Source organism: Variovorax glacialis, assembly GCF_051216375.1.
Lineage (GTDB): Bacteria > Pseudomonadota > Gammaproteobacteria > Burkholderiales > Burkholderiaceae_C > Variovorax.
In genome coordinates this window covers 1-111,708 of sequence record NZ_JBPJZT010000015.1, presented here as the reverse complement: position 1 = coordinate 111,708, position 111,708 = coordinate 1, and the positions used below count along the sequence as shown (strand labels likewise).

110 protein-coding genes, 1 other RNA gene and 2 pseudogenes are annotated in these 111,708 nt (G+C 64.4%); 65 read left to right on the top strand and 48 right to left on the bottom strand.

Annotation, left to right across the window (positions count from 1 at the left end):
* Positions 1–48: 48 nt before the first annotated feature.
* A complete protein-coding gene (locus ACSFBL_RS28550; protein WP_435519189.1) occupies positions 49–333 on the top strand; it encodes a hypothetical protein in 285 nt (94 codons plus the stop codon).
* 33 nt (positions 334–366) lie between these two features.
* Here ACSFBL_RS28550 and ACSFBL_RS28545 read toward each other — a convergent pair whose 3' ends face one another.
* From ACSFBL_RS28545 to ACSFBL_RS28535, 3 genes are all read right to left on the bottom strand, one after another.
* Positions 367–549 carry a hypothetical protein gene (locus tag ACSFBL_RS28545; RefSeq protein ID WP_435519188.1) on the bottom strand — a complete coding sequence of 61 codons (183 nt, stop codon included), beginning with the start codon at positions 547–549 and terminating at the stop codon, positions 367–369.
* Between the two features lie 196 nt (positions 550–745).
* An RNA gene (gene ffs / locus ACSFBL_RS28540) (signal recognition particle sRNA small type) lies at positions 746–842 on the bottom strand.
* A gap of 24 nt (positions 843–866) precedes the next feature.
* A complete protein-coding gene (locus ACSFBL_RS28535) occupies positions 867–1,988 on the bottom strand; it encodes a M12 family metallopeptidase (RefSeq protein WP_435519187.1) in 1,122 nt (373 codons plus the stop codon).
* Positions 1,989–2,100: 112 nt separating this feature from the next.
* Here ACSFBL_RS28535 and dnaX point away from each other — a divergent pair, with 112 nt between their 5' ends.
* The 7 genes from dnaX (at position 2,101) to ACSFBL_RS28500 (ending at position 8,271) form a co-directional block, all read left to right on the top strand.
* Complete coding sequence (dnaX, locus tag ACSFBL_RS28530; RefSeq protein ID WP_435519186.1) at positions 2,101–3,918, top strand: DNA polymerase III subunit gamma/tau; 1,818 nt, start codon at positions 2,101–2,103, stop codon at positions 3,916–3,918.
* Between the two features lie 40 nt (positions 3,919–3,958).
* Positions 3,959–4,291, top strand: a complete 333-nt coding sequence (locus tag ACSFBL_RS28525) for a YbaB/EbfC family nucleoid-associated protein (protein ID WP_435519185.1) — start codon at positions 3,959–3,961, stop codon at positions 4,289–4,291.
* Positions 4,292–4,415: 124 nt separating this feature from the next.
* Positions 4,416–5,006 carry a recombination mediator RecR gene (gene recR / locus ACSFBL_RS28520; protein WP_435519184.1) on the top strand — a complete coding sequence of 197 codons (591 nt, stop codon included), beginning with the start codon at positions 4,416–4,418 and terminating at the stop codon, positions 5,004–5,006.
* A gap of 22 nt (positions 5,007–5,028) precedes the next feature.
* Positions 5,029–5,424 carry an MAPEG family protein gene (locus ACSFBL_RS28515; protein ID WP_435519183.1) on the top strand — a complete coding sequence of 132 codons (396 nt, stop codon included), beginning with the start codon at positions 5,029–5,031 and terminating at the stop codon, positions 5,422–5,424.
* Between the two features lie 113 nt (positions 5,425–5,537).
* Positions 5,538–6,572: an ABC transporter substrate-binding protein gene (locus ACSFBL_RS28510; protein WP_435519182.1), complete on the top strand. Its 1,035-nt coding sequence runs from the start codon at positions 5,538–5,540 to the stop codon at positions 6,570–6,572.
* 48 nt (positions 6,573–6,620) lie between these two features.
* Positions 6,621–7,436 carry an ABC transporter ATP-binding protein gene (locus tag ACSFBL_RS28505; RefSeq protein WP_435519223.1) on the top strand — a complete coding sequence of 272 codons (816 nt, stop codon included), beginning with the start codon at positions 6,621–6,623 and terminating at the stop codon, positions 7,434–7,436.
* Position 7,437: 1 nt separating this feature from the next.
* Positions 7,438–8,271: an ABC transporter permease gene (locus tag ACSFBL_RS28500; RefSeq protein ID WP_435519181.1), complete on the top strand. Its 834-nt coding sequence runs from the start codon at positions 7,438–7,440 to the stop codon at positions 8,269–8,271.
* A 28-nt stretch (positions 8,272–8,299) separates the two neighbouring features.
* Here ACSFBL_RS28500 and ACSFBL_RS28495 read toward each other — a convergent pair whose 3' ends face one another.
* Positions 8,300–9,853 (bottom strand): transglycosylase SLT domain-containing protein, encoded by a 1,554-nt coding sequence (locus ACSFBL_RS28495; protein WP_435519180.1) that lies wholly within the window; start codon positions 9,851–9,853, stop codon positions 8,300–8,302.
* Positions 9,850–10,647 carry a hydroxyacylglutathione hydrolase gene (gloB, locus tag ACSFBL_RS28490; RefSeq protein WP_435519179.1) on the bottom strand — a complete coding sequence of 266 codons (798 nt, stop codon included), beginning with the start codon at positions 10,645–10,647 and terminating at the stop codon, positions 9,850–9,852. Before gloB ends, ACSFBL_RS28495 begins: the two co-directional genes overlap by 4 nt.
* 19 nt (positions 10,648–10,666) lie before the next feature.
* Between gloB and ACSFBL_RS28485 the strand changes: the two genes are divergently transcribed.
* Both ACSFBL_RS28485 and rnhA read left to right on the top strand, forming a co-directional pair.
* Positions 10,667–11,434, top strand: coding sequence for a class I SAM-dependent methyltransferase (locus ACSFBL_RS28485; protein ID WP_435519222.1), 768 nt, complete (start codon positions 10,667–10,669; stop codon positions 11,432–11,434).
* Entirely contained in the window at positions 11,431–11,880 is a 450-nt protein-coding gene (rnhA, locus tag ACSFBL_RS28480; RefSeq protein WP_028253889.1) for a ribonuclease HI, read from the top strand. The genes ACSFBL_RS28485 and rnhA overlap by 4 nt, the downstream gene beginning before the upstream one ends.
* Here the strand turns inward: rnhA and ACSFBL_RS28475 are convergent.
* The 5 genes from ACSFBL_RS28475 to ACSFBL_RS28455 all read right to left on the bottom strand — a co-directional run bounded on the left by ACSFBL_RS28475 (position 11,877) and on the right by ACSFBL_RS28455 (position 17,000).
* Complete coding sequence (locus tag ACSFBL_RS28475) at positions 11,877–12,359, bottom strand: Crp/Fnr family transcriptional regulator (protein WP_435519178.1); 483 nt, start codon at positions 12,357–12,359, stop codon at positions 11,877–11,879. The genes rnhA and ACSFBL_RS28475 overlap by 4 nt on opposite strands.
* A 38-nt stretch (positions 12,360–12,397) precedes the next feature.
* Positions 12,398–13,708 carry a molybdopterin molybdotransferase MoeA gene (gene moeA, locus ACSFBL_RS28470; RefSeq protein WP_435519177.1) on the bottom strand — a complete coding sequence of 437 codons (1,311 nt, stop codon included), beginning with the start codon at positions 13,706–13,708 and terminating at the stop codon, positions 12,398–12,400.
* A 26-nt stretch (positions 13,709–13,734) separates the two neighbouring features.
* The gene (gene moaA / locus ACSFBL_RS28465) at positions 13,735–14,853 is read right to left on the bottom strand and encodes a GTP 3',8-cyclase MoaA (RefSeq protein ID WP_435519176.1); all 1,119 of its coding nucleotides are present in this window, start codon (positions 14,851–14,853) and stop codon (positions 13,735–13,737) included.
* A 114-nt stretch (positions 14,854–14,967) separates the two neighbouring features.
* On the bottom strand, positions 14,968–16,401 hold the full coding sequence (locus tag ACSFBL_RS28460; RefSeq protein ID WP_435519175.1) for an aldehyde dehydrogenase family protein: 1,434 nt from the start codon (positions 16,399–16,401) through the stop codon (positions 14,968–14,970).
* A 47-nt stretch (positions 16,402–16,448) separates the two neighbouring features.
* Positions 16,449–17,000, bottom strand: coding sequence for a peroxiredoxin (locus ACSFBL_RS28455; RefSeq protein WP_435519174.1), 552 nt, complete (start codon positions 16,998–17,000; stop codon positions 16,449–16,451).
* A 120-nt stretch (positions 17,001–17,120) separates the two neighbouring features.
* Between ACSFBL_RS28455 and ACSFBL_RS28450 the strand changes: the two genes are divergently transcribed.
* The 4 genes from ACSFBL_RS28450 (at position 17,121) to ACSFBL_RS28435 (ending at position 20,148) form a co-directional block, all read left to right on the top strand.
* Entirely contained in the window at positions 17,121–18,698 is a 1,578-nt protein-coding gene (locus ACSFBL_RS28450) for a phospholipase D family protein (protein WP_435519173.1), read from the top strand.
* A gap of 65 nt (positions 18,699–18,763) precedes the next feature.
* The gene (locus ACSFBL_RS28445; protein ID WP_435519172.1) at positions 18,764–19,111 is read left to right on the top strand and encodes a hypothetical protein; all 348 of its coding nucleotides are present in this window, start codon (positions 18,764–18,766) and stop codon (positions 19,109–19,111) included.
* Positions 19,104–19,346, top strand: a complete 243-nt coding sequence (locus ACSFBL_RS28440) for a hypothetical protein (protein ID WP_286565993.1) — start codon at positions 19,104–19,106, stop codon at positions 19,344–19,346. Before ACSFBL_RS28445 ends, ACSFBL_RS28440 begins: the two co-directional genes overlap by 8 nt.
* A 235-nt stretch (positions 19,347–19,581) precedes the next feature.
* Positions 19,582–20,148, top strand: a complete 567-nt coding sequence (locus ACSFBL_RS28435; RefSeq protein WP_435519171.1) for a hypothetical protein — start codon at positions 19,582–19,584, stop codon at positions 20,146–20,148.
* On the opposite strand, the gene ACSFBL_RS28430 is transcribed toward ACSFBL_RS28435, so the two are convergent.
* Together ACSFBL_RS28430 and ACSFBL_RS28425 are read right to left on the bottom strand one after the other, a co-directional pair.
* Entirely contained in the window at positions 20,135–20,983 is an 849-nt protein-coding gene (locus ACSFBL_RS28430) for a metal-dependent hydrolase (protein WP_435519170.1), read from the bottom strand. The genes ACSFBL_RS28435 and ACSFBL_RS28430 overlap by 14 nt on opposite strands.
* Before the next feature lie 135 nt (positions 20,984–21,118).
* Complete coding sequence (locus ACSFBL_RS28425) at positions 21,119–23,635, bottom strand: sodium-translocating pyrophosphatase (protein ID WP_435519169.1); 2,517 nt, start codon at positions 23,633–23,635, stop codon at positions 21,119–21,121.
* Positions 23,636–23,896: 261 nt separating this feature from the next.
* Between ACSFBL_RS28425 and ppa the strand changes: the two genes are divergently transcribed.
* Positions 23,897–24,424, top strand: a complete 528-nt coding sequence (gene ppa / locus ACSFBL_RS28420) for an inorganic diphosphatase (RefSeq protein ID WP_435519168.1) — start codon at positions 23,897–23,899, stop codon at positions 24,422–24,424.
* A 69-nt stretch (positions 24,425–24,493) separates the two neighbouring features.
* Here ppa and ACSFBL_RS28415 read toward each other — a convergent pair whose 3' ends face one another.
* The gene (locus ACSFBL_RS28415) at positions 24,494–25,669 is read right to left on the bottom strand and encodes a GNAT family N-acetyltransferase (RefSeq protein WP_435519167.1); all 1,176 of its coding nucleotides are present in this window, start codon (positions 25,667–25,669) and stop codon (positions 24,494–24,496) included.
* A gap of 10 nt (positions 25,670–25,679) precedes the next feature.
* Positions 25,680–26,618 (bottom strand): DMT family transporter, encoded by a 939-nt coding sequence (locus ACSFBL_RS28410; protein ID WP_435519166.1) that lies wholly within the window; start codon positions 26,616–26,618, stop codon positions 25,680–25,682.
* A gap of 107 nt (positions 26,619–26,725) precedes the next feature.
* Between ACSFBL_RS28410 and ACSFBL_RS28405 the strand changes: the two genes are divergently transcribed.
* Positions 26,726–28,420, top strand: a complete 1,695-nt coding sequence (locus ACSFBL_RS28405; RefSeq protein WP_435519165.1) for an NAD+ synthase — start codon at positions 26,726–26,728, stop codon at positions 28,418–28,420.
* A complete protein-coding gene (locus ACSFBL_RS28400) occupies positions 28,417–28,755 on the top strand; it encodes a P-II family nitrogen regulator (protein ID WP_435519164.1) in 339 nt (112 codons plus the stop codon). The genes ACSFBL_RS28405 and ACSFBL_RS28400 overlap by 4 nt, the downstream gene beginning before the upstream one ends.
* A 137-nt stretch (positions 28,756–28,892) precedes the next feature.
* On the opposite strand, the gene ACSFBL_RS28395 is transcribed toward ACSFBL_RS28400, so the two are convergent.
* The 6 genes from ACSFBL_RS28395 to ACSFBL_RS28370 all read right to left on the bottom strand — a co-directional run bounded on the left by ACSFBL_RS28395 (position 28,893) and on the right by ACSFBL_RS28370 (position 32,318).
* Positions 28,893–29,483: an LOG family protein gene (locus ACSFBL_RS28395; protein ID WP_435519163.1), complete on the bottom strand. Its 591-nt coding sequence runs from the start codon at positions 29,481–29,483 to the stop codon at positions 28,893–28,895.
* Positions 29,484–29,512: 29 nt separating this feature from the next.
* Positions 29,513–29,905 carry a diacylglycerol kinase gene (locus tag ACSFBL_RS28390; protein WP_435519162.1) on the bottom strand — a complete coding sequence of 131 codons (393 nt, stop codon included), beginning with the start codon at positions 29,903–29,905 and terminating at the stop codon, positions 29,513–29,515.
* Positions 29,902–30,363 (bottom strand): RDD family protein, encoded by a 462-nt coding sequence (locus tag ACSFBL_RS28385; RefSeq protein ID WP_435519221.1) that lies wholly within the window; start codon positions 30,361–30,363, stop codon positions 29,902–29,904. The genes ACSFBL_RS28390 and ACSFBL_RS28385 overlap by 4 nt, the downstream gene beginning before the upstream one ends.
* Positions 30,364–30,487: 124 nt before the next feature.
* The gene (locus ACSFBL_RS28380) at positions 30,488–31,312 is read right to left on the bottom strand and encodes a DUF3106 domain-containing protein (RefSeq protein WP_435519161.1); all 825 of its coding nucleotides are present in this window, start codon (positions 31,310–31,312) and stop codon (positions 30,488–30,490) included.
* Between the two features lie 14 nt (positions 31,313–31,326).
* Complete coding sequence (locus ACSFBL_RS28375; RefSeq protein ID WP_435519160.1) at positions 31,327–31,755, bottom strand: DUF3619 family protein; 429 nt, start codon at positions 31,753–31,755, stop codon at positions 31,327–31,329.
* On the bottom strand, positions 31,752–32,318 hold the full coding sequence (locus ACSFBL_RS28370) for an RNA polymerase sigma factor (RefSeq protein ID WP_435519159.1): 567 nt from the start codon (positions 32,316–32,318) through the stop codon (positions 31,752–31,754). Before ACSFBL_RS28370 ends, ACSFBL_RS28375 begins: the two co-directional genes overlap by 4 nt.
* Positions 32,319–32,605: 287 nt before the next feature.
* On the opposite strand from ACSFBL_RS28370, the gene ACSFBL_RS28365 reads away from it, so the two are divergent.
* From ACSFBL_RS28365 to ACSFBL_RS28335, 7 genes are all read left to right on the top strand, one after another.
* The gene (locus ACSFBL_RS28365) at positions 32,606–34,390 is read left to right on the top strand and encodes an acetolactate synthase 3 catalytic subunit (protein WP_435519158.1); all 1,785 of its coding nucleotides are present in this window, start codon (positions 32,606–32,608) and stop codon (positions 34,388–34,390) included.
* Positions 34,391–34,519: 129 nt separating this feature from the next.
* Entirely contained in the window at positions 34,520–35,011 is a 492-nt protein-coding gene (gene ilvN / locus ACSFBL_RS28360) for an acetolactate synthase small subunit (RefSeq protein ID WP_028253911.1), read from the top strand.
* Between the two features lie 41 nt (positions 35,012–35,052).
* Positions 35,053–36,069, top strand: coding sequence for a ketol-acid reductoisomerase (ilvC, locus tag ACSFBL_RS28355; protein WP_435519157.1), 1,017 nt, complete (start codon positions 35,053–35,055; stop codon positions 36,067–36,069).
* Between the two features lie 162 nt (positions 36,070–36,231).
* Positions 36,232–37,056 (top strand): CDP-diacylglycerol--serine O-phosphatidyltransferase, encoded by an 825-nt coding sequence (gene pssA / locus ACSFBL_RS28350; protein ID WP_435519156.1) that lies wholly within the window; start codon positions 36,232–36,234, stop codon positions 37,054–37,056.
* Positions 37,057–37,235: 179 nt separating this feature from the next.
* Entirely contained in the window at positions 37,236–38,939 is a 1,704-nt protein-coding gene (gene leuA, locus ACSFBL_RS28345; protein ID WP_435519155.1) for a 2-isopropylmalate synthase, read from the top strand.
* A gap of 59 nt (positions 38,940–38,998) precedes the next feature.
* Positions 38,999–40,537, top strand: coding sequence for a 2-isopropylmalate synthase (locus ACSFBL_RS28340; protein ID WP_435519154.1), 1,539 nt, complete (start codon positions 38,999–39,001; stop codon positions 40,535–40,537).
* 116 nt (positions 40,538–40,653) lie between these two features.
* The gene (locus tag ACSFBL_RS28335; RefSeq protein ID WP_435519220.1) at positions 40,654–41,805 is read left to right on the top strand and encodes a serine hydrolase; all 1,152 of its coding nucleotides are present in this window, start codon (positions 40,654–40,656) and stop codon (positions 41,803–41,805) included.
* 66 nt (positions 41,806–41,871) lie between these two features.
* Here ACSFBL_RS28335 and ACSFBL_RS28330 read toward each other — a convergent pair whose 3' ends face one another.
* The 3 genes from ACSFBL_RS28330 to aat are packed head-to-tail and all read right to left on the bottom strand — an operon-like array spanning position 41,872 to position 44,195.
* Positions 41,872–42,666 (bottom strand): IclR family transcriptional regulator, encoded by a 795-nt coding sequence (locus ACSFBL_RS28330; RefSeq protein WP_435519153.1) that lies wholly within the window; start codon positions 42,664–42,666, stop codon positions 41,872–41,874.
* Between the two features lie 30 nt (positions 42,667–42,696).
* The gene (locus ACSFBL_RS28325; RefSeq protein WP_435519152.1) at positions 42,697–43,446 is read right to left on the bottom strand and encodes an arginyltransferase; all 750 of its coding nucleotides are present in this window, start codon (positions 43,444–43,446) and stop codon (positions 42,697–42,699) included.
* A complete protein-coding gene (gene aat / locus ACSFBL_RS28320) occupies positions 43,443–44,195 on the bottom strand; it encodes a leucyl/phenylalanyl-tRNA--protein transferase (RefSeq protein ID WP_435519219.1) in 753 nt (250 codons plus the stop codon). The genes ACSFBL_RS28325 and aat overlap by 4 nt, the downstream gene beginning before the upstream one ends.
* Before the next feature lie 116 nt (positions 44,196–44,311).
* Between aat and ACSFBL_RS28315 the strand changes: the two genes are divergently transcribed.
* On the top strand, positions 44,312–46,642 hold the full coding sequence (locus ACSFBL_RS28315) for a xanthine dehydrogenase family protein molybdopterin-binding subunit (protein WP_435519151.1): 2,331 nt from the start codon (positions 44,312–44,314) through the stop codon (positions 46,640–46,642).
* Positions 46,643–46,652: 10 nt separating this feature from the next.
* Here ACSFBL_RS28315 and pobA read toward each other — a convergent pair whose 3' ends face one another.
* Positions 46,653–47,834, bottom strand: coding sequence for a 4-hydroxybenzoate 3-monooxygenase (pobA, locus tag ACSFBL_RS28310; protein ID WP_435519150.1), 1,182 nt, complete (start codon positions 47,832–47,834; stop codon positions 46,653–46,655).
* Positions 47,835–47,955: 121 nt separating this feature from the next.
* Here pobA and ACSFBL_RS28305 point away from each other — a divergent pair, with 121 nt between their 5' ends.
* The 10 genes from ACSFBL_RS28305 to ACSFBL_RS28260 all read left to right on the top strand — a co-directional run bounded on the left by ACSFBL_RS28305 (position 47,956) and on the right by ACSFBL_RS28260 (position 58,482).
* Entirely contained in the window at positions 47,956–48,726 is a 771-nt protein-coding gene (locus ACSFBL_RS28305; protein WP_435519149.1) for an IclR family transcriptional regulator domain-containing protein, read from the top strand.
* A gap of 59 nt (positions 48,727–48,785) precedes the next feature.
* Positions 48,786–49,445 carry a response regulator gene (locus ACSFBL_RS28300; protein ID WP_435519148.1) on the top strand — a complete coding sequence of 220 codons (660 nt, stop codon included), beginning with the start codon at positions 48,786–48,788 and terminating at the stop codon, positions 49,443–49,445.
* Complete coding sequence (locus tag ACSFBL_RS28295; protein WP_435519147.1) at positions 49,442–50,755, top strand: ATP-binding protein; 1,314 nt, start codon at positions 49,442–49,444, stop codon at positions 50,753–50,755. Before ACSFBL_RS28300 ends, ACSFBL_RS28295 begins: the two co-directional genes overlap by 4 nt.
* A gap of 103 nt (positions 50,756–50,858) precedes the next feature.
* A complete protein-coding gene (locus ACSFBL_RS28290) occupies positions 50,859–52,337 on the top strand; it encodes a DegQ family serine endoprotease (RefSeq protein WP_435519146.1) in 1,479 nt (492 codons plus the stop codon).
* A 137-nt stretch (positions 52,338–52,474) separates the two neighbouring features.
* Positions 52,475–52,816, top strand: coding sequence for a hypothetical protein (locus ACSFBL_RS28285; RefSeq protein ID WP_435519145.1), 342 nt, complete (start codon positions 52,475–52,477; stop codon positions 52,814–52,816).
* Between the two features lie 346 nt (positions 52,817–53,162).
* Entirely contained in the window at positions 53,163–53,543 is a 381-nt protein-coding gene (locus ACSFBL_RS28280; protein ID WP_435519144.1) for an FHA domain-containing protein, read from the top strand.
* A gap of 16 nt (positions 53,544–53,559) precedes the next feature.
* On the top strand, positions 53,560–54,195 hold the full coding sequence (locus tag ACSFBL_RS28275) for a dioxygenase family protein (RefSeq protein WP_435519143.1): 636 nt from the start codon (positions 53,560–53,562) through the stop codon (positions 54,193–54,195).
* Between the two features lie 184 nt (positions 54,196–54,379).
* Positions 54,380–55,000: a hypothetical protein gene (locus tag ACSFBL_RS28270; RefSeq protein ID WP_435519142.1), complete on the top strand. Its 621-nt coding sequence runs from the start codon at positions 54,380–54,382 to the stop codon at positions 54,998–55,000.
* A gap of 252 nt (positions 55,001–55,252) precedes the next feature.
* A complete protein-coding gene (locus ACSFBL_RS28265) occupies positions 55,253–57,289 on the top strand; it encodes a serine/threonine protein kinase (RefSeq protein ID WP_435519141.1) in 2,037 nt (678 codons plus the stop codon).
* Positions 57,286–58,482, top strand: a complete 1,197-nt coding sequence (locus tag ACSFBL_RS28260) for an OmpA family protein (RefSeq protein WP_435519140.1) — start codon at positions 57,286–57,288, stop codon at positions 58,480–58,482. Before ACSFBL_RS28265 ends, ACSFBL_RS28260 begins: the two co-directional genes overlap by 4 nt.
* A 15-nt stretch (positions 58,483–58,497) precedes the next feature.
* On the opposite strand, the gene ACSFBL_RS28255 is transcribed toward ACSFBL_RS28260, so the two are convergent.
* Positions 58,498–58,761 (bottom strand): hypothetical protein, encoded by a 264-nt coding sequence (locus tag ACSFBL_RS28255; RefSeq protein ID WP_435519139.1) that lies wholly within the window; start codon positions 58,759–58,761, stop codon positions 58,498–58,500.
* 240 nt (positions 58,762–59,001) lie between these two features.
* Here ACSFBL_RS28255 and ACSFBL_RS28250 point away from each other — a divergent pair, with 240 nt between their 5' ends.
* The 3 genes from ACSFBL_RS28250 to ACSFBL_RS28240 all read left to right on the top strand — a co-directional run bounded on the left by ACSFBL_RS28250 (position 59,002) and on the right by ACSFBL_RS28240 (position 61,410).
* Entirely contained in the window at positions 59,002–59,958 is a 957-nt protein-coding gene (locus ACSFBL_RS28250) for a 5'/3'-nucleotidase SurE (protein WP_435519138.1), read from the top strand.
* Between the two features lie 14 nt (positions 59,959–59,972).
* The gene (locus ACSFBL_RS28245) at positions 59,973–60,644 is read left to right on the top strand and encodes a hypothetical protein (protein WP_435519137.1); all 672 of its coding nucleotides are present in this window, start codon (positions 59,973–59,975) and stop codon (positions 60,642–60,644) included.
* A 337-nt stretch (positions 60,645–60,981) separates the two neighbouring features.
* On the top strand, positions 60,982–61,410 hold the full coding sequence (locus ACSFBL_RS28240) for a hypothetical protein (protein WP_435519136.1): 429 nt from the start codon (positions 60,982–60,984) through the stop codon (positions 61,408–61,410).
* Positions 61,411–61,422: 12 nt separating this feature from the next.
* On the opposite strand, the gene ACSFBL_RS28235 is transcribed toward ACSFBL_RS28240, so the two are convergent.
* Positions 61,423–62,145: a GntR family transcriptional regulator gene (locus ACSFBL_RS28235; RefSeq protein ID WP_435519135.1), complete on the bottom strand. Its 723-nt coding sequence runs from the start codon at positions 62,143–62,145 to the stop codon at positions 61,423–61,425.
* A 104-nt stretch (positions 62,146–62,249) separates the two neighbouring features.
* Between ACSFBL_RS28235 and ACSFBL_RS28230 the strand changes: the two genes are divergently transcribed.
* The 8 genes from ACSFBL_RS28230 to ACSFBL_RS28195 all read left to right on the top strand — a co-directional run bounded on the left by ACSFBL_RS28230 (position 62,250) and on the right by ACSFBL_RS28195 (position 69,925).
* A complete protein-coding gene (locus tag ACSFBL_RS28230) occupies positions 62,250–63,221 on the top strand; it encodes a VOC family protein (protein WP_435519134.1) in 972 nt (323 codons plus the stop codon).
* Positions 63,222–63,271: 50 nt separating this feature from the next.
* Complete coding sequence (locus ACSFBL_RS28225; RefSeq protein WP_435519133.1) at positions 63,272–64,126, top strand: fumarylacetoacetate hydrolase family protein; 855 nt, start codon at positions 63,272–63,274, stop codon at positions 64,124–64,126.
* A 34-nt stretch (positions 64,127–64,160) separates the two neighbouring features.
* The gene (locus tag ACSFBL_RS28220) at positions 64,161–65,378 is read left to right on the top strand and encodes an amino acid ABC transporter substrate-binding protein (protein WP_435519132.1); all 1,218 of its coding nucleotides are present in this window, start codon (positions 64,161–64,163) and stop codon (positions 65,376–65,378) included.
* A gap of 127 nt (positions 65,379–65,505) precedes the next feature.
* Entirely contained in the window at positions 65,506–66,366 is an 861-nt protein-coding gene (locus tag ACSFBL_RS28215) for a branched-chain amino acid ABC transporter permease (RefSeq protein WP_435519131.1), read from the top strand.
* Positions 66,363–68,174 (top strand): branched-chain amino acid ABC transporter ATP-binding protein/permease, encoded by a 1,812-nt coding sequence (locus tag ACSFBL_RS28210; protein ID WP_435519130.1) that lies wholly within the window; start codon positions 66,363–66,365, stop codon positions 68,172–68,174. Before ACSFBL_RS28215 ends, ACSFBL_RS28210 begins: the two co-directional genes overlap by 4 nt.
* Entirely contained in the window at positions 68,167–68,892 is a 726-nt protein-coding gene (locus tag ACSFBL_RS28205) for an ABC transporter ATP-binding protein (RefSeq protein ID WP_435519129.1), read from the top strand. The genes ACSFBL_RS28210 and ACSFBL_RS28205 overlap by 8 nt, the downstream gene beginning before the upstream one ends.
* Before the next feature lie 2 nt (positions 68,893–68,894).
* Positions 68,895–69,464, top strand: coding sequence for an NADPH-dependent FMN reductase (locus tag ACSFBL_RS28200; RefSeq protein ID WP_435519128.1), 570 nt, complete (start codon positions 68,895–68,897; stop codon positions 69,462–69,464).
* A 44-nt stretch (positions 69,465–69,508) separates the two neighbouring features.
* Positions 69,509–69,925 (top strand): FHA domain-containing protein, encoded by a 417-nt coding sequence (locus tag ACSFBL_RS28195; RefSeq protein WP_435519127.1) that lies wholly within the window; start codon positions 69,509–69,511, stop codon positions 69,923–69,925.
* On the opposite strand, the gene ACSFBL_RS28190 is transcribed toward ACSFBL_RS28195, so the two are convergent.
* Complete coding sequence (locus ACSFBL_RS28190) at positions 69,926–70,693, bottom strand: META domain-containing protein (RefSeq protein WP_435519126.1); 768 nt, start codon at positions 70,691–70,693, stop codon at positions 69,926–69,928.
* A gap of 112 nt (positions 70,694–70,805) precedes the next feature.
* On the opposite strand from ACSFBL_RS28190, the gene ACSFBL_RS28185 reads away from it, so the two are divergent.
* Positions 70,806–72,095: an alpha/beta hydrolase gene (locus ACSFBL_RS28185; RefSeq protein WP_435519125.1), complete on the top strand. Its 1,290-nt coding sequence runs from the start codon at positions 70,806–70,808 to the stop codon at positions 72,093–72,095.
* Positions 72,096–72,101: 6 nt separating this feature from the next.
* Here the strand turns inward: ACSFBL_RS28185 and ACSFBL_RS28180 are convergent, their stop codons facing one another.
* The 3 genes from ACSFBL_RS28180 to ACSFBL_RS28170 form a co-directional block, all read right to left on the bottom strand.
* Entirely contained in the window at positions 72,102–72,548 is a 447-nt protein-coding gene (locus ACSFBL_RS28180; RefSeq protein WP_435519124.1) for an EVE domain-containing protein, read from the bottom strand.
* Between the two features lie 111 nt (positions 72,549–72,659).
* Positions 72,660–73,226, bottom strand: a complete 567-nt coding sequence (locus ACSFBL_RS28175) for a hypothetical protein (RefSeq protein ID WP_435519123.1) — start codon at positions 73,224–73,226, stop codon at positions 72,660–72,662.
* Between the two features lie 265 nt (positions 73,227–73,491).
* Positions 73,492–73,740, bottom strand: a complete 249-nt coding sequence (locus tag ACSFBL_RS28170; RefSeq protein ID WP_435519122.1) for a hypothetical protein — start codon at positions 73,738–73,740, stop codon at positions 73,492–73,494.
* 44 nt (positions 73,741–73,784) lie between these two features.
* Here ACSFBL_RS28170 and ACSFBL_RS28165 point away from each other — a divergent pair, with 44 nt between their 5' ends.
* Positions 73,785–75,227, top strand: a complete 1,443-nt coding sequence (locus ACSFBL_RS28165) for a sensor histidine kinase (protein WP_435519121.1) — start codon at positions 73,785–73,787, stop codon at positions 75,225–75,227.
* 90 nt (positions 75,228–75,317) lie between these two features.
* The gene (locus ACSFBL_RS28160) at positions 75,318–75,524 is read left to right on the top strand and encodes a hypothetical protein (protein ID WP_435519120.1); all 207 of its coding nucleotides are present in this window, start codon (positions 75,318–75,320) and stop codon (positions 75,522–75,524) included.
* Between the two features lie 37 nt (positions 75,525–75,561).
* Here ACSFBL_RS28160 and ACSFBL_RS28155 read toward each other — a convergent pair whose 3' ends face one another.
* The gene (locus tag ACSFBL_RS28155; protein ID WP_435519119.1) at positions 75,562–76,200 is read right to left on the bottom strand and encodes a response regulator transcription factor; all 639 of its coding nucleotides are present in this window, start codon (positions 76,198–76,200) and stop codon (positions 75,562–75,564) included.
* A gap of 259 nt (positions 76,201–76,459) precedes the next feature.
* Between ACSFBL_RS28155 and ACSFBL_RS28150 the strand changes: the two genes are divergently transcribed.
* Entirely contained in the window at positions 76,460–76,951 is a 492-nt protein-coding gene (locus ACSFBL_RS28150; protein WP_435519118.1) for an H-NS family nucleoid-associated regulatory protein, read from the top strand.
* 5 nt (positions 76,952–76,956) lie between these two features.
* Here the strand turns inward: ACSFBL_RS28150 and ACSFBL_RS28145 are convergent, their stop codons facing one another.
* Positions 76,957–77,235, bottom strand: a complete 279-nt coding sequence (locus ACSFBL_RS28145; RefSeq protein ID WP_435519117.1) for a hypothetical protein — start codon at positions 77,233–77,235, stop codon at positions 76,957–76,959.
* A 91-nt stretch (positions 77,236–77,326) separates the two neighbouring features.
* Positions 77,327–79,159 carry an acyclic terpene utilization AtuA family protein gene (locus tag ACSFBL_RS28140; RefSeq protein ID WP_435519116.1) on the bottom strand — a complete coding sequence of 611 codons (1,833 nt, stop codon included), beginning with the start codon at positions 79,157–79,159 and terminating at the stop codon, positions 77,327–77,329.
* A 152-nt stretch (positions 79,160–79,311) separates the two neighbouring features.
* Here ACSFBL_RS28140 and ACSFBL_RS28135 point away from each other — a divergent pair, with 152 nt between their 5' ends.
* Genes ACSFBL_RS28135 through ACSFBL_RS28125 form a run of 3 tightly spaced genes read left to right on the top strand, consistent with a single transcriptional unit; the run spans position 79,312 to position 84,125 of the window.
* On the top strand, positions 79,312–80,487 hold the full coding sequence (locus tag ACSFBL_RS28135; RefSeq protein WP_435519115.1) for an acyl-CoA dehydrogenase family protein: 1,176 nt from the start codon (positions 79,312–79,314) through the stop codon (positions 80,485–80,487).
* Between the two features lie 19 nt (positions 80,488–80,506).
* Positions 80,507–82,126, top strand: coding sequence for an acyl-CoA carboxylase subunit beta (locus ACSFBL_RS28130; RefSeq protein WP_435519114.1), 1,620 nt, complete (start codon positions 80,507–80,509; stop codon positions 82,124–82,126).
* Positions 82,127–82,145: 19 nt separating this feature from the next.
* On the top strand, positions 82,146–84,125 hold the full coding sequence (locus ACSFBL_RS28125; RefSeq protein ID WP_435519113.1) for an acetyl-CoA carboxylase biotin carboxylase subunit: 1,980 nt from the start codon (positions 82,146–82,148) through the stop codon (positions 84,123–84,125).
* Positions 84,126–84,134: 9 nt separating this feature from the next.
* Here ACSFBL_RS28125 and ACSFBL_RS28120 read toward each other — a convergent pair whose 3' ends face one another.
* Together ACSFBL_RS28120 and ACSFBL_RS28115 are read right to left on the bottom strand one after the other, a co-directional pair.
* Positions 84,135–84,746, bottom strand: coding sequence for a retropepsin-like aspartic protease family protein (locus ACSFBL_RS28120; RefSeq protein WP_435519112.1), 612 nt, complete (start codon positions 84,744–84,746; stop codon positions 84,135–84,137).
* Positions 84,747–84,906: 160 nt separating this feature from the next.
* Positions 84,907–85,815 (bottom strand): sterol desaturase family protein, encoded by a 909-nt coding sequence (locus ACSFBL_RS28115; protein WP_435519218.1) that lies wholly within the window; start codon positions 85,813–85,815, stop codon positions 84,907–84,909.
* A gap of 158 nt (positions 85,816–85,973) precedes the next feature.
* Here ACSFBL_RS28115 and ACSFBL_RS28110 point away from each other — a divergent pair, with 158 nt between their 5' ends.
* The 3 genes from ACSFBL_RS28110 (at position 85,974) to ACSFBL_RS28100 (ending at position 88,279) form a co-directional block, all read left to right on the top strand.
* Entirely contained in the window at positions 85,974–86,882 is a 909-nt protein-coding gene (locus ACSFBL_RS28110; RefSeq protein ID WP_435519111.1) for a LysR family transcriptional regulator, read from the top strand.
* Positions 86,883–87,000: 118 nt separating this feature from the next.
* Positions 87,001–88,116 carry a porin gene (locus ACSFBL_RS28105; protein ID WP_435519110.1) on the top strand — a complete coding sequence of 372 codons (1,116 nt, stop codon included), beginning with the start codon at positions 87,001–87,003 and terminating at the stop codon, positions 88,114–88,116.
* 10 nt (positions 88,117–88,126) lie between these two features.
* A complete protein-coding gene (locus ACSFBL_RS28100; RefSeq protein WP_435519109.1) occupies positions 88,127–88,279 on the top strand; it encodes a hypothetical protein in 153 nt (50 codons plus the stop codon).
* On the opposite strand, the gene ACSFBL_RS28095 is transcribed toward ACSFBL_RS28100, so the two are convergent.
* The 12 genes from ACSFBL_RS28095 to ACSFBL_RS28040 form a co-directional block, all read right to left on the bottom strand.
* Positions 88,276–89,199 (bottom strand): polysaccharide deacetylase family protein, encoded by a 924-nt coding sequence (locus ACSFBL_RS28095; RefSeq protein WP_435519108.1) that lies wholly within the window; start codon positions 89,197–89,199, stop codon positions 88,276–88,278. The genes ACSFBL_RS28100 and ACSFBL_RS28095 overlap by 4 nt on opposite strands.
* Before the next feature lie 4 nt (positions 89,200–89,203).
* On the bottom strand, positions 89,204–90,247 hold the full coding sequence (locus tag ACSFBL_RS28090) for a bifunctional UDP-4-keto-pentose/UDP-xylose synthase (protein ID WP_435519107.1): 1,044 nt from the start codon (positions 90,245–90,247) through the stop codon (positions 89,204–89,206).
* A gap of 25 nt (positions 90,248–90,272) precedes the next feature.
* Positions 90,273–91,217, bottom strand: a complete 945-nt coding sequence (locus ACSFBL_RS28085; RefSeq protein WP_435519106.1) for a formyltransferase — start codon at positions 91,215–91,217, stop codon at positions 90,273–90,275.
* A complete protein-coding gene (locus tag ACSFBL_RS28080) occupies positions 91,214–92,206 on the bottom strand; it encodes a glycosyltransferase (protein WP_435519105.1) in 993 nt (330 codons plus the stop codon). Before ACSFBL_RS28080 ends, ACSFBL_RS28085 begins: the two co-directional genes overlap by 4 nt.
* Positions 92,207–92,208: 2 nt before the next feature.
* Complete coding sequence (locus tag ACSFBL_RS28075; RefSeq protein WP_435519104.1) at positions 92,209–93,360, bottom strand: DegT/DnrJ/EryC1/StrS family aminotransferase; 1,152 nt, start codon at positions 93,358–93,360, stop codon at positions 92,209–92,211.
* Positions 93,357–95,027 carry a glycosyltransferase family 39 protein gene (locus ACSFBL_RS28070; protein ID WP_435519103.1) on the bottom strand — a complete coding sequence of 557 codons (1,671 nt, stop codon included), beginning with the start codon at positions 95,025–95,027 and terminating at the stop codon, positions 93,357–93,359. The genes ACSFBL_RS28075 and ACSFBL_RS28070 overlap by 4 nt, the downstream gene beginning before the upstream one ends.
* 346 nt (positions 95,028–95,373) lie before the next feature.
* Complete coding sequence (locus tag ACSFBL_RS28065; protein WP_435519102.1) at positions 95,374–95,931, bottom strand: ABC transporter ATP-binding protein; 558 nt, start codon at positions 95,929–95,931, stop codon at positions 95,374–95,376.
* 575 nt (positions 95,932–96,506) lie between these two features.
* On the bottom strand, positions 96,507–97,547 hold the full coding sequence (locus tag ACSFBL_RS28060) for a hypothetical protein (RefSeq protein WP_435519101.1): 1,041 nt from the start codon (positions 97,545–97,547) through the stop codon (positions 96,507–96,509).
* 398 nt (positions 97,548–97,945) lie between these two features.
* Entirely contained in the window at positions 97,946–98,905 is a 960-nt protein-coding gene (locus ACSFBL_RS28055; protein ID WP_435519100.1) for an ATP-binding protein, read from the bottom strand.
* 53 nt (positions 98,906–98,958) lie between these two features.
* On the bottom strand, positions 98,959–100,803 hold the full coding sequence (locus ACSFBL_RS28050; protein ID WP_435519099.1) for a hypothetical protein: 1,845 nt from the start codon (positions 100,801–100,803) through the stop codon (positions 98,959–98,961).
* Positions 100,800–101,498, bottom strand: a complete 699-nt coding sequence (locus tag ACSFBL_RS28045) for a hypothetical protein (RefSeq protein ID WP_435519098.1) — start codon at positions 101,496–101,498, stop codon at positions 100,800–100,802. The genes ACSFBL_RS28050 and ACSFBL_RS28045 overlap by 4 nt, the downstream gene beginning before the upstream one ends.
* Positions 101,499–103,473: 1,975 nt before the next feature.
* Positions 103,474–103,716 carry a helix-turn-helix domain-containing protein gene (locus ACSFBL_RS28040; protein ID WP_435519217.1) on the bottom strand — a complete coding sequence of 81 codons (243 nt, stop codon included), beginning with the start codon at positions 103,714–103,716 and terminating at the stop codon, positions 103,474–103,476.
* Between the two features lie 685 nt (positions 103,717–104,401).
* On the opposite strand from ACSFBL_RS28040, the gene ACSFBL_RS28035 reads away from it, so the two are divergent.
* The 8 genes from ACSFBL_RS28035 (at position 104,402) to ACSFBL_RS28000 (ending at position 110,348) form a co-directional block, all read left to right on the top strand.
* A complete protein-coding gene (locus ACSFBL_RS28035; RefSeq protein WP_435519097.1) occupies positions 104,402–105,427 on the top strand; it encodes an AAA family ATPase in 1,026 nt (341 codons plus the stop codon).
* Between the two features lie 49 nt (positions 105,428–105,476).
* Positions 105,477–106,100, top strand: a complete 624-nt coding sequence (locus tag ACSFBL_RS28030; protein ID WP_435519096.1) for a BPSL0761 family protein — start codon at positions 105,477–105,479, stop codon at positions 106,098–106,100.
* 303 nt (positions 106,101–106,403) lie between these two features.
* Positions 106,404–107,024: an antitoxin Xre/MbcA/ParS toxin-binding domain-containing protein gene (locus tag ACSFBL_RS28025; protein ID WP_435519095.1), complete on the top strand. Its 621-nt coding sequence runs from the start codon at positions 106,404–106,406 to the stop codon at positions 107,022–107,024.
* Positions 107,025–107,037: 13 nt separating this feature from the next.
* A complete protein-coding gene (locus ACSFBL_RS28020; RefSeq protein ID WP_435519094.1) occupies positions 107,038–107,271 on the top strand; it encodes a BPSL0761 family protein in 234 nt (77 codons plus the stop codon).
* 326 nt (positions 107,272–107,597) lie between these two features.
* Positions 107,598–108,056, top strand: a complete 459-nt coding sequence (locus ACSFBL_RS28015) for a hypothetical protein (RefSeq protein ID WP_435519093.1) — start codon at positions 107,598–107,600, stop codon at positions 108,054–108,056.
* A gap of 57 nt (positions 108,057–108,113) precedes the next feature.
* Complete coding sequence (locus ACSFBL_RS28010) at positions 108,114–108,821, top strand: hypothetical protein (protein WP_435519092.1); 708 nt, start codon at positions 108,114–108,116, stop codon at positions 108,819–108,821.
* Between the two features lie 293 nt (positions 108,822–109,114).
* Positions 109,115–109,804: a hypothetical protein gene (locus ACSFBL_RS28005; protein ID WP_435519091.1), complete on the top strand. Its 690-nt coding sequence runs from the start codon at positions 109,115–109,117 to the stop codon at positions 109,802–109,804.
* Positions 109,805–110,009: 205 nt separating this feature from the next.
* A complete protein-coding gene (locus ACSFBL_RS28000; RefSeq protein WP_435519090.1) occupies positions 110,010–110,348 on the top strand; it encodes an AbrB/MazE/SpoVT family DNA-binding domain-containing protein in 339 nt (112 codons plus the stop codon).
* A gap of 460 nt (positions 110,349–110,808) precedes the next feature.
* Here the strand turns inward: ACSFBL_RS28000 and ACSFBL_RS27995 are convergent.
* Positions 110,809–111,294: pseudogene (locus ACSFBL_RS27995) on the bottom strand (OB-fold nucleic acid binding domain-containing protein); the annotation flags it as partial.
* A 164-nt stretch (positions 111,295–111,458) separates the two neighbouring features.
* Here ACSFBL_RS27995 and ACSFBL_RS27990 point away from each other — a divergent pair.
* Positions 111,459–111,708, top strand: a pseudogene (locus ACSFBL_RS27990) (IS21 family transposase); the annotation flags it as partial.

The window sequence follows — 111,708 nt, the reverse complement described above, 5'->3', positions numbered from 1 at the left end:
TTTCACGTTGACGATGACAATTTGCGGTCCTTTCAGCGGCACCCCACCATGTACCCGCAAGTCGACATCAAGAAGGTCAGAGACGGCTACTTCAACTACGGCGTGAGCATCGGCAACGCCGACGAGTGCTATGCGCGTCTCGGGCTGTGCTCGATCGCCGAATGCCTGCATGACGCTGCCACGGCGCTCGGCACCCACTTTCCGATCGCGGCCGTGAGCTATGAGGGACGCGCGTTGGGTTGCTATCACGTCGCGAACATGGAGCACAAGACCTTGGCGCTCGCGGCAGTGCTGACCGACAAGCTGCTTCGTGCGGAAGCGATCAGCCAGTAGCGGCAGAAACAGCGGGCCGCGCTGACGACAACCTCAGCGCACTTGCCAATGACGCGCCGTCTTGGCGATGACCTGCGCCGCATGAATCCTGAGATCCCCGCCTTGCCCCTTGTCGTGCGCGACGGGGAAAGGCCACGATGAGCGCCTGACGACGTTCGGCCGCGGCGTGAATGGGAGCACCCGCGCGGCGGTCAGTGCAGGGATGGAAGGGGTCATGCTGTCGCCTCGATGTTGTTCTTGGGGACGACAAATTCTACCGGAAAGACTGTATGCGCATCCAGTATTTCGAGGTGTGCCAATGCCAGTCGCGCAACTAAAGCGGCAGCGGTGTTGATTGAAAAAGTGAGGAGGGCGGGGCACTTGGCCCCTTGGGGCGCGTGAGTTGTCGAAACTCACGGCCTTTGGATGTTGGGTTGACGAGCCTTACCCCCGGCACTGACTACGCAGTTAGGGCTGCTTGGTTCCCCACCTGACCCGGTTGGCCACTTCACCATGCGGGGAGGCCCGTCAAACTCGATTGTAGGCGACTCCACTCACCAGACCAGTAGCGAGGTCTCCATCGCCGCATCGGCGTAGTACAGACGCACGCCGATCTGGTAGCTGCGACCCTTCTGCAGTCGCATGCTGACCTTGGCGTTCAGGTCCGTGCCGCTGTCGTCGGCGCCGGCGATCTGCACATTGCCGGTGGGCGTGACCTCAAACAGCACCAGCACCGTGTCGGAGGTTCCGAACGTGCCGATGTTGTAGGTACGAGTGCGGGTTGGCACGAAGTCGAAAGTGCGTGTCTCTCCGGCCTTGAGCTTGAGCAGCTGCGAGAGCCCGACCTTCAGCGCCGAGGTGCTGGGCGCCCGCACGCCAGGGTACGACTCGACCACCCAGGCCTTGTCCGCGTAGGAGAGTCCGCCCTTGGGCGTGAGGCCGGCCTTGTATTTGGCGGGCGCGTCGATGAGCCCCGCGTCGAACTGGTATTCCATGACCGAATCGGGATCCCACGTCGTCCCCTTGATCTCCGAGACGGGAATCTTGCGCAGGATGTTCCAGTCGATCTGCTGCTGGTCCCAGTTGTTCGGCGGGCCCGAAAAGTAGTCGAGAACGGCCTGGCGGTTCCAGGTGATGCCGGCGTTGGGATTCTGGTGTTCGTGTTCGAGACCGATCGTGTGGCCGATCTCGTGAAGCGCCGTATCGTGGCCGTAGTCGGTCGTGAGCGCCCAGCCGAAGTTCATCGTGCGCTCCTGCGGCGACTTGGTGCCCAGCACGTCCCGGCCCACGAAAGACCATGACCCATCCTGCGGATCGAAGCCGATGCGCACCATCGCGTCTTCGGGTGCATCCACCTTCCGGAAGCTGATGCCGATACCCAGCTTGGCCCACGTCTCGAACGAAGTGCCGACCACGCCGATGTCGGCCGTGCTGCCCTGCCATGCCGCAGGGACCGCATCGCCGCGCTTGAAGCAGTAGTACGTGATCTGGGTGCCGTTCACCCACTTTTTGCTCGCGGCCATGATGGCACGGGCGCGGCCGGCCGCGACGCCGGGATCGAACTGGCGGATCGTCTGCACGGGCTGCGCGCAATAGCGGCGCAGACCTGCATCGCCAGCCTGCCGTGTTTTCTTTGCCGCGGCGGTGCCTGCGGCTTTTCGTGGCGCGGTGGGCATATCGGTCTCCTCGATGGAGTTTTCATGCTAGACGCGAGACGCGCGAAATTCATCTGCAAGATGGCCTAGCCCGGCGCGAGGCGGGGTTCGGCGCCGACCCTAAAATGCGCCGATGGCCTATCTCGTGCTCGCTCGCAAACACCGTCCCAAAACCTTCAGCGAGATGGTGGGCCAGGAGCATGTCGTCCAGGCGCTCGAGAACGCGCTGACCTCGCAACGACTGCACCATGCCTATCTTTTCACCGGGACGCGCGGGGTCGGCAAGACCACCGTGTCGCGCATCCTCGCGAAGTCGCTCAACTGCCAAGGGCCGGACGGGCAGGGCGGCATCACCGCCGCGCCGTGCGGCATATGCCAGGCGTGCAGGGACATCGATGCGGGCCGCTTCGTCGACTACACGGAACTGGACGCGGCGTCGAACCGCGGTGTCGACGAAGTGCAGGCGCTGCTGGAGCAGGCCGTGTACAAGCCGGTGCAGGGGCGCTTCAAGGTCTTCATGATCGACGAAGTGCACATGCTGACCGGCCACGCCTTCAACGCGATGTTGAAGACGCTCGAGGAACCGCCCGAATACCTCAAGTTCGTGCTCGCCACGACCGACCCCCAGAAAGTGCCCGTCACGGTGCTCTCGCGCTGCCTGCAGTTCAACCTGCGGCCGATGGCGCCTGAAACCGTCCTCGAACATCTCACGCGCGTCCTGCAGACCGAAACCGTGCCGGCCGAGCCGCTGGCGCTGCGCCTGATTGCGCGTGCCGCGCGCGGGTCGATGCGCGATGCGCTGTCGCTGACCGACCAGGCGATCGCGTTCGGCAACGGCGAGTTGCTCGAAAGCGGCGTGCGCCAGATGCTCGGCAGCGTCGATCGCGGACATGTGTTCCGTCTCATCGAGGCGCTCGCGCAGGGCGACGGCAAGACGGTCGTCGAGACCTCCGAAGGGCTGCGCCGGGACGGACTTTCCGCCGCGTCCACGCTCGAGGAGATGACCACCGTCCTGCAGGCGATGGCCGTGTTGCAGGCCGTGCCGTCCCGCGCGGAAGCAGGTGGCGGCTCAGATCCTGACGCGGCCGAGACTGCACGTCTCGCCACGCTGATGCCCGCGGACGAAACGCAGCTTCTCTACAGCCTTTGCCTGCACGGTCGCGGCGAACTCGGGCTTGCCCCCGACGAATATGCGGCGCTCACGATGGTGCTGTTGCGCCTCCTGGCGTTCAAGCCCACCGGCGCGGCCGGCGCGGAAAAAAAAACTCTGAATGAAGCGCCTCGGCCCGTGGCGGCAACGCCGCGTGCCGTGCCTGCAGAAGTCGCCCGGCCGGTCGCCGCGCCGGCCGCTCAAATCCACGAGCCTGCGAGCGCTGCTACACCGCCCGGGCATCGTCTGCCGGTCGTCGAAGCGCCTTCGCTGGCGTCACCTGCGTCACCGAGGCCCGCGCCCGCCGACGAAATGACGCCGGCGCCAAGCAAGGTCGTCGCGATGCAGGTTCGCGTTCAACCGCCACCTGGCGCGCGCGAGGGCGAGGCCGTCGCCGCCTCGGCACCGATCCCGCCGAGCGAAGAGGGCGATTTCTGGCATGCCACAGTCACCCAACTGGTTGCCGCCGAGGCCATCGCTGCGCTCGCACGAGAGCTGGCTTTGCAATCCCAGTTGGTGGCAAGAGACGTCGACCAGTGGCTGCTGCGCGTCGAGCGCGAATCGCTCAACCAGACCAGCAGTCGGGAGAAGTTGCAGAACGCGCTCGCGACGTTGGGCCATGGCGTCAAAATCGCCATCGAGATCGGTGCTGTCGTCGACAGCCCGGCGCGCCGCAACAAGCGGGCCGCCGACGAGCGTCAGCGTGTGGCCGAGGAGGCGATCCGCAACGATCCGGACGTGCAATCGATGATGCGCGACTGGGACGCGCGGATCGTTCCGGGGACGCTTCGGCCCGCCTGAGTTTCATTCATCCATTTTTCAACGATCGACAGGACCAACGATGTTCAACAAAGGACAACTGGCCGGCCTCATGAAGCAGGCGCAGGCAATGCAGGACAACCTCAAGAAGGCACAGGAAGAACTGGCCACCATCGAGGTCGAAGGTGAGTCGGGTGCCGGCCTCGTGAAGGTCGTGATGACGTGCAAGCACGACGTCAAGCGCATCACGATCGATCCGAGCCTGCTGGGCGACGACAAGGACATGCTCGAGGACCTGGTGGCTGCTGCGTTCAATGCGGCTGTGCGCAAGGCCGAGGAAACCAGCGAGCAGAAGATGGGCAAGCTCACCGCCGGCATGCCGGGCCTGCCGCCCGGCATGAAATTGCCGTTTTGATGATCACCCCCAGGCTGCGCGCACTTCGTGTCGCTTCGCCAACCCCCTTGCAGGGGGCAATACCTGCGGCCCGGCGAAGCCGGTTCCGCGGTATTTCTGGCACTAGATCGCGGGGAAATTGACGGTGGCGGATTCGAGTTCGCTCGATGCGCTCGTCGAGGCACTGCGGCGGCTGCCCGGCGTCGGTGCGAAGTCGGCCTCGCGCATGGCCTTTCATCTGTTGCAGCACGATCGTGCGGGCACGCAGATGCTGGCGCGCGCGCTGGAGCAGGCCGCCAGCAATGTCCGGCACTGCGAGCGCTGCAACACCTTCACCGAGGCGGCGATCTGCAACGTCTGCCAGGACGCTCGCCGCGACGCGACCAAGCTGTGCGTGGTCGAGACGCCCGCCGACCAAGCTGCGCTCGAACGCACCGGCGCGTTTCGCGGCTATTACTTCGTGCTCATGGGCAAGCTCAGCCCGCTCGACGGCATCGGGCCCAAGGACATCGGTCTCGCGAAGCTGTTCGAGCGTGCACTCGACGGCACGGTCAGCGAAGTGATCCTGGCCACCAACTTCACCGCCGAGGGCGAGGCCACGGCCCATGTCATCGGCGAGGCGCTCAAGCAGCGTGGCCTGAACGTGACACGCCTTGCGCGCGGCGTCCCGGCAGGCAGCGAACTCGAATACGTCGACCTCGGCACCATCGCGCACGCGCTGGTCGATCGGCGCTGACCGGAACCTGAGCGAGAAAAGCATGAACCTGCTGCCCCCTCTGACATGGGCCTACTGGTGCGTCCTGATCGCCGCATTGCTGCCGTACATGTCGTCGTACATCGCGAAAGCAGGCGCCTTCGGCCTGGGTGACAACGAGAAGCCGCGCGAATGGGGCGCGCGGCAGGCCGGATGGCGCGCGCGAGCCTATGCGTCGCAGTCCAACGGCTTCGAAGGCCTGCCGTTCTTCATTGGCGCGGTCATCATCGCGCACCAGCTCGGCGCCGCGCAGTCCCAGATCGATTCGCTGGCGGCGGCGTACGTCGTGTTGCGCCTCTTCTATATCGCCTTCTACATCGCGGGCATCGGCAACGCACGCAGTGCGGTATGGGCACTCGCGTTCCTCGTGAATATCGCGATCCTGTTCGCAGGGCGATAGAGGTCTTCGTGTTTACGTAAAAACCCGCACGGGATGTTCCCGATGCAGGCGCAGAAGTGCGCCCCTAAGCTCGTTTCGAATCATTCGAAAAAAAGAGCCTGCGGGCGCTACTCATGCTCAATCGCCGAACCTTCACCGTTGCCGCAGCGCTGGGTGCTGCCGCCATCGGGGCGCCGCTGGTCCATGGACAGCCGAAGCTGGAAAAATCGAAGGTATCGATCGCGGTCGGCGGCAAGGCCGCGTTCTACTACCTTCCCCTCACCATCTCCGAGCAGCTCGGCTACTTCAAGGCCGAGGGGCTCGATGTCGAGATCTCCGATTTCGCCGGTGGTGCGCGCGCATTGCAGGCGGTCGTCGGTGGCTCGGCGGATGTGTGTTCGGGCGCCTTCGAACACACCATCAATCTCCAGGCGAAGAACCAATACTTCCAGGCCTTCGTGCTGCAGGGGCGCGCACCGCAGATTGCGATCGGCGTCTCGACGAAGAACATGCCGGGCTACACGGGCATTGGCGACCTGAAGGGCAAGAAGATCGGGGTGTCGGCGCCGGGATCTTCCACCAACATGGTGTCGAATCTCGTGCTGTCGCGCGGCGGCCTGAAGGCGAGCGATGTGAGCTACATCGGCGTCGGCGTTGCTGCCGGCGCGCTGACGGCATTGCGTTCGGGACAGATCGACGCGATCAGCAACACCGACCCGGTGATGACCATGCTCGAGCAGAAGGGCGACGTGAAGATCATCAGCGACACGCGCACGCTCAAGGGCACGCAGGAGGTGTTCGGCGGGCTGATGCCGGCGGCGTGCCTCTATGCGTCGTCGGACTTCATCCAGAAGAATCCCAATACCTGCCAGGCGCTGGCCAACGCCATCGTGCACGGGCTCAAGTGGCTGCAGACGGCGGGCCCGGGCGACATCATCAAGACCGTGCCGGAAACCTACCTGCTGGGCGATCGGGCTCTGTACCTCGCTTCCTTCGACAAGGTGCGCGAAGCGATCGCGACCGACGGGCTGGTGCCGGCCGATGGTCCGAAGACCGCGCTGACCGCAATCGCGAGCTTCGATCCCACGGTCAAGGCCGACAAGATCGACCTGTCCAAGCTCTACACCAACGATTTTGCGCGCCGCGCCAAGGACAGGTTCAAAGCCTGACCTCGACGTCCCGCAACCCGGCTCCGGCCGGGTTTTTTCTTGCAAGCCATGGCCGACCACGCGCTCGAACTTTTCGACATCAGTTGCACCTTCCGCTCGAAGGACGACCACAGCCAGCGCTACACCGCCGTCTCGCGCACCACCTTGCGCATCCGCGATGGCGAGTTCGTCTCAGTCGTCGGGCCGACCGGCTGCGGCAAGTCGACCCTGCTCAATGTGGGCGCCGGGCTGCTGGAGCCTTCATCGGGCACGGTCAAGGTGTTCGGCGAGCCGCTGGCCGGCATCAACGTCCGCGCCGGCTACATGTTCCAGTCGGAAGCGCTGATGCCCTGGCGCAGCGCGCTGGACAACGTGATGGTGGGCCTGCAATACCGGGGCGTTCCGGATGCGCAGGCGCGCTCGCAGGCCGAAGATTGGTTGGCCCGCGTCGGGCTCGGTGGCTTCGGTGACCGGTATCCGCACCAGCTTTCCGGCGGCATGCGCAAACGCACCGCGCTCGCGCAGGTGCTGGCGCTGGATCCGGACATCATCCTCATGGACGAACCCTTCAGCGCGCTCGACATCCAGACCCGGCAGTTGATGGAGAACGAGGTGCTCGACCTGTGGGCCGCGAAAAGGAAAGCGGTGCTGTTCATCACGCACGACCTCGACGAGGCGATCGCGATGAGCGACCGCGTGGTCGTTCTCTCAGCAGGCCCGGCAACGCATCCGATCGGCGAGTTCGCCATCGACCTTCCAAGGCCACGCGACGTGGCCGAGGTTCGCACGCACCCGCGCTTCGTCGAACTTCATACGCAGATATGGAACGTCCTGCGGGACGAGGTGCTCAAGGGCTACGCGCAGCAACTCAAGAAGGTAGCCTGACATGCGCATTCGACCGAGCGAAAGCAATGCACGCTTCTGGCAGATCGCGGTGCTCGCGGCGCTGCTGATCGCCTGGCACGTGGCGTCACGCAACCAGCAATTTGCATTCTTCCTGGGCGAACCGATCCAGGTCGCGGGGCGGATCTGGAGCTGGTTCATGCCGGTCGGCATTCCGGCGAACCCGCTGTTCCCCGAAGGCCTGCCGGGCAATGCCGACATCTACCTGCATCTCGGCACAACCCTGATCGAAACCGTGCTGGCCTTCGTCATCGGAACCTTGCTGGGTCTCGCCTGCGGACTGTGGCTCGCACTGGCGCCGACGGCGAGCCTGGTCTTCGACCCCTACATCAAGGCCGCGAATTCGATGCCGCGCGTGATCCTCGCGCCGATCTTCGCGCTGTGGTTCGGCCTGGGCATCTGGAGCAAGGTGGCGCTGGCGGTCACGCTGGTGTTCTTTATCGTGTTCTTCAACGTCTACCAGGGCGTGCGCGAGGTGAGTCCGGTGGTGTTGGCCAATGCGCGGATGCTGGGCGCGAACCAGCGGCAGTTGCTGCGCACGGTCTACCTGCCTAGCGCCACGAGCTGGGTGTTTTCGAGCCTGCACACCTCCGTCGGCCTGGCCTTCGTCGGCGCCGTGGTCGGCGAATACCTGGGCTCGGCGCGTGGCGTCGGCTACCTGATCCTGCAGGCGGAGGGCACCTTCGACGTCAACACCGTGTTCGCGGGCATCGTCGTCCTGACGGCCTTTGCGCTGGTGCTCGACGGCATCGTCGGGGTGATCGAGAAGCGCCTCATGAAGTGGCAGCCACGCAGCGGGGAGACCGAGAAGCTCTGAAGCCGGCGCTTGGGGCCGGCATGCGGCTTCAGCGCTTCTTCTTCGACGGCGTGCCGCCGCGCGGCTCGCGCACGACCTGGCTCGATGAAGTCTTGGAGACCTTGGTCACGTTCTTTGATGGAACGCTCGTGCTCTTCAGCGGCGGGGTGCTGCGCAGGCGCGACGTGCCCGTACCGACACTGGCGGTGCGCGCCGCCTTGACCGGCAGGTACACCACCACGTTGAAGCCCTTCTGGAAGGCATGGTTCGGCTTGACGTCGTTCCATTCGGCCACGTTGGCCGGGTTCAGCTTGTAGCGGCGGGCGATGCTCGCCACGCTGTCCTTGCCACTGGCCTTGACCACGGTGCGGCGCGTGACGATCTCGGGCTGGAAGCTCAATTGCCCGGTGTCGGCGACCACGGCGGCAACGTCTTCCTGTACGCGCGCGCCGCGTGGCACGATGAGCGTCGAGCCGGCCTTGATGAGCATCCTCGGCGGGATGTTGTTGATCGCGCGCAGATCGGCGTCGGCCATGCCGGAGCGTTGCGCGGCATCGGCCACGGTCATGGTCGTGGGCACGGTCCAGGCGGTCCAGCTCGCGTACTGGCCCTGCGAGTAGGCCTCGAAGTTGCGTTGGAAGACGGCGGCGTTGTCCCACGGCAGCAGGATCTCCGGCGTGCCCGCCGCGAGCAGGACGGGCTTGTGCGCCGATGGATTGAGCGCGCGGAAGTCCTCGATCTTCACGTCGGCCAGCTTGGCGGCGAGCGTCACGTCGAGGTCCCGCTTGAGCGTCACCGTCTGGAAGTAGGGGTGGTTGGCGATCAACGGCAGGTCGGCGTTGAAGCGTTCCGGGTTCGCGACGATGTTCTTCACGGCCTGGAGCTTCGGCACGTACAGCCGCGTCTCGGCGGGCATCGTGAGGTCGCTGTAGGTGGTGGGCAGGCCGGCGCGCTGGTTCTTGGCGATGGCGCGGCTCACGTTGCCTTCGCCCCAGTTGTAGGCGGCGAGGGCGAGTTGCCAGTCGCCGAACATGCCGTAGAGCCTCTGCAGGTAGTCAAGCGCCGCGCGCGTGGAGGCGACGACGTCGCGCCGGTCGTCGCGGAAGATGTTCTGCTTGAGGTCGTAGTCGGTGCCGGTGGCCGGCATGAATTGCCACATGCCCGCGGCGCGCGCGCTGGAGACTGCCTGCGGATTGAAGGCGCTCTCGATGTAGGGCAGCAGCGCGATCTCCGTTGGCATGTTGCGTCGCTCGAGTTCCTCGACGATGTGGAAGATGTAGCGGCTGGAGCGCTCGGTCATGCGCTGCATGTAGTCGGGCCGGCTCGCATACCACTGCTCGCGGTCGCGTACGAGGTCGTTGTCCAGGTCGGGCATCTTGAAGCCGCGGCGGATCCGGTCCCACATGTCGGTGGGCGGCGCCAGGGTCACCACGGCGCGCGACTTCGCGTCACCGGAGGTGATGGGCGAGAGCGCACCACCCGGGTAGACCGGTGTGCCGCTGCTCGAAGAAGCGTTCGAAAAGCCCGTGGACGAACCCGTACCGGTGGCGCAGCCTGCGAGAAAGAGAGAGCCCGCAAGGCAGGCGGCAACGATAAGTTTCATCGAAAGTCGTTTTTCCATTGACGCAGCGTGGCGAAGACCTCGGTCTCGGCGGACTGCGGTGAGAGGCCGGCGTGAGCGTGGACCGCTCGACTGACGGTGGCTTCGCGGCTGCGAAGAAAGGGGTTGATGAGGCGCTCGGTCGACAGCTGCGAAGGCAGCGTGGGTTCGCCGCGAGCACGCAGTGCTTCGCACCGCGCCATGTACTGAGTGAGATCGGCGTTGCCCGGTTCCACCGCGCGCGCGAATCTCAGGTTAGCGAGTGTGTATTCGTGGGTGCAGCATACGCGCGTATCGCCCGGCAGCGCCGCCAGCGCATCGAGCGAGGCCAGCATCTGAGCGGGTGTGCCTTCGAACAGGCGGCCGCAACCGCCCGAGAACAGCGTGTCTCCGCAGAAGACCAGCGGCGCGAGATCGCCCGCCGCGGCATTGCGCGGATCGGCCGGCAGGAAGTAGGCGATATGGCCCGCCGTGTGGCCCGGCACGTCGATCACCTCGAAGCGCAGCCCCAGCACGTCGGCATGGTCGCCGTGCGACAGGCGCGCGAACGGCTCCGGAATCTTCTCGCGGGCAGGGCCGAAGACCGGCGCACCGGTGGCTTCGTGCAACGCTGCCACGCCACCCGTGTGATCGGCGTGATGGTGCGTGACTAGAATCGCGGCCAGTTGCAGATTGCCGTGCCGGAGTGCATCGAACACCGGTGCGGCGTCCCCTGGGTCGACCACGATCGCGTTGCGCCCGTCCTGCAGCATCCAGATGTAGTTGTCGGCGAAAGCGGGCAGCGGAACGAGGGTCATGAGCGGTCAAATTATAGGTTTGCATGATTGGTTGGAGACCCCCCCTGGCCGCTATCTGCTGGCCTGGGAGCAGGCCCAGTTCGACCAGGCGGTGGCCGACCTGTTCGGCTATCACGCGCTGCAGCTGGGTCTGGCGGAGGTCGAGGGGCTCCGCACCAATCGCATGCCGCATCGCTGGCTGGCCCTGTCCGATCCGGCGCAGGGGGCACGCAGCGCGCTGGTGACCGACTTCTCGGCGCTGCCGTTCCCCGCCGCCAGCCTTGATCTCGTCGTGCTGCCGCACACGCTCGAACTGAGCCCCGATCCGCATGCAACGCTGCGCGAAGTCGAGCGGGTGCTGGTGCCCGAAGGTCGAGTCGTCATCTGCGGGCTCAATCCGGCGAGCCTCTGGGGCATGCGGCAACGGCGCGCACATCTTTACCGGCGGCTCGGCTTCGGCGAGCTTTTTCTGCCCGAAACGGGCGATTTCATCGGCTACCGGCGCATGCGCGACTGGCTGCGGCTGCTGAGCTTCGAGGTCGAATCGGGCCGCTTCGGCGTCTATCGGCCGGCCGTGCGCAGCGATGCCTGGCTGGAGCGCTGCCGGTGGTTCGACGGCGCCGGCGAGCGCTGGTGGCCGATCTTCGGCGCGGTCTATTTTCTGGTTGCGGTCAAGCGCGTGCGTGGATTGCGCTTGCTCGGCGCCGAATGGCGCCGGGCGGCCTCGCGCGCCAGCGCACCCGTCCCGATTGCAGGCAAGATGCACCGCGACACGACACAACGACAGCAAGAAGGAAACGGTTTTTGAACGAAGTACAGATCTACACCGACGGTGCATGCAAAGGGAACCCCGGTCCGGGCGGCTGGGGCGCATGGTTGAAGTCGGGCGCCACCGAGAAGGAACTCTTCGGCGGCGAACTCAACACCACCAACAACCGCATGGAACTGCAGGCGGTGATCGAAGGTCTCGCCGCGCTGAAGCGCCCCTGCAAGGTCACGCTCTACCTGGACAGCCAGTACGTGCGCATGGGCATCACCGAATGGATCCGCGGCTGGAAGGCCAAGGGCTGGCGCACCTCGACGAAGCAGCCGGTCAAGAACGTCGAGCTCTGGCAGCAGCTCGACAAGCTGGTGGCGGAAGGCGGCCACCAGATCGAATGGCGCTGGGTCAAGGGCCACTCGGGCGATCCGGGCAACGAGCGCGCGGATGCCCTGGCCAACAAGGGCGTGGACAAGGCGCTGGGACGAATCTAGATCCGCTCGAGCGGCTCCAGCGCCTCGCCCATGCTCGCCCTGAACAGCAGGTCGTCGGTGATGCGCAGGCGCCGGCTCATCTCGCGGCCGATGTTCATCTGGATCAGCGCGAACTGCTCGACGTCGCGCTCGAACAGCCGGTAGAGATTGGCCGACGAGAGTTCGATGGCGCAGCAGTCTTCATTGGCGCGCACCGACGCGCTGCGCGGAAAGAGGTCCAGCAGGGCCATCTCGCCGAAACAATCGCCCCGGCCGAGCCGACGAAGCAGCAGATCGTGGCCTTGCCAGCTCTTCGACACCGTGACGCGCCCCGTCTCCAGCACGTACATGCCGCTGGGAGGATCGCCTTCATGGAAGAAGTAGTTCCCCGCCGCGATCTTCACCACCGGCGCGGGGGCCAGCAGGAATTCCAGGGTCTCGCCGCCGATGGCGCCGAAGATGGGCATCTGCTGCATCAACTCGATTCTGGCTGCCAGCATGCGCAACTCCTGATTGCTCGGTTTCGGGTCGGCGAACCTTACACCACGCCGTCGAACATCATCACGTCGACCGAATTGCCCGCAGCCACGCTGCCTTGGTCGTGATGCAGCACGACCAGGCCATTGGCCTCGACCATCGAACTGAGCACCCCCGAGCCCTGGTTGCCGGCGATGCGCACTTCGGGCAGCCCACCCGGCACGGCCTGCACGCGGCCACGCTGGTATTCGGTGCGTCCGGGCTTCTTGCGGATCGGGTCGACGCTCGTGGCCCGCAACAAGGGCGGGGGCGCGGAGCACTTGGCGTTGCACCCCATCATCCGCAGCAGGGCAGGTCGCACGAAGGCGAGGAAGGCGACCATGACGGCGACGGGATTGCCGGGAAGTCCGAACAACACGGCCGGTCCGCGGGCATCGCCCTCCGTCGAAATCAGGCCGACCGCCATCGGGCGGCCGGGCCGCATGGCCACGCGCCAGAAGGCCATGTCCCCGAGCCGCTGCAGGACGGCGCGGGTATGGTCGGCCTCGCCGACGCTGACGCCGCCACTGGTGATGATCGCGTCGGCTTCGCTGGCCGCCCGGCGCATCGCCGATTCGAGCGCGGCGGGGTCGTCGCGCACCAGGCCGAGATCGATCACCTCGCAACCCAGCCGCGAGAGCAGGCCGAACACGGTGTAGCGGTTGCTGTCGTAGACGGCCCCTTCACGGGGCACCTCGCCCAGGCTCAGGATCTCGTCGCCAGTGGAAAAGTACGCCACGCGCAGGCGACGCAGCACGGGCACCATCGGCAGGCCGAGGCTGGCGACCATGCCCAATGCGGCGGGCGAGATGATCTCGCCGCACGGCAACGCGGGCTTGCCTTGCATCAGGTCTTCGCCGGCCAGCCGGCGGTTGTCGCCGCGGCGCAGGGCGCTGGCCGCAAAGCGAATGGCATCGCCCTCGACCCGGCAGCACTCCTGCGGAATGACGGTGTCGAGGCCGGCGGGCATCATCGCGCCGGTCATGATCCTGACCCCTTCACCGACGGCCAGCGTGCCGCGCCAGGCCGCGCCGGCCAGGACCGTACCGACCACGCGCACGCTCACCGAGGCGTCGGTCGCGGCCTCGTCGAGCCATGCGCCATCGAAGGCAAAGCCGTCCATCGCCGAGTTGTCATGCGGCGGCACGCTCACGGGCGAAACGATGTCCTCCGCCAGGACGCGGCCGAGCGCGTCGCGCAACGCAATGCGCTCGCCGCCGGTGACGATGGCCGAATCGGCCAGGCGCGCCAGGAAGGACTGCACGGCATCCACACCGAGAGCGTCAGGGTCGTAGCCCGCCAGCGCGGCGGCGATGTCGTCGATGCGGCTCATGGAGACGGCGCGTGTAGCAGGCGCGCTCAGCCGCCGATGTAGCTCATCTCGACGCGGCGCGGCGCGCCGGCATCGGTGTCGGGCTCGCGCAATGCGCGCAGCTCGGAGTAGCGGTCAGAGCGACCCTGCCAGATGTGGCCAATCTCGGAAGCGATCCGGGCGTCGTCGGCATCGCCGCGAAGAAGCGGCCGCAGGTCGTGGCCCATGCTGGCGAAGAGGCAGAGATAGAGCTTGCCCTCGGTCGAGAGCCGCGCCCGGCTGCAGTCATGGCAGAAGGCCTGGGTCACGCTGCTGATCACCCCGATCTCGCCGCCGCCGTCCTGGTAGGCCCAGCGTTGCGCCGTTTCGCCGGGCGCGCTGGCTTCGAGCGGCACCAGGGGGAATTCCGCGGCAAGGCGCCGAATCACCTCGGCGGATGGCAGGACTTCATCCATGCGCCAGCCGTTGGTGGCACCCACGTCCATGTATTCGATGAAGCGCAGCACCACACCCGTGCCGCGGAAGTGCCGCGCCATGGGAAGGATTTCCTGATCGTTCGTACCGCGCTTGACGACCATGTTGACCTTGATGGGGCCCAGCCCGGCAGCGCGGGCCGCCTCGATGCCTTCCAGCACCTCCGCAACCGGAAAATCCACGTCGTTCATGCCGCGGAAGACCGCGTCGTCCAGTCCGTCGAGGCTGACGGTCACGCGCCGGAGGCCGGCCGCCTTGAGCGCGGCGGCCTTGCGCCTGAGCAGCGAGCCGTTGGTCGTCAGCGTGAGGTCCAGCGGATCGCCTTCCGGCGTGCGCAGCGCGGCCAGTTGTTCGATCAGCACCTCGAGGTTCTTGCGCAGCAACGGCTCCCCGCCGGTGAGGCGAATCTTGCGCACGCCATGCGACGCGAAGACCCGCGCGAGCCGCGTGATTTCCTCGAAGCTCAGCAAGGCGCTGTGCGGCAGGTACTGGTAGTCCTTGTCGAACACTTCCTTGGGCATGCAATAGCTGCAGCGGAAGTTGCAGCGGTCCGTCACGCTGATGCGCAAGTCGGTCAGCGGACGGGCCATCTGATCGAGCAGCACACCGGTCGCCGGGACCACGCGGCCAGCCGACGGCGTCGCGCGTGACGCGCGGCCGATCTGGGAAACGTGGACGACATGCTTGCTCATGGGGAGAAGCAATTTAACCCATCGACCCGACCAGCGCCCGTTCGGCGCTACTTGACGCCTTCATCGTCGTTGTCTCCCCGTTGCCCTGAAGCAGCGACGAATCCGCATTCGCAGTCAGCCGTGTTTCACCGCGACGGTCTTCAGCGTCGTGAAACCGTACAAGGCCTCGAAGCCCTTTTCACGCCCATAGCCCGAGGACTTTACGCCGCCGAATGGCAATTCCACGCCCCCGCCGGCACCGTAGTTGTTGATGAACACCTGGCCACTCCTCACGCGCTTGGCCATGCGGAACTGGCGTGCGCCGTTGTCCGTCCAGATGCCGGCGACCAGCCCGAACTGCGTGGCGTTGGCGAGCGCCACCGCCTCGTCCTCGTCGCGGAAGGACATCGCGGCCAGCACCGGGCCGAAGACTTCTTCCTGCGCCAGCCGGTGGTCGACGGGCACGTCGCGCAGGAGCGTGGGGGCCTGGTAGAAGCCGGTCTCCGGTGCTTCGTCGACGACCACGCCCATGGCCACCATCGGAATGCCGGCGACGTGGGCGTCGGACAGGAAGTCCCAAACGCGCTGCTGCTGCGTCTGGCGGATGAGCGGACCGACGTCCAGGTCCATCGCCGCCGGGCCGACACGCAACGCCTCGAAGGCATGGCCGAGGCGTTCGAGCAGCGGTTCGTAGATGCCGGCCTCGATGAGGACGCGCGATCCGGCCGAGCAGGTCTGCCCGGCGTTCTGCACGATCGCGTTGATCAGCACCGGGATCGCGGCGCCCAGGTCGGCATCCGCAAAGATGATCTGCGGGCTCTTGCCGCCCAGTTCGAGCGTGACCGGGCAGTGCCGCTCGGCAGCCACCTGCTGGATGAGCGTGCCTACCTTGGGGCTGCCAGTGAAGCTGATGTGGTCGATACCCTCGTGCCGGGCCAGCGAATCCCCGACTTCGTGGCCGTAGCCCGTTACGATGTTGAGCGCGCCCGGCGGGAAGCCCACTTCGGCCGCAAGTTGCGCCACGCGGATCAGGGAAAGGCAGGCGTCTTCCGACGGCTTCACCACGCAAACATTGCCAGCCGCGAGCGCGCCGCCCACGCTGCGCCCGAAGATCTGCATCGGGTAGTTCCACGGAATGATGTGGCCCGTGACGCCGTGCGGCTCGCGCCAGGTGAAGACGCTGTAGCCGTCCTGGTAGGGGATGGTCTCGCCATGCAGCTTGTCGCAGGCGCCGGCGTAGAACTCGAAATAGCGCACCAGCGCCAATGCGTCGGCGCGGGCCTGCTTCACGGGCTTGCCGCAGTCGCGCTGCTCGATGAGGGCCAGTTCGTCGACGTGCTCGGCGATCTTCTGCGAGAGCTTGTAGAGCAGCCGCCCGCGATCGGCCGCGCTGACCTTGTGCCAGGTCGTCTCGAAGCAATGGCGCGCGGCGCGCACGGCCGCATCGATGTCGGCGGCGTTGCTGCGCTGCAGCTCGTCGAAGGTCTGGCCGTCGGAGGGGTCGATCACCGGCAGCGTGCGGCCGGACGAGGAGGCAACGCTTTCGTTGCCGATGTAATTGAGTTGCATGGGGGAAATCTTAGCGACCTGCCCGCCATGTCGCCGGGGCAGCCGCGCTATCGCGCGGCGGTGGCCCTCGGCAGGGCACGGATCGCATTGAGCATGCGCTCCACGTGCCTGTCCGGGTTCAGGTTCTGGTAGTAGTAGGCCACGTTGCCGTTGGGCGCGATCACGTAGGAGAGTCGGTTAGCAAAGTCGGGCTTTGTCTGCATCACCGCGTCGAAGCCCTCGATGACCGTCCTGGACTGGTCGGACGCCACCGGAAAGCGGCTCTGGCACGACTTGACCGAGAACTTGGTGAGCGTGTCGATGTCGTCGGCGGAGACGCCGATCACCGTCGCGCCCAGTGCGCTGAATTGGTCGATCGCCTCGGCGAAGGCGTGTGCCTCGATCGAGCAGTCGGTGGAGTCCGCCGCCGGAAAGAAATACACCACAACCGGGCCCTTGGCGAGCGCTTCGGCCAGCGAGTACCGGAAGGTCTTGCCGCCCAACGCCGCGGTGGCCGTGAATTTCGGCGCCGGATCGCCGATATCGAGGGCCGCAAGTGCAGTGGGCGCAACAGCCACGGCCAGCGTCAACAATGTGGCGCGCGCGAAGATCGATAGCATGATGGTGTAACCCCGGGTGACGGCGTTTCGGATTCTAGGACTGGAACTCGCGCCGCGTGGGGAGCGAGCCCGGCGTCGGGACATGGGCGCGTTCAACCCAAGCAAGCACTGAAAGACCACATGAAATCAGGCCCGATTCGCCTGCTGCGGTTGGCGATGCTGTTCGCTGCGATCGCGCTGCTGGCCGCCTGCGGCTCGCTGCCGATGGCACCCGAGCGGCCAGGAGAATACGCATCGCAGCCCGACCCGTCGACCCGGCTCGCGAAGATCGTGGCCGACTCCACGCCGCCGGACGAGCACTCCGGCTTTCGCCTGATGCCGCTGGGCGTCTATTCGCTCGATGCACGCATCCAGCTGGCACGGCGCGCGCAGGCGTCGCTGGTCGTCCAGTACTACCAGCTGGAGAACGACGAGACTGGCCGCTTGCTGATGCGGGCGCTGCGCGAAGCCGCCGCGCGCGGGGTGAGGGTGCGCCTGCTGGTGGACGACCTCTACACCGCCAAGAGCCAGCAGCCCCTGCTGGCGCTCGCGCAGACCCCCAACATCGAAATACGGCTCTTCAACCCGTTCTGCTGCGGACGCGACGGCTTCCTGTCGCGCTTTGCAGCTTCGCCACAGGAGATATCGCGGCTCAACCACCGCATGCACAACAAGCTCTTCATTGCCGATGGCGTGATGGCCGTGGTGGGCGGACGCAACATCGCGGACGAGTATTTCGTGCTCAGTCCGGCGCAGAACTTCATCGACATGGACGCCCTCGTGGTCGGCAAGGTGGTCAGGGAGCTGGAACTGATCTTCGACGCCTACTGGAATTCCAAGGAGGTGTGGCCGGTCCAGGAGATCGTGAAAGGCGAGGGCGGCCGTAAGCCCGGTCCGCAGGATTTCGACCATTGGATCGGGATGAGCTCGATGCCGCCGAAGATCCAGTTGCCGCCTTCCGACATCCTCGGCTACGGTCCGATCAGCGAGGAACTCGACGCCGGGCGCATGGGCCTGCTGTGGGGCGAGGCGCACGCCGTTGCCGATCCGCCGAACAAGCCCATGTACATGACCGCGGACGAAGCACTTTCCACCAGCGTGACCATGAAGGTCTGGGAATTGCTGCTCGACGCGAAATTCGAGGTGGACCTGACCTCGCCCTACCTGGTGCCGGGAGAAAAGGGCATGGCGGCATTCGACGACTTGTCCAAACGCAAGGTGAAACTCACGCTCCTGACCAATTCGCTGGCCGCGAACGACGAACCCCTGGTGCACACCGGCTATGCCCGTTATCGGCGGCGATTGTTGGAGGGCGGCGCGGATCTCTACGAATTGAGTCCCGAACGGACCATGGCGAACGAGCGCTTCGGCTCTTTCGGCAGCTCGCTGGGCCGCCTGCACGCAAAGACCGCAGCCATCGACGGGCGTCGGGTCTTCATCGGCTCGATGAACCTCGATCCGCGTTCGGCGACGCAGAACACCGAATTGGGCGTGGTGGTGGACAGCCCGCAGCTCGCGCGCGAGATGCTCCGCGTCATCAAGATCAGCAAATTGCAGAACTCCTACCGGCTGCGCCTCTCCAAGGACACTGGCACGCTCGAATGGCTCACCAACGATGGGCAAAAAGAGATCATCCTGACCGTCGAGCCGGAGTCGAGCTTTTTCCTGCGCTTCTACAACAAGCTCATTTCGCCGATCGTTCCTGAAATGCTGTTGTAATCCCCTCTTGGCTCGGCCCCTTTCGCCCCCTTGCAATTCACACCCTTCCCCCTCAGATGCTGGCCATGAACGATACCCAGACCCCTGCGCACAAGACCGACCTGGCTGTGACGCATGTGCTCGCCCAGCTCCTCGAGCGGCTCGAGCACAGCGCCGTGCCGGTGGGCGCCGAGCAATATCGCTCGGTGGTGATGCACCTTGTCGACGAATTCCGCGACGTGGAGCCCGGCGCCCAGCTCGGCCAGTTGCTGGATGCCTACCCGGCCGCCTCCGAGGTGTATGAAAACATGAACTACCAGCATGCCGGCCTGTGCCGCTCGGCGCTCGACACTTCGCTGTCGGCCGAACTGGCCGCCAAGTCCGCCATCGAGCGCGCCATGCGTCGCGCCGGACCGGAAACCGCCCATGAGTAAGGCCGAAGTCAAGACGGCCGTCGTGGCCGACGGGCTGCGCTACAAGGCGAAGGCGCCGGGCTCGCCGTTTCGTGCATCCGCGTCTTTCAGCGGCGCGACGATGTCCTGTTTCATGTGCGGAAAACACCGCGTGCGTTCGCAGATGCGCACTCGGCAGCTGCTTGGCAAGTCGCAGACGGTCTGCGCACCGTCCTGCAAGGCACTGGACGAACTGGTGGAATCCGGCGGGGCCTGAGACAGGCCATTTCCGGGTACCTAATTCGCGTTAGTGACGCGCATTTGACGGCGGTTTTTAGTACTTCGTACCGCCTATCAATTCAGGAGAATTCGATCTACAGTTGGAAACAATTGATGCGGCCAATTGCATCAATACCAAAGTTCTAATTTTCGGTCGATTCAATGATCCCAATTCATTCGTCAGCCCTTCAAGGGCCGGGTTCGCGTCGATTGCACCTCGAAGGACGAACCCTGTGAGCCGCCCCCGCCACGTCATCATGCAGGTCGTCAAGCGCTCGGGCGGCGCGACGCACCATGTCGAGTTCTCCATGGACGACAACTTCGCCGAGCGCCTGCGACAACTGCGCTCGCTGGTGCCGCCTCTCAATGCCCTCAACAAGCAACGTGACCTCGTCATCGACAAGGTGCGCGTGCGCATGCCAACAGCGGTCTGGCGCTGCGGCGGGGACATCGACAGCTCGGTGGAAGGCTCGTGCATCGTCATCGCAGCCGAGGGCTTCTTCAACTGCGGCGCCAAGGACCGCAAGACGAAGGAAAAGCTCGTCACCTACACATTCCCGATTTCGCGCCTGATCGAGCTGCACATGGAGCGGCCCGCGGGCGAGACCTTGTACATCCGCGACGGCATCTTCACCAACGACGAGCCGGCCGAATCGGCTGCCGGGCGGTGGGTGGCATCGCTGCACGAGCTCGAGGAGATGCGCGTGCCCGATGCGCCTTCCGATTTCGACACGCTCCAGGGCGTGCCGCTGCGCACCGAGCAAGGTGCGCTTCCGGCGCACGGCATCAGGATGAACTGAGCACCGCTTTCGCAGGCGGCGCATCCACGCGCACGAACTTCGAAGCGTTGTCCGCCAGCCAGCGACGCGACATCGCACTGTCCTGTTGCGACGGATGAAAGTCGCGGCGCAGGTAGCGCCACCAGTTTGCCCAGCTTTCGCGCAGCAGGCCGCCGCGCCCCAGCAACACGCGGGCCGCGCTGCGCCAGGTGGCCCATTTCCACAACACGCCTTCCTTTCGCAGGTTGGCGGTGGTCTGCCTGAAAAGGTCGCCGAGGAAGATCAGCGTCACCCGGCGGAACCAGCGCGCACGCCATTCATGCGAGCCGCCCACGGCCTGGTAGACGTCGAAGGCCGTGTTCTTGTGCTCGAGTTCTTCGGCGCTGTGCCAGAGCCACATGAGCTTCAGCCGTGGCTCGGCACCGTCCAACAGCTGCGGATGAGACAGCAGCCACTCCGCGAACATGGCCGTGAAATGTTCCGTGGCGGCGGTGATGGCGACGGCGTGGCGGGGATCCGCCTCGGCCAGCGGCTGCATGCGTTCAATTGCGCGTGGCGTCCAGCCGTCTTCCAGTCCTTGCGCGTCCAGGTGCGCATTGAACAGGGAGTGAATCCTGCGATGTGTCGCTTCCTGCCCGATGAAGCCCCGCACCTCCGCCTGGTACCGCTCGCGCACTTCCTCGCGAGCGTTCTGGAGCGCCCGGCGCACGGCATCTATGAAGAATTGCTCTCCGAACGGAAAGCTCATCGACAGCGCGTTGAAGAAGGCCGTGGCAAACGCATCCCCGCCGCACCAGTCGCGCGCGAAGGGCGGCTTGAGATCGATCAGCAGGCGGCGAACGACGAGGTCGGTCATGGGCGTTGCGAAATGTTCGTTGGCGTCAATTTGCGATTGTGCGCCGAGTCCGAATGAAAAAGGCCGCAAGCGGGCTCGCGGCCTTGATGCACAAGAGACGCCGCCGGACGGCGGCAACGAAGGCTTCGGGCGCGTCTACTGGACCTTGACTTCGACCCGGCGAGCTTCCGCCGGCGGTCCGTCGGCGGTGGTCTGCTCGGGCTTGGCGAGTTCGACTTTGTCGTCCGGCACGCCGGCCATCTTGAGTGCCGCCCCGACCGCGATCGCGCGCTGCTTGGCCAACTCGGCATTCTTCGCCGGATCGCCCGAAGCGTCGTGATAGCCGCTCACCAGCACGCGGCTGCCGCTCTGCACGGCCTTCACGATGTCGACCAGTGCCTCGCTCGAGCCCGCTGGCACTTCGGCGCTACTGGACGCGAAATAGAACTTGACCACGCCGCCTTCGTTCTTGATCGATGCGCCGGTGTCGGCTGCGGCGCCCGGCGCGGCAGCAGGTGCCGCGGCGGCAGGTGCCGGCGGTGCGACTGCCGGTGCGGCCGGCGCGGGCGCTGTCGCTGCGGGCGGCGCGGCGTGCGGCGCCATCGCGCCCGCTTCCGGATGGAACTTGACCAACAACGGCACGATGAGCAGCGCCACGATGTTGATGATCTTGATCAGCGGGTTCACTGCCGGGCCGGCCGTGTCCTTGTAGGGGTCGCCCACGGTGTCGCCGGTGACGGCCGCCTTGTGCGCCTCGGAGCCCTTGCCGCCGTGGTGCCCGTCCTCGATGTACTTCTTGGCGTTGTCCCAGGCGCCGCCGCCCGTGCACATGGAGATCGCCACGAACAGGCCGGTGACGATGGTGCCCATCAGCAGGCCGCCGAGCGCCTTGGGTCCGAGCACGAGGCCGACCAGGATCGGCACGACCACGGGCAGCAGCGAGGGGATCATCATTTCCTTGATCGCCGCGCCGGTCAGCATGCTCACGGCACGGCCGTATTCGGGCTTGCCGGTGCCTTCCATGATCCCGGGAATCTCGCGGAACTGCCTGCGCACTTCCTCCACCACGGAGCCCGCCGCACGGCCCACGGCCTCCATCGCCATCGCGCCGAAGAGGTAGGGAATCATGCCGCCGATGAAGAGCCCCACGATCACCATCGGGTCGCTCAGGTTGAAGCTGATGTTCAGGCCGAAGCTCTCGAGCTTGTGCGTGTAGTCGGCGAAGAGCACCAGCGCTGCGAGACCGGCGGAACCGATGGCGTAGCCCTTGGTGACGGCCTTGGTGGTGTTGCCGACCGCGTCGAGCGGGTCGGTGATGTCGCGCACGCTGGCCGGCAGCTCCGACATCTCGGCGATGCCGCCGGCGTTGTCGGTGATGGGGCCGTAGGCGTCGAGCGCGACCACGATGCCCGCCATGCTCAGCATCGCGGTCGCAGCGACGGCGATGCCGTACAGGCCCCCGAGCATGTACGAGGCGAGGATCGCGATGCACACGCAGATCACCGGCCAGGCGGTCGAACGCATCGACACGCCGAGGCCCGCGATGATGTTGGTGCCGTGGCCGGTGGTCGAGGCCTGTGCAATGTGACGCACCGGCGAATATTGCGTGCCCGTGTAGAACTCGGTGATCCACACCAGCGCGGCGGTCAGCGCCAGGCCGACGAAGCATGCGCCGAACAGCTTGAGTTGGCTGCCGGAGTCCGCGATCGCGTTGTCGGGAATCAGCCAGCTCGTGACGAACCAGAACGCGATCAGCGACAGGATGCCCGCGACCGCGAGGCCCTTGTAAAGCGCCGGCATCACGTTGACCATGCCGGGCGAGGCCTTGACGAAGAAGCAGCCGATGATCGACGCGATGATCGACACGCCGCCGAGCGCCAGCGGATACATCACCGCATTCACGGGCGCGGCGCTCACCATCAGCGCGCCGAGCACCATGGTGGCGATCAGCGTCACCGCGTAGGTCTCGAACAGGTCGGCCGCCATGCCGGCGCAGTCGCCGACGTTGTCGCCCACGTTGTCGGCGATCACGGCCGGGTTGCGCGGATCGTCCTCGGGGATGCCGGCCTCGACCTTGCCCACCAGGTCGGCGCCGACGTCGGCACCCTTGGTGAAGATGCCGCCGCCGAGCCGCGCGAAGATCGAGATCAGCGACGAGCCGAAGGCGAAGCCGATGAGCGGGTTGAGCAGGGTCGCGAAGTTCTTGTCCGGCGTGACGCCGCCCGCGAGGTACCAGTAGAAGGCCGAGACGCCGAGCAAGCCCAGCCCCACCACCAACATGCCGGTGATGGCGCCGCCGCGGAAGGCGACGTCCAGTGCCGGGCCGATGCCTTGCGTGGCGGCCTGCGCGGTGCGTACGTTGGCGCGCACCGAGACGTTCATGCCGATGAAGCCGCAGGCGCCCGACAGCACCGCGCCGATGATGAAGCCCACCGCGGTGGTCCCATCGAGGAAGATCCCGATCAGGATCGCGAGCACCACGCCGACGATGGCGATGGTGCGGTACTGCTTCGCGAGGTAGGCCGCCGCGCCGGTCTGGATGGCCGCCGCGATCTCCTGCATTCGGGCGTTGCCCGCATCTTTCGAAAGAATCCAGCTGCGCGCCCAGAAACCATAGGCTACGGCCACGAGGCCGCAGACGATGGCGAGGACGAGAGGGGTGTTGCCAGTCATGCCTTAGCTTCTCCAGTAGTTCGTTTCGTAACTTGTGGAGACGGCCGCCTGACTGTGCGCAACGCGTACGGGTCAGTGCTTCCGTCGCGTTGCTTCCTCGAAGCCCCGGTGCCGCAAGGGCATGGGACCGATTGGCCAACGCGGCCAATTTACAGGCAAAAGTCGCGTTCTGTGCGACTGTGCTGTGACATGGAAAGTAAACTTCGGGTTTGTCCGCATCCTGCGAGCAACACTTTTAACTACTTCCCAAAGACACGCACCATGTCCCTCGGCAAAGTTTCCCCCGGTAAAGACGCCCCCGAAGCCTTCAACGTCGTCATCGAGATCCCGATGAACGCCGATCCGATCAAGTACGAGGTCGACAAGGAGTCGGGCGCGATCTTCGTCGATCGCTTCATGACCACCGCGATGCACTACCCGACGAACTACGGCTACGTGCCGCAGACCCTGTCGGGCGACGGCGACCCGGTCGACGTGCTGGTGATCACGCCCTGGGCGCTGGTGCCGGGCGTGGTGGTGCCATGCCGGCCGATCGGCATCCTGATGATGGAAGACGAAGCCGGCGTCGACGGCAAGGTGCTCGCGGTGCCGACCGACAAGGTGCTGCCCATCTACAGCCACTGGAAGAAGGTCGAGGACGTGAACCCGATGCGCCTGAAGGCCATCACGCATTTCTTCGAGCACTACAAGGACCTCGAAGCCGGTAAGTGGGTCAAGGTGCTGGGCTGGGAAGGCATCGACGCCGCCAAGAAGGAAATCCTGGACGGCATCGCGAACTACAAGAAGTAGGACGCAGAACGGATCGATCCGAAAAGGCGCCTCGCGGCACGTGTCGCGAGGCGCCTTTTTGCGTGCACATCAGCCCGGCTTGCGGAACGGGGTGCGCTCGCCGAGATGATCCATGTAGTTCTCCATGCCCGCGCCCTCGCGCTCCAGGAATCGCTCCACCGCATCGGCGAACGCGGGGTGCGCCAGCCAGTGCGCGCTGGTGGTCATGACGGGCATCAGGGCGCGCGCCATCTTGTGCTCTCCCTGTGCGCCGCCTTCGAAGCGCTCGACGCCGTGCTCGATGCACCATTGCAGCGGCTGGTAATAGCAGGCCTCGAAGTGCAGGCAATCCACGCGTTCGAGGGCGCCCCAATAGCGCCCGTAGGCGACGAGTGGACGTTCCGACGCATCGTCGCCGCCGAGTCCCGCGGAAAGTGCGATCAGGCTCGATGCGATGGGTTTGCCGCCACGCTCGGCAATGAAGAGCAGCCACGACTCGGGCATGCTGGCCGCCATGCGATGGAAGAAGTCGCGACTCAGGTAGGGCGGGTTGCCGTGCTCGCGGTAGGTGCGGGCGTAGCAGCGATAGAAGAAGTCCCAGTCGGCGCTGCTGATGTCCGCGCCCCGTGACCAGCGGAAGTGCACGCCGGCGTCATGGACCTTGCGTCGCTCCTGGCGGATCTTCTTGCGCTTGTCGTGCGAGAGGCTCGCGAGGAACGCGTCGAAACCGGCCCACTCGGCATTCGTCCAGTGGAACTGCACGGTGTGTCGCAGCATCAGGCCTGCTTCGGAACAGGCCGCGATGTCCTCTTCGGCGCCGAAGAGGAGGTGGAGGGACGACACCTCCGACTGCTTGCACCAGGCGACCAATGCCTGTGCCAGAAGGACTCGGCTCGCCTCGTCGCGTGCGAGCAGGCGCGCACCCGGCACAGGCGTGAAGGGCACCGCGACGACCGCCTTGGGGTAGTAGGCCAGGCCATGCTGTTCGTAGGCGTTCGCCCAGGCCCAGTCGAATACGTACTCGCCGTAGGAATGATCCTTGACGTACAGCGGGCAGGCCGCGGCAAGGGTCTTGCCTCGCCAGAGCGTGATGAAGCGGGACGTCCAGCCGCTCGCCGGGGATGCGCTGCGGCTGGCATCCATCGCGTTCAGGTAGGCGTGACGCATGAACGGGGAGGGCGCGGCCTGCAGGGCGAGCAGTTCGTCCCAGGCCGCGGCGTCGATTTCCGACGGTGAATCGTGAATGCGAATGACAGAATCGGTCAATGTCACCTCGTCAACGCTTGCGAGCGCCGAGGCTCTCGGCGATGTGGATGCCGCCAAGCACGAGCGCCAGGGCGACCGCGTGGTAGGCCGACAGTGGCTCGCCCAGGATCAGCACGGCCAGCAGCGGCCCGAAGATCGGAACCAGGTTGAGAAAGACACCGGCCCGTGCCGGCCCGATCAGCCCGACCGCCTGGATGAAGGTGACCTGCGAGATGAACGATGGCAATAGTCCGATGAACAGCACCAGCGCGATCCCCTTGGCGGTCGGCATGAAGAACTGGCCCATCGCGATCTCGACCGCGACGAGCGGCAACGACACGATGCACGCCACCGCCGCAGTGGCCGCGAAGAACACGATGGCCGGCACTTCGGGCCGCCTTCGCAGGCCGAGCGCATACCCGGCGTAGAGCAGGCACGCGATGATCATCCAGACGTCGCCGATGTTGAACGCCAGTTGCGCCAGCATCGCGAACTCCCCGCGGGATGCGACGACGGCAATCCCTGCAAGCGTGAGCACGACGCCCGCGATCTGCAGACCGGTGATTCGGCTGCGAAAGAAGAAAAAGCTACCCACGAGTACGAGCACCGGGATGGTGCCCTGGATGATCGCGATGTTGATCGCCGTCGTGTGATGCGCCGCCGCGTAGAAGAGCGCATTGAAGCCCGTGAAGCCGAACGCGCCCATGAGCGTGATCGAACGCCATGAAGGCAGCAGCGTGCGCCAGTGCGTGGCGATCTGCTGGCGCGACGTGAACCAGAGTGCCAGGCAGCAGACGATCCATCGCGAGAAGGTCAGCATCATCGGCGAGATCTCGCCCACCGCGAGTCTGGCGGCCACCGCGTTGGCGCCCCATGTGAGCGTGGTGAACACCAGCAGCAGGTAGGCCTGGCCCTGGGGCCGCGGAACGAAGGTGTCTAAGAAGCTGGCGAGGGAAGAACCGGTGCGCATCGCCTGTCGAGGGTAACAGCCCCTGCGATCGCGCGTGCGCGAGGGGTCGCAAGGCACGTCGCCGAGGGGCCGATGACATAATTGTTCAGCCTTTTTCCTGCCTCCTTATGACTCTGAAACTCGCGGTCGCGCAGCTCAATTTCGTGGTCGGTGATCTCTCCGGCAACGCTCGCAAGATCGTCGATGCAGCGCGATCCGCCTACGAGCAAGGCGCTCGCCTGCTGCTCACCCCCGAACTCTCGATCTGCGGCTACGCGGCCGAGGACATGTTTCTGCGGCCGGCCTTCGTCTCGGCCTGCGACGACGCCGTCCGGGCGGTCGCGACCGAGCTCGCGGACCTCGACGGCATGGTTGTCGTCGTCGGCCATCCCACGGGCGGCAGCCTTCGCAGCAAGTCGGTCGCCGTGCAGTTGAGGCACAACGCCGCGAGCGTGCTGAGCGAGGGGCGCATTCTCGACACTTACGCCAAGCGCGAACTGCCCAACTATCAGGTGTTCGACGAGCGCCGCTATTTCACGCCGGGCGAGGGCGTCTGCGTGTTCGAGGCGGGCGGGGTCTCGGTCGGCTTGCTGATTTGCGAGGACGCCTGGTTCGACGCGCCCGCGCAAGTCGCGAAGGAGGCGGGAGCCGAGGTGCTGGCGGTCATCAATGCCTCGCCATTCCACGTCGGCAAGGAAGGCGAGCGCGTGGCGCGCATGGCAGATCGTGCCCGGGCGGCAGGGTTGCCGATTGTCTATGCGCACCTGGTCGGGGGGCAGGACGAGGTGGTGTTCGACGGTGCCTCCTTTGCTCTGCAGTCCGATGGCAGCACCGCGTTGCAGGCAGGGAGCTTCACGGAGGAATTGGTCTTCGCGCAGATGGAACGTGCCTCGCATGGCGTCCGTTTTGTGCCTGACGCGACGGCCGCGGCGCCTCGGCGCGAGCCCGAGGCGCAGCTGTGGGATGCACTGGTGCTCGGGGTGCGCGACTACATCGGCAAGAACGGGTTTCCCGGCGCGATCCTCGGCTTGTCGGGAGGCATCGATTCGGCGCTGGTGCTGGCGATCGCTGTCGATGCATTGGGCAAGGACAAGGTCCGCGCGGTGATGATGCCGTCACCCTACACGGCCGACATCAGCTGGATCGACGCGCGAGAGATGGCTCGCCGGATGGGTGTGCGCTACGACGAGATCTCGATCAAGCACACCTTCGAGTCGTTCCGGGGCGCCCTGGCAAGCGACTTCAAGGGCCTGCCAGAAGACACCGCCGAGGAAAACCTCCAGGCGCGCATTCGCGGCACGCTGCTGATGGCCTTGTCGAACAAGTTCGGCTCGATCGTGCTCACCACCGGAAACAAGAGCGAGATGGCGACCGGCTACTGCACGCTGTACGGCGACATGGCGGGCGGCTTCGCGGTCATCAAGGACGTCCTCAAGACGACCGTGTTCGCGCTCGCGCGCTGGCGCAATGCCCACGACCCGTACGGGACCGGCTCGGAACCGATCCCGGAGCGGATCATCACGCGCCCCCCGAGCGCCGAACTGCGCCCGGACCAGACCGACCAGGACAGCCTGCCGCCCTACGACATCCTCGACGGCATTCTGGCGCGCTACATGGAAGACGACGAAGGCATCGACGAGATCATCGCGGCGGGCTACGAGCGCGCCATCGTCGAGCGGGTGGCCCGCCTGATCAAGATCAACGAGTACAAGAGACGCCAGGCACCGGTGGGAATCCGGGTCACCCACCGGAGTTTCGGCAAGGATTGGCGCTACCCTATCACCAGCAAGTTCAACGAAACCGCCGGAAGAAAGACCCTATGAAGCAAATCACCGCCATCCTCAAACCGTTCAAGCTCGATGACGTGCGCGAGGCCCTGGCCGAGGTGGGCGTCACCGGCCTCACCGTGACCGAGGTGAAGGGTTTCGGGCGCCAGAAAGGGCACACGGAGCTCTACCGGGGCGCTGAATACGTGGTTGACTTCCTGCCCAAGACGAAGGTGGAAGTCGTCGTGAACGAGGTGGACGTGGATCGCTGCGTGGATGCGATCGTCAGCGCCGCCCGCACGGGGAAGATCGGCGACGGCAAGATCTTCGTGACAAACGTTGAGCGCGTGGTACGCATCCGTACCGGCGAAGAGGACGAAGCAGCGGTCTAGAGCTCGCCCCCAGGCTGCGCGCACTTCGTGTCGCTTCGCCTACCCCCTGCCGGGGGCAACACCGACGGCCCGGCTGAGCCGGTCCGTGGTGTTCCTAAGCTCGGTCGCTGCTTGACCGTTCAGCTGATCGGCCAAAACTAGAGGACTTCTGCCAGTTTGTCGCCGCGCGGGTGGCGGTCCACTTCTTCTCTCAGCGCTTCGAGCAGGGGCGTGGCTTCGGCACCGGTGCGGACGAGGCCCATTTGCCATTCGCCCATGAAGCCCTCGCGCACGCTGTGTGCAAGGAACGCCAAGAGGGCGTCGTAGTAGCCGTCGACGTTCAGGATGCCTACGGGCTTGTCGTGGTAGCCGAGTTGGCGCCAGGTCCAGATTTCGAAGAGTTCCTCGAGGGTGCCGATGCCGCCGGGGAGGGCGATGAATGCGTCCGCCCGCTCGCCCATCATGGCCTTGCGCTCGTGCATGGTGTCGACGACGTGCAACTCGTCGCTCTGGCGGTTGGCGAGTTCCTTGTCGACCAGGGCCTGGGGGATGATGCCCACGACGCGGCCACCGGCGGCGCGGGTGGCCTCGGCGACGGTGCCCATCAGGCCGGTGCGTCCGCCGCCGTAGACCAGTTGGCCGCCTTGCTCGCCGATCCAGCGGCCGACAGCCTGGGCCACGGCCGTGAATTCAGGGCGCTCGCCGGGGCGCGAGCCGCAATACACGCAAATTGAGAAAGAGGGAGTCATCCCCCGATCATGCCGCGACCGTGCGTCGACTATGTGGCGAAGCGTTGCCAGAGCGCCGCGATCCACACGCCGCTGCACAGCAGGATCGACAGCAGGACGGCGGCGCTGCCGAGATCCTTGGCCGTCTTCGAGAATGAATGCCACTCGGGGCCGACGCGGTCGATGGCGGCCTCGATGCCGCTGTTGAGCAGTTCGACGATCAGCACCAGCATCACGGTCGCCACGAGGAGCGCGACTTCGACCCAGCTTTGTCCGACCCAGAACGCCGCCGGCAGCATGACGACGGCACAGGCCACCTCCTGCCGGAACGCGGCTTCGCGCCAGCCGGCACGAAAGCCGTCGAATGAAATGAGCGTGGCGTGCCAGACACGGGCCAGGCCGCGCCGCGCTTTCTGCGGGTTGACGGGATCGGCGTCGCTCATCGCCTGCTGAGGGGGCGGGAGGGTACCAGCCGGGTACCGGCCCACGCGTCGTGCCAGAACTGGCGCTCGGGATGGAAGCGCGCGAGGAGGGCCCAGACGAACACCCAACCGAGGATCAGCACCGCGGACTCGCCGCCAGACAGGTTGAACGGCGAGATGGCCGCAAGCGGCGGCAGGAACCAGACCCAGCTCAGCAGGTAACGCAGCAAGGCGCGGCCCTGGGTGAGCGGGCGGCCGAAGCGGTCGACCACGCGGATGCCCCAGGTCTTCATGGCCAGGGTCTGCCCATGGGCCCAGAACCAGACGAAGTACACGCCGAAGACGATGAAAAGGAATGCCTGCAGCAGGTGCCGGCGCGAGTCCATCGCGTCGCGCATCTGGCCGAGCGTGCTGAACAGCCAGCCGGCGACGAACACCACGGCAAAGAGCAGCATCCCTTCGTAGAGCCAGCAGGCCATCCGGCGCCAGAGGCCGGGCGCGATGAGCTTCGCGGGAACCTGTTCGGATGCTTCGGCGGATGCCGGTCGGTCAGGGGCGGGACTGCCGGAGGAGCTGGGGGTCATCGACACCTTGAAACTTGCATCAGGGTGCGGAAGAGGGCTGCTCGGTCATGCGCACCGGCGGGACGGCCGGGGCCGGCGCGTCTGCGACCGGCGCGGTGGAGGACGACGGCGGCGGGACCTGCGCCTCGGCGCTCACCGGGGGCGAGACAGGCGCGGGCACGGCTGGCGCAACGGGGGGGCGCGCCGCTGCCGTCATGGGGGCCGGCGGCGGCGCCAGCTGGATGCGGGGCATGTGCTGGCCATCGGGCCCGAGCGCCGGCACCGGAGCGAGCTTCTGGGCCGGCACGGGTCGGATCGTGGGCGCCGCGCCCGGCGTGCCCGACGTGCTGGCGCGCGCTGCGAGCTTGCCCTTTTCCTCGTCGCTCAGCGCCTTGTAGGCCTCCCACTTCGCCTTGCGCTCATCCACGGGGACCTGCTTGACGTCGGCGAAGTTGAGGCGCGCCTGCGCGCGCTGCTGGTTGCTCAGGGTCGCCCACTCGGTCATGCGGCTGTGGAGGACCTCCTGATCGGCGGCCGGCAGCTTGGCATAGTCGCGCGAAATCGCCAGCCACTTGCGCTTGTGCGGCTCCGTCAGGTCGTCCCAAGAGGCGGCGAGGGGCTGGAGAGCCCGCTGCTGGCGCGTGGTGAGGTCACGCCAGAGCGGCTTCGAGACCGGTTGCTTGGCCGCAGGGGTGGTCGCTTGCGCCGCGGATGCCGCGGGCTTGTTCGGTTGCGCCCTTGCGGTGCTCGTCAGGAGGCCGGCGCCGGCCGACAGGAGGCCCGCGATCAGCCACGCGCCGGTCGTCCAGGCGCGCGGACGCGCCAGGCGGAGGGCTTCGGCGCGAGGAAGGGGGCGTTGCGGCATTCGGTGGCGGTCGATCAGCGTTCGGAGGTGTTTTCCGTCTTCAGGAACTGCGCAAAGCCGGGGTCGGTATAGGCCGCGGGCGGCAAGTCGTCGGTGAGCAGGGCCGAGTCGACCTCGGCGAGTTCGTTGGTCCGGCTGTCTTCCTGCATGACGCTGATCGCCACGAGCCCGGCGACCAAGGCCACCAGCGGGATCACCGAGCCGATGCGCGTCCACCACCAGCCCGCTCCCAGCGCTGCCGTGTGGCCGTTCGACACCGCAACAGGCGCGCTTCGCAACTGCGGAACCACCTTGCGGCGAGCCACGGACTGTACCCGGGCCGCGCGCAGGCGCTCGCCGACCTCGTGCGACAGCTCGAGGTTGCCGGCGGTGAGCCGGCTGGCGATACGGCGCCCGAATTGCGCTTCGAGCGCGTCGGAGGAGGCAGAAAGCGTTGTATTCATAGCGAAATTCCCTTGGCCTTGAGCGCTTTGCTCAAGGCATGAACGGCGCGCGAGCAATGGGTCTTGACGCTCCCTTCGGAGCAACCCATTGCGGCGGCCGTTTCGGCGACATCCATTTCCTCCCAGTAACGCATCAGAAAGGCCTCGCGTTGACGACCGGGCAGGGCGGCGATCTCTTCCTCGATCTCTCGGAAAACCTGGGCGCGGCGGGTTGTGTCCTCTGCGCTCTCGGTTTCTCGGGTGTCCATGGGGAGGTCGACGTGTCCGAGCAGGTCGAAATCACCGTCGTCGTCCATCGACTCGAAGTCGCTCAAATTCGAAAACAAAGCCCGGCGCGTCTTCTGGCGCCGGAACCAGTCAAGGGTGGAATTCGAGAGGATCCGCTGAAACAGGAGAGGCAATTCGCTGGCCGGCTTGTCGCCGTAGTGCTCGGCCAGTTTCATCATGCTGTCCTGAACGATGTCGAGCGCCGCCTCTTCGTCCCGCACGTGGTAGACGGAGCGCTTGAAAGCGCGCCGTTCGACACTCTTCAGGAAGTCGGAAAGTTCTTGTTCAGTGGCCAAGCGAGTCCGGCGCCGGGGAAGCGCCGCGTGGGATGTGTGTCTCTGATGGACGTTGGTGTTTTTGCCGCCGCGGATTATGCCTCCCCACTCGGATTGGCTTCGTTCGAGTTGCCAGGGGTTCTTCCGATGTCATAATCCGCGTTGCAAGTCAAAAGGCAAACGGGTCACGGTCCGGTGGTATGACAAATCCGCCCATGGTTGTGGCCTCAAGTCCTGACGCGGCTTCAAAAGAGCTGGCGAAGGGGCACCCAAGGTTTTTCGTTCCCGAAAAAACACAAAGGTTGATCATGGAAATCTCGAAGGCGGAAATCACTTCCGCGGCAGCCGCATCCTCCGCGATGGGCAATCAAACGCAAGAACTCATGGGCGCCGAAGTGCTGGTCAAGGCACTGCAGGCCGAAGGCGTCCAGTATGTCTGGGGCTACCCCGGCGGCGCAGTTCTCTACATCTACGACGCGTTCTACAAGCAGGACACCATCCAGCACGTGCTGGTGCGCCACGAACAGGCTGCGGTGCACGCTGCCGACGGCTACGCGCGCGCCACCGGCGAGGTCGGGGTGGCCCTGGTCACTTCCGGGCCCGGACTGACCAACGCGGTCACCGGCATCGCGACGGCCTACATGGACAGCATCCCGATGGTGATCATCTCGGGCCAGGTGCCGACCGCGGCGATCGGGCTCGACGCCTTCCAGGAATGCGACACCGTCGGCATTACGCGGCCGATCGTCAAGCACAACTTCCTCGTCAAGGATCCCAAGGATCTGGCCATCACGATGAAGAAGGCCTTCCACATCGCACGCAGCGGCCGTCCAGGCCCGGTCGTCGTGGACGTTCCGAAGGACGTCTCGTTCAAGAAGGTCACTTACAGCGGCTATCCCGAGAAGATCGAGATGCGCTCGTACAACCCCGTGCGAAAAGGGCACGGCGGCCAGATCCGCAAGGCCCTGCAACTGCTGCTGACGGCCAAGCGTCCCTACATCTACACCGGCGGCGGCGTGTTGCTCGGCAACGCGACGAACGAACTGCGCACACTCGTCGACCTGCTCGGCTACCCGGTCACCAACACCCTGATGGGACTGGGCGCCTATCCGGCGAGCGACCGCAAGTTCCTCGGCATGCTGGGCATGCACGGCACCATCGAAGCCAACAACGCGATGCAGAGTTGCGATGTGCTGCTGGCGGTGGGTGCGCGCTTCGACGATCGCGTGATCGGCAACCCGAAGCACTTCGCACAGAACGAACGCAAGATCATCCACATCGACATCGACCCGTCGAGCATCTCGAAGCGCGTGAAGGTCGACATCCCGATCGTCGGTGACGTGAAGGACGTCCTGACCGAACTCATCACGATGATCAAGGAAAGCACGACGCGTCCGGATGCGGGTGCGCTGTCGAACTGGTGGGACACGATCGAAGGCTGGCGCAGCAAGGACTGCCTCAAGTACGACCGCGGCAACAAGGACGTGATCAAGCCGCAGTACGTGGTCGAGACCCTTTGGAACATGACCAAGGACGCCGACACCTACATCACGTCGGACGTCGGTCAGCATCAGATGTGGGCCGCGCAGTACTACCGCTTCGACGAGCCGCGCCGCTGGATCAATTCGGGCGGCCTGGGCACGATGGGGGTCGGCATTCCCTACGCGATGGGCATCAAGCTCGCCAAGCCCGAATCGGAAGTGTTCTGCATCACGGGCGAAGGCTCGGTGCAGATGTGCATCCAGGAGCTCTCCACCTGCCTGCAGTACAACACGCCGATCAAGATCTGCTCGCTGAACAACCGCTACCTCGGCATGGTCCGGCAGTGGCAGGAAATCGAGTACTCGGGGCGCTACAGCCACAGCTACATGGACGCGCTGCCCAACTTCGTGAAGCTCGCCGAGGCATACGGCCACGTCGGCATGCTGATCGAGCGTCCGCAGGACGTGGAGCCGGCGCTGCGCGAGGCGCGCAAGCTCAAGGACCGCACCGTGTTCATGGACTTCCGAACCGACCCGACCGAGAACGTGTTCCCGATGGTCAAGGCGGGCATGGGCATCACCGAAATGCTGCTGGGCTCCGAAGACCTTTAATCACTCGAAAAGCCGGCCCGCGGGGCGGACCGGCGCGTTGTTCAACCTACTTCTGACGAATCTATTGCCCGCCAAGCCCGTGCATTACCGTGTGCGGGGGAGGGCGGCGAAAAGAGGAGTCTGCTTGCCATGAAACACATCATTGCCGTGCTGCTCGAGAACGAGGCCGGTGCACTCTCCCGCGTCGTGGGTCTCTTCTCGGCCCGCGGCTACAACATTGAATCGCTCACCGTCGCACCCACCGAGGATGCAAGCCTCTCGCGCATGACCATCGTCACCGCAGGCTCCGACGACGTGATCGAGCAGATCACCAAGCATCTGAACCGCCTGATCGAGGTCGTGAAGGTCGTCGACCTGACCGAGGGCGCCTACACCGAGCGCGAGCTCATGATGGTGAAGGTGCGCGCAGTCGGCAAGGAGCGCGAGGAAATGATGCGCATGGCCGAGATCTTCCGCGGCCGCATCATCGACGTGACCGACAAGAGCTACACCATCGAGCTCACTGGCGACCACGGCAAGAACGACGCGTTTCTCGAAGCCATCGATCGCGGCGCGATCCTCGAGACCGTCCGTACCGGCGCCAGCGGCATCGGCCGCGGCGAGCGCATCCTGCGCGTTTGAATCATCTGTCCCACATCCACCGAATCTACGAAGGAGAAATCATGAAGGTCTATTACGACAAGGACGCTGATCTGAGCCTGATCAAGGGCAAGACGGTTGCAATCATCGGCTACGGCAGCCAAGGCCATGCACACGCGCAAAACCTGAACGACAGCGGCGTGAAGGTCGTCGTCGGCCTGCGCAAGGGTGGCGCGTCCTGGCCGAAGGTTGAGAAGGCCGGCCTGAAGGTGGCTGAAGTTGCCGATGCCGTGAAGGCGGCGGATGTCGTCATGATCCTGCTACCCGACGAGCAGATCGCCAGCGTCTACAAGAACGACGTCGCACCGAACATCAAGGAAGGCGCTTCGCTCGTCTTCGCGCACGGCTTCAACGTGCACTACGGTTTCGTGCAGCCGCGCGCCGACCTGGACGTCTGGATGGTCGCTCCCAAGGCCCCCGGCCACACCGTTCGCAGCACCTACACGCAAGGCGGCGGCGTGCCGCACCTGATCGCCGTGCATGCCGACAAGAGCGGCAAGGCCCGCGACCTGGCGCTGTCGTACGCCACGGCTAACGGCGGCGGCAAGGCCGGCATCATCGAGACCAACTTCCGCGAAGAAACCGAAACCGACCTGTTCGGCGAACAGGCCGTGCTGTGCGGCGGTACCGTCGAGCTGATCAAGGCAGGCTTCGAGACGCTGGTGGAAGCCGGCTACGCGCCCGAAATGGCGTACTTCGAATGCCTGCACGAGCTGAAGCTGATCGTCGACCTGATCTATGAAGGCGGCATCGCCAACATGAACTACTCGATCTCGAACAACGCCGAGTACGGCGAGTACGTGACGGGTCCGCGCATCGTGACCGAGGAAACCAAGAAGGTCATGAAGCAGGTCCTCAAGGACATCCAGACCGGTGAATACGCCAAGAGCTTCGTGCTGGAAAACGCGGGCGGTGCGCCCACGCTGATCAGCCGCCGCCGCCTGAATGCCGAGCACCAGATCGAAGTGGTCGGCGAGAAGCTGCGCGCGATGATGCCCTGGATCAAGAAGAACAAGCTGGTCGACCAGACCCGCAACTGATCGGACCTTCCCGACGCGACGAGGGCCACCCATGCGGTGGCCCTTTTCTTTCTGGGCGCCACACCGCCTGAACTACACTGCGACCGATGCGTTCGACACTCTCATCTGCCATGAATCAGACAGCCCTTTGCGCCGCGAAGACGAGCGCCGGAGGTCGGGCGCATGCATGACGACACGATCCCGGACGACGTCGCGCCGCGCAAGCGTCGCAAGGGCATCTACATCCTGCCGAACCTGTTCACGCTGGCGGCCCTGTTCGGCGGTTTCTACGCGATCGTGATGGCGATGAACGCGCGCTTCGATCAAGCGGCACTCGGCGTGTTTGCCGCCATGATCCTCGACAGTCTCGACGGCCGGGTTGCGCGCATGACGAACACGCAGAGTGCCTTCGGCGAGCAGATGGATTCGCTGTCGGACATGGTGTCTTTCGGCGCCGCGCCTGCATTGATTGCCTACGAATGGTCCCTGAAGGGGCTCGGCCGGTGGGGATGGATCGCAGCCTTCGTCTACTGCGCATGCGCTGCCTTGCGGCTTGCGCGTTTCAACGTCAATACCGGCGTGGTCGACAAGCGCTGGTTCCAGGGGCTGCCGTCGCCTGCCGCGGCGGCACTCGTAGCGGGCTTCATCTGGCTCATGACCGAATGGGGCCGACGCGGCGGCGAGGTGCTCTACCTCTCGTGGCAGCAAATCACGTGGATCACCTTCGGCTTCACGCTGTATGCGGGCCTGTCCATGGTGACCAACGCGCCGTTCTACAGCTTCAAGGACGTGCAGATGAAGCGTAGCGTGCCCTTCGCGGCGATCGTGCTGATCGCGCTCGGCATCGCGGTGGTCAACATCCACCCGCCGACGGTGCTGTTCGGCATGTTCGTCGCCTATGGGCTGAGCGGCTACGTGGTCTACGCCTGGCGCAAGGCCAAGGGGCAGCAGGTGAGCGTGATCAGCATCTCGACCGACGAACCCGACGAGCGCGGGCTCCACAACTGATAGAGGCTGTGCTACATTCACGCCTTCCATGAACAAGATTTCGCTGGCCCTACTACTGATCCCCTACGGGCGGAGTCGGTAGCGCGCGCGCAAATCCCTCACCACGGCCCGTTCGCACCAGCAACGGGCCGTTTTGTTTTGGGGTTGCTGGTTGATCCAACCATAGCGAGAAAAATCAGATGTTGAAGCAACCCAACCTCAAGTACCGTCCCTTCGCACCGATAGGCCTCAAGGACCGCACCTGGCCCGACGCCGTGCTGACCCAGGCGCCGATCTGGCTGTCGACCGACCTGCGCGACGGAAACCAGGCGCTGGTGGAGCCGATGGACATCGCCCGCAAGATGCGGATGTTCGAGACGCTGGTGGCGATCGGCTTCAAGGAAATCGAGGTCGGCTTCCCGTCCGCCTCCCAGGTCGAGTTCGACTTCGTGCGCAAGCTGATCGAGGAAGACCGCATCCCCGATGACGTGACGATCCAGGTGCTGACGCAGGCGCGCGACCACCTGATCGAGCGCACCTTCGAGGCCTTGCAGGGTGCGCCCCGCGCAATCGTGCATCTCTACAACGCGGTCGCGCCGATCATGCGCCGCGTGGTGCTCGGCATGGACGAGGACCAGATCGTCGAACTCGCGACTACGCACGCGCGCATGTTCAACACCTTCGCCGCCAGGCAGCCGAACACGCGCTGGACATTCCAGTACTCGCCAGAAATGTTCTCGGGCACCGACCTCGCGTTTTCGAAGCGGGTGGTGGATGCCGTCACCGAAGTCTGGGCACCGACGCCGACGAACAAGTGCATCGTCAACCTGCCTTCGACCGTCGAGCATTCGACGCCGAACATCTTTGCCGACATGATCGAGTGGATGCACCGCAACCTGGCACGCCGCGATGCGATCGTCCTGTCCGTGCACCCCCACAACGATCGCGGCACGGGCACCGCGGCCGGCGAGTTCGCATTGATGGGCGGCGCCGATCGCATCGAAGGCTGCCTCTTCGGGAACGGCGAACGCACCGGCAATCTCGACCTGGTCAACGTGGCGCTCAACCTGTACACGCAAGGCGTATCACCGGGGCTCGACTTCTCGAACATCGACGAGATCCGTACCACCGTCGAGCATTGCAACCAGTTGCCGGTGCATCCGCGCCATCCGTACGTCGGCGACCTCGTCTACACGTCGTTCTCGGGGTCGCACCAGGACGCGATCAAGAAGGCCTTCGGAGCGCGCAAGGACGGCGATATCTGGGATATGCCCTACCTGCCGATCGACCCGAAGGACGTCGGCCGCAGCTATGAAGCTGTGATCCGGGTCAACAGCCAGTCCGGAAAGGGCGGCATCGCCTATCTGCTCGAAAGCGAATATGGGCTCGAGTTGCCGCGTCGCCTCCAGATGGAATTCAGCCAGACCGTGCAGCGCGTCATGGACGTCGAAGGCAAGGAACTGACCGCGGCCGACCTCTGGGCGCTGTTCGAGCGTGAGTACGGCATTCATGATGCCAACGGTCCGCAGCACCGCGTGCTCGAAGAGCAAGGGGAGGGCGCGGACGCCACCGTTGTCCTGCGCGCCGATCTTCCCTGGGAAGGCGAAGTCCGCCCGATCGAGGGTCGAGGCAATGGTCCGATCGACGCCTTCATTCACGCCCTGGCCGGCGCGACAGGCCACGCGATTCGCGTCATCGACTACCACCAGCACGCGATCGGTGCCGGCGCGGACGCCCAGGCTGTGGCCTACCTCGAACTGCGCGTCGACAATTCGACGACGTTGTTCGGCGTCGGAATGGATGCGAACATCATCTCGGCGTCTCTGAAGGCCATCGTTTCCGGGTTGTCTCGGGCACGAGCGCAGGGTGCACGCAGCGCACAATCGGTGGCTGAACCGGCTTGATGCGCTGAGGCCCCCATGTCCCGCCTCGGCGGGACGGCATGAATCCAAGGAGATCCACGATGGCTGACAAACTGATCATTTTCGACACAACCTTGCGCGATGGCGAGCAGTCGCCCGGCGCTTCCATGACCAAAGACGAAAAGTTGCGCATTGCCCGCCAACTGGAGCGGCTTCGGGTCGACGTGATCGAAGCCGGCTTCCCCGCCAGTTCCAACGGCGACTTCGATGCGGTCGCGGCCATTGCGAACGCGATCAAGGATTCGACGGTATGCGGCCTGTCGCGCGCCAACGACCGTGATATCTCGCGTGCGGCCGAAGCGCTCAAGGGCGCCGCAAACGGACGCATCCACACTTTCATTGCAACGTCCGCGCTGCACATGGAAAAGAAGCTCCGGATGACGCCGGACGAGGTATTCGAGCAGGCCAGGCTGTCCGTTCGCTTCGCCCGCAACCTGATCGCCGATGTCGAGTTCAGCCCGGAAGACGGCTATCGCAGCGACCCGGACTTCCTGTGCCGGGTCCTGGAAGCCGTCATTAACGAAGGCGCCACGACGATCAACGTGCCGGACACGGTCGGCTATGCCATTCCGGAGCTCTACGGCAATTTCATCAAGTCGCTGCGCGAGCGCATCCCGAACAGCGACAAGGCCGTCTGGTCCGTGCATTGCCACAACGACCTCGGCATGGCGGTGGCCAATTCACTGGCGGGCGTGAAGATCGGCGGCGCCCGGCAGGTCGAGTGCACGATCAACGGCCTGGGCGAGCGAGCCGGGAATTGCTCGCTCGAGGAAATCGTCATGGCCGTGAAGACGCGCAAGGACTATTTCGGCCTCGAACTGGGCATCGACACGCGGCATATCGTGGCGGCCAGCCGCATGGTGAGCCAGACGACAGGGTTCGTGGTCCAGCCCAACAAGGCCGTGGTTGGCGCAAACGCCTTCGCGCATGCCTCGGGCATTCATCAGGACGGCGTGCTGAAGGCGCGCGACACCTACGAAATCATGCGTGCGGAGGATGTCGGCTGGAGCGCCAACAAGATCGTGCTGGGCAAGCTGAGCGGGCGAAACGCCTTCAAGCAGCGCCTGCAGGAGCTGGGCGTGACGATGGAGAGCGAGGCGGACATCAACGCGGCGTTCGCCCGCTTCAAGGAACTCGCCGACCGGAAAAGTGAAATATTTGACGAAGATATCCTCGCATTGGTCAGCGACGAGGAGCTCTCGCACGTTGGAGAGCAGTTTGGCTTTGTATCCTTGTCGCAACATAGTGAAACAGGTGAGCGTCCTCAAGCCCGTGTCGTGTTCACGGTCCAAGGCAAGGAAGTCACGGGGGAGTCCGATGGAAATGGGCCGGTCGATGCGTCATTGAAGGCGATCGAATCCCATGTGAAAAGCGGTGCTGAGATGGTGCTCTATTCGGTCAATGCGATCAGTGGATCGACCGAGAGCCAGGGTGAAGTGACGGTGCGGTTGCAAAATGCCGGGCGCGTGGTCAACGGTGTGGGAGCGGACCCCGATATCGTGGTCGCGTCCGCCAAGGCTTATTTGAGTGCGCTCAACAAGTTACAGAGCCAAGCTGAGAGAGTGGCGGCACAAGGTTGAAATTTGCGAGGATCCTTGTTTTCGTTTGAAGAAAAGGATGCAAGTAACTGATATTGCGTGTCTTTTTTGATTTCGATAAACTGCGGTTTCCTTACTTCGCCGCTGGAGAGTTATTAATGCCCGAAGCCCGTTCCCACCGAGTTTCAAGCCAGCGGTTCCTTCCCGCATTTCGCCTGCTCGCCGTCGCGCTTTGCGCCACGGCGTTTTTGCTGCCTTCGGCCTTTGCAGCCAAGAAAGAGCCGGCCAAGAAGACGGCAGTCAGTGCCGACAGCAAGCGAAAGACCGTCGCCGTTCCCAAGCGCACTGCTTCGGCGGACAAGAGCGAACGCGTCGTCAGCGGCGGCCGAAACGTGGTCGCATCGATCCGCCAGAAGAACGGCAAAACTGTTGTAGCCGTGCAACGTCGCTCGGTCGTTCGTGTTGCAGAAATGCCCGCGCGCCAGTCCTTCGGTCAGATGGCAGGTCTTCACAGCACCGAAGATGCGCTGGATCTAAAGTCCAGCGTGGCCCTCGTGATCGACCAGGACACGCACGAAGTTCTGCTCAGCAAGAACGACCATGCTGTTCTTCCCATCGCATCCCTGACCAAGCTCATGACCGGCCTGCTCATCAGCGAGGCACAACTGCCCTCCGATGAACTGATCACGATCACGCAGGACGATGTCGACACCGAAAAGGGAAGCCGCTCGCGCCTGACGGTGGGTTCGACCTTGCCGCGTGGCGAACTTCTGCACCTGGCGCTGATGTCGAGCGAGAACCGCGCTGCGCACGCGCTGGGCCGGACCTATCCCGGTGGCCTCGCCACTTTTGTGAGCGTGATGAACGCCAAGGCAAAGATGCTCGGCATGAAGGACACGCGCTACGTCGAGCCGACCGGCCTGTCCAGCCGCAACCAGTCCAGCGCGCAGGACCTCGCCTTGCTGGTGAACGCGGCGTATGCCGACGCCACGGTGCGCCAGCTTTCCACTTCGCCTGAGTACCAGGTCGAGGTCAACAATCGCGTCCTGCAATTCAACACCACCAACCGACTCGTGAAGAGCCCTGACTGGGACATCGGCGTGCAGAAGACCGGGTACATCTCGGAAGCCGGTCAGTGCCTGGTCATGCAGGCCAAGATCGCCGGGCGCAAGTTGATCATGGTGTTCCTCGATTCGGCCGGCAAGCTCAGCCGCATCGGCGACGCGGAACGCGTCCGTCGCTGGGTCGAAGCCAATCACATGACGATCCCGGCTGCGCAGCAGAGCGTCGCGGCGCACATCGCCGGCTGATTGCCGGCAGGCCGGCGTCTCGACTCTCACCGTCTCCGATGAAAGCCTGAAGGCCTTGCGCAGGCCTCAGGTCGTCGCGGGCGCGCCGGCCTTGTAGCCGAGGGCGCTCGAGATTTCGTTGGCGGTGGCTTGCAACTTGGGCAGCCACCCGTCGTCCAATCGGTCCGCCGGCGCAGAGATCGACAGGCCTGCGATCAGCTTGCCCTGGTCGTCATAGATCCCTGCCGCCATGCAGCGGACCCCCAGTTCCAGTTCCTCGTTGTCGCGGGCGATGCCGTACTGGCGAGCCTTGGAGAGTTCGCGCTCCAGCGCCGGCAGTTGCGTGATGCTGTTGCGCGTGTGGCCGGCCAGACCGGTCCGCGTGGCGTAGCTGCGCACGCGCTGTGGTTCATCCACGGCCAGGAACAGCTTGCCGGTCGACGTGAGGTGAAGCGGCGCACGCCCACCGATCGCACGCACCACCTGCATGCCCGAGCGCTCGCTGTAGGCACGCTCGATGTAGACGATCTCGTCGCCCTGACGCATGCTGAGATTCACCGGCTGCTGCGTGAGCTTGTGCAACTCGCGCATCGGTGCCATCGCGGCATCACGCACATTGAGCCGACCCTTGACCAGGTTGCCAAGCTCCAGCAACCGCATGCCGAGCCGATAGCTGCCGGCCTCCGGGCGATCGACGAAGCGGCCGACGGCCAGGTCGTTCAGGATGCGATGGGTGGTGGACGGGTGCAGGCCCGTCTTTTCGCTGATCTCCTTGAGGGAGATGGCTTCTTCGCGAGACGCGAGGACGTCGATCAGCGAAAACATCCGCTCTATGACCTGGATCACAGGCGTGGCTGGAACGTCGGATTGGGGTTTTCTCATGTGCAACGCGGTTAGATACCGGTCGCGATTTTACTTGGTGAAATCGGTTGCCGGCTGCCACTGGCCGTCAATTAGCACTTCGTGCGGCGTGTAACGGGCCTTGTAGTTCATCTTGCCGCTGCCCTCGATCCAGTAGCCGAGGTAGACATGGGGCAGTTGCAGCTTGCGCGCCTGCTCGATCTGCCAGAGCACGCTGTAGTTGCCGTAACCCGCACCAGGCTCCGGCTCGTAGAAGGTGTAGACCGCCGAGAGTCCGTCATTGAGCACGTCGAGGATGGAAACCATCTTCAGTGCGCCCGCGCCGCCATCGGGCCCTGTTTCGCGAAACTCCACGAGGCGCGAGTTGACGCGGCTCTGGAGCAGAAACTGGGTGTACTGGTCGATGCTGTCGTGGTCCATGCCGCCGCCGGCGTGCCTGCCATTCTGGTAGCGCAGGTAAAGCTGGTAGTGCTCGGGCACGAAGCACAGTTTCAGCACCCGCGCCTGCAGGTTCGCGTGGCGCGTCAGTACGCGGCGCTGGCTTCGATTGGGGCGAAAGTCGTTCGCGAGCACCCGCAGCGGAACGCAGGCACTGCAACCATCGCAGTACGGCCGGTAGGTGAACATGCCGCTGCGCCGGAACCCGCTCAGCACGAGGTCGGAGTAGGCGTCGTTGTGGATCAGGTGGCTCGGCGTGGCAACCTGCGAGCGCGCCTGGCGGTCCGGCAGATAGCTGCACGGATAGGGTGCCGTCGCGTAGAACTGCAGCGTGTGGAGCGGGAGATCCTTGAGGTGCGTCACGTCGTTGAGGAAGATCGCGCGGACAGGAGTACGCGCCAGTATAGGGGCTCGAAGCGCCATGCAGGTGCCGTCTTCAGGCGCGCGTGGGCGACGTGCGACACAAAGCGTTGACGCGGCATTTCCCGGGCACCCAGGCTGGCGAGATGCGAGGTGTTCTGCTGGCAATCGATCAAGCGGATGCCATGTCGCTTGCAGAAGCAGACGAGCGCCGCCAGCGCGATCTTCGAAGCATCGGAGCGGCGCGCGAACATCGATTCGCCGAAGACCGCGTGCCCGATCGATACGCAATAGAGTCCGCCTGCCAGTTCGCCGTCGATCCATGTCTCGACGCTGTGTGCGTGGCCGGCGCGGTGCAGGTCCAAATAGGCGCGCACCATCTCGGGAAGGATCCAGGTACCGCTCTGGCCCAAGCGCGGCGCCTGCGAACAAGCGGTGATCACCGCTTCAAATCCGTGGTCGATGCGGATCTCGCAGCCCTCGGTGGCGATGAAGCGGGTCAGCGTCTTGCGCAGCGACCGGTGCAGCCTGAACTGCCCGACGTCCAAGACCATGCGCGGATCCGGACTCCACCACAGGATCGGCTGGCCTTCGCTGAACCAGGGGAAGATGCAGTTGCCGTAGGCCTGCAGAAGGCTTGCGACATCGAGACCGCCGCCAGCGGCGAGCAGCCCCGGCACCGGGTCGGATTCGCCCCATGCCAAAGCGGCATCGGGGAGCGGGTCACCAGGGTCGAGCCAAGGTAGTTGCATGATCGGATGTATACACGGCTTCGCTCTCTGCGACGGGCGCGCGAGCCGAATGTTCCCGATGACCATATAGTTGTTCCTGCGCCCCGCAACAACTGCTCCAGACAAAGAGGACCACGGTGACCACAGAAACGAATCCCACGCGCTTCGGTAGCGGCCAGGCCGTCAGGCGGCTGGAAGACGAGAACCTCTTGAACGGCACCGGGCGCTACACCGATGACGTTGCGCTGCCGGGCCAGGCCTGGGTGAGCTTCGTGCGCTCGCCTTATCCGCATGCGCGACTGGCGTCGGTCAACACCACGACGGCCGCTGCCATGCCCGGCGTGCTGGGCATCTTCACCGGCGCCGACCTGGACAAGGCGGGCGCGAAGCCCATGCCCGGCGCGGCCGGCTTCAAGCGGGCGGACGGTGCGGATTGCGCCACGCCCCCGCGGCGCGCCCTGGCGCTCGAACGGGTCCGTTTCGTCGGCGAGCCGGTCGCGGTGGTGGTGGCGGAGAGCGTTCAACAGGCGCGGGATGCGGCCGAGGCTGTGCTGGTCGACTACGAGGAACTGCCCATGGTGGTCGACCTCCCGGGCGCAACCGCCGACGGCGCACCGTTGATCTGCGACGAAGCCACCGGCAACATCGCTGCCGAGATGCGCCACGGCAGCAGCGAAGCGACCGAGGCCGCGTTCGCCAAGGCCAGCCATGTCGTCGCTCTGGACGTGGTCAACCAGCGGGTCGTCGCTCTGACCATCGAACCCAGGACGGTGCTCGCTGACTTCGATATCGCATCCGAACGGATCGTGATCCGCATGAGTACGCAGATGCCTTCCGGCGTTCGCGACTCGATCTGCGACGCCATCGGGCTGCCAAAGGAAAAAGTGCGCGTGGTCGTCGGTGATGTCGGCGGCGGTTTCGGCATGAAGACCGGCGCCTATCCGGAGGACATCGCGGTCGCGTTCGCCGCTCTTGCGTTGCGGCGGCCGGTGAAATGGGTGGCCGATCGCAGCGAGGAATTCCTGGCGACATCGCATGGCCGGGACATCGAATCCCGCGCTGAACTGGCGCTCGATGCGAACGGCAAGATCCTGGGGCTGCGCATCAAGACCCACGCCAACGTCGGCGCGTATGCAACCGGCACCGGCGTCGCGATCCAGTTGCTGATCGGCCCGTGGGTTCAGACCAGCGTCTATGACATCCAGACCATCGATTTCCACTTCAAGGCTGTTCTGACCAATACGGCCCCCACGGGCGCATACCGCGGCGCCGGTCGGCCCGAGGCCATCTACACGATCGAGCGCCTGATGGACGAGGCTGCGCGGCAGACCGGTATCGACCGGATCGAACTGCGCCGGCGCAACTTCATCCAGCCGGAACAGATGCCCTACACCAACCCGATGAAGCAAACGTACGACACCGGTCAGTTCGAACTGGTGATGAACAAGGCGCTCGCATTGGCCGATTGGCAGGGTTTCGACAAACGTGCGGCCGAATCCAGAAGTCAGGGACGGATGCGCGGCCTTGGGATCGCCACCTTTCTCGAATGGACGGGGGGCAATGTGTTCGAGGAACGCGTGACCGTCGCCGTCCAGGCCGATGGCGTCATCGAGGTTTTCTCCGCCGTCAACGCGATGGGGCAGGGCATTGCGACCACGCTCGCCCAGTTGGTCGTCGACGCTTTCGGCGTCCCGATCGAAAAAGTGCGGATCGTCATGGGCGACACCGACCGTGGCGACGGCTTCGGCAGCGCCGGTTCGCGCTCGCTGTTCACGGGCGGCTCGGCCGTGCGAGTGGGCGCCGAGCGGACCATCGACAAGGCGAAGGAACTCGCGGCGCAGGAACTGGAAGTGTCGGCGGCCGACGTCGAATACGCGGCAGGCGTCTTCAAGGTGACGGGTACCGACCTGCAGGTCGACCTGTTCACACTGGCCGGGCACCAGCCCGAGCGCCAGATCTTCGTGGATTCGACCTCGACGGTGTCGGGGCCGACCTGGCCGAACGGTTGCCATATCACCGAGGTCGAGGTCGACCCCCCCACGGGCGACATCAGCGTGGTCAGCTATGCCTCGGTCAACGATGTCGGGCGCGTGGTCAACCCGATGATCGTGCGCGGTCAGCTCGAAGGCGGGGCGGTCCAGGGCATCGGGCAGGCACTTTATGAACGCGTGGTGTACGACGTCGAGACCGGCCAGCCGCTCACCGGCAGTCTCATGGACTATGCGGCGCCGCGCTCGGACATCGTCACCTCGATGTTCCGCATGGAGATGGACGAGTCGACGCCCTGCAAGAACAACCCGCTGGGCGTGAAGGGCGTGGGCGAACTCGGCACCATCGGGGCCACGCCCGCGATCGTCAATGCGGTGGCGGATGCGTTGGCGCGCAACGGACTGGCCGACCGCACGCCGCACCTGGACATGCCGCTCACGCCGGCGCGCGTCTGGCAGCTGATGGCGTCAACGGCCTGAGCGCCGGCGCTCAGAAATCCTCGAGCGGCAGGCCGACGTAGTTTTCCGCGAGCGAGGTGGAGGCGGCGCGGGAGTGGACCAGGTAGTCGAGTTCGGCTTCCTGGATCTTCTGGCCGAATTCGCCGGTCTCCGGAAAGCGGTGCATCAGCGAGGTGAACCACCACGAGAAGCGCTCGGCCTTCCAGACCCGGCGCAGGCACAGGTCGGAGTAGCGGTCGAGCGCTGAAGCCGACTTTTCGCCGTAGAAGATCTCGAAGGCGCGCGACAGGTAGCCGACGTCCGCCGTGGCCAGGTTCAGGCCCTTGGCGCCGGTCGGCGGCACGATGTGGGCCGCATCGCCGGCCAGGAAGAGGCTGCCGAAGCGCATTGGCTCCGCGACGAAACTGCGCAACGGCGCGACGCTTTTTTCGAGCGACGGGCCCGTCACGAGCCGGTCGCGCGCTTCCGGATCGAGGCGCAGGCGGAGTTCGTTCCAGAAGGCTTCGTCGCTCCAGTTCTCGACCCGCTCCTCGGTCGGCACCTGCACGTAGTACCGGCTGCGCGTCGCGCTGCGCATGCTGCACAGCGCAAAGCCGCGCGAAGTATTCGCGTAGATCAACTCGTGCGACACCGGCGGCACGTCGGCCAGCACGCCCAGCCAGCCGAACGGGTAGATCTTCTCGTAGGTGTGCAGCGATTGCGCCGGAACGCTGGCACGGCTGACGCCGTGGTAGCCGTCGCAGCCCGCGATGAAGTCGCATTCGATCTCATGCGTGGCGCCGTCTTTCTCGTAGCGCACGCGCGGGGACTTCGTGTCGAAGTCGTGGAGGCTGACCTGGGAAGCGCTGTAGATCGTCGTGAGGCCCTCGGCCTCCCGGGCGGCCATGAGGTCGCGCGTCACCTCGGTCTGGCCATACACCGTCACCTGCTTTCCGTCGGTCAGGCCGTGCATGTCGATGCGATGGCGGGCCCCTTTGAACAGCAGTTCGATGCCGTCGTGCGGCAGGCCCTCGGCCTTGGCACGCGCGTCGACGCCGGCGCGTGCGAGCAGGTCCATCGTGATCTGTTCCAGCACTCCGGCTCGGATCCGGCCCAGCACGTACTCACCGGTCTGCCGCTCGATGATGACGTTGTCGATGCCCGACTTGTGCAGCAATTGGCCCAGCAGCAGTCCGGCGGGGCCTGCACCGATGATGGCAACCTGAGTTCGCATGTGTGTCTCCTGATGGCGTTTCGGCGAGCGTAGGGCGGGGAGGCCGATTCAGGGGATGTGGACGGCACGCTCTGTGCGATCATGAGGCAACCTGCGCGATGATCGCGCAACACTTCGTGCCATGACCATCGCCAAACCAGACTTCATCGAGGGCATCGCCAAGGGGATGGCCGTGCTCGAAAGCTTCGACACCGAGCGCCAGCGCCTCAACGCGACCCTGGCGGCCGAGCGCGCGGGCCTCACGCGGGCGGCCGCCCGGCGCCACCTGCTGACGCTTGCGCATCTCGGCTACCTCGAGACCGACGGCAGCTATTTCTGGATGGCGCCGAAGGTGCTGCGCTTTTCGGGCAGCTATCTCGCGTCGTCACGATTGCCCCGCGCGCTGCAGCCGACGCTGAACCGCCTTTCCGCACAGACGCAGGAGTCCTTCTCCGCCGTCGTGCTCGACGGCGAGGAGGTCGTCATCGTCGCACGCAGCGGCAGCTATGGCGCGCCAACGCGCGTGCTGGCCTATGGCCTGCACCTTGGTGCGCGCCTGCCTGCGCACGCGACGTCGACAGGGCGGGTGCTGCTTGCCGCCTTGAGCGCTTCGAAACTCACGGAATGGCTGAAGGGCCGCAGCCTGCAGCGCCTCACGCCTCACACGGTCACGCAGGCGCGCGTCTTGCGCCAGCGTATCGCACAGGCCCGCAAGGACGACTTCTGCTTCGCCAGCGAAGAGCACGAACTCGGCGTCCAGGCGCTGGCCGTGCCGTTGCGCGACATGCAGGGGCATACCGTGGCGGCACTCAACGTCGTGCTATCCGGTGGACGCCATCAGGAGGAGGCTCTGCGGCGAGAGATGCTCCCTCTGCTTTTCGAAGCGGCGCGCGAGGTGAGGGCGCTTCTGTAGGTGTCGACGCCCATCATCGCCGCTACCATCCCGGGAATCGCTTCACGGGTGAATGAACGATGAGACTACTTCTGCTGGAAGACGACGTGATGATCGGCGAGACCGTACTCGATCTCCTTCGCGCCGAAAAGTACGCGGTCGACTGGGTCAAGGACGGCGACGCGGCGGACATGGCACTCCGCGCGCAGCAATACGATCTGGTCCTGCTCGATCTCGGGGTGCCGCGCCGCGACGGTTTGGAGGTGCTCCGCGCCTTGCGCGCCCGCAAGCAGCGCATGCCCGTCTTGATCGCGACGGCCCGCGACTCGGTGCAGCAGCGCGTCGAGGGCCTCGATGCCGGCGCGGACGACTATGTGTTGAAGCCCTATGACCTCGACGAGTTGCTGGCGCGCATTCGTGCCCTGTTGCGCCGTGCGGCCGGCCGGGCCGAGCCGGTGTACGAGCACATGGGCGTGACCGTGAACCCCGCGACGCGCGAAGTTACGGTCGGCGGGCAGCCGGTCATGCTCTCCGCACGTGAATGGGCGGTGCTCGAACCTCTCCTGGCGCGGCCCGGCATGGTCCTGTCGCGCGCGCAACTGGAGGAAAAGCTCTACAGCTGGAAGGACGAGATCAGCAGCAATGCCGTCGAGGTCTACGTGCACGGACTGCGCAAGAAGCTGGGCGCGGACCTGATTCGCAACGTACGCGGAGTCGGCTACATGGTGCCCAAGGAATGAAGTCGCTTCGTGCCCGCCTGCTGTGGTTCCTGCTGGCGGCCATCCTTCTTGCGGCCGGTACGCAGGCCTTCGTCGCCTACCGCACGGTGCTCAGCGAAGCCGACGACATCTTCGACCACCACATGCAGCAGATGGCGCTTTCGTTGCGGGCGGGGCTGCCGCCGAGCGCCACTGTCGGCGGAATTGGCGCGGGCGACGAGAACTTCGAATTTATCGTGCAGGTCTGGACCCTCGATGGCATTCGCATCTTCGAATCGGCCGCCCAGGCCGCCTTGCCGCAACGCGCCGTGCTGGGTTTCTCGAACGTCCAGGCCCGGGGCACGACTTACCGGGTTTTCTCCCTGCAGACCGGGGCGCTGGTCATCCAGGTGGCGCAGGACATGGCCGCCCGACGCCGCATGGCGGGGACCCTGGCACTGCGCACCGTCGGCCCGATCGCGCTGGCGGCGCCGCTGCTCATGCTGGTGGTGTGGTGGGTGGTGAGCCTGTCGCTCGCGCCGGTGGCGCGCGTGCGTAGCCAGGTCGCGGCGCGCCAGGCGGACGACCTGTCGCCGCTGAGCGAGAAGGATCTGCCTGAGGAGGTGCGCCCCCTGGTGCACGAGCTCAACCTGCTTTTCGACCGCGTTCAACGGGCCTTCGATGCGCAGAAGCATTTCGTCGCGGATGCCGCCCATGAACTTCGATCGCCGCTGGCTGCATTGAAGCTGCAGGTGCAGGGCCTGCAGCGCGCGGGCGATGAATCCACCCGCGATGTCGCGGTGACTCGGCTCGCCGCCGGCATCGACCGTGCAACCCGATTGGTCGAGCAAATGCTCGCGCTCGCGCGGCACGAGAGCAGCGCCGCGACAGGCGCACGGCCGGAGTCGGTGAGCCTGCCGGACGTGGCGCGCCTGGCGATCTCCGATGTCGTCGCCACGGCGCAGGCGCGCCGGATCGACATCGGTGTGGTCCGGGCGGATCCGGTGCAGATCCCCGGGCAGGCCGAGGCGCTGCGCACGCTGCTGCGCAACCTGCTGGACAACGCGGTGAAGTACTCGCCGGACGGTGGACGGGTCGATGTCGCCATCGTTGCGGGCGCGGAGGGCACCGAGCTGAGCGTGGACGACAGCGGACCCGGTCTGCCCGCGAGCGAACGCCAGCGCGTGCTGGATCGCTTCTACCGATCCGGCGAGCCTCAGGTGCCGGGCAGCGGGCTCGGCTTGGCCATCGTGAAATCGATCGCCGATCTGCACGGCGCGACCGTTTCGCTCGACCCATCCCCGAGCCTGGGCGGATTGCGAGTGACGGTGAAGTTTCCTCGCGTGTCCTGAGCCTTTTCTCATTGCTTTTCGCGCGGCACTTGTTTAAGGCGCCCTTAAGTGACTGGCCCGACATTCCTTTCGTTGATTTCTCCAAACCTCGAAAGGATTTCAGATGAAGACCAGTTTCACCTCGCCCCGCGCGCTTGTCCTTTCGCTGGCAGCCGCCGGCGTGATCGGCGCCGTGGCCACCGGTGCCTATACCAGTGCCAACGCCGTGGGCTCGCCGGCACCTTCGGCCATGCCGGTCGCTGACGCGCCGCAGGTCTCCATGCCCGACTTTTCCACCATCACCGCGCGTCATGCGCCGGCGGTGGTCAACATCAGCGTGACCGGCATGACGAAGACGTCGGCCGAAGGCCCGCAAGGCATGCAGGGCATGGACCCGGATGACCCGATGTACGAATTCTTCCGCCGCTTCCAAGGCCAGGGTGGCCCGCGCGGACCGCAACAGCAGCGCGAGACGCCAGTTCGCGGCCAGGGCTCCGGCTTCATCGTGAGTGCCGACGGCATCATCCTGACCAACGCGCACGTCGTGAAGGACGCCAAGGAAGTGACCGTCAAGCTGACCGATCGCCGCGAGTTCCAGGCGAAGGTGCTGGGCTCGGACACAAAGACCGACGTCGCCGTCCTCAAGATCGACGCCAAGAACCTGCCGACCCTGTCGGTCGGAAACACCAAGGACCTGAAGGTCGGCGAATGGGTGCTTGCCATCGGTTCGCCATTCGGCTTCGAGAACACCGTGACCGCCGGTGTGGTCAGTGCCAAGGGTCGTTCGCTGCCGGACGACGGCTATGTTCCGTTCATCCAGACGGACGTCGCCGTGAACCCCGGCAACTCCGGCGGCCCGCTGATCAACACCCGTGGTGAGGTGGTCGGCATCAATTCGCAGATCTACAGCCGCAGCGGCGGCTACCAGGGCGTGTCCTTCGCGATCCCGATCGACGTGGCGATCCAGGTCAAGGATCAGATCGTCGCCACCGGCAAGGCGAGCCATGCGCGCCTCGGCGTCGCGGTGCAGGAAGTGAACCAGGCCTTCGCCGACTCGTTCAAGCTCGACAAGCCCGAGGGTGCGCTCGTGTCGAACGTGGAAAAGGGCGGCCCCGCAGACCAGGCCGGCCTGCGTTCGGGCGACGTCATCCGCAAGGTGGACGGCGAGCCGATCGTTGCTTCGGGCGACCTGCCGGCCTTGATCGGCCAGAAGAAGCCTGGAAGCAAGATCCAGCTCGAAATCTGGCGTCAGGGCGCTCGCGAGGAAATCACCGCGAACCTGGGCGACTCGGCTGAAAAGTCGACCAAGGTTGCGAAGGGCGACAGCACCGCCGGCCAAGGCAAGCTCGGTCTGGCGCTGCGCCCCCTGCAGCCGCAGGAACAGCGCGAGGCAGCAGTCGACAGCGGCCTGCTGATCCAGGAAGTGGGCGGCCCGGCGGCCATGGCAGGCGTGCAGCCCGGCGACGTGCTGTTGGCGATCAACGGTACGCCGGCGAAGAGCATCGAGCAGGTGCGCGAGGTCGTGGCGAAGGCGGACAAGTCGGTCGCGCTGCTCATCCAGCGCGACGGCGACAAGATCTTCGTGCCTGTCCGCCTCGGTTGAGCCCCTGCCGGGGACCGGCATTCCGAGACAAAGTGCCGGTTCCCGGGGGCCGGGGTTCGCCCGATGTGCAAAAGTACCTTGGTGGAGATTTCTCTGGACAGTAACAATTCAGCAAATAACTGAATCAGAGGAATCCCATGGTGCGGCGCGACTTGGCCTTGACTGTTCTCGAGTTGGAACCCGGTGAATTCCACTGGGTTCTGATGGAGGCGGTGCAAGCAGAATCCGAGGAATGCCTGGGATACCGGCCCATCGATTCATCTACCCGAGGTCTTCCTGATTATTCCGAGGCGCTCATCCAGGGCGCCTCGGCCTTGCGCGTCTTGCAGGGGCTCGCGCCATTCGGCAAGCCCATGACGCCCGTCGGTATCGGGGAAAGCACCTCGGCCGCGTTGCCCGACGAGGGCGCGAGCACCACGGGGCCCAACCTCGCCGATCCCGACTCCTGCATGTTCACCACCGGTCACCCGGTGCTGTAGGCGTCCTCCGCCTAGCGCTTCCGAACATCGAAGTGAAGCGCAGTCACCGCGATCACCTTCGCCGCTCTCGATCGAACCGTTTCCCTCAACGACACCCCGCGCAGTACCAACAGCGGTTGCGCGGGCGCGGCGCATGGCGCCACCTCCGCCTTGACCATGCCTTGGGACGCGAACGACATGCGGGCTCTGGCCGCGAGCGTGAGGATTTGTTGCATGTCCTACAAGGTACGGCGACATGCCGCAATCGAAAATCTCTCCAATGGGTGCATGACACCCCCAAGCGGCATACTCCGGAAGTTCGGCTTACGTGTGGATACATGCGCTTCGTGCCAAGGAAAGAAAAGAGATGCCAAGACTGATCGTGCTGCAGAAGAATGGCTCGGCCAAACAGGTCAATGTGATGGGAACACCGTTCGTCATCGGTCGCGCGGACACCTGCGACCTCGTGCTCGACAACCCTCTCGTGAGCAGGTCCCACGCCGTCTTCGAGGCCGTGGGACACGAGATGACGATTCGCGATCTTCAGAGTCACAACGGAACGTACGTCAACGGTGAACGGAGGGAAACCTCCGCGCTGGGCAACGGTGACGAGATCAAGATCGGGAGCTACCACATCCGCTACCTGGCCGACGGCGGTCCGATCGCCGCAGCGGAGGCATTGCGGCTGGTGACCATTCCAGGCAAGCTCGCAGACATGGATCTCCTGAAGCTGGGCGTGAAGTCCTGACCGTCCTTCCGAAGCAATGGCCGCTTGGCGCAGCACCACCGATCTTCCGCGACGCTCCGTCGCGGCTGCGCTGGTCGCATTGCCTGCTTTTTGGATAGGCGCCCGCGCGCAGGCACAGGCCCCGCGGCGCGCCACGCCATCCCAGACCGAGGGCCCGTTCTACCCGGTGACCTTGCCGGCGGACACGGACTTCGATCTGCTGCACAACGGCCAGGCGAACTACGTGGCGGGCGAACCGACGTGGGTTGAAGGTACGGTCTCGGATCTGGACGGGCGCCCCCTGGCCGGCGCATTCGTGGAAATCTGGCAGTGCGATCAGGCCGGGCACTATCACCATCCGGGCGACGGCGATCGCGCCGACCGGGCCTTCCAGGGCTTCGGAAGGGTCGCGGTCGATGCCGAAGGCCGGTATCGGTTCCGGACGATCCGGCCGGTGCCCTATACCGGTCGAACGCCGCACATCCACGTCAAGGTCAAGCTCGGTCCCCGCGAACTGCTGACCACCCAGCTTTATGTGGCGGGCGCACCCGGCAATGCGCGCGACTTCCTGTGGCGTAACCTGGCCGAAGAGGATCGTGCGGCAGTCACGGTTCCTTTCGATCGCGCACCGGATGGCTGGAAGGCGAACTTCCCGATCGTCGTCGCTGCCTGAAGGTCCGTGGCCGTGAATTAGTACCGGTGCGATGAGCGCGGGCGCTGTGCGGAGTGTCTTTCGTGCAGATCGTTACAGGTATCCTCACGCGCAAGTTCCCGAATTGTTGGAACTTTACGCCTCGTATGAACCCCCTGTTGCCACAAATTGCCCGACGTCACGACTTCCTTGCGGAGGCCCGCTGATGTTCTCTGGCGATGGCCTGTTTGCAATCGAGGTGGTGGCGGTGGCCGCTCCGGTCGCGGGCTTTGTTGCAGTCGCCCATGTGCGAGCCCGGCGCCGCGCCCGGCGAGCCCACGAGGCAGCCACCGCAACCGGCGCGACGCGGAGCGTCATTGTCGAAGTCCCGCAATCGGTCGAGCACAGGCTCGTGTCGGTGCGTTTCGACCTGACGCCCAACCTGATGGGCTGTCTTGCCGCAGCCAACAGTGCCTCGCTGCGCGGGTTCGAGACCCCTGACGCGGTGATGATGGCGCTGGATGTCGACGCCGTGTGGACCGGCGCTGGAGCGGCAGATTTCCCGACCGACCAGGTCCAGCCTCACCGGACCCGCGTCATCGCCACACGGGAAGTGCTGATGCTTCGGTCCAGCAATCCGGCCCGCGAGAGCGTCAAGGTTCGATTGATGACGCTTTTGCGTGCCCATCGCTCCACGCCCGAGAGCGAGCCGCTTTACTGCGCCGCCGACGGCGAAATCCGCACTTCACCGTCCCGGCGCCTCCACGTCGCGGATGTCGGACATCGCAAGCAGTTCTATTGGGTCCGGTCTGGCGCCTCTACGGCCGAGACGCACGGGCCAGGCTAGCTTTTCGTCGGGGGGTCGCTCGTCGCGGCCTCTCCGTTCATCTATACGGCATATGGCGGGCGCCTCGCAAATCGCCTGCGCAGCCGAAGCTTCCGTTCGGCTAGTGCTTCTGGTGAATGTGTCCTAACTTCGCGCGCAGTAGAGTCAGTTTCACGACAGAAAGGTTCTGACGTGACTTCATTGCTGGTTCGCATCGTGCGGTGCATGGCTTCGGAAACGGGCAAGCGTTCGAGCAACGCCCCCTGAAATTCCATGAGCCCCGTCATCTCACTCGACACGCGCACTGTGCCCGGCTCGGTGACGGGGCGAGGCGCCCACGGTAAGGTCTCGCTGGACTGGGTGGACATCGCCCCCGGCAGTGCACACACCCTGCCCGAAGGCATGCGTCTGGAGGACTACGAGATCGTCGGTCCCATCGGCGAGGGTGGCTTCGGCATCGTCTATCTCGCCTGGGACCACGCCCTGGAGCAACACGTCGCGATCAAGGAATACCTGCCGGCGATTCTGGCCTCCCGTGCCAGCGTCTCGCCGGCCGTGGTGGTCAAGTCGCAGCGCCACAAGGACGATTTCACCCTCGGCATGCGCAGCTTCCTCAACGAAGCCCGGATCCTGGCGCGCTTCGACCATCCGTCGCTGGTGAGGGTGCTGCACTTCTGGGAAGGCAACGGCACCGCCTACATGGCCATGCCTTACTACGAGGGGCCGACGCTGGCCCGCGCGCTCGGCGAACTCGGTCGTCCGCCCGATGAAGCCGAGCTCTGCGGCTGGCTGCATCCGCTGCTGGATGCGCTCGGCACCATGCATGCGGCGAGCTGCTTTCACCGCGACATCGCGCCCGACAACATCCTCCTGACCGACCACGGCCCCGTGCTGCTCGATTTCGGCGCGGCGCGGCGTGTGATCGAAGGCGTGGGCCCTTCGCCGACCGTGGTCTTCAAGCCCGGCTTTGCGCCGATCGAGCAATACGGCGAAGTCGCGTCGATGAAGCAGGGCGCATGGACCGACCTGTACGCGCTCGCGAGCGTCGTCTACGCAGCCGTGACCGGGCAGCCGCCGATGCCGTCCATCGAACGCCTGATGGACGACCAGCTCAAGCCGCTGTCCCAGGTGGCACATGGCCGCTACAGCGAACCGTTCCTTGCCGCGATCGATGCCGCGCTGTCGCTGCACCCGCGCAACCGGCCCCAGAGTGCGGCCGAATTCTGGACCTTGCTGAGTTGCGGACAGCAGCTCCAGGATCTGGATCTCGTGCGGGCCGTACGAGGTATCGATGTGCCGACCGGCACGACCTCCACACCGGCGGCGCCCGAGTTGGCGCCCGAGTTGGCGCCCGAGTTGGCGCCCGAACTGGCGTCCGAGCCGACGATGCCGGTCGACGAGGATCTGGAGTCGTTCTTCGAGCCGCCGCCGAGGGCTGCGCCGGTCGAGCGCACGGTTGCGCCCGAGGCTGAAGTTGAACCCGTTGAAGCAATCCCGCCCGCACCGCCGGAAGCAGAGGACCCCATCGTCGTCTCGTTGCCGCCACTCGAGCATTCAATTCCACAGGATCGGCGGCCTCCGGTCTCGAACTGGCCGCCCCTGCGCGTTGCGCCGACCCCGGTGCAGCGCAGAAGCAGTCGGGTCAAGATCACCGCGCTGGTGGTGACGATGGGCTGCGTCGCATTGGCTGCGGTCGGGTATTACCAGTTCCATGATCGCGTCGAGGCCGAGCCGACGGCGCGCATTGCCGCGCCAACGCCTCCGGCGACCGCCCCGATTCCGGACCAGGCGTTGGCGCCAGCGCAGGCTCCGACTCCGGCTCCGACGCCCCCACCGGCAGCCGAAGCCATGTCGGCGATGCAAGCGCTTTCGTTGCCTGAACCGGCTCCCGCACCTGTCGTCGTGGCGCCCGAGACGCCCATCCAAGCGCCCGAGCCGATCGTCGCAGTGCCGGCACCTCCGCCGTCCGAGCCGGAGCTCACATCCGCTGCCCCGAGCTTGTCGACGCCGGTCGAAACGAAGGCGCCCGAAGCGCGGCCGTCCGCTCCGAAGCAGGTCGCCACCGAACCGGCTCGCAAGGCGGTCGCGCGCGCGCCCTCCGAGGCTGCGCGTCCCGCCCGCCGGGAGGCCCGCCCACCTGTGGCGGAGCAACCGATCGTGCCCGCCGTCGTGCAGGTGGCTACGCCGGAAATTCCGCAGATTCCGCCGATTCCGCAGGCGCACACGAAGTGCACGGACATTCTTCAACGCGCGTCGCTCGGCCCCGTCAGTGCCGAGGAGACGGCGATTCTGAGAAAGGGGTGTGAATGATGACAACCACCTTCGCTCGATGCCTGCAAGCCGCATCCCTGGCGGGTGTGCTTTCGCTGGCGCTGGGACTCGCCGGTTGTGCGTCGCCGCCGGTCGTCACTTCATCCAAGACCGTGCAGCCCTTCGACCAGGCGGTAGCGCAGGCCACCGACAGCCTCGTCATGCAGGTGCCGCCGGGGCGGACGCTGTTTTCCAGGACTGACGCGAAGCGAAGCGTCGTGCTCGATCCGATGATCGATGCCGGCAGCGCACAGCAGACCGCGGCCACGCAGGTGTTGCAGGACCGGGTGGCCGAGCGCCTGAACACCAAGGTCGAGACGATGGAGATATTGCCTTTCGACAGCGCGAACCTCGCCAAGGCCCGCTACCTGCTGACCGGCACCCTGTCCCGCATGTCCGTCGAGGAGCCGCGCAGTCCGCTGCAGATCAACCTGGCCTTGACCGAACTCGCCACGGGAACGGTCGTCGCGCAGTCCTCGGCCGTGGCGCGCGACGAAGGCCTGGACCACACGCCGCTGCCGTACTACCGGGACACGCCTGTGCCGACCAAGGACCGGGTGATCGAAGGCTATGTGCGCACCACCGCGACGTCCCCGGGGCAGCATGGCGATGCCTATTACCTGGAACGCCTGGCGACCGCGCCCGCGATCAAGGAGGGCACCGCGCACTACAACGCCGAGCGCTACCAGGACGCACTTGCGCAATACAGCGCCGCCGGCGGCGATCAGCTTCGCGCACTGAACGGCGTCTACCTGAGCTCGGTGAAGCTCGGTCGCACGGCGGAGGCAGAGGAGGCTTTCGGGAAGATCGTCGCCTATGGCATCGCCAACCAGCAACTGGGGGTGAAGTTCCTGTTCAACCCGAACAGCACCGTGTTCTGGTCCGAACCCAGGATCAGCGGGCCCTATGCGATGTGGCTGCGCGAGATCGCCAAGGCCAGCGCCGACGCCAAGGTGTGCATGGACATCGTCGGCCACACCAGCCACACGGGGCCGGTCGCCTACAACGACAACTTGTCGCTCCAGCGGGCCCGCTACATCCGCCAGCGCCTGATCGGTGAATCGACCGTGCTGACCGACCGCACCACGCCCAGCGGGAAGGGCTTCCGGGAAAACATCATCGGCAGCGGCACCGACGACGCGATCGATGCGCTGGACCGCCGGGTCGAATTCAAGATCGTGGACTGCAGCTGAAGCGTCCGCGGGCGGTCACAGCGCGTTGCTGTTCTGCGAGGGCCAGAACAGGCGCCACCACGGGCGCTTGGGCTCGGGCGCATTCGACGCCTTGGTGATCAACTCCGCCGCAACCGAAGCGCGAACGCGCTCCCGAAGCGCCGTTTCGTAAGCATGCGCTGGCGCACGCGCGCTGCGGTCGCCTCGCAGCGCCTGACGGCGCCAGGCCTGCGCATGCTCGGCGAGTTCGGCATCGGTCAGGTCGTCGGGGTGGGGCAACTGCTGAGTCATGTTGTCCAACATTGTGGCTCCGACGAAGCCAATCATGGTTTTCCACGATGCAAGTTGCGCGACTTGATGATGCGCAGTAACCACACACCTACGCTTTTGGTCGATCGCGATTTGTCAAGCGGATCGAATTAGGTGCGCAATTCGTTATGTCACATCATCGTCATGACGCATGACGAGCATCCGTGGCGCGTCGCGGCTCGCGGCGCGGTCGCCTTTGCGCGATCGAAGCAACTTCGCACAACAACGCTCATGAAACTACGTCTTGCCGCCACCGCGGCCTTGCTTGGCCTGACCGGCCCGGCTTTCGCCCTCAACATCCTGCTGTCCAACGACGATGGCCTTACCAGCAACCTGAAGGCTCTCTACGATTCGCTGAAGGCCGACGGCCATGACGTGATCGTTTCCGTCCCTTGCACCGGGCAAAGCGGACGGGGCGCGGGGATCGTGATGTACAGCACCTCGACGATCATCCCGGACAACGACAAGACGCAGATCGACGCGGAAGGCGGTTGCCACAACGGTGCGGCACCGACCGGCGCGCCGGCCGTGGGTCCGTTCACCAAGGCCGGGTATACCGGCGGCGACTACAACTACGTGCACGGCACGCCGGTGATGGCGACGATGTACGGCCTGGACGTGCTTGCTCCCGCGCGCTGGGGCAAGGCGCCGGACCTGGTGCTGTCCGGCCCCAACGAAGGCCAGAACGTCGGTCGCGTCGTCAACAGTTCGGGCACGGTGGGCAACGCCCAGTTCGCCGCAGGGCGTGGACTGCCGGCGATCGCGCTGAGCGCAGGTTCCGACACGGTCGACAACACCGGACTCGCCAACGCGTACTCCAAGGTGGTCGCGCAACTCTCCGTCAAGCTCGTGAAGGAACTCCAGGCCAAGGCGGGCTCGGGTCCGCTCCTGCCCAATGGCCTGGCGCTGAACGTCAACTTCCCCAACAAGCCGACTGCCGACCTGGCATGGGCGTTCTCGCGCCACGGCAGCTTCGAGTTCTACAGCCTGAAGTTCAACAACACCGTGCCGTACGGCCTGGGCGCCGCCGTCAACGCCGCGTCGTCCGCGACCGCCGCACAGGCCGAAGACGAATCGCTGGTCGTGCAGACCAGGGTTGCCGTCACGGCCATGCAAGTGGGCTTCGACCACCGTCCGGCAGGGCAGCAATGGCTGCGCTTGCGTCTGCGTGACCTGCTGAGCAAGTGAGCGCGATGCACAGCATGAATCGAAACTTCGGGGCGACAGCCCTTTGCAGCGCCGCGCTGTTGCTGACGGCGTGTGGTGGTGGTGGGAACGGCACGGCGGTTCTGCCGGTCACGCCCCCGGCGGCGATCAAGCCGACTGTTGCTGTCGACGATCTCGCCACCGGCAGCTACGTCGTCAGCACCGGCGACGCCAACGCGCCCACGGTGGGCAAGTACTACGCCGCTGCCGACGGCAGCCGCTTGCTGGTGATCGCGGACAGCGACGACCACGCCAAGCAGACCTATCGCCGCGATGCAGGCGGCGCGTGGGTGGGCGTGCCGGCCGCCGACAAGGACGTGCGCGTGACCCTGATCCAGAGCAGCACGCAGCCGGACACCGGCGCGAGCATCGCGAAGGCCGCGGGCCACTATCGCGTCCAGGCGGCCGCCGGCGTGACGGCCGACTTCAGCGTCGCTGCGGACGGCACGATCGTGCCGGGGAGTTCGGCCTGCAAGCTCTCCGGCAAGGTGTCGCCGGGGACGCTGCCGAACACGCTCAGACTCAGCCTCGCTACCAGTGCATGCGGCACCCTGCCTGCATCGTCGTCCGGCGTGATCGCGCTCGACAGCGACTATGCACCGGCATCTTTCCGCATGGTTACGGACGACGGCGCCCAACTCGTCGACCTCTGGGCTTACGTTGAATAAGCGGGAAGTTCAGTCCACATGGCATTGACCTTGCGGGATTCGTGCATTTGTGCGCGGAATTCTTCACTCGGCAAGAAGTAACCCATTCGTATGCGGAAGACCCTGTTTGACAATCGCGCCAAACTTCTGGGTCTCCCGCGCCATGGACACAACTCGCTGGATTGAAACGTTTCGTCGATTCCTGGGCAACCTTTTCGGTGCGCCCAGGAATCGCAAGGCGTCACGGTCAGTGCCGCGCGTCGTGGCTTCGCTCGACCGGTCGATCCCGATGCCTTCTCCCATGGCAAGGCAGCCGGTCCGCCAGCCCGAACCATCTCCCCAGCGTGTCGCTCCGGTCATGAAGCAGCCTGTGGTCGTTGCGCCGGCGCCGGTCGAGGAGGCGAGGGCGCCCGCGCCGGTCCCGGTGAAGGTTGCGCCGCCGGCGCCGTCCGTTGCGCCTCCCTTGTTCGTCCAGGAGCTGATGCAGCCTCCGAAACCGGCGCCGCAAGCACCGGAAGATCCTCCCGCAGCGGTCAAGCCCATGCGCACGCTCGAAGAGGTCAGGGCGGACCTGGCGCGACTGCGCGCGAATGCAAAAGAGCGGCATGCACAAGCGCAGGCCCAGGCCCAACTCCAGGCACAGGCCCGCCGCAGCGTGGCATTCGAGCCGACGGACTTCCTGGACTTTGCCAAGCCGGAACCTCCGCCGGCCGACAACCCCGAATCGAGCTTTGCCTCGACGGCCTACCTGGACTTCACCACGCTGAAGTCGCGCGAAGGCACCTGAGCCAGCGGACGCTCAGGCGGCGAGGCTGCCCGTCGATACATCGGCGGCCGACAAGGCGAGGTGGGGTGAATTCAGCAGCATCTGCGCGGTGTTGTCGAGGTGCTCCGCGATGAGCCTCTGGGCCGACTGGATGTCCCTGTCCAGCACTGCGTCGACGAGCGCCTGGTGCTCGCCCTTCACATCGCGTTCCGTCACCCCGAGCGGCGCCGACAACTGCCGATAGCGCTCGCTCTGCTGGTAGAGGATCTGGTGCATCCTCAGCAGCCACTGGTTCGGGCAGCCGGCCACCAAGGCCCGATGAAAGTCGCCATGGCTCGACGCCCACTCGGCGCTCACCTGCATGGGACGTTCAGGATCGCGCTCGGGTACGCGCGACAGGCGATGGAAGGCCGACACGATGCCGCCTTCCCACGCCAGGTCGCCATGGCGGATGGCCTCGGCCAGACACAGCTTCTCGATCTCGATACGCGCCTCGACCAGATGCAGAAGTTCGGCCGCCGACACCGGACTCACCCGGTAGCCGCGCGCCGGCTCCGACACCACCAGCGCCTCGGCCTCGAGCATGGCGAGGCCTTCGCGCACCGCGCCCGCGCTCACCTCGATCTCTTCGGCCAGCGCCGCGATATTGAGCTTGGATCCCGGCAGCAGGCGGCCGCCGACGATGGCCGTGCGCAGGCGTTCGTAGACCAGCCGTGTCTGGCTGATTCCCCTGGGGCGCTCGCTCGTGGCAGCCACTCTTGTAAACCCTAACAATAGATAAAAAAGTTGCCGATATAGTTTGTCGCCAAGAATATATTATTTCCAAGAAGCCGACAAACTTCGAACAGGAGAAAGACAAGATGGCCGACATCCAACTGCGCACCCGCAAGGATTCGAACCGCGCCGACGATCACAGCGTGCACTCGCTGGACCGCTTCGTCTTCACCGTGCCGGACCTGGACGAGGCGGCCCGTTTCTACGATGCCTTCGGGCTCGACCTCCGGCGAAGCGACGGACGGCTGGACCTCCACACTGTCGGCCATCCGCAGGCATGGGGCTCGCTCTTCCAGGCAGCCGGGCCGAAGAAGCTGCAGTACTTGCGATTCGGCTGCTTCGCCGAAGACCTGGCGCCCATCGCCGAGCGCATCGAACAGCAGGGCATTCCCCGCTGCGATCCGCATCCATTAGGCGATACCGAAGGCATCTGGGTCCGCCATCCGGACGGCTTTGCAGTGCAGATCGTGGTCGCGCCCAAGAGCTCGCCGGATACGCGCGCCGAACGCATCGTCGAACCCGCCGTGCCGCCGGGCACAGGCGCATCCCTGGCACGTTCGCGCATTCCCAAGGTCCGGCCGCGGCGGCTGTCGCACGTGCTGCTGTTCTCGCCGAACGTGGCCGATGCGATCGTGTTCTACCAGGGCGCACTCGGCCTGCGCCTCACCGATCGCTCGGCCGACCTCGTGGTCTTCATGCATGGCGCCCATGGCAGCGACCACCACCTGATCGCCATGGCCAAGTCGGACGGCCCGGGTCTTCATCACAGCAGTTGGGATGTCGGCAGCATCGACGAAGTCGGCCGCGGCATGGAACAGATGTACGCGGCGGGCTATCCGCGCGGCTGGGGCGTCGGGCGCCACGTGCTGGGCTCCAACTACTTCTACTACGTGCGCGACCCGTGGGGCAGCCACGCGGAGTATTCCTACGACATCGACTACGTCCCCGGCGGCTTCGAGTGGCCGCATGCCGACCATCCGCCGGAAGACTCCTTCTATGCCTGGGGTCCCGCGGTGCCGGAGGACTTCATCACCAACTTCGAGATCCGCAACGGCTGAATCGCGGGCGACGCTTTCGTCCTCCCAATTCCATCTCAAGAAGGATTCCCATGCGCTTTGCAGCTTTCCAGAGCAACGGCCGGCCCGCGCTCGGCCTCCGCCTCGGCGAAGACATCGTCAACCTCACGGCCGCGGGGCTGCCCGCGACGCTCGACGAGTTGTTGCGCGCCGGACCTGACGGCCTGGCCGAGGCCCAGCGGGCCGGTGCATCGGCACGAGCGCGGCTGCCGATCGCCGACATCGACTGGCTGCCGCCGCTGCAGTCGCCGTCGAAGGCCATCGCCGTCGGACTCAACTACGTGGATCATGCGGCCGAAGGCAATTTCGATCCACCGAAATACCCGGTGCTGTTTCACCGCTTTCCCTCGTCCTGGGTCGGCCACAAGCAGCCGCTGGTGCGTCCACACGTGTCGACGCAGTTCGACTACGAAGGCGAGTTGCTGGTCGTCATCGGCAAGGGCGGACGCTACATCGACAAGGGCAGGGCGCTCGACCACGTCGCGGGCTACTCGCTCTTCAACGACGGCTCGATCCGCGACTACCAGTTCAAGTCGGCGCAATGGATGATGGGCAAGAACTTCGATCGCTCCGGCGCCTTCGGCCCCGAGTTCGTCACGGCGGACGAGTTGCCGTCGGGCGCCACCGGGTTGAAGTTGCAGACCCGCCTCAATGGCCAGGTGCTGCAGGAGGCGAACACGCGCGACATGATCTTCGACGTCGCGACGCTGGTGTCGGTGTGCTCCGAGCCCTTCGCCTTGCAGCCGGGGGACATCATCATCGCCGGCACACCTGCGGGCGTGGGCTTCGCGCGCAAGCCGCCGGTCTTCATGAAAGCCGGCGATGTGTGCGAGGTGGAGATCGAAGGGATCGGACTGCTCTCGAACCCGGTCGTCGACGGCGAATGAACGGACAACGAACAACAGCAGCAGGAGACAAAACATGAACATGGACCGTCGGACCTTCGTGGCCGCCGCTGGCGCCCTCGGCGCCAGCGCGCTCTTGACGCACCCGGCCTCGGCGCAGCAGCCCGCGGGCACGCCCATCCGCGTGGGCGGCACGCTGGCGCTGACCGGGCCGCTCTCGGCCACCGGCCTGGTGCACAAGCTCACCGGCGAGATCTATGTCGATTCGCTCAACAAGCGTGGCGGCCTGCTGGGCCGGCCGGTCGAATGGGTGCTGAAGGACGACCAGTCCAAGCCCGACCTGGCGCGTACGCTTTATGAGCAACTGGTGACTTCCGACAAGGTCGATCTGCTCATCGGCCCCTATGCGACAGGCAACATCCTGTCGGCCATGGGCGTGGCGCAGCGCTACAACAAGACGCTGGTGCACCATACCTTCGGCATCCCGAACCTCGCCAAGTACGACCAGCAGTTCCCGGCGTGGTCGATCGGGCCCGATCCGGAGAAGACATTGCCGGCGCTGGTGCTGGATGCGCTGGCGGCTTCGCCGACGCCGCCCAAGACCATCGCGGTCGTGACGAGCAAATTCCCTTCGGTGCATTTCGTCGCGCTGGGCGCGCGCGAAGTCGCCAAGCAGCGTGGCGTGAAGGAGGTGCTGTTCCTCGAATGGGACTTCGGCAATCGCGACTTCGGCCCGATTGCCGGGCGCGTCAAGGAAGCGAATCCCGATTTCATCTGGACCGGTGCGATCGGGCTGGAAGGCAACCAGTTGCTCGACGCGATGAAGAAGATCGACTATGCGCCGCTGCATCACTTCTATCACGTGCCCGCGCCGGCACCGATGCTCAAGGCGCCCGAGGCCAACGGCGCACTTTCTATGACGATCTTCGAAGACCATCCGCCGTTCACCAACAACGCGGTCGCGGCGGAGTTCGTCAAGGTCTACCGCGAGCGTGCTGCCAAGGCCGGCATGCCCGACACCGCCGTCGAGACGCAGGCCGCGGCATCGTTCACCGCGTGGCAGATCATCGAAGCCTCGGTGATCGCGACCAAGGGCCTCGACGACAAGGCCATGGCCGCGTGGCTGCGGGCGAACCAGGTCGACACCATCCAGGGCAAGCTGCGCTTCAACGAGCGCGGCAACTTCGGGGCCGACCTGAGCCGCGTGAAGCAGGTGCAGAACGGCAAGTGGGTCACGGTGTGGCCGGCGGATTGGGCAGCACCGGGCGCGAAGCTCCAGACGCGCGGAACCTGATGCTCGCCCCCAGGCTCGCGCACTTCGTGTCGCTCTCCACCCCCGGCCGGGGGCAATACCGGCGGACCGGCGGAGCCGGGTCCGCGGTATTTCACGACCTTGGGTGCGCGCGCTTTGGGATGCGCGAATGAATTTTCCTAGCGCTACGCTCCTTGCGCAGTCCGTTCTTGCGGGTCTCTTCACAGGCGCGCTTTACGGGCTGCTCGGGCTGGGCTTGAGCCTGTCGTGGGGAATGCTTCGTCAGATCAACCTGGCGCACTTCGCGCTGGCCTTCCTCGGTGCCTACCTGACCTACGAGCTGTCGAGCCATCGCGGGGTCGATCCGCTGCTGACGCTGGTCTTCATCGTGCCGCTGTTCTTCGTGCTGGGCGCGGCGCTGCACTGGGTCCTGACACGCTTCCGGGTGAGTCCCTTCAACTCGCTGCTGGTCACCTTCGGCATCACCGTGATCATCGAGGCGCTGCTGCAATGGACGTGGACGGCCGACTATCGCAAGCTGGAGTCCAGTTATGCCGAACACAAGCTGCGTCTCGGGCCGCTCTTTTTGCCTGTGCCTGAACTGATCACGCTGGGACTGGGCGTCGGGATCTCGCTGGCGGTCTGGCTGGCGTTGCGCCGTACGGACCTGGGCAAGGCAATGCGTGCGGCCGCTGAAGATGCGCCGATCGCTGCCGCCTTCGGGGTCAACCAGAACGCGCTGGCGCTGATGCTCTCGGGACTCAACGCGGCGCTGGCCGGCGTGGCGGGGGTGTGCATCGCGCTGGCCTACACGCTGTCGCCCTCGCAGATCTATGCGTGGATCGGCGTTGTCTTCGCCGCCGTGATGCTGGGCGGGCTCGGCAGGCCGCTCGGCCCCCTGATCGCCGGCTGCATCATCGGCGTGACCGAGGCCGTCACCATGGCGGTGACGGCGCCGTCGTGGGCACCGCTGGTGTCCTTCTCGCTGCTCATGCTCGTGCTGCTGGTGCGGCCGGGGAGGGTGGCGTGAAGCGGTCCCTTCTGTGGATCCTCGCAGCGGGCGCGGGGCTCACGGTCGTGCCCTGGCTCGGCCTGCCGGCCTTCTACGAGTCGATCCTCTACCTGATCCTGCACTGGATCGCGCTTGCGACTTCGTGGAACCTGCTGTCGGGCTACTCGGGTTATTTCTCCTTCGGGCATGGCGCGTTCTTCGGCATCGGCATGTACACCACGGCCACGCTGGCCACGCGCTTCGACATACCTTTTCTCTGGACACTGCCGGCGGCCGCCGCCGTCGCCGCGGCCTTCGGCGCATTGCTGGGCGCGGTGGCGTTCCGGGTGCAGGCGGTACGTGCCGAACTGTTCTCTCTGCTGACCCTGGCCGCGACTTTCGTCGTCGCGACGATCATCCTCAACACGCCGATCGACGGCGGACCGGGGGTCTACATGAGCGCGGTGGCGGTGCCCCACATCGGACCGTCGCCCTCCGGCACCTTCTACCTGCTGGCGCTCTTCGCGGCCGTGCTCACGGTGCTGGCCGCCATCGCGATCTATTACTCGCGCTTCGGCACCGGCCTGTTCGCGATCCATGACGACGAGGACGTCGCCGAAGTCATGGGCGTTCCGACCTATCGCTACAAGCTGGGCGTCTTCGCGCTTTCATGCGGGCTGGCCGGCGTGGTGGGTGGCGTGCACGCGCTGTTCATCTCCTACGTGACGACCGGCGACACCTTCACGATCGCGATGCCGCTCACCGTCGTGCTGATGTCGGTGCTGGGCGGCACTCGCCATTGGGCCGGCCCCATCGTCGGTGCCACCGCCATCACGCTATTGCTCTATGCCTTCACGGGCGGCGACAGCGCCATCATCGGCAAGGGGCTGACCGGCCTCGTGCTGATCGTCGTGATTCTCTTCATGCCGGAGGGCGTGCTGGGCCAGGCGCTGAAATGGTGGGGGGCGCGAAAGGGCGGCACGACGCGCGCGAAGCACGCGCCGATCGCTCCGCCCGTCCGCACGGCGCCGCCGCGCACATCGCCCGCAAGCGGCGCCGTCGTGTTGCGTGCGCAGGGCGTGCGCAAGTCCTTCAAGGGTGTGCAGGCACTGCGCGGCGTGGACCTCGAGGTGCGGCAGGGCGAAATCCTTGGGCTTCTCGGGCCCAACGGTTCGGGCAAGTCCACCTTCATCAACGTCGCGAGCGGACACTATGCCGTGACGGCCGGGTTGATCGAGTTCGCGGGCCGGCGGATTTCCGGCATTCCGGCGCACCGCATCGCACACGGCGGCATCGCGCGCACCTACCAGATCCCGCGACCTTTCGCGCATCTCACAGTGCTCGAGAACGTGGCCTTGCCCGCGATGTTCGGCGCCGCTGCGCTGGACCGTCGCACGGCGGAAGCGGAAGCCTGGCAGTGGCTCGCCTTCACAGGCCTCACCGAGCGCGCGAACGCGCTGCCGGGCGAACTGAACCTGCATCAGCGCAAGTTCCTGGAGTTCGCGCGAGCGCTTGCCTCTCGGCCGCAATTGCTGATGCTCGACGAGGTGCTCTCGGGCCTCACACCGTCGGAGATCGACGAAGCGGTGGCGCTCATCCGCCGCATCCGCGACCAGGGCGCGACCATCGTCTTCGTGGAGCACGTCATGCGCGCGGTGATGGCGCTGTGCGATCGCGTCGTGATCTTCAACCGCGGCGAAGTGCTGGCGGAAGGTACGCCGCGTGACGTGATGCAGCGGCCCGAAGTGGTCGCGGCCTACCTCGGCCATGCCATGGAGGAGGGCGGCCCCGCCCGTGCGACCGCCGCGTCGGCGTCGGTCACCGCCCCGGAGCCGGCCCATGCTTGAACTGCAGTCGATCCGGGTCGCCTACGGGCAGGCAACGGCGCTGTGGGATGTCTCGCTGTCGATCGGCCAGGGCGAGCTGCTGTGTGTCGTCGGCCCGAACAGCGCCGGCAAGAGCACGCTCATCAACGCGATCGCCGGCCTGCATCGCATCTGCGCGGGACGGATGGCGTTCGATGGCGAGGACATTTCGCGCCTCGCGCCGCATCGCTTCTGCGCACGCGGCATCGCGCTGGTCCCCGAGGGTCGCCGTCTCTTCACTGAGATGACCGTGCGCGAGAACCTCGAACTCGGCAGCTACCTTCCGGCCGCGCGCGCCGAACGCGCACGCTCGCTGGAACGCGTCTGCGCGCTGTTCCCCGCATTGACCGAAAAGCTGGCGCACCCGGCCGGCTCGCTGTCCGGCGGGCAGCAACAGATGGTGGCGATCGGCCGGGCGCTGATGGCGCAGCCGCGACTGCTGTTGCTCGACGAACCTTCGCTGGGCCTGGCGCCAAGCATCGTGCTCGACATGTTCGACGCCATCCGCCGCATCCACGCAGAGGGCATCGCCGTCCTGCTGGTGGAGCAGAACGTCAGCATGGCGCTCGACATCGCCGAGCGTGCCGCCGTGCTGGAAGAGGGACGCATCGTCGCCGTGGGCCGGCCCGATGAACTGATGGCCCGCCCCGAACTGCGACGCGCCTACCTCGGCCTCGAAACCGTCCACACCACGAACTGAACATGACACAACCCATCCAAGTCGGCGTCATCGTCGGCAGCAACCGCCGCGAATCCATCAACCGCAAGCTCGCGCAGGCCATCGTCAAGCTGGCGCCGCCCTCGTTGCGCTTCGAGGACATCCGCATCGACGACCTGCCGATGTACAACGGCGATCTCGAAGGCGCCCGGCCCGACACGGTGAACCGCTTCACCGCCGCCGTCGCTGCCTGCGATGCGGTGCTGATCGTGATGCCCGAGCACAACCGCTCGCTGACGGCAGTGCTCAAGAATGCCATCGACTGGGGCTCGAAGCCGACCGACAAGAGCGTGTGGCGCGACAAGCCCGCAGCCATCACGGGTACATCGCCCGGCGCCAGCGGCACCGTGACCGGCCAACAGCACCTGCGGCAGATCCTGGGCAGCCTCGGCGCGACGGTGATGGGCGGCGAGGCGTACATCTCCTTCAAGCCCGAGTTGCTGGATGGCGAGGGCGGCATTGCGAACGAGTCGACGCGGGCGTTTCTCCAGGCTTATATCGACAAGTTCGCCGTGCTGGCCGGCAAGCTGGCGTCGAACTCTCACACTGCCTGAAGGCCCGCTACCATCGCCGTGCAACGACCGGAGCGCGATACGGCATGCCCCAACTCATCCTGACGACGGCCGGCGGAGGGACCCACCAGTTCCTCCTGAAGCCGCATGACAACACGCTGGGGCGGGGCGTCTCGAACGACATCGTCATCCCCTCCGCCGAGGCCAGCCGGCAGCATGCGGTCATCACCGTCGAGGCGGCGTTCGTCACCATCAAGGATGTGGGCAGCCGCAACGGCACCTTCGTCAATGGCGAACGCATCGAGAGCCAGGTGCTCGTCGAAGGCGACGTCATCCGTCTCGGTGCCCAGGAGTTGAGGTTCATCGCGGACGACCAGGAATTCAGCCGGGTCGAAGCGCTGCGCGTGCCCACGGTGCCCAGCTTTCCGCCCAGCCTCGATCGCGACCATGACCATGCGCCGACGATGCCTGACGAGCCGCAGAGCCGACGGGGCAAGCTCTGATCAGTTGGACGCAGTCCCCCGGGTGCCGACCAGCGTTCTTTCTCCGTCCGGTCGATGCATGTCGAGAAGGCCGCCACTGATGCTCCAGGTCGTTGTCGACTTGAGCGCCGACAGGAATTCCCTTTCCTGTTGCATGACGCCTTCTCCGGTGCACATGCGGCGCGTGGTGGCCACGGGGCCGAACGCGATCTGGTCGCCAGCGACCTTGTAGGTGGCCCGGAAGGTGTTGCAGCCGGCAAAGCCCTTCACGAGGCCGCCCTGGAAGCTCAGGTTGATCGTCGTGCCGATCTTCGGGCTCAGCACGGCCTGCCGGCGGTTGTTGAAGCCGGTGATCGTCGTACTCAGGCCCTCGAGGGTGGGGGTGGGCTCCGCCTTGAACGACAGGGCCGTCTCGCCGGCCTCCGTCTTCAGGCTGAGCCGGCCTTCGGCAACGACGGGGCGGAAGGTGCCGGCCAGCGCGCGGTGGACGGCGCTCTCGACGGCCATCGACGCGGGGTCGCAGGCCATCATCGAGCCCGCCAGTTTGTCGATGACGAGGCGTTCCTGCCTGAAGACGTATGAACCGAAATACCGGTTGCAGCCCGAGAAGCCACTGATGCGCCCCTTCTCGAAGCGCGCGGTAACCGATTTCGGCCCACTGGGCAGGCGGCTCGCGTCGAAGCCGCGAAGATCGGTGAGTTGCCAGGTCGGGCCTTCGAACTCCGCGGCAGACGCCGGAACGGCCAGGGCTGCAAGCATGATCAGTGTCAGTGGTGCCTTGGGCTTCACGTCGGATCCTTCGTTCCTCGGGTTGAGCGAGCTTTCATCTTAGCCATGGCCGTCGGCGATGATGAGCGCTTCATTCAACGCTATCGTCGTGCGTCCGTCCATCCGTTCAACCATGCAATTGAAACGCACCTTTGAATCCGGCCTGCTCAAGGTCACGCTGACCTTTGTCGCGCTGCTGTCGCTGGGCCTGTTGTCAGGTTGCGATACACCCGTTCGGCTCATGCCGACACCGGTCACCTTCAGCAATGGCGACGTCGACCCCTTCGAGACGATCGGCCCCAAGCTGCAGACCACGGAAGTCCCGGTGTTCTACGCGACCAACCGGCTCGCATTGATCGAGGAGCCCGAGCCGCTGCACACCATCGTGCCCACCGACGACCTGCGTTTCGGGGTGGCCCATGTCCGAGTCGGCGACGAGACGCTCGACTGGGAGACGCTCCACAGGCTCTCCACCAGCGCCGATCCGGCGGAAAGACCCATCGTCCACCTGGAGCGTCTCGAGCAGATGGCCGTGCTTAACGCCAAGCAGGAAGTGAAGAACTCGCCGGAGGCACAGGCCTTTTTCGCGATGGTGAACAAGGCCCTGGAAGCCAGCCCGAACAGCGAGCTGCTCATCTATGTGCATGGCTCCAACAACACGGTCCCGCGTGCGGCTGCGCAGGCGGCGCAGTTCCGGCATTTCACGGGGCGGCGCATGGTGGTGCTGTCATTCATGTGGCCTTCCGCGGGGTCGATCCTGCGCTACCTCACGGATGTCAACAACGCGGCACGGACGGTCGAGCCGTTCGCGCGGCTGGTCGAGCTCCTGGCCGAGAACACCAAGGCGTCGCGCATCGACGTGCTGGCCTACAGCGCCGGGGCGCAGGTCCTGAGCCCGGCATTGGCGCACTTGGCGACGCCTCGGCCCGGTGAGTCGAGGGCGGACCTGCAGGCGCGGTTGCGACTGGGCCAGATCTATTTCGCGGCGCCCGACATCGACACCCGACGCTTCGTCAATGAACTGGGCGTGTACATCGACATCATCGACCGCGTCAGCATCGCGGCGAATCTCAATGATTCGGTGCTGCGCTTTGCCGCCATCGTCGGCCGTGCATCGCGCGCAGGCCGGCCCGACATCACCGAACTGAACGCCGACCAGACGCGCTTCCTCGTGGAGGCGTCGCAGAAACTGCGCTTCGACCTGATCCGCGTGGACCCGAACGACATTCCCAACCTGCCGGAGAGCTCCCACGATTTCTGGTACGACGACCCATGGGTGAGCGGCGACATGCTTGCGCAGTTCCTGCTCAGTGCGCCGCCGCCGCGGCGCGGGCTCGACGAACAGCGGTCGTCCGGCGGCGCGCGCTACTGGACCTTTCCGTCCGACTTCTACGACCGCATCTACCGGCTGTTCAGGCGCTGAAAGCGTTCAGGCCAGCATCTTGTCGGCGATCAGGTGCCAGTGCACTTCGTCGACCGGCGTGATCGACAGCCGGTTGCCCCTGCGCAGCACCACCATGTCGGCCAGTTCGGGCGTGGAGCGCATTTCGGGCAGGGAGAGCAGGCGGGTCTTGCGCAACGCCTGCACGTCCAGCAGCAGCCAGCGTGGCGCCTCCGGCTTGGAAGCTTCGTCGTGGTAGGGCGAGGAAGGATCGAACTGCGTCGGATCGGGTCGCGTGCCGGACGCGACGCGGGCGATGCCCACGACGCCCGGCTCGGGGCAGCTCGAGTGATAGAACAGGACGCCGTCGCCGACATGCATTGCATCCCGCATGAAGTTGCGCGCCTGGTAGCTGCGCACGCCGGTCCATGGGACGGTGGCATTCGGCGCGGCCAGCGCGTCGTCGATCGAGCATTCGTCCGGCTCGGATTTCATCAACCAGTATTGGGGCACTTCTGGATCTCTCGCTCGCCCGACCTTGGCGAGGTTCACCGCGCATCATAGAAGTGCCGGGGACGGCTCACAAGACCGTCCGGACGGGCCTGGCTATTTCCTGCCGCGTCGGCTGACCAGGCGGCCGAGGGCGGCGCGGACACCCGGCTTGTCCCGGACGCCGGCTGCAATCGGCGTCGCGCGGTACAGCGCGCGCTGCTCTTCCAGCACGACCTTGAGCGCGGCGAGATTGCGTTCGCTGTAGACCCATACGCCGGAGACCACGAAGTGGCCCGGCAGCGCATCGGCCCTGGGCGTGATCTGGACATTCACGGCGCCGATGCGGTCGACCGTTTCGACACGCGAACTGGCCTGTTCCGCGCCGCCGCCAAGGACATCGACCCGCCGCGTGAAAGCGAAGCTGATCGCCTGGATCTGGTGGAAGTGCTCGGCGACGAAAGCGCAGATCTCCAGGAAGATCAGGCGTCCGACGTGACGGCGTTCGTCGCGGACGACCCGCGTCGGCATGAAGGCTTCCACATGCAGCTCGGTTCCCATGTTCAGCACCGGCACGGGGTCGAGCGTCCCGAGAAGGACGCTTCCGTCATAGACATGCATGGGGAGGCCCAGCGCGTAGGGGTTCGCTTCGGGCCCGGTGATCCGGAGTTTCTTGAAGGTCATGAATGGCGTGCGGGGCGGGCCTCATGGCGTCAGCGCGCGCGCACGGGTACAACGCTTTTCTGTTTGGGCGAGACTGTAGTGGGTTCGAAATCGGCAATCAGACGCGATTGCAGATAGTTTCGATACGGACAAGACGAATTTCACGCATCCGCGATCGGATACGCAAGAGGCTCTCAATGAAAACTTTGATTCTGACTGTAGCCATCCTCCTGGCCGGTTGCGGACAGCCGCCTTCGACGGCCATGCAACCGCCCCAAGCCGGCAACTACTGCTCGGCGCCGGTTTCAGGATCCTGCCTGGGATGCGACATCAGTTGTCCGGCGAAAGTCAGGGCCTCCTGCAAGACGGGCAGCAGCACGACGACGAACACCGGCAGTTCGTGCACCCGCGCGGCGTCATGCACATGCCAATAGCCCGGGCAGGGCGAGTGATTTGGGATGAACGGCACTACGTCACGGATTGCGGGGTGTTCCCGGGTTGCGACAGCAGGCGCAAACACCGACGCTTTGGGCACTCGAACTTTCCGGTCCGTGAATGACGAACCAGGCAGCCCCCGCGATGCCCGTCCCTGCCCGTGCAAGCGTGTCGTCGTCCCGCGCGACTTCGGGCCAGGAGCCCGGGCCGGGCGACGCCGACGATGCGGCCGGGTCGAATCGGTCCGGCTGGATCCTGGCACAGCTGACCCGCCACTACCTGCGCCAGTCGCGCAGCCGACAGGTCATCGGCATCGCGCTGATGTTGGCGATGGCCGCGCTGTGCTGGGGCAGGGGCGATCCAGTTGCGGTATCGGCCTGGCTCGTCGCCGGCTTCGGAATCGCCGCGCTGCGCTATCGGGTCGGCCGCATCTACGTGCGTGACCATCCGAGCGCCAGCTACGACAGGCTGAACCTGTTCCTGGCCAAGGTCGCGCCCATCTTCATCCTCGAAGCGCCGTTCTGGGGCTTGTCCGTTCTTCTCTTTCTCGGGCGCATTCCGGACGCCAATCAGCTTGCCTGCTGGCTCATCCTGGCGATCATCATCTATGGGCCGCTCACGCGACTGGCGCTGATTCCCTTCCTTCTCTATTGGTCGGTCAATTCGATCTTCATCGTCATGCTGTCGTGCGTGCTCTTCGTGGTTGCCCACGAACCCACGCTCAGTGCGCTCAACTACTGGATCGTCGCCCTCGCGCTGTTCAACTGGGCGGTGATCATCTGGCTTGGCAAGGCGGTGCATGCCAACCAGGAGGAGCACTTCGGTCTGCAGTACGACCTCGCCCTGAAAGAGCGCCAGGCCACCGAAGCAGTAAAGACGAAGAATCGCTTCCTGGCTGCCGCCACCCACGACATGCGGCAACCCGTCTCCGCATTGGCCTTGTACGCGGACTTCCTGAAGGACAACCCCGAGACGCACGCGGAACTCGCGCCCAAGATCGCCAGGGCGACGGCGGCAGTCAGCCATCTCTTCAATTCGCTCTTCGATCTCTCGACCCTGGACAGCGGCCAGATCCAACTGTCGATCGAGCCCGTTCAGATCGCGGACATCGTCCATGACCTGCAGGTGCAATACGAGCCACTTGCGGAAGCGAAGAGCATACGGCTGCGGGTGCGCACGGGTCAGGCCGTCATTCATTCGGATCGCGTGCGGCTGCAACGGATGGTCGGCAACGTCCTGTCCAACGCCATCAAGTACAGCAAGCCCGGCAAGAAGATACTGCTCGCGGCGCGCTTGCAGCAGGGCGACGTGGTGGTCGAAGTCTTCGACCAGGGCATCGGCATTCCGGCCGATCAGATCGAACGCGTCTTCGAGGAGTTCTACCGGGTCAATGACGAAGGCGCACCGACGGCGGACGGCGTGGGCCTGGGTCTCTCGGTGGTTGCTCGACTCGCTCGCGCATTGAAGTCCGAGGTTCGACTCGACTCCGTGGCGGGCAAGGGCACGCGTTGTTCGATGCGACTCGGGGATCTGGTGGACATTGCAAAGTCGAGGCCAAACGTGACTTCTGACCGCTCTCCGAGCTGAGCAAGTGCCGGGGATGCGCCAAATGGCGGATGCACAAGACGCCGGCCCGCATGCAGACTGTCGAACGTCACAACACGAAGAGGTCGAGGAATGGAATTCATGCACTGGCTATGCATTGGCGCGGGACTGGGCGTCGCGGCGACGGGATGGTTCCTCGTCGTGCCCCTGTACCGCGGCTGGCGGCCACTCAACGATCGAATGACCGACCAGGTCACGCAGTCCGCCGCGCTGGTGCAGGAGTGCAACACCTCGTTGGGCGCTGGAACAGCCTTCGGACGGCTTTCGACGATTCGTTGACCGGCCTCGCGGCCGGCAATCCCGGGCGGAGATTCGATCAGATCCCGGTGCCGCTCGAGAACTGCTCCGACTGGGGCGAGAGCAGGCCGTTCGTTCTCGCATAGTGCAGCGCCTGCGTCCGGCTGCTGACGCCGATGCGCTTGTACAACCGCCACATGTGCACCTTTACGGTGTCTTCGCTGATTTCCAGACGCTGCGCCATCTCGCGATTGCCGAGTCCTTCGTTAAGCAATTGCACCAGTTGGCGCTGGCGCTTCGTCAATCGACCGCCCGGCGCGGGGACCTCATCGCTGTCCGTATCGCTCTCGATGTCGTCGATCAGCAGCGCACGCAGTGACGCGGCCAGTTGCGTGGCGCCGCTGGCCTTGTCGATATAGATGTCGGCACCGTGCGCGAGGCATTGCGCCTCCATGTCCGCCGCCGGCGAAGCCGAATAGACGGCGAGCGGAACGCTCGAGAAGCTTTGCTTGATCGCAATCACGCCCGAACAACCCGTGGTGTCCGGCAGGTTCAGGTCCAGGCAGAACAGGTCGGGGCTGCCGTGCTTCACCACGGCGTCGTCCAATCGGGAAAGGCGGTCCAGTTCGACGATATTGGCCGCGGGACGCACTCTGCGCAGCACCATGGAGACTGCGTCCCTGATGAGTGGATGGTCGTCGATCACGTAAATGCTCATGTCGTCTTCTTGTCCAGGCTGTCGAGTTGATTGAGAGCTTTTGATCCTCGCATGACCCACCCCGCAATCCATGACGGCAGGCTCCGGCAGTTGGACTCTGCGAGGCCTTTGTCACATTCGGCTTGCTTTGAAACCCGAATCCCCGGAACTTCTCGCCATTGAAAAAAGGGATGCCAGCATTCAGAAAAAGGACGCTTTTCAGATATGTAAGGCATTGGGGCTAAGCTATAGCCCTTGATTGAATTGACAAAGGCGGCTCATGACTCAGACCTATTCCCAGCTTCAGAAGAAGATTGCAATGCTGCAACGGCAGGCGGACGCCCTCCGCGAGAAGGAAGTTTCAGGCGTCGTTTCGCGCATCAAGGTGGCCATCGATCACTATGGATTGACCGCGAGCCAACTCGGCTTCGGCTCGGCGTCGACCGGCAAGAAGACCGCTTCGAAGTCTGCGGCCGCACCGTCGGGCGCCAAGTACAGCGACGGCAACGGCAACTCGTGGTCGGGTCGCGGTCCGCGCCCTCATTGGCTGCGCGATGCGTTGGCGTCGGGAAAGTCGCTCGATGAATTCTCGACCGGTGCCGCTGCGGCGGCGCCGGGCAAAACAGGCAGGACGCGCAAGTTCAAGCGTCGCCCTTCGTCGGTGCTGTATCGCGATGGAAGCGGCAACTCATGGACTGGCCGTGGTCCTCAACCGCGCTGGATGAAAGAGGCCCTTGCCAGCGGCAAGACGCTCGAGGAATTGAGAGGCTGAAGCCTTCAAACGAGCGCGCCGGGCATCGTCATGATGTCCCAGGCGCCGCCGAAGCCACTCGGAATGGGTCGCTCGACCGGGGCCTGCATCGTCGCGAGGACCGCGCGCCCGGCTTCCTGCGCGGCCTGGTACGACGGCAGCGGTCCGATCGCGGAATCGATGAGGGTGGGGGAGAGCCGAAGCCAGCCTCCCGGTTGAACGATCAACCAATAGAAATGCCCGGCAATGGGTTCTTCGACGACTAGGCTCAGGGCTGGCTTCATTCGCTGTGAAATCAAGTTCATGCGGGCCCCATTGGATCGCGGAGCGCAGTGGCCTCCCAAGGTAGGAAGTCACAGCCGTCGGCGAAATCTAAAGTTCTCGGGAACCCGTCCCTCACGAACGCCCGGAAGCCTTGTTGGCGACATGGTTCGCCGCGGCTTCGGCCACGTCGAGCGGGACGCGGATCGTCATGTCGAGCAGCATCTGGGCCATGCCCTTGCCGAGCGGGTCCATGCGCATCGACGAAGGGCCGCCGCCGTCCAGCGCGTCGTGCAGCAACAGGTTCATCGACGCCGTGCCCGGCAGGTAGAAGCGCTCGACCGGCCCCTGGACGAGATGCGCGAAGTAGTCGCGCACGACCTGCGGCGTCACGCGGTTCCACAGCAGGGGCATCCACTCGGGACGACGGGCGACGAGCCCGATGTTGGAGAGATCGCCCTTGTCGCCGCTGCGTGCGTACGCGAGCTGGATCAGGCTCACTTCCTCCATCGGCTCGCCGGAGTCCGACCATGCTGCGGGCAATTCGATGGCCGGGTCTTCCGCATCCTCTGAGAACGTCGGAATCGAAACCGGCCGCCGCTCGCCATCGAGCACGAATGCCACCGGCACATCATTCCTGTCGAGTAGGAAGGAGAAGGGCTTGATCAGGGGCGACACGGCGGGCCGGCCGCCGCCAGGGCCGGTCGTGCCGGGTGCCCACGAAGTACCCGCCGGCGCGATCTCGCGTGCGAACATCGCGAGCGCCGCCTTCTGCGGATGATTCGCCACCACACGCATCATCACCTCACGCGCATGCTGCGTCCGTGCATGCGGCCCGTACAGCGACTCCAATCCGATCACTTCGATGTGGGTCGATGTGAAAGGCGGCTGGCCGCTCTCGCGCAGGATGCGGCTCGTTCGCTCGATGATCGCGTGGGCCGTGCGCCGCGCCTTCTTCCCGGCATCGATGCCGATGATCACCATGCTGCCGGCGCAACGAAAGCCGTCGAGTTCGGTCGCGGACACCTTGTAGGCCGGGGAGGGCGCACGGCCCTTCGCGGCGCTGACGTGCACGCGGTTCTCCGCCTGCTGCTCGATGACGACATGGCGGAAATCGCAGGTCACGTCGGGCAGCATGTAGGCGGCCGGGTCGCCGATCTCGTAGAGCATTTGCTCGGCGACCGCGGCGCGGATCACCTTGCCGCCGGTGCCTTCGGGCTTCGTGACGACGAAGCTGCCATCGGCATGGCACTCGACGATCGGATAGCCCATGTTCGCCCAGTCGGGGATGTCTTCCCAGTCGGTGTGCAGGCCGCCCGTCGCCTGGCATCCGCATTCGATGATGTGGCCGGCGAGACTGCCGGAGGCCAGCAGGTCGAAGTCCTCGCTCGACCAGCCGAACTCGTGCATCAGCGGACCGAGGGTGACGGCGCTGTCGACGCAACGGCCGGTGATCACCACCTCCGCGCCTGCCGCCAGCGCCTCGGCGATCGGCACCGCGCCCAGGTAGGCGTTGGCGCTCAGCACCTTCTCGGGCAGTCGCTCGCCGGTGAACATGTCCTTGACGCCACGCTCGCGCAGCGCGGGCATCATCGCGCTGACGTCATCGCCCTCGACGACGGCGATGCGCAGCGCGATGCCTTCCGCCTCCGCCATCGCCCGCAGCGCATCGGCACACCCGTGTGGGTTGATGCCGCCTGCATTGCTGATCACCTTGATGCCTTGCCGCTTCACTTCGCCCAGCACGGACTTCATGGCGATCTCGACGAAATCGGTGGCGTATCCCATCTCCGGCTTTCGCGCCCGCGCGGCCGCGAGGATCGCCATCGTGGTCTCCGCGAGGTAGTCGAACACCAGGTAGTCGAGCCGGCCGAGTTTCACCAGTTGCGGCGCGGCGACCATGCTGTCGCCCCAGAAGCCCGAAGCGCCGCCGATGCGGACAATCTTCTGTGCGGTTGATTCGGTCATGGCTCTTTTCCTGCGCGAAGGCGATGCATTCAGCTTATCGGGAGAGGGGCCCGGAGGGCTTGTGCCAAGTCGCTATCGATCGCCCGATAGCCACTCCGCGCAAGACCTCCGCAGGCACGAAGGCTAGCCTCCAGGGCCATGAGGAGTCACCCATGGAATTCCTGGATGCGCCGCCGCTGCCTTTCTATTTCAGTCCGGACCACGAGCAGTTCCGCGCGAGCTTGCGCGAATTCATCGCGCGCGAAATCACCCCCTATGTGAACGAGTGGGACGAGGCGGAGACTTTCCCGCGATCGCTGTACAGACGAGCCGCCGAGCTGGGCGTGCTCGGGCTCAACTACCCCGAGGAATACGGCGGCACGCCGGCGGACCTGTTCTACCAGGTGGTGGTGGCGGAAGAATTCGCCCGGTGCGGCTGCGGCGGCATCCAGGCTTCCCTCAATTCCCACAGCATCGCGCTGCCGCCCATTCTTGCGGCCGGCAGCGAAGCGCTCAAACACCGCGTGCTGCCGCCGGTGCTCGCGGGGCAGAAGATCGCGGCATTGGCGGTGACCGAACCTTCGGGCGGCTCCGACGTCGCAAGTCTCCTCACGACCGCCATCCGCGACGGCGACCATTACGTCGTCAACGGCGAGAAGACCTTCATCACCTCCGGCATTCGCGCCGACTTCATCACCACCGCCGTGCGGACCGACCCTTCGAACAAGGGCGCCGGCGGCATCTCCGTGCTGGTGATCGACGGCGACACGCCGGGGCTCACCCGCACGCCGCTCAGGAAAATGGGCTGGTGGAGCTCGGACACCGCGCACCTGCGCTTCGACAACTGCCGCGTGCCTGTCGCCCATCTGGTCGGTGAAGAGAACCGCGGCTTCAAGACTTTCATGAACAACTTCAATTCGGAGCGCCTGTTCATGTCGGCGCTGGCCTGCGGCATGGCCGAGGTCTGCCTGGAGGAAGCGGTCGACTGGACGCGCCAGCGCGTGTCCTTCGGCACGCCCTTGTCCGAGCGGCAGGTCGTGCGGCACAAGCTGATGGACATGACCCTTCGCATCGACGCCGCACGCACGCTCGTCTACGACCTGACCTACCGCATCCAGCACCAACTGGACGACCCGGCGCGTCTGGTGGCGCGCGTCTGCCTTGCCAAGGTACAGGCGACGCAAGCCATGCAGTTCTGCGCGGACCAGGCCGTGCAGCTTCTCGGCGGCATGGGCTACATGCGCGGCACGAAGAGCGAGCGCATCTACCGCGAAGTGAAGGTCATGATGATCGGCGGCGGCTCGGAAGAGGTGATGAAGGATCTGGCAGCCCGCCAGTTCGGCGTCTAGGACAACAAGGGCAAGGCACATGGCAACCATCGAGTCGAGCATCTCTACCGGCAGCGAATCCTTCCAGGCGAATCGGGAGGGCATGCTGGCCCTGATCGAGCGCGTGCGTGGCTACGAGGAACGCAGCGCCGTGACCTCCGCCAGGTCGCGCGAGCGCTTCGAGAAGCGGGGGCAACTGCTGCCGCGCGAACGGCTGTCGCTGCTGCTCGACCCCGGCACGCCCTTTCTGCCGATCTGCTCGCTGGCCGGACTGGGCCTGGACAACCCCGACCTGGAGAAGAGCGTTCCGGGCGGTGGCGTCATCAGCGGCATCGGCTGGGTGTCAGGGGTTCGCGTCATGGTGAACGCCTCCGACTCCGGAATCGATGCCGGCGCCCTGCAGCCGATGGGCATACCGAAGCAATTGCGCGTGCAGGAACTGGCGCTGGAGAACAAGCTGCCTTATGTGCAACTCGTGGAGAGCGCAGGCGCCAACCTCATGACCTACAAGGTCGAGGAGTTCATCACCGGCGGCAGCCTGTTCCGCAACCTCGCGCGCATGTCGGCCGCCGGGTTGCCGGTGATCACCGTGACGCACGGTTCATCGACCGCGGGCGGTGCCTACCAGACGGGCCTGTCGGACTACATCGTGATGGTGCGGGACCGCTCGCGTGCCTTTCTCGCAGGCCCGCCGCTGCTCAAGGCCGCGACGGGCGAGATCGCGACCGAGGAAGAACTGGGTGGCGCGGTCATGCACACCTCGATCTCCGGCCTCGGTGACTACCTGGCCGAGGACGATCGCGACGCCATCCGCATCGCGCGCGAGATCCTGGCCCATATCGACTGGAACCGCGACATGCCGCCCGAGCGCCCGGCCCATTTCAAGCCGCCGCGCTACGACGCCGAGGAACTGCTGGGCATCATGCCGATGGACCCGAAGCGGCCGGTGGACATGAAGGAGGTCATCGCGCGGATCGCCGACGATTCGGAATTCCTGGAGTTCGGCGAGAACTACGGCAGCGCCACCGTCGTCGGGCATTGCAAGATCGAGGGCCTGCCGGTCGGCGTCGTCACCAACAACGGCCCGATCGATCCGGCCGGTGCGACCAAGGCGACGCATTTCATCCAGGCCTGCTGCCAGTCGAAGACGCCGATCCTCTACCTCAACAACACCACCGGCTACATCGTCGGCAAGGCCTACGAGGAGGCCGGCATCATCAAGCACGGCTCCAAGATGATCCAGGCCGTGACCAATGCGACGGTGCCCCAGATCACGATCTACTGCGGCGCGTCCTTCGGCGCGGGCAACTACGGCATGTGCGGTCGCGGCTTTCATCCGCGCTTCTGCTTCTCGTGGCCCAACGCCAAGACCGCGGTGATGGGCGGCGAGCAGGCCGCGAAGACGATGGTCATCGTGACCGAGGCGGCCATGAAGCGGAAGGGCGAGGTCGACCAGGGCAAGCTCGATGAGCTGGAGCGCCGCATCGTCGACCGCTTCGACAGCCAGATGAGCGTGTTCACCACGAGCGCGCGCGTGCTCGACGACGGCGTCATCGATCCGCGCGACACGCGGGCCGTGCTCGCCAAGGTGCTGGCGATCTGCCGCGAGTCGGAACTGCGCCAGCCGAAGCCCATGCAGTTTTCCGTCGCACGCCCCTGAACCTTTCCGGACACGCCTCATGACCGTCTCGACGCTGGCCCCGACGCCGTTCGGCAAGATCCTGATCGCCAACCGCGGCGAGATTGCACTGCGCGTCATCCGCAGCGCACGCGCGCTCGGCTATCGCACCGTGGCCGTGTACTCGACGGCCGACGCGGGCGCGCGCCACACGCGTGAGGCCGACCAGGCGGTTTGCATCGGCGAGCCACTGCCGGCGCAGTCGTACCTGCGGATCGGGGCGATCATCGATGCGGCGAGGCTCAGCGGCGCCGACGCCGTGCATCCCGGCTACGGGTTTCTCGCGGAGAACGCGGATTTCGCCCGGGCCTGCAAGGACGCGGGGCTGGTCTTCATCGGCCCCTCTGCCGAGGCAATCGCATCGATGGGCCACAAGGCCGGCGCGAAAACCCTGATGAAGGCCGCGGGCGTTCCTTGCATCCCCGGCTACCAGGGCGACGACCAGAGCGACGAGCGCCTCGTTGCCGAAGCGGGGCGCATCGGCTTTCCCGTGATGATCAAGGCGGCCTCCGGCGGAGGAGGGCGCGGCATGCGGCTGGCGCCTTCGGTGGCCGAATTCCCCGAGCTACTGCGCAGCGCGCGCTCGGAAGCGCAGAGCGCGTTCGGCGATCCCGAGGTGATTCTCGAACGCGCCATCGTGGAACCGCGGCACATCGAGATCCAGGTCTTCGCAGATCGCTACGGCCATGCCATCCACCTCGGCGAGCGGGATTGCTCGGTGCAGCGTCGCCATCAGAAGCTCATCGAAGAGGCGCCTTCGCCAGCAGTGAATGCCGAACTGCGCGCCCGCATGGGCGCGACGGCCGTCGCCGCCGTCAAGGCCATTCGGTACGAAGGCGCAGGCACGCTCGAATTCCTGCTGGACAGGGATCGGAACTTCTATTTCATGGAGATGAACACTCGGCTGCAGGTCGAGCATCCGGTCACCGAGGCGGTCACCGGGCTGGACCTCGTCGAATTGCAATTGCGCATCGCCGCGGGCGAGCCGCTGACGCTCACGCAGGAGCAGGTGCAGTTCAACGGCCATGCGATCGAGGTGCGGCTCTGTGCCGAGGACGCCGTGGAAGGCTTCGTGCCCCGGAGCGGGACCATGGCCCTGTGGCAGAAGCCCGCAGGATTGCGCGTCGAGGATGCGCTGGAATCAGGTGCAGCTATTCCGCCTTTCTACGACTCCATGATCGCGAAGGTCATCAGCCACGGCCGTACGCGTGACGAAGCAAGGCGGAAACTTGCGTCCGGCCTCCAGGACACCGTCGCCCTGGGCGTGACGACCAACCAGTTCTTCCTCCAACGCTGCCTGGCGCATCCGGTGTTTGCCGAAGGCGGGGCAACCACGGCGTTCATCGCGCAACATCAGGAGACGCTGCTTGCGAAGGATGCGGCCATGCAGGCACGAGCGGCGGCCGTCGCGGCGGTGCTGCTACATGAAAGCGCGGGCGATCGCCGACGGAAGCCGGGCGTTCCTCGCTTGACGCACAACCTGCCGATCTCGCTGCGCTTCGACATGGATGGGGCTTCGGTAAATGCCAGCATGGCTGTCGAACGCGATCGATCCTTCCGGGTAAGCGTGGGTGCGCAGGCTTCCAAGGTCGAACTCGTCGACCTCGCCGATAGCTGCGTGCGCTTCATCTGCGACGGCGTGCAGGAGACGGCCGCCTTCCACCGTGATGGCACAACGTTGTGGCTGGCCTACCGAGGCATGCCCGTGCAGGTCGAGGACAGGACGCGCGCCGCATCGGCGCGACAAGGAGCGGCAAGCGACGGCAAGCTGCGCGCATCGATGAACGGACGGGTGGTCGCCGTCATGGTCGGCGTCGGCGACACGGTGAGCGCGGGGCAACCGGTGGTCACGCTGGAAGCGATGAAGATGGAGCACATCCATGCAGCGCCCATTTCCGGCAGGGTCATCGCCCTCCATGTCGCGACGGGCGACCAGATCGCCGCCAGCCGGGTGATAGCAGAGATCGAAGTCCCGACCTGACTGCGGCAGCTACCTGCTGGCGATCGTCATCTCGCGGTCATTGGCGGTGATGTCGAAGAGCGAGAGCAGTTCCTGGCCGAGGACGGCGTCGGTGGATTTGCCGCCTACGGCCCCGACGAGCACGGTGGACACGGGCACCTTGAAAGGCCCGAAGGTCAACGCGACACCCTCGATGCGACGCCCGTCCACCATGCCGCCGGCGGTCTGGATGTGCGCCGGCACGCCCCCGATCAGGTTGGCCCTGGCCGCGAAGTCCTCGGTGACGGCCACGCCGGCATTGACGGTCGCGCCCTTGTCGATCACGAACTGGACCGGAAAGCCGTTGACCGAGCCGCGAATCCAGAACCGGCCATCCTGCCCGATCGGCACGGTGATCTGCCTGGAGCCATCGACGGCGATGAACTCGGACTGTCCCTTGGACGGGTTCGCGGTGTCGACCAGCACGCAGCCCTTGGGCGCCTTGGCCGCTCCCTGGCCCGGGGGAACGTTCGTGTAGGTCTTGCCGCATTTGAAGATGGGCTCCGCCGAAGCCGGCGATTGGATGAGCATCAGGGCGAGGCCCATCGCAGCAAGCGCCGGGGCGCCGCGGCGCTTCGGGTGGCAACTGAAGTTGTTCGACATGGCGTCACCTCGCGTCGTTGACGGAACGCACGATGCTCCCACCGCTGCCGGAATCCTGTCATCTAATTCCGACGTCGGCCGAGCGGTTTCCTCGAAGCGATGGACGGCATGCGCGCCGACCTCGGAAGCGGCTGGCCATCGGTCCGGCTTCGGATCGATCTCAGGCCCGGGTCGCCGCGGCCGGCTGCGGGTCGTTGCCGGCATCCGTGCCGGGCTCGGAATCCACGTACGCCCGGCCACCGGGCACCAGGGCCGAGTGGGCGCGCTTCGAGTGGAGGAGGGGATAGAACATCTCGACGAACCAGCGCTCCTTGCCGAAGACCAGGTCGTCCTGCAGGCCGACTTTGGCGGGGTAGCGACGGGTGATCTTGGCCGTGCCGAAGATCAGGTCCCACACGAACAGCAGGTTGCCGAAGTTGCCCTTGTAGTGCCCGATGCCGTCTTCGTTCGTCAGCGCGTGGTGCGCCCAATGGGTGGCCGGCGTGGAGATCGTGCGTTCCAGCACCCAGGCGAGGGGGTGCAGCCATTTGATGCGGTACAGCGGCGCATCCCACGGCACGGCGCTGTGCGCACCCAGGATGACCGTGAGCTTGATCACGATGTAGACAAGGTAGGCATCGCCGAAGCCCAGGTAGATGAGCACGCCGGATGCCCACAGGCCCGGCATCATGAGGTAGTAGAAGAAGTTGTTGCGGTAGGTGATGCGAATGCTCATGTAGTGCGCCGTATGGTGCGCACGATGCAGCGGCCACAGCAGCGGCGAGTGCGAGATGCGGTGCCACCAGTACTGGGTCAAGTCGTCGGCGACCAGCAGGATCGCGCCCATGGCCCACCACGGCAGGTGCGCCCACGCACCGCGCTGGCCCGGCATGACCAGTTCGCTCAGCATGCCTGTCACCCCGAAGATGAAAGGCTGCGACACCGCCAGCAGCGCGAGGAACATGAACAGTTCCAGCTTGGTGTCGTCCTTGGTGACGTTGAAGCGTTCGTGCTTGCCGGAGCGGATCTCCAGCACGGCGAAGAACAGGATGATCGTGGCGAGCACGAGGTTTTGGATCAGGTTCACCAGGTTGTCTCCTTGGCGTTGTTCGGCGGGCCGGGTCCTGTGTCCGAACGCCGGGGCTCTTGGAATAGGCGCGATTGTTCAGGTGAACCCCGATTGAGTCCAATGCATAGTTGGTCAAGAATCGATGCAGCGGGCGCAATTGCCCCGGAAGGAGCCGGCTCATGGACCTCAAGCGCTGGGGACACATCGTCGCGGTCGCGGACCGGCGGAGCTTCATCCGCGCTGCCGAGCAAGTGCATCTCAGCCAGCCCGCCCTGACGCGCAGCATTCAGGCGGCGGAGGCCGAACTGGGACTGCAGCTGTTCGACCGCGGCACGCAGGAGGTGGTACCGACGGCGGCCGGTGAATTCGTGGTGGCGCGCGCCCGGCAACTCGTGTTTAACAGCCGCTGTCTAGAACGGGACGTCGAGCTCTACCGCAGCCGCGGGCTGGGCGACACGGCCTTCGGCGCCGGGCCCTTTCCGGCGGCGACCTTTCTCAAGCCGCTGCTCACCACACTGCGTCGGGAATTTCCGGGGATCAACCTGCGCGTCGAGGTCAGCAACTGGCAATTGCTGCTGAAGCGCCTGCTCGAGGAAGACATCGAGTTCTTCATTGCCGATGTCAGGGACTTGCCCGCCGATCCCACCCTCCAGGTGCGGGCCTTGCGCAGCGAGCCGGGCGGCTTCTACGTGCGCACCGGCCACCCCCTGGCCCAGCGCGGATCCGTGCCGCTGAAACAGCTCTGGGCGCACGGCGTCCTGTCCGTGAGGTTGCCCGCGGAGGTGCGCGCGGCGTTGTCCCGCATGCTGGGCATCGGATCGTCGGACGGACTGCCGCTGGCTCTGGAATGCGACGACGTGGGCGTGCTGAAGGACATCGCGCTCGCCAGCGACTCGGTCCTCGCCACCACGCACGCCGCCATTGCCCAGGAGGTGGCCGAGGGCAGGCTGCATCCGGTGAAGGTCGCGGGCCTGCCGCATCTTGCGGCGCAGACGGGCGTGGCCACCTTGCGCGGCCGCACACCATCGCCGATGGCCGAACTCATCATGAGCAGGCTGCCGACGCCAGCCTCGTCAACGGCAGCTTGAGGCGGCAGCCTGTTCTTTTCAAACCACAGCGTGGTTCCCAGGCGGCTCCGGGTCCCTATCATGGTGCACGCCCGGCGGGGGGGCGATGCATCCAACTGCAGAACGAGGAGGGGTCGACATGAGAAAACTGGCACTTGTCGCTTTCACCAGCATGCTGCTTGCGAGCGGCGCCTTCGCGCAGATCACCGGCGTCGTGCAGAGCCCGCCGACGGGAAGCAGCGTCACGCTGTTCGGCGTCGCCGACGCGGCGCTGAGCTACGGGACCGGCAGCGTGACGAGCACCACCCAGGTCGTCAGCGGCGCCAACACCTCCTCGCGCCTGGGATTTCGGGGTGTCGAAGACCTGGGCGGCGGCCTCGCGGCGGGCTTCTGGCTCGAGGCTGGCGTCACCATGGACACGGGCGCCGGCGGATCCACCAACATCAACAACCAGCCGGACGGTGGGCTGGGCACGGGCGGCCTGATGTTCAACCGTCGATCGACGGTCAGCCTGATCGACCGGTGGGGGGAGATCCGGATGGGCCGGGACTTCTCGGCGACCTATCGCAACCGGGACCAGACCGACCCCTTCGCGACCAACGGGGCTGGCGCATCCCAGCCCTATGTAGGCTCGATCGCGGGAACGACCGCGACCCGGGTCTCGAACATGGTCGGCTACTACCTTCCCGCAACCCTCGGCGGATTCTTCGGCGAGGTGCAGTATTTCATGGGCGAGAACGTGCACTCGTCGCCGATCGACAACCCGGCTTCCAATGCCGGCAACGGCTATGCATTGCGTATCGGCTACGTCTCGGGGCCGTTGGGAATCGCCGTGTCGACAGGGAAGACAAGCTATGTCAAGACGGCCAGCGCCGGAGACATTCCGGTCGTGAACGTTGGCGCTTCCTACGATTTCGACGTCGTCAAGGTCACCGCGGGCTACTTCCACGACAAGGTGGAGCAGTTCATTCCGGTCACCGGCACCGGGTATATCGTCGGCGCGGTGATCCCGGTGTTCAAGTTCGACCAGCTGAAGCTCTCCTATTCGGAATACGGCACCGATGCGGTTGGCGACCCGCAAGCCCGCAAGTTCGCGATCGGCTACGTCTACAACTTCTCGAAGCGCACGGCGGCCTACGCGACCTTTGCCACGATACGCAACAGCGGAGGCTCCGCCTTTGCGCTCAATGGGTCGACGACGGCGCCCAATCGCAATTCACAAGGGTACGACCTCGGCTTGAAGCACAGCTTCTGAACGGAATCCAATGCCAAGACAAATTGCGATCGCGATGCTTCTGCTGATGCTCGTCGGCTGCGCCGGCATGCCGTCCGGGCCGGTGACGTCCAGCGTCTGCACGGCACAACCGGGCAGCTACGCGTGCCAGGTCGAGCAATACGCCTTGGCCGGCGGTGCCTAGCTGGCGGTAACCGGGGTCCAGGCAGCGCCCTGGACGGCGAGCACCCCGGAGCGACCTGCCACCTCGCCTTGCAACAGCCGGTGGCGCGGGAGGTCCGACGTTTCCGTTGCCGCCGCGAGATCGCCGAGCGCAACCAGACTGTGGCCCTGCGTTTTCCAGCCGCGCAGCAAGCGCTCGAAGGCCGGCATGAGCTTCATGCCTTCGAGTTCGGCATGCAGGGTGTAGACATGGTCCCGGTCAGGGTCGGCAGTGAGCGAGAGCAGGTGCGCATCGACGTTGTCCGCATCGATGCCGTCGATGCCGATCAGTTCGTCGAGCGTGGGCAGCGTGGTCGGGAACTGCGGCGGGCCGATGGCGCGTCCGTCGTCGGACACCGGGATGAAGGGTTCCGATCCGCGCGTGTCCGAAGCGATCCGGATGCCCAGTGCCGTCTCCGCCTGCGCGGCCGCCGTGTTGAACTGCCAGCCGGCCGCCCCGTGCAACTGCGGCGGCGAGCCGAAGATTTCCGTGTGGCGGTCCACGGCGCGCTTCATCTGCCGCGTGGTCCATTCGGGGTCCCGTCGCAGGAGGTGATCCTGCCAGTCGATATGGTCCCAGCAATGCACGCCGACTTCGAAGCCGGCATCGCGCACGGCGCGAAGGGTGGCCGCCTCGCGTTTTCCGATGTCCGGGCCCGGCAGGACAATGCCGTTGAGCAGCGTGCGCACGCCGTAGTGCTCGAGCACCGAGGTGCGTGCGACCTTGCTCAGGAAGCCGGGGCGGAAAACGCGGAAGACGGCCCTGCCGGTGTGGTCGGGCCCGAGGCTGAAAAGGAAAGTGGCCCGCGCGCCGACCATTCTCAGGAGCGTGACCAGCCGGGGAACGCCTTCACGGGTGCCGCGAAAGGTGTCGACGTCGACCTTGAGTGCGATGCACGCCATCGGGTCAGGCCGCCAGGTCGGCCGCGGCCTCCGCTTCGTCCCGGTAGTAGGCGAACAGTTCGGCCAGCGCCTGCTCCATGCCGACCTTCGGCTTCCAGTCCAGGTCCTGCATCGTCGCGCGGATGTCCGGCACGCGATGGGTCACGTCCTGGTAGCCGCGCCCGTAGTAGTCCGCCGAGGAAACATCGACGAGTTGCACCGCCGCAGCCGCGTCGCGGTACTCCGGCAGCGTGCGCCCCAGCGCAACCATCATCTCGGCCAGCGCGCGAATGGAATGGTTGTTGGCGGGATTGCCGATGTTGTAGATCTTCGAATCGGCCACGCCGTCCTTGTTGGCAATGATCTTGACCAGCGCTTCGATGCCGTCGTCCACGTAGGTGAAGGCGCGCTGCTGGCTTCCGCCGTCGACGAGCCGGATCGGCTCGCCTCGCACGATGTGGCCGAGGAACTGGGTGATGACCCGGCTCGATCCCTCCTTGGGCGTATGCAGGCTGTCGAGCCCCGGTCCGATCCAGTTGAAGGGACGGAAGAGGGTGTAGCGCAGGCCGTCCTGCTGGCCGTAGGCGTGGATGACGCGGTCCATCAGCTGCTTCGCCGCGGCATAGATCCAGCGGGGCTTGTTGATGGGCCCGTAGACGAGGTTCGACGATTCCGGGTCGAAGGCGGCGTCCGTGCACATGCCGTAGACCTCGCTGGTCGAGGGAAACACCACGCGCTTGCCGTACTTCAGGCACTGCCGGACGACCGGCAGGTTGGCTTCGAAATCGAGCTCGAAGACGCGCAGCGGTTGCTGCACGTAGGTCGCCGGCGTCGCGATCGCCACCAGCGGGAGAACCACGTCGCACTTCTTCACGTGGTATTCGATCCACTCCTTGTTGATCGTCATGTCGCCTTCGAAGAAGTGAAAGCGCGGGTCATGGAGCCAGGGGGCGACCCGTTCCGACTGCATGTCCATGCCGTAGACGTGCCAGTCGGTGGTCTCGAGGATGTGGCGGGTGAGGTGGTGGCCGATGAAGCCATTCACACCGAGGATGAGTACTTTGAGCATGACGCGTCCGTGGTTTTGGAGTTGATCAATTGTCGATGGGCACGCAACGCCCGCCGAAGTGGTGTTCGAGACCGAAGGCATCGATCGGGCCGGCATCGCTTTGCGCGGCCAGGACTTCGAGTGTGCTGCCATCGGCTGCCAGCAGCCAGAGCGCGCCCGCGTCGGTGATGAACCGGAGACCGGAGCCCGGTGCATCCAGTTGCCGCTCGACGAGGCGGGTGCGATCGATGCGCACCCGTTTTCCGCCGACGTGGAAGAAGGCGCCGGGGTAGGGCGGAGCAAGCGCGCGCACGAGATTGTGGATCTGCCGGGCGGTCGCGGTAACGGGGATCCGACCGTCTTCCGGCTTGCGGCCGCCGAAGTAACGGCCTTGGGAGAGGTCCTGCGCGGTCTCCGTGGCCGTTCCGGCGAGCATTCGCGGCAGGCTGCGCGCAAGCACGATCTCCGCCGCGACCACGACCTTGGCGAAGACCTCGTGGGCGGTGTCGTCGATCAGGATCGGCACGGCGCACTGGTCGACGATGGCACCGTTGTCGGGCTTTTCGTTCATCCGATGCAGCGTGGCGCCGGTCTGGGTCGCGCCTTCGATGACAGCCCAGTTCACCGGCACGCGCCCGCGGTACTGCGGCAGCAGCGAACCGTGCATGTTGAAGGCGCCGACGCGCGGCAGCTGCAGCCACGGCGTCTTCAGCATGTGCCGGTAGTAGAAGGAAAACAGGAAGTCGGGCTTCGCCGCCCCGGCCTCCGCGAGCAGTTCGGGCAGGTGCGGGTCGGCGGGCGTCACGCACCGGAGTCCGTGCAGCGCCGCGACCTCGGCCACGCTGCCGAACCAGATGTTCTCGCTGGCGGCGTCGGCATGCGTCACGACCAGCGGCACCTCGACCCCCGCGTCGAGCAGCACCCGCAGGCAGCGCACGCCGACGTCGTGGTAGGCGAAGACGATCGCTCGGGCGGGCAGGTCGGGCTTCATGACCGCTTGCGCTCGAGGACGGCGTTGATGACGTAGCGCGGCCGCGCGCGGACTTCCTGGTAGATGCGCCCGACGTATTCGCCCAGCAGGCCGATGCCGAAGAGGGCCAGCCCCACAAGCAGGAAGAGCAGGGCGAAGAGCGTGAAGACGCCGCCCACCTCGGGGCCCATGATCAGCCGTCGCGTGGCGAGCACGACGAACAGCAGGGCCGACAGCAAGGACACCAGGATCCCGAGCAGCGAGAAGGCCTGCAGCGGCACCAGCGAGAAGCCGGTCACCAGGTCGAAGTTGAGCCGCACCAGGCTGTAGAACGAGTACTTGGACTCCCCGGCATGCCGCTCCTCGTGACTGACCTCCACTTCGGTCGGGTTGCGCGAGAACTGCAGCGCCAGCGCAGGGATGAAGGTGTTCATCTCGTTGCACTGGTTGATGAGTTGCACGACATTGCGGCTGTAGGCGCGAAGCATCGACCCGTGGTCGGTCATCACGATGCCGGTGAGCCGATGGCGCAGGCGATTCATGGCCCGTGATGCCCAGCGGCGCCAGGTTGAGTCCTGGCGGTCGCGCCGGATCGAGCCCACGCAGTCATGGCCCTGGTCCATGGCGTCGAGCAGCAGGCGGATGTCCTCGGGCGGATTCTGCAGGTCGGCATCGAGGGTGACGATGCGCTCTCCGAGGCAATGCTCGAAGCCCGCGAGGATCGCCCGATGCTGCCCGAAGTTGCCGTTGAAGAGGATCACCCGGGTCACATCGGGACGGCGCTCGAACTGCGCGGCGAGCAGCGCGGCGGAGCGGTCGCGGCTGCCGTCGTTGATGAAGATCACCTCGTAGGAAATCCCCAGCGCATCGAGCGCGGGATAGAGGCGGGCGAACAGGGCCGCCAATCCCTGCTCCTCGTTGTAGACCGGAATCACGACGCTCAACACGGGCGCGTCGGGCGGAAGTTCGGCCGCGGGTTCGTGATGGGGAACCGCCTTCAGGACCGGCATGCTCAAGCCCTCCGCAAGGTTGCCAGCACCGCGGCCATGGCGTCGCAGACACGGTCGACGTCGGCGTCCGTCATGGCCGGAAAGAGTGGCAGCGTGATCGTGCGTGCGCCGATGTCCTCGGCCACCGGGAAGTCGCCGCGGGCGTACCCCATGGCCCGGAACATCGAGAACAGGTGCATCGCGGGATAGTGCACGCCGACGCCGATGCCCAGGTCTTTCATGGCGGCGATGAAGTCCCCGCGCGCCGGGGCGACGTCGCGCGGCAGCAGCGGCTGGAACATGTGCCAGTTGCCGTGCTGCTCGGCATCGTCGGGCGGCAGGTCGAATCCAAGCGTGCGGTCCCAGCGTTCGAAATAGCGCTGGGCGAGGCGACGGCGGCGGGCGTTGGACGCATCGATGCTGCGCAACTGGCCCAGGCCGATCGCGGCGGCGATGTCGGTCAGGTTGGCCTTGGCGCCCCAGGCTTCGACATCCATCTCGCCGCCAGCCAGGCGCTGGACGCCCTGCAGACGCAGCAGCTCGAAGCGCCGCGCCTCATCTTCGTCGTTCAGCACGAGGCAACCGCCTTCACCGGAGGTGAAGTTCTTGTTGGCATGAAAGCTGAAGGACACCAGGTCGCCGAAGCTGCCGATGGCGCGCCCGCCCCATTGCGCGCCGAACGATTGCGCGGCGTCCTCGACGACTCGCAGGCCATGTGCACCGGCGATGCCGTAGAGCCGCGTGCGGTCGACCGGCAAGCCGGCGAGGTCAACCGGAATCAGCGCCTTCGTCCGCGGCGTGATGGCCGTTTCGATGCGATCGAGGTCGATGTTGCGCGTGGCCGGATCGGCATCGACAAAGACCGGCGTGGCGCCGACGGCCAGCACCACGTTGGCGGTCGCGACCCAGCTCAGCGGCGTGGTGATGACCTGGTCGCCGGGACCGACGTCGCACAGCCGCAGGGCCAGTTCGAGAGAGGCCGTCCCGGAGTTGACCAGACGCACGGGCCGCCCGGCGCAGCGCTCGGACAGGGCGGCTTCGAGCGCCTGGCATTTCGGGCCTGTGGTGAGCCACCCGGAACGCAGCACGTCGGCGACTTCCGCGATGGTGCGTTCGTCGATCGCAGGGCGGGTGAAGGGGAGGAAAGCCGATGGGCTCGGATCGGTGTTTTTCATTGTTTGGATACCACAACTCGCCGGGAGTCCTGATAGATGACACGCATTGGCACGCCGCGGTCGCGCAACTCGCCGAAACTCGGAAAGTCCAGGTAGGCCACGGCCTGCGGAAGCGACTGCCAGCGAGCGATGAAATCGTCGAGCGAGGCGATCGACAGCGCGGGCTCCAGCCCCTGCCCCATGGCGAACTCGTCTTCGTAGTCCACGAGCGTGACGTTGCGCCGCAGATAGAAGGGCAGTGTCTGGTCATACGCACGGACGGCGAACATCGGCGCTCCCGATTGAAGTATGGGCTCCACCGCCGACACGAAAGGGGCCGAACTCTTGAGCAAACCGAAGGGATTGTGCGCAGCCATCACGACAGCCACGCTCATGACATGACCGAGCGCCACCGTCGCGACCGCAAGGGTGACGCCACGCCGTCGAAGCAACCACCAGGCGAAAGCCGCGAACGACAGGAAGGTCACTGCAGCCCAGCGGACTCCGGCGCCCAACTGGGCGTAGACCTCGGGGGGCGTGGAGTGCGATGTGATCCTCGAACTTTGGGTCGCGGCGATCAGCACGATCGCCCAGACCGCGACGATCGCCAGCAGGTGACGGCGCAGCGCGCGCAAACTGACGTGCTGAAGCCGCAGCCCGACGAGAAGTGCCAGAGCCGGGAACATCGGCAGGATGTAGGAGGGCAGCTTTGACCCACTGGCGCTGAAGAACAGCAACACGAAGGCCGAATAGACAATCAGGATGTCGCGCGGTGCGATGCCCGAAGCCGGGCCGGAAGCCGCGCGTCGAGGCCACAGCCACGGCAGGGCGCTGGTCCACGGAAACATCCCGCCGAGGATAAACGGCAGGTAATACCACCACTCGCCTTCGCGGTTGTGGACGCTGGTCAGGTAGCGCGCAAAGTGTTCGTGAATGAAGAAGAACTGGGCAAAGCCCGGGTTGCGCATGGAGACCAGCACGAACCACGGCGCAGCCAGGAGCAGGAAGATCAATAGTCCCGACACCCAGTGCATCCCGCGCCAAAGACTGAAATCCCGGCGCCAGATGCAGGTGAGCACCAATGTGGCACCCGGAATCAGGATGCCCACGAGGCCCTTGCTGAGCACGGCGCCAGCCATCGCGGCCCAGGCGACCCAGATCCAGTTCCTGCGTTCGGGCGCCGTGGCGGATGCGTGCTCGGCCACGAGCACGGCGCACAACGCAATCGTGAGGAACAGCGTGAGGCTGGCATCGAGTGTCAGGTAATGCGAATTGCCAAACACCCAGGTCATCGATGCGGCGATGGCCAGGCTGCGGATGCCGGTTTCCCTTCCCCACAAGCGCCAGGCCGTCCCGCCGACCACGAGCACCGTGAGAAAGCCGGCCAGCGCAGGCCACAGGCGCGCGGCGAAGTCGTTGAAGCCGAACAGGTGAAGGAAGAACGCGCTGAGCCAATACTGCAGGGGCGGCTTCTCGAAGTAGAGGAGCCCGTTCAGTCTCGGCGTGACCCAGTCGCCGCTGCGCAGCATTTCCCATGCGAGACTCGCGTACCGGCCTTCGTCGGGACCGATCAGCGAGCGCGTCGCCAGCGAACCGAACCATACCGCGGCCAGCACCGCCAGCAGGAACGCCAGCAAGCCGGAAGGCAACGGACGTTCGCTGCTGACGAGATTTCTACCTTGATCCATCTGATGATTCATGAAGACGCCGGGGGTGTCATTGGCGCACTACGTCCCCGCGCGACCGAAGCCGCTGCCGCCTCATTTCAACGAAGCTCAGCGGCGCGATGCCGAGTCCGACAGAAACGGCTGGACTGCTGAGTGCAGTACCAGGACGGGATTCCCCCTGGGGCAGGGCCCGGTGAGGCGTTGACAGGGGCGCTGTGTCAGCATGCCGGGATGCTATGACGCCCACCTGTCCCAAACCTGAACGAACGGAGTGCCTGCCGATCATAACGGCCGCCTCGGCTCGCAACAGGCCGACAACGACTCGAGTGCTGGGTTGTACAACGCGCTCCGGACATCCATCAACCCATCAGAAGCGACGGTTGTACGTGAAGATGAGACCCGCCGTTCCGAGCGCCCCGACTTGCACCGCGTCGACAGACGTGAATCGATAGCCGATGGCGGGAATGATGCCCAAGCCGAAGCCGTTGTGATTGAACGGCACCTTGTCTTCGTACTGGTCCTTGTAGCCGTAGATGATGCCGCCGGACAGCTTGAAATACAGCGCCGGATTGCCGAACAGGTTGTCCCATCTGTAGCCGTAGTAGGCGTAGGCAGAGGGCTGTCCGAAAGAGTTCCTGAAGGCCGAGAGACCCCAGATCCAACCGTCTGCTTCCGCGCGCTCGATTCCCAGCAGGACGACATAGGTGTGCTCGTCCGAATTGCTCCAGTGCAACGCATAGGGACCGACGACCAGCTCCCAGGCTGGCTGCTTGTAGAGATCCAGATCGATCGTCGATTCCGCCAGTGCCGGCTTGCATGCCATGGCCAGCAGGGCGATAGGCAGAAGGGCGACCCGCGATGGCCGCCGTCGTGCAAGCCAGGAGGTCGCACTGCGTGGCGTTCGGAGGATGTTGATGAATTGCACTTGCGCGGGCCCCTTTCGTTTTGGTCGTTTCTGTTCATTGTCCATGCACGTCGCAATCCGGACGATGTGACGATCGCTGGCAGGCGTCCAGGCACTCAAGCTGCAGAACGCAGGCTGAACGATAACTGCATCGGCGCCGCCCAAAGCTCGGGCAGCGCAATGAATTGAAGGAGTGGACGATTCGACAGCTCGCCCGAAGCTTGAGCGCCGCTGCGGCCGGCGATTCTTCTGGGGGTTCGTGAATCGCGGGTGAACGCAGTCCGCTGCCGACGGTCCCAGGCGAAATGACCGTAGTCAAGGCTTGCCGATCAAGGGGTAGGTGCTAGGCTCGCGGCGACACCATTCTGTTGGCAGTCGGAAGCCGCTAAGTCATTGATTTTCCTAGCATTTCCATAAAGCGGACAGAAAGATCATTGGCACGAGAGGTGACAGGATTTTGCTTGCATTCTTCAGCGAAGGCACACTAGGCGCTTCGCCCGACAGCATATGGTTTCCATCTGCAGGTCCAAGGCGAGCTACCCGCGACCGAACGCCGCCGAGGCGGCCGCGCTCGCCCGCCGCAAATCGATCTGCGCTCACGGAGGTTCAAGTTCAGGAGACTGGCCCAGGCTGTCAACAACAGCCGATCTCTGCAGGTCGTTCAACAGCGGTACCGAAGCGCGCGCAAAAACGGAAGGCGGTGCCGGCGGCTGTCGTTGGATTTCCCTCAGAGCCGCGAGCCGGACGCCGCTAGCATGGTTGCGCTCCCTGCCATATGAATCCCAAGGAGGAGGAGTAGCGGCCGTTCGAGACCAATACTCTATGTCGAGCAAACTCCCCGCGGACCGGTAGATGACGGTTAGCGACGTCAGGCGAAGTAGTGCGTCGGCGAGCACTTGGGGTTTCTGCTCGTGCTTAATTCGTTGTTCCCAACGAAAGAGGATCCATTCAGCTTCGTGTAGTCGCGTCTGAAAGTCTAGAACTAGAGAATCAGTGACGGCGAGAGTGGCCGGACTCTCGGGCTCAAATTCCAGACTTGACCGCGACAACGGGCGGCCAGCAACGCTCATTCTCGGAGTTGCGGCCTCATGTTCGGCCCGCTCCCTGTATCTCTCCAGGAGAAGCTTGAAAATGGCGATGGTGTGAATACGCTTGCACCCAAGATGTTGACGTGCACTCTTCTTATTCTCCGTTGCCTTAAGCAGGACGTCTCTCACACTAACCTCATATTTATCGCCCAATTTGCCACGTTCTTCAAGACATTTTGTGTGGCCGACAGACATTCTTTCAAGCATTCTTTGAACAGTGCCTTGGGGGTCCATTGCCGTTGGATTTCGGCCATAGTTCAGCAAGTGCTTCTCCATCGTGGCTGAGCTTGAAAATTCTGCAGACTCACGCAGCGAGAGTTTACTAGAAATATTATCAATCCGATCACGGAAATAGCCCTCGATTCCACATGACGCTCTCAATGCCAAAGGATCGTGAGACAATATCAAAGAAGGTCGAACGGGATTGACTACCGAGCGCATCATCTTGTTAAAAGACCGAGATGCTTCCGATTTTGAAAGAAGTGCAAACCCACCGTTGGATAGTGAAGCGCCCTGCGACCTCAAATGGCGCCAGAAAAAATCCATCATCCAAACGTCATCTCGTTTTATTGCGTCGATTCTTGCTATTTGAAGCTGCTGTGCTCTGTGGATGAAACAATTCTCAAGCCACGGGACAGTGTGCAACCACGAATGATAATTCTTCGCCAAACAGATTTGGCAAACACGACAGGCAATTCGGCTCCGCTCCTTTGTATTCGCGTGTACATTACGATCTACGTCTTCGACGAACGGAAGAGGTGCATCTCGGAGGCTTTCGAGAATTTCCTTTCGCTCTCCGAGAGCCTTCGAAAGAGCCACGCAGTCCGTCGTCAGTAGGAAGTCTCGATAGATCTTCGGCTTCACGAAATTTGATATGGCCAATTTTGCGGCCAGAGACGACTCCGACTCGTACGGGCGCAGCGTGCCTGGAAGCCAATTTACCCACATTACTTACTGCCTTCCGTTGCTGCATAATCGATCTGAAATCCCATCCGATTTTTCATGATAACAAACTCCTTATAGCCGCAGTCTTCCACAGCAATTGCTGCCAGCTCGGCGGCTGCTGTCTTTATGTCCTCTACCGAATTTGATAGCGCGGTTAGAAATTGTGTTGTCGCCGCAGCTACGTGATGCATGGGCACAGTCGTCGATTCCGAATGATCATTTCGCCCTTCAATCCAAATTTCTTGAAAAATATTCCACATAGTCTCTGCATAATCCTCTAACCTAAACGAGGGGTCTGAAACAAAATGAGCGACAAGCGGTTGCCTCTCACGAACAGGATATATGACGTCGTTGAACCCCTTTAGGCATATGCGAAAATCGTCCAAGCTTTCAATGCCAGAAAAAGTGGTCTCCGAAGAGAGAAAGCGATCCACAATTTGCCCCTGTGATCCGTCAATCAATTTCTGTTTCGCGGCCAGAAGCTCAGGTTGACCGAGAAATATAAAAAACACTCGAATCTTCTTTTCAATTGCCTCGTTCGAAATGTTTAAAATCCACTGCCAATGCATGAGTTTGAATGACTGCGCTTCATCGAATGAAATAACTACCATGCGCAAAGGACATCTCTGAGCCATAAGAATCAACATTTCCGATAGCCTGTCTCTTTTTTCGTACCGAGTACCTTTCATGGCATCGCGATGCTTTCCCACAACCAAAATGTGCTGAAAAAAATCTTTCTCTCCGGCAAACTCTTGCAGGCGCATAGGCACATGAAGATATGGGATTGAGCAACCGTAGAATTTTCCAATCGCCTTGACACACCATTTGACAGCGCAGGTTTTCCCGAGTCGCGGTAGACCAGTGATCATTCCCCCCTTATTACCGCGCGTTAACCAGCTCAAAATGACTTTGAACAGTTCTTCAGCTGGCCCTGTTTTTAAGTGAAAGGCGATGCCATCCATAATGTCTCCGCATATTTTCGCGATTTTTCTACGGCGTTTAATTACATCTGATATCATACGGGTCCCAAGTTGGCAAGAAAATCATCGATGTCAGCCGGCACTGACGCTTTGCCTCGATTCCTAGTTGGCGAGTCACTCTGCCGGGGTTGATCAGAAGGGGCCAAAGTATTATTTTTCGCAGCGCGCCCGATGACCGCCTTTTTTCGCGCCTCAGGAGCAGATTTAGCCGGCCGCGCAGCATAGAGCAGCAGAGCTCTGGTAATATCGGCAGCTCGATCAGCAAGGGTTTTGATTTCCGGGTCCGAATTCGCCCAGCTGCGAGTTGCCAGGCTGTGGGCTGCGTAGCTCCAGCGTTTTTCGATTTTGACTTCTCCCAGAATCTCACCGGTTTCGAGGAGGACAAGTTCGAGGACCCTCGGATCGCTGGCAGAAGTCATGGCGATTGCTTCCTTCCCGACAATTGAAGGCGTTCGATTCAGACAGGCGCCGTAGTAGCGGGCGCTCTGCCAACGGACCAACGGCTTGCCGTCATCAACGCCGACGAGAACCGTATCGAAAAGGTCGTGTTTTAGGACCGTCTGACGATGGTCAAGCGAGACTCGCCGCAGCTCGCAGCCGCGACTTGCCGCAAGTTGACGTAGTAGTTCGACGCGAGTGCAGTTGTACCCTTCGGCTCTGCAATTGTTGTGTGCGGCCAAGAGAAGGTCCACTGCGTCCTCCACACGATCGAGACTGAGTACCTTTCTGTTCTTCCAGTGATCAAAAGCGACTTTCTGAAGCAAAGAATAAAGACCCTCCACCGATGCGCGATAATTGGGAGATGAAACCGGCCCGAATACCGGAACGGCGTTCACTGCATTTTCGAGAGTCGATAGCGTCAAGTTCGAGAGATTTGCCTTCGCGTTGTCCACGTGAAACTCGTCGAAGCAGACGAAGTCTAGACCGGGAATACTAGAAGGAAAGACTTCGCCTTCTTCATACCCGACGCCGGGTAGATCTAAATCACGTTTCGCCCACGGAACCAAACAGTGACGCACGGCTCGAAGGACGTCAGATGAAGAATAATTGTCTCCGAGCGCAATTGAATACCCCAACACGACTTGCGTGACTCGTTCAACAACCGCTATTATCCAGATTCGCTTCGCCGGAATTCGCGTCACGGTGCCTGGAATTCGCCCGGGGATTTCGATGTAATAATCGACATCAAGCGAGTAGCCGTCGCATTCGACCTGAGAATATACATCGTCGATGTCTTTGGTGGTCCTTGAATATTGCTTTTCGAATCCGTCTTTTGATGCCTGTAACCTGGATGCTTTTGCGCTTCGAAGCTTCGCAATATATCGACGAACGGTCCTTTCCCCTCTGTCCTTTTTCGAATTGAAAGGAAATTCGGGGGCACGGATTCCTCCGTTGGTGGACGCGTTGACAAAAATGGAGTAGATGATCGCATCCGGTATTGGGCCGTCGATTTTTTTACCGCCGGGAGCCTTACCGTGGATCACTAAGTCATCAATAATTCGAACCAAGTCGGGGTGATCTCTGCTAAAGCGCTTGAAAACACCACTGGTTCCTTTGGCTTTGCTTTTTTTCCTTTTTTTCTCGTCACTCGGAAGCGATTCTCTTACCTTGTTTTCGCTGGAGAGTCTCTGGCGTGATAAGCCAACGCGATGGCCAAAATATGAGCCGTTGACAATAGTTCGCGCGCGAACGATAAATTCGCCAAAGCGGGTGCGAGATACTTGCGCCAGAGCGGCAGCTCGCATAGTTGTACCGCCGGATGCGTAACATTGAAATGCAGCTTGGATGCGGTTGTAGCGAGCCGCGCCGTCACCATCGAGCCCTAGTAACTCAGCGCGAGGCCAGGCTCGGAGTATTTCGGTAATGATTTCGCGATTCATTTCGAGAACATGTTCTCCGTTGAAAAGGCCGTGAGAGGGCTGAAAGTTCGCACATTAATGTCCGCATACAGCTTGCGCATGTACAACATGTGCGCGAGTGACGCTTTTATTTGCGTTGGGTCGATTTGGGGGAAAAGGCGGATAATTTCGTCCAAGTCTCGCCTTTTTGCCAGTTTAAACGCACGTGTTATCGCTTTCTCCAGTTGAACGTCTGGCGAATACCCCGGCACACAGAGGTAACGAAGCAGCTTCTCTCTACTTTGCTGTGCTGGGCTTTTTCGGTCGAGTTCGAAATCGCTCCACTCACGAATGTTAATATCCAACTTGGCGACCCATTCTTGCTCGTTGAGGGTACTTGGTGATGGATATTGCTTGGTAAAATGAATTGTAAAAACTCCGAATTCGTTTAGCGATACTGCCGCCGCTCTAAAGCTACCCTCGCTTCCGTCTGGTCTGAAGATGGAGGGTGGCTCGAAGTTAAATTTGGTGATCTCTTTGTCGAATTCGATTCTTGTCCAGAGGACATAGCGCTGCTCGCTGTAAAGGTAAATTCTTTCGTGCATTTTGAAAGAGTACACAGGATACAGCGAGGTGGTGAAGTACCGGCGCTTTGGTCTGGGGCGAGCTAAGAGTTGGCCAATCAGGTTGTTGGTCGGGTAGAGCGGAAGGTTGTCTTCATTTCGTTCTTCGGCCATGGCATTTGCGGTAGAGGAGGGGATTGGTGGGTGTATTCGGATTCAAGTCTGTCCTGAACCGAGGCAAAAATCCAGCTTTGCGTTGCGATAGCGCCGACTAGGGTTAACGCTAGTCGGCGGACTTTGGAATTATTGGCTTTCTGCCCTAATTTGATTTTGGCTAAAGTGCAGAAAATGAATGCCAATCGAACTTGGTCGCCGAATTCCCTTTTGCGACAAGACCTTACGGCGGCCTGCGCCAATTCCGCGGAGCTAGCCCACGTTTATTGGCGCTTTGATAAAAATGCAGCGACAGCGACGGATTGACCGCCAGCAGTTGAAGCGAAGGCGTTGCACCGTCGCAACACATCACGGAGACTGATTGGCAAGGTGGCCCGCCTGTTGCCGGGAAGTTTGCCGAGGCCGAAGATCTTCCGCCATCTTCCGGAGAGATGCGTCAATTGACTGCGTCTCGTTAGGACAGCGTAATTCGGCAACCGGTCGCCGGCTGAAGCCGTCTTCTGGTCCTTCGCGCGCGTTCACGAGGTACATAGGCCTGCTAAGCTCCACTTAATTTTTTGTTATGGAATTGTGTAAATTCCGGCAATTCTTGCTCGAAATGCGCTCGTGTTTCCGGAATTTCTCCTCGGTCAAAAAATGCCGGAACAGCCGGGAAAAGGTTTCGGTCACGTACGGACTGTGCCTACGTCGGATCGCCGACGGGTGCTGAGAACAACGCCAGCAAGCCGAAAAGCTCGTTTAAGCTTGCTCAGATTTGGCCGACTTGCGCATTTCGAAGAAAAAGGCCTGCTATCAGCATGATGGCTGGCCTTTACTGTGCTTTCTGAACTGGTGCTTCTTCAAAGCCGGTTCTGGAAGGGCCGCGAACCACCGCAGCGGGCCAAGGAATGGCTCGACGGCCGATTTCTTCGGCCCAGTTGACAGGCGTCGTCAGTTTTTGCGATCTTCGGTTGCATGCGCCCACCGCCGAGAAGCAACGAGCAACCGCTTGGCCAAGAATCTTTCGAACGCAGAAGCCTCGGCGAACGCAGCCGACATACGAGGCGAGAGGTCGCCATTCAACGACTTCGGGCGCTCATTGAAGAGGGCTTGACGTCCGGGCGTGGCCGAGAGGACGCCAAAGAGGACGAGCGGCAGCTTCTCGCTATCGCGCGCGGAGAGATGGCTTGAGAGCTGCACGCCGCACCTTGGGCGTTGTGATGTGCAGAAAGTGACGCCGGTGGGTCTCCGCCACCCCGACAGGGTGCGTGCAAGCGCCCCAGGGCGCTCGCAGTGTTCGGGGCGATAACTGGCCCTTACCGAGCCCAATCGGGCCGCGTCCACGGCTCAGCACGGCGCCGTCAGAGCGCCGTTACCAAGGCCGGCAACTCGACGGCGCGAAGATCCTGGCGGAGGTGACACACCTGCACCGCTATCCTGCTCGACGGAGTGCAGACATCGCGATGCGCCAGTCGAATCTGACCTGGCTGCGACTGAAATCGCCTCGACGTCCTGGTAGCGACTGCGCCCGCCCCTCTGGTGCCGGCCGCGCGGCGCGAGTCCCGTAACAAGTTCGTCGTGGCCATCGCGCGCGAACTCTCGGGCTTCATGTGGGCCATCGGCCATCGCGTCTTCGACGTGGTCCCGCGAGATGACAGTGGCACATACCACCAGGGAGGCGTCTATCGAACACCCCCTTGAGGCCAGATCGGGAACGCGGCGCAGCCGCGGTCACTGGGGAATCCTCGCGCATGCTTTTGTGCAGCCACGCAAGTGACCAAATCTCAGATTCTAGAAAGCTGGCAGCCCCGCGACGAATACACCATGTCGGTAGCCAATCCACGCATGCCAGCCTGCTCAACCGTCGCTCGCGCAAGTCGCTCCGCCGCGTTCCCACCCGACATTCGCAAAAGCTTCTGTTCGGCTCGCGCGATTTACAGGATCAAGCCGAATTAGCAATCGCACGCACGTAATGCGGGAAGTTCGCCTAGAACCGCTAGGCTCGTGGATCGTGAACAAGGGGGTGCAGCGGACCTTGGATGCGATGCTGAAACTCGGCATCGAAGATCGGTATGTCCAGGCCGAGTACTGCCAACCATCTGCGGAGCTCGAAATAATTGAGCATCCGAACGCCAGTCTCAACCTTCGTCACATCGCTCTTGCGAAGGTACGCAAGTTCGCCGATCTGCTTTTGGGTCAATCCGGCAGCCTGGCGCCACTCTCTCAAGATCTCTGCCATGACCTGATTCTCTCGGCTGTAGGTTGATCGCTTCATGGGTCCGCTTCTGTTCGACGGGCACCTTGTCAGCAGAGAGATAAAGTGCGAAAATCGCACCTTCGACAATGGCGAACGCCTCGCCATTTCGCAGTGTTCGGCGAGAGCACTCGAGACATTGGCCTGGAGCGGCGAATTCTTGGCGGAAAGACATTAACTCGTCGCGAGTGTGGCCCCATCCCGAAAGGGGGGCAAGGAAGGTAAGCATGGCAATGAGGCCTGAAGTGAAAGCGGAGGCGAGGCTGGTCAGCACAATGGCACTTGCGGGCCAGACTTTGGACAGGCAAGGCCGACTCGGCTTGGCCTACATCTTGATCGCGAAGCTCGCGACGAGAGGTATCTGCCGCACTCGCGAATTCATCGCAATGCGGCGAGGGGCCGACTCAGCATGACGGGCGAACGCAATCACGCCACCGAACAACTGCTGTCGGCCGGCTATGCGAAGTGCTCATGGATGTCGCTCGACCTTCTGTTGCCCACTTCGATCATCGCGTCGGTGCGGGAAGAGAACCTCCGACGAGCGCAGGAGCGAAGGCAAGCGGAGGAAGAAAAACGCGAAGCCTTGACCGTCAAGGAGGCGTTCGAGGCAGTCGACGACCAATCGACTGCCAAGAAGCGCCTCTTTGCAAAGGAAAGGAATGCGGACGACGTGGCCGCGTTCATCGCCGATTTCGAGAGGCCTCCGGAGATTGGTTTTCCGCCACAGATGTTCCAGGTGCTCCGGGGGCAGGAACTGTTGGACGCCGCCGCACGGGCGCAAGCGACGCGCGACGCGGACCATCGCAAGCACGAAATCGAAGAGCTGCGAAAGATCGCGGCGGGCGGCGCCTACCGCCGCGTCGCCAGTCCGGCACGCGAGCCCACACTGTGGGCCTACTCCTTGGAGTGGCTCAAGGAGGCGCACCCACACTTGCGGGCGGTGACCGACTTCGTGGCGAGCCGCGTGGCGGCGTCATTGCACAGTGTGCGGCCCCTGGCGATTCCGCCGATCCTTTTGAGCGGCCCACCGGGCGTCGGCAAGACCCACTACACCAAGGATCTGGCCGAAGCCTTGGGCGCGCCGATCAGAGTCCAGTCGATGGACAACGCCCAGGCATCGGCACTTTGGCTCGGGACCGAGCGCCACTGGGGCACGGCCGGGTGCGGGATCGTCTTCGAGGAGATCGTCTACGGGACTGTCGCCAACCCGATCTTCTTGATCGACGAGCTCGACAAGGCGCCGCGAGCAAGCCAATACGATCCCGTCGGACCGCTGCACACGCTGCTGGAACCGGTGACCGCCTGTGCCGTGCGTGATGCCGGCCTGGACATCACCTTCGATGCGAGCCTCGCGATCTATATCGCGACGTCGAACGACACAGACAAGGTGTCGGCATCGCTGCGCACGCGATTTCGCGAGTTCGTCATCCTGCCGCCGCGCGGCGAAGACGCGCTGCGTATCGCTCATGCGGTGGCAAGGAGGGCCGTCCAGAAACTGGGCGTCGTGGAGTTCGCGACACCCGAGCGCGCGCTGTCGCACAAGCTCGCGCACCTGAGCGCGCGCGAGATCTACCAGGTCGTCCAGGACAGTGCCTCACGCGCGGTCCAGAGCGGGCGACTGCAGCTGAGGATGTCTGACCTGCCCGCGGACGTCATCTGTGATGAGCCCGGTGCCCCTGGCCCCACGCTGCATTAGGGTCGAACGCGCCGCCGAATCCCACCCTCCAACTTCGAGGTACATCCCCATGACCTTGCCGCAAGAACGAATGAAGGCGTTTCTCCGTGTCGGCGAAGTCCTGCGGGACATCGCAAAGACCGACCAACACATTCAGACGTGGGGCGCCGAGCTACCTCAGCGCCTGGTGCACGAGGCCCAGTTGACGCTGCGTGACTACCCCAGCTCCCTGGAGCTCGAATGGGCGGCGGATGGACAGAGAAGCATGCACACGTGGATGGTCAGGGAAAAGGTTCGCGGCATCGACCAGCAGGACGACGTGTTTGCGTGCCTGCAGGAGGCCGCAGGGCGAGTTGCTGCCGACACGGCGTCCGACAACCTGCCATTCGACGGCGACACGTTCCTGCAGTCGTGGCTCGCTAACGAGCACCCCGCGCTTGCCTATCGCGCGCCGGCCGAGCTTCTGGACAAGACCAGCGATCCCGAAATGTTCGTCTGCCTCTTCGTGGCCGAGTACGCCGTGACGCGCGAAGCAAGACGGGTGTTTCGCAGCGTCAGCGAGGCCTATTGCTGGCTGCGCATAGGCCATCGCTCGCTGGGCGCCATTCCGCTCGAGATCCTCGGCACCGATGGTGGGCAGCAGAGGGTCATTGCCGAGTTGCGTCGAATCGCCAGTGGCGGGTCGGCGCGGTGACACCACCCAGTCGACTGCGTTGCAAACCCCAAGGCAAGGACCTCGTATGGCGATGACAAGGCCTCCCTCTTCGCCGATCACCGAGGTGCTTGGCGATCGAGTGACCTGAAAGGAAAAAGCACTTATGACGATGCCACACGAAAGACGCAGGGGCGGACGTGATCGGTCACGACGACGTGGCGGGTCCCATGCTGCATTGACGATGGCCTATTCGGCCGCTACCGAATTCCTTTCTTCGAGGATCCACGCATGACCATGCCACATCAACGAATGGACGCATTCTGCAGAGCCGGGGAGCTCCTCTTGAACATCGTCAAGCCCACCATGCACAGGGAGAGGTGGGGCGCGCAGTTGCCCAACCGTCTCGTGTCCGAGGCCGAAGAAGCCCTGCGGCACTACCCCAGTTGGCTTGAGCTGAAAGATGCGGCAGATGACCAGAGAAGCATGCACATCTGGATGGTCAGAGAAACGGAGGACACCCCACAACAGGACGAAGCGGTTGGCCGATTGGTGGCCGTCGCAGAACGGATCGGCGCGGAAATGTCCTCGGAAGGCGTGAGCCTCGACCATATGGGCTATCTGCACGCCTGGCTTGAGACCGAGCATCCAGCGGTTGGCTATCGACTACCGATTGAACTATTGTTCACGACAGGCAACCCCGAACGGATCGTCGAACTCTTCGAGGCCGAACATTCCATTGCACGTGAAGCGAAGCGAGTGTTCAAGACCGAAGGCGATGCATCCAGATGGCTGCGAAGCAACGACCGGTCCCTTGGAGGGATCCCGCTCGAAATGCTCGGCTCTGAAGCTGGTCGACTCAAGATCACGGATGAATTGCGTCGATGCGCGGCCGCCAAAGGAACCCGGATGGCCCGCGTGGCCAAGCTCGCGAAAGCAGCACAGAACGACAGTCGAACAAGCTGAAAGGGAGAGCGCCATGACGCTGCCATACGAAAGACGGAGGGCACTCGATTTTGCTGGCGAGTTGCTCAGGGAACTCGCATTCCAGCCTGCAAAGCACAAGGAGCTTTGGGGCGGGCACGTACCCAAGAGACTGCGGGAGATCGCCCGACACATCCTGAGGCACTACCCCGAGCCCTGGCAGATGGAAGCCGCCGTCAAGAACGACGAGCCACTGTGCTGGTGGATCAGCGACGAGCCGCCACGGTAACTCCGTCGCGGTCATTAAAGCGGCGCGCTGCCAGATGCCGGGAGAACGAGAGATGTTGATCAGGTTCACGTATCACGACTGCTCGTGCATCGCGCTGCGCAGTGCAATGGCGTGGCTGACGACCGAAGACCTGAGCGGCGGGGCGCAGGCAACGCCAGGGCAGTGGAAGGAAAGCGCCGATCCGCACATGCTGCATTGTGAGAAGTGCAGATCCTTGCTGGCCGCCATGTTTTGGATGCAGGGGTTCGATTCACTGAACGAGGACCGACGGTGCGGGCCTCGTAGGCCGTGCCCGCAAAGCAGCTTTCTCAATGCAAGGAAATCCAATGACATCGGTTGAACAACTGAAGGCGCGGTTCCCCTACATGTTCGAGGGCCAGGCGATCAGCATGGAGTACTACGACGGGTGGCTTCCGATCTTCGTGGAGGCGTGCGAGCAGATCGACAAGGTGCTCGGCGAGAACAAGCGCGGTTTCTTTTGGAGGCAAGTGAAGGAGAAATACGGCTCCGCCCGTTTCTACTTTCGCCTTGGAACGTCAAAGCGGCTCGTCATCGACCTGAGCGATGGCGAAGGGGGCCATTCTGTGTTCAAGAAGGCGACGAAGAAAGGAGATTCTGTGGCGGATCGCATCGACGCGATCCTCGACCAGGCGGAAGCAAAAACGTGTACGACCTGCATGGTCTGCGGAGCGCCGGCGGAAACCAAGCCTTACGACGGCTACTACTTGACGGTGTGCGCGGCGCACGTGCCGCCTGGACGGGGCCGTCGTTCTGAGGAATTCTGAAGATGCGGTGGCCACGGATCGGACTGAGCGCGGTAAAGCAGCGTTGAACTTCCAGCCATGCGCAAGGAAACAAAAGTGCACGACGACGCTTCAACTGCGCGGCGCGGCGCTGAACGGTCCCGTCGCAGGAACCTGGCCGCGGGGCCGTCCGCCCAGGAAGCGAGCGAGATGGAGGCACTTGTCGCTCGAGTCGCGTCTCTGCGCGAGGCATGCCGCCTCATCATGCACGAGATTGTTCGCGAGGAAGCGGCTCAACGCGTACCCGTGCACGAACGCATGACGATGCGACTATTCACGGTGGCCTCCGAACTGGAGCGCAAATCGCTGCAGGAGATGGTGAATCTAATCGAGCCGCAACGCCCCGTGGCCAGTCGAGTAGAGCTTGAACGGCGCGCGATCGAAGCCGTCATGAAGGGTACCCAGTGGCTGACCGGCGCCGAGATCGGGCGTCTCGTCAATCCGACAGTCGTCAATGTGCGCTCGACAGTGAATCGTTGGCAGGCGAACGGTCGCATCTTCGGGATCGACCATCGAGGCACGAAGCTGTATCCGGCCTACGCCTTCGACGCAACTTGGCAACCCCTGCCGGCCGTCCAGGAAATCCTCCGCGTTCTGACTGACTTCTCGGCTTTCAAAATTGCGTCTTGGTTCGAGTCGACCAATTCGGCGCTGAACAGTCGGCGCCCTCGGCTAGTCGTCGCGAGAGATCCTGATGCGGTGCTGGCGGCCGCTAAGTCCCACTTGGTGGGCACGATCCACGGCTAAGGTCCTAGGACACCGCGGTACGTCTTTATTTCGCTTTGATTGAAAGCTGATCCCATGCGTCCCTGGTCTTCCTCAACATCAACGACGTGCTCTGCATCAGACCGGATGATCGGGTGCGATCACGTCATATCCACCGTGGGGCGAATTGAAGACGGATCGATTGTTCTTTGCGACGTCGACGTCCGAGTGACACCCGACCACCTCAAGGCAGTCAGACGCGCGTTGAGCCGCTGAAAAGCTATGGGCCTTTCGCCTTTCCGAGTTGCTTTTTTCGTTCGAATCCAGGAGAGCCAATGCCACACGCCCAGGACATCGCCAAGGCAGACGACGCAGCCCAAGGCTCGCCTTTGGATACCCCACTCATTACGCTCGCGGTCGACATCGGTCTGGCCGTGGCACAAAGACTGGGTGAGCGCGGACTCCTGAATAAAAACTCCTTCACGGCGCCAAGCACTCTCGACGGCGCGGCGGCGCCGGCGGTCGATAATTTAATCGTCCTTCACGTCGCTCTCATGGCTACCACGGTGCTCGACGAGTCTCTGGGGGCTCGCACCATTGAGGGACGAGCACTTCGCATGGCTTTGATTGCCAAGCTGGCCAGGGATGAGATGGGTAGCGCCCAGGCGTCCCCGATCGCGGCGCAAGGTGCGACGCAGGATGAATGGCTGACGCCATCGCAGGCTGCCTGGAGGCTCAAGACTTCCCGATCCTTATTGTCGAAGCTCTGCAAATCAGGCCAGTTGGGCGAAGTCATGACGATCGACAGTGAATATCCCCAAATCCGGGCATCTGCCGTCCAAGCCTATCTGGATCGCCACGCTAATCAGCACGAAGATGCAAAGTCGCCGCCGCAGGCCGCCGTCGCCGCCGCGAGGAATAACCATTCTGACGGACGCCTCGCGAACATGCGCCCTGCAGAAGTTGTTCCCGCAGGCACCAAGAGAAATGCCCCTGCAAAGAAAGCCCGCAAGGGCCGTCGGTGAACGTCGCGATGCCTTCGTCGTCCAACATGCTGCGAAGCACGGGCTGCTTCCGACGGGAAGCAAGAGGTGCACGGCCCCCGCGCAGCAGTCCTTTGGCCTCACTTCGTGATTCCGCCTCCGTGCGAACGTGCGACATCTGTCCGTTGTTGCGTCTCGTTGGGGGCGATTCATTCGGCGACCGTTCTGACAACGTCAAGGAAGTGCGATGAGCCAACGAACCCTGCGCATCATCATGTCGGAGCCCTTCCGCGACTACATTCATGGCCGCGTCGCTCGCGGCGGTTGTGTCAACACCAGCGAATACATCCGCGAGCTTGTTCACCGTGATCAGGAAACGCAGGCCTACAAGCGACTGCGCGACCTGATACACGGGGATGCAGTTCCAGAACGAAAAACGGGGCACCACTGCACGTTGACGAGTTCAGGGCGGATAACCATTCCCCGAGAGATTCGCGATCGCCTTGGCTTGCAGGCGGGAGACGAGGTGTCATTCGCCGTTCTGGACAATGGTTTCGTAGCCGTGCGGGTTGGCACCAGCGTATAAGGGATCTTGCAGGTTCGTTGCCAGTCCTGATCGGTGCGTGTCGTCGGCACCATAGACCCGCAGGTCCGCGATTCACGCTTGAGGTCCTTGATGCGCTGCTGTGCGACGGTGGTCGGTCGTGGCCGTGCGCCGCTGTCGAGTTCGCCCTGGCGCGCTCACTTGCACAGCGTCTCGCCGGTGCGGCCAATCTTGCCGGCGATCGATTCGATCGCCGCCCACTGCGACGGATACTGGTCCTTCGGGCGTCATCGGCCACGCGCACCGCGCGATCCAGGACCCCGGAGGAAACCTTCGGTGAGTTTCTTCTCTTGGCTCCGTTCTCAATCGAAGGAGCCTCCTCAAACGGCGCGGTTCACGCCGACCCGAACCCCATCGCCAACAGCAATCTGGAATCTCGTGCCCACGACCGATGCCGAGGTGCTGCTTCCCCGGTCCGTTCTGGCGCCGTCCGGACCGGCCTCTAGTGAAAATCCCTCGACACTGTCGCCAGCCTGCCGAGCATCGGCGTCAGGTCCTCAAGCCGCTCCGCGACCAAGCTGCGCAGTTCGCCCTCGCGCTGCCAAGTCCCGTGTACGGCCAGCAGCCTCGCATTGAGCAACTCCTGGCGCTGCGTTTCCCGCAAGCTCCGCCACGCGATGACCTGCACGACCCCGGTCTCGTCTTCGAGCGAGACGAAGATCACTCCCTTGGCTGTGTCCGGCTGCTGCCGCAGGGTCACGAGGCCGCAATAGCTGACTTCCTTGCCGTTGGGCAGGTCGTGCAGGTCGGCCGCCGACATCAGTCCCCGTTTCGATAACGCCGGCCGGAGCAAGGCCAGCGGATGCCGGCGCAACGTCAGCCCGGTCGCTGCATAGTCGAACATGATTTCCTCGCCCTCCGGCGCTGGAGGAAGCTCGAGCATGTCTTCGTCGACCGGCGCACCCCGGAGCAGGCGCGGCGTCGCACGCTGCTGGACGGCGACACTCTTCTTGTCCGGTTGAACGACAACCATGATGGCCGGTGGTGAGGAGTCGGAGGCGGCGTAGCCGCCGTAGACGACGAGCCACCGGCGGCGCCGGATTGGGCGGGGTTCACGATGACGGGTTCAGGTCTCAAGAAGAGGTCGGTCCCGTGTCAGGTCCTCGAATCACCGATCAGCAGGTACGCCTCTACATGAACACCCGCAAGACGAAGTCTCAGGAGTTGGCCGCAGCCAAGGCCGGCATCAGCGTGCGCAGCGCGAGACGCATCGAGAGCACGACGACGCTACCCTCACAGAACCCTCGGCGCTACTGGCGCTCCCGAGCCGATCCGTTCGGCGAGGTCTGGGACACCGAGGTGGTGCCGCTGCTCAAGGCCGCCCCCAAGTTGATGGCCGTCA

Coding starts and splice junctions, on each gene's coding strand:
- ACSFBL_RS28550 (WP_435519189.1), top strand. CDS start 49: ATGTACCCGCAAGTCGACATCAAGAAGGTCAGAGACGGCTACTTCAAC.
- ACSFBL_RS28545 (WP_435519188.1), bottom strand. CDS start 549: ATGACCCCTTCCATCCCTGCACTGACCGCCGCGCGGGTGCTCCCATTC.
- ACSFBL_RS28535 (WP_435519187.1), bottom strand. CDS start 1,988: ATGCCCACCGCGCCACGAAAAGCCGCAGGCACCGCCGCGGCAAAGAAA.
- dnaX (WP_435519186.1), top strand. CDS start 2,101: ATGGCCTATCTCGTGCTCGCTCGCAAACACCGTCCCAAAACCTTCAGC.
- ACSFBL_RS28525 (WP_435519185.1), top strand. CDS start 3,959: ATGTTCAACAAAGGACAACTGGCCGGCCTCATGAAGCAGGCGCAGGCA.
- ACSFBL_RS28515 (WP_435519183.1), top strand. CDS start 5,029: ATGAACCTGCTGCCCCCTCTGACATGGGCCTACTGGTGCGTCCTGATC.
- ACSFBL_RS28510 (WP_435519182.1), top strand. CDS start 5,538: ATGCTCAATCGCCGAACCTTCACCGTTGCCGCAGCGCTGGGTGCTGCC.
- ACSFBL_RS28505 (WP_435519223.1), top strand. CDS start 6,621: ATGGCCGACCACGCGCTCGAACTTTTCGACATCAGTTGCACCTTCCGC.
- ACSFBL_RS28500 (WP_435519181.1), top strand. CDS start 7,438: ATGCGCATTCGACCGAGCGAAAGCAATGCACGCTTCTGGCAGATCGCG.
- ACSFBL_RS28495 (WP_435519180.1), bottom strand. CDS start 9,853: ATGAAACTTATCGTTGCCGCCTGCCTTGCGGGCTCTCTCTTTCTCGCA.
- gloB (WP_435519179.1), bottom strand. CDS start 10,647: ATGACCCTCGTTCCGCTGCCCGCTTTCGCCGACAACTACATCTGGATG.
- ACSFBL_RS28475 (WP_435519178.1), bottom strand. CDS start 12,359: ATGCTGGCAGCCAGAATCGAGTTGATGCAGCAGATGCCCATCTTCGGC.
- moeA (WP_435519177.1), bottom strand. CDS start 13,708: ATGAGCCGCATCGACGACATCGCCGCCGCGCTGGCGGGCTACGACCCT.
- moaA (WP_435519176.1), bottom strand. CDS start 14,853: ATGAGCAAGCATGTCGTCCACGTTTCCCAGATCGGCCGCGCGTCACGC.
- ACSFBL_RS28460 (WP_435519175.1), bottom strand. CDS start 16,401: ATGCAACTCAATTACATCGGCAACGAAAGCGTTGCCTCCTCGTCCGGC.
- ACSFBL_RS28455 (WP_435519174.1), bottom strand. CDS start 17,000: ATGCTATCGATCTTCGCGCGCGCCACATTGTTGACGCTGGCCGTGGCT.
- ACSFBL_RS28450 (WP_435519173.1), top strand. CDS start 17,121: ATGAAATCAGGCCCGATTCGCCTGCTGCGGTTGGCGATGCTGTTCGCT.
- ACSFBL_RS28445 (WP_435519172.1), top strand. CDS start 18,764: ATGAACGATACCCAGACCCCTGCGCACAAGACCGACCTGGCTGTGACG.
- ACSFBL_RS28440 (WP_286565993.1), top strand. CDS start 19,104: ATGAGTAAGGCCGAAGTCAAGACGGCCGTCGTGGCCGACGGGCTGCGC.
- ACSFBL_RS28430 (WP_435519170.1), bottom strand. CDS start 20,983: ATGACCGACCTCGTCGTTCGCCGCCTGCTGATCGATCTCAAGCCGCCC.
- ACSFBL_RS28425 (WP_435519169.1), bottom strand. CDS start 23,635: ATGACTGGCAACACCCCTCTCGTCCTCGCCATCGTCTGCGGCCTCGTG.
- ppa (WP_435519168.1), top strand. CDS start 23,897: ATGTCCCTCGGCAAAGTTTCCCCCGGTAAAGACGCCCCCGAAGCCTTC.
- ACSFBL_RS28410 (WP_435519166.1), bottom strand. CDS start 26,618: ATGCGCACCGGTTCTTCCCTCGCCAGCTTCTTAGACACCTTCGTTCCG.
- ACSFBL_RS28405 (WP_435519165.1), top strand. CDS start 26,726: ATGACTCTGAAACTCGCGGTCGCGCAGCTCAATTTCGTGGTCGGTGAT.
- ACSFBL_RS28400 (WP_435519164.1), top strand. CDS start 28,417: ATGAAGCAAATCACCGCCATCCTCAAACCGTTCAAGCTCGATGACGTG.
- ACSFBL_RS28395 (WP_435519163.1), bottom strand. CDS start 29,483: ATGACTCCCTCTTTCTCAATTTGCGTGTATTGCGGCTCGCGCCCCGGC.
- ACSFBL_RS28390 (WP_435519162.1), bottom strand. CDS start 29,905: ATGAGCGACGCCGATCCCGTCAACCCGCAGAAAGCGCGGCGCGGCCTG.
- ACSFBL_RS28385 (WP_435519221.1), bottom strand. CDS start 30,363: ATGGCCTGCTGGCTCTACGAAGGGATGCTGCTCTTTGCCGTGGTGTTC.
- ACSFBL_RS28380 (WP_435519161.1), bottom strand. CDS start 31,312: ATGCCGCAACGCCCCCTTCCTCGCGCCGAAGCCCTCCGCCTGGCGCGT.
- ACSFBL_RS28375 (WP_435519160.1), bottom strand. CDS start 31,755: ATGAATACAACGCTTTCTGCCTCCTCCGACGCGCTCGAAGCGCAATTC.
- ACSFBL_RS28365 (WP_435519158.1), top strand. CDS start 32,606: ATGGAAATCTCGAAGGCGGAAATCACTTCCGCGGCAGCCGCATCCTCC.
- ilvN (WP_028253911.1), top strand. CDS start 34,520: ATGAAACACATCATTGCCGTGCTGCTCGAGAACGAGGCCGGTGCACTC.
- ilvC (WP_435519157.1), top strand. CDS start 35,053: ATGAAGGTCTATTACGACAAGGACGCTGATCTGAGCCTGATCAAGGGC.
- pssA (WP_435519156.1), top strand. CDS start 36,232: ATGCATGACGACACGATCCCGGACGACGTCGCGCCGCGCAAGCGTCGC.
- leuA (WP_435519155.1), top strand. CDS start 37,236: ATGTTGAAGCAACCCAACCTCAAGTACCGTCCCTTCGCACCGATAGGC.
- ACSFBL_RS28340 (WP_435519154.1), top strand. CDS start 38,999: ATGGCTGACAAACTGATCATTTTCGACACAACCTTGCGCGATGGCGAG.
- ACSFBL_RS28335 (WP_435519220.1), top strand. CDS start 40,654: ATGCCCGAAGCCCGTTCCCACCGAGTTTCAAGCCAGCGGTTCCTTCCC.
- ACSFBL_RS28330 (WP_435519153.1), bottom strand. CDS start 42,666: ATGAGAAAACCCCAATCCGACGTTCCAGCCACGCCTGTGATCCAGGTC.
- aat (WP_435519219.1), bottom strand. CDS start 44,195: ATGCAACTACCTTGGCTCGACCCTGGTGACCCGCTCCCCGATGCCGCT.
- pobA (WP_435519150.1), bottom strand. CDS start 47,834: ATGCGAACTCAGGTTGCCATCATCGGTGCAGGCCCCGCCGGACTGCTG.
- ACSFBL_RS28305 (WP_435519149.1), top strand. CDS start 47,956: ATGACCATCGCCAAACCAGACTTCATCGAGGGCATCGCCAAGGGGATG.
- ACSFBL_RS28300 (WP_435519148.1), top strand. CDS start 48,786: ATGAGACTACTTCTGCTGGAAGACGACGTGATGATCGGCGAGACCGTA.
- ACSFBL_RS28295 (WP_435519147.1), top strand. CDS start 49,442: ATGAAGTCGCTTCGTGCCCGCCTGCTGTGGTTCCTGCTGGCGGCCATC.
- ACSFBL_RS28290 (WP_435519146.1), top strand. CDS start 50,859: ATGAAGACCAGTTTCACCTCGCCCCGCGCGCTTGTCCTTTCGCTGGCA.
- ACSFBL_RS28285 (WP_435519145.1), top strand. CDS start 52,475: ATGGTGCGGCGCGACTTGGCCTTGACTGTTCTCGAGTTGGAACCCGGT.
- ACSFBL_RS28280 (WP_435519144.1), top strand. CDS start 53,163: ATGCCAAGACTGATCGTGCTGCAGAAGAATGGCTCGGCCAAACAGGTC.
- ACSFBL_RS28275 (WP_435519143.1), top strand. CDS start 53,560: ATGGCCGCTTGGCGCAGCACCACCGATCTTCCGCGACGCTCCGTCGCG.
- ACSFBL_RS28270 (WP_435519142.1), top strand. CDS start 54,380: ATGTTCTCTGGCGATGGCCTGTTTGCAATCGAGGTGGTGGCGGTGGCC.
- ACSFBL_RS28265 (WP_435519141.1), top strand. CDS start 55,253: ATGAGCCCCGTCATCTCACTCGACACGCGCACTGTGCCCGGCTCGGTG.
- ACSFBL_RS28260 (WP_435519140.1), top strand. CDS start 57,286: ATGATGACAACCACCTTCGCTCGATGCCTGCAAGCCGCATCCCTGGCG.
- ACSFBL_RS28250 (WP_435519138.1), top strand. CDS start 59,002: ATGAAACTACGTCTTGCCGCCACCGCGGCCTTGCTTGGCCTGACCGGC.
- ACSFBL_RS28245 (WP_435519137.1), top strand. CDS start 59,973: ATGAATCGAAACTTCGGGGCGACAGCCCTTTGCAGCGCCGCGCTGTTG.
- ACSFBL_RS28240 (WP_435519136.1), top strand. CDS start 60,982: ATGAAGCAGCCTGTGGTCGTTGCGCCGGCGCCGGTCGAGGAGGCGAGG.
- ACSFBL_RS28230 (WP_435519134.1), top strand. CDS start 62,250: ATGGCCGACATCCAACTGCGCACCCGCAAGGATTCGAACCGCGCCGAC.
- ACSFBL_RS28225 (WP_435519133.1), top strand. CDS start 63,272: ATGCGCTTTGCAGCTTTCCAGAGCAACGGCCGGCCCGCGCTCGGCCTC.
- ACSFBL_RS28220 (WP_435519132.1), top strand. CDS start 64,161: ATGAACATGGACCGTCGGACCTTCGTGGCCGCCGCTGGCGCCCTCGGC.
- ACSFBL_RS28215 (WP_435519131.1), top strand. CDS start 65,506: ATGAATTTTCCTAGCGCTACGCTCCTTGCGCAGTCCGTTCTTGCGGGT.
- ACSFBL_RS28205 (WP_435519129.1), top strand. CDS start 68,167: ATGCTTGAACTGCAGTCGATCCGGGTCGCCTACGGGCAGGCAACGGCG.
- ACSFBL_RS28200 (WP_435519128.1), top strand. CDS start 68,895: ATGACACAACCCATCCAAGTCGGCGTCATCGTCGGCAGCAACCGCCGC.
- ACSFBL_RS28195 (WP_435519127.1), top strand. CDS start 69,509: ATGCCCCAACTCATCCTGACGACGGCCGGCGGAGGGACCCACCAGTTC.
- ACSFBL_RS28185 (WP_435519125.1), top strand. CDS start 70,806: ATGCAATTGAAACGCACCTTTGAATCCGGCCTGCTCAAGGTCACGCTG.
- ACSFBL_RS28180 (WP_435519124.1), bottom strand. CDS start 72,548: ATGAAATCCGAGCCGGACGAATGCTCGATCGACGACGCGCTGGCCGCG.
- ACSFBL_RS28175 (WP_435519123.1), bottom strand. CDS start 73,226: ATGACCTTCAAGAAACTCCGGATCACCGGGCCCGAAGCGAACCCCTAC.
- ACSFBL_RS28165 (WP_435519121.1), top strand. CDS start 73,785: ATGCCCGTCCCTGCCCGTGCAAGCGTGTCGTCGTCCCGCGCGACTTCG.
- ACSFBL_RS28160 (WP_435519120.1), top strand. CDS start 75,318: ATGGAATTCATGCACTGGCTATGCATTGGCGCGGGACTGGGCGTCGCG.
- ACSFBL_RS28155 (WP_435519119.1), bottom strand. CDS start 76,200: ATGAGCATTTACGTGATCGACGACCATCCACTCATCAGGGACGCAGTC.
- ACSFBL_RS28150 (WP_435519118.1), top strand. CDS start 76,460: ATGACTCAGACCTATTCCCAGCTTCAGAAGAAGATTGCAATGCTGCAA.
- ACSFBL_RS28145 (WP_435519117.1), bottom strand. CDS start 77,235: ATGAACTTGATTTCACAGCGAATGAAGCCAGCCCTGAGCCTAGTCGTC.
- ACSFBL_RS28140 (WP_435519116.1), bottom strand. CDS start 79,159: ATGACCGAATCAACCGCACAGAAGATTGTCCGCATCGGCGGCGCTTCG.
- ACSFBL_RS28135 (WP_435519115.1), top strand. CDS start 79,312: ATGGAATTCCTGGATGCGCCGCCGCTGCCTTTCTATTTCAGTCCGGAC.
- ACSFBL_RS28130 (WP_435519114.1), top strand. CDS start 80,507: ATGGCAACCATCGAGTCGAGCATCTCTACCGGCAGCGAATCCTTCCAG.
- ACSFBL_RS28125 (WP_435519113.1), top strand. CDS start 82,146: ATGACCGTCTCGACGCTGGCCCCGACGCCGTTCGGCAAGATCCTGATC.
- ACSFBL_RS28120 (WP_435519112.1), bottom strand. CDS start 84,746: ATGTCGAACAACTTCAGTTGCCACCCGAAGCGCCGCGGCGCCCCGGCG.
- ACSFBL_RS28110 (WP_435519111.1), top strand. CDS start 85,974: ATGGACCTCAAGCGCTGGGGACACATCGTCGCGGTCGCGGACCGGCGG.
- ACSFBL_RS28105 (WP_435519110.1), top strand. CDS start 87,001: ATGAGAAAACTGGCACTTGTCGCTTTCACCAGCATGCTGCTTGCGAGC.
- ACSFBL_RS28100 (WP_435519109.1), top strand. CDS start 88,127: ATGCCAAGACAAATTGCGATCGCGATGCTTCTGCTGATGCTCGTCGGC.
- ACSFBL_RS28095 (WP_435519108.1), bottom strand. CDS start 89,199: ATGGCGTGCATCGCACTCAAGGTCGACGTCGACACCTTTCGCGGCACC.
- ACSFBL_RS28090 (WP_435519107.1), bottom strand. CDS start 90,247: ATGCTCAAAGTACTCATCCTCGGTGTGAATGGCTTCATCGGCCACCAC.
- ACSFBL_RS28085 (WP_435519106.1), bottom strand. CDS start 91,217: ATGAAGCCCGACCTGCCCGCCCGAGCGATCGTCTTCGCCTACCACGAC.
- ACSFBL_RS28080 (WP_435519105.1), bottom strand. CDS start 92,206: ATGCCGGTCCTGAAGGCGGTTCCCCATCACGAACCCGCGGCCGAACTT.
- ACSFBL_RS28075 (WP_435519104.1), bottom strand. CDS start 93,360: ATGAAAAACACCGATCCGAGCCCATCGGCTTTCCTCCCCTTCACCCGC.
- ACSFBL_RS28070 (WP_435519103.1), bottom strand. CDS start 95,027: ATGGATCAAGGTAGAAATCTCGTCAGCAGCGAACGTCCGTTGCCTTCC.
- ACSFBL_RS28060 (WP_435519101.1), bottom strand. CDS start 97,547: ATGATGGATTTTTTCTGGCGCCATTTGAGGTCGCAGGGCGCTTCACTA.
- ACSFBL_RS28055 (WP_435519100.1), bottom strand. CDS start 98,905: ATGGATGGCATCGCCTTTCACTTAAAAACAGGGCCAGCTGAAGAACTG.
- ACSFBL_RS28050 (WP_435519099.1), bottom strand. CDS start 100,803: ATGAATCGCGAAATCATTACCGAAATACTCCGAGCCTGGCCTCGCGCT.
- ACSFBL_RS28045 (WP_435519098.1), bottom strand. CDS start 101,498: ATGGCCGAAGAACGAAATGAAGACAACCTTCCGCTCTACCCGACCAAC.
- ACSFBL_RS28040 (WP_435519217.1), bottom strand. CDS start 103,716: ATGGCAGAGATCTTGAGAGAGTGGCGCCAGGCTGCCGGATTGACCCAA.
- ACSFBL_RS28030 (WP_435519096.1), top strand. CDS start 105,477: ATGACCTTGCCGCAAGAACGAATGAAGGCGTTTCTCCGTGTCGGCGAA.
- ACSFBL_RS28020 (WP_435519094.1), top strand. CDS start 107,038: ATGACGCTGCCATACGAAAGACGGAGGGCACTCGATTTTGCTGGCGAG.
- ACSFBL_RS28015 (WP_435519093.1), top strand. CDS start 107,598: ATGACATCGGTTGAACAACTGAAGGCGCGGTTCCCCTACATGTTCGAG.
- ACSFBL_RS28010 (WP_435519092.1), top strand. CDS start 108,114: ATGCGCAAGGAAACAAAAGTGCACGACGACGCTTCAACTGCGCGGCGC.
- ACSFBL_RS28005 (WP_435519091.1), top strand. CDS start 109,115: ATGCCACACGCCCAGGACATCGCCAAGGCAGACGACGCAGCCCAAGGC.
- ACSFBL_RS28000 (WP_435519090.1), top strand. CDS start 110,010: ATGAGCCAACGAACCCTGCGCATCATCATGTCGGAGCCCTTCCGCGAC.